This is a genomic window from Collinsella sp. AM43-1 (assembly GCF_003467925.1).
Taxonomy (GTDB): domain Bacteria; phylum Actinomycetota; class Coriobacteriia; order Coriobacteriales; family Coriobacteriaceae; genus Collinsella.
In genome coordinates, this window is the sequence record NZ_QSFR01000006.1 from 57,672 (window position 1) to 142,148 (window position 84,477).

General features: G+C 59.8%; 75 protein-coding genes and 2 tRNA genes (1 of these 77 cut by a window edge). 18 read left to right on the plus strand and 59 right to left on the minus strand.

The features are described from left to right. On the minus strand, positions 1-839 hold the 5' portion of the coding sequence (locus DW925_RS03970) for an aspartate carbamoyltransferase catalytic subunit (protein ID WP_035138537.1). Its footprint begins 106 nt before the window's first position; 839 of the gene's 945 nt are visible here — the first part of the coding sequence; the start codon lies at positions 837-839; its stop codon lies off the left edge, out of view. A 4-nt stretch (positions 840-843) separates the two neighbouring features. Then, positions 844-1,428 (minus strand): bifunctional pyr operon transcriptional regulator/uracil phosphoribosyltransferase PyrR, encoded by a 585-nt coding sequence (pyrR, locus tag DW925_RS03975; protein ID WP_117583216.1) that lies wholly within the window; start codon positions 1,426-1,428, stop codon positions 844-846. 451 nt (positions 1,429-1,879) lie between these two features. Here pyrR and rpmB point away from each other — a divergent pair, with 451 nt between their 5' ends. After that, positions 1,880-2,068 carry a 50S ribosomal protein L28 gene (rpmB, locus tag DW925_RS03980; RefSeq protein ID WP_117790402.1) on the plus strand — a complete coding sequence of 63 codons (189 nt, stop codon included), beginning with the start codon at positions 1,880-1,882 and terminating at the stop codon, positions 2,066-2,068. A gap of 176 nt (positions 2,069-2,244) precedes the next feature. Here rpmB and DW925_RS03985 read toward each other — a convergent pair whose 3' ends face one another. After that, the gene (locus DW925_RS03985; protein ID WP_199408851.1) at positions 2,245-2,958 is read right to left on the minus strand and encodes an IS3 family transposase; all 714 of its coding nucleotides are present in this window, start codon (positions 2,956-2,958) and stop codon (positions 2,245-2,247) included. A gap of 303 nt (positions 2,959-3,261) precedes the next feature. After that, positions 3,262-6,267: an InlB B-repeat-containing protein gene (locus DW925_RS03990; RefSeq protein ID WP_158565736.1), complete on the minus strand. Its 3,006-nt coding sequence runs from the start codon at positions 6,265-6,267 to the stop codon at positions 3,262-3,264. Positions 6,268-6,853: 586 nt separating this feature from the next. On the opposite strand from DW925_RS03990, the gene adhE reads away from it, so the two are divergent. Continuing rightward, on the plus strand, positions 6,854-9,502 hold the full coding sequence (gene adhE, locus DW925_RS03995; RefSeq protein WP_055250041.1) for a bifunctional acetaldehyde-CoA/alcohol dehydrogenase: 2,649 nt from the start codon (positions 6,854-6,856) through the stop codon (positions 9,500-9,502). A gap of 88 nt (positions 9,503-9,590) precedes the next feature. After that, entirely contained in the window at positions 9,591-10,355 is a 765-nt protein-coding gene (locus tag DW925_RS04000) for an aminoglycoside phosphotransferase family protein (protein WP_006236119.1), read from the plus strand. A gap of 179 nt (positions 10,356-10,534) precedes the next feature. Here DW925_RS04000 and DW925_RS04005 read toward each other — a convergent pair whose 3' ends face one another. From DW925_RS04005 to rpsP, 26 genes are all read right to left on the minus strand, one after another. Then, a complete protein-coding gene (locus DW925_RS04005; protein ID WP_233540225.1) occupies positions 10,535-12,256 on the minus strand; it encodes a proline--tRNA ligase in 1,722 nt (573 codons plus the stop codon). Beyond that, on the minus strand, positions 12,257-13,339 hold the full coding sequence (gene ispG, locus DW925_RS04010) for a flavodoxin-dependent (E)-4-hydroxy-3-methylbut-2-enyl-diphosphate synthase (RefSeq protein ID WP_117790404.1): 1,083 nt from the start codon (positions 13,337-13,339) through the stop codon (positions 12,257-12,259). Between the two features lie 13 nt (positions 13,340-13,352). Beyond that, a complete protein-coding gene (locus tag DW925_RS04015; protein WP_117629176.1) occupies positions 13,353-14,714 on the minus strand; it encodes an RIP metalloprotease in 1,362 nt (453 codons plus the stop codon). Between the two features lie 25 nt (positions 14,715-14,739). Beyond that, positions 14,740-15,927, minus strand: a complete 1,188-nt coding sequence (gene dxr, locus DW925_RS04020) for a 1-deoxy-D-xylulose-5-phosphate reductoisomerase (protein ID WP_117790405.1) — start codon at positions 15,925-15,927, stop codon at positions 14,740-14,742. Further along, entirely contained in the window at positions 15,927-16,841 is a 915-nt protein-coding gene (locus DW925_RS04025) for a phosphatidate cytidylyltransferase (protein ID WP_233502344.1), read from the minus strand. The genes dxr and DW925_RS04025 overlap by 1 nt, the downstream gene beginning before the upstream one ends. A gap of 2 nt (positions 16,842-16,843) precedes the next feature. After that, a complete protein-coding gene (locus DW925_RS04030) occupies positions 16,844-17,638 on the minus strand; it encodes an isoprenyl transferase (RefSeq protein ID WP_117790406.1) in 795 nt (264 codons plus the stop codon). 1 nt (position 17,639) lies between these two features. Then, a complete protein-coding gene (gene frr, locus DW925_RS04035) occupies positions 17,640-18,176 on the minus strand; it encodes a ribosome recycling factor (RefSeq protein WP_006236112.1) in 537 nt (178 codons plus the stop codon). A 2-nt stretch (positions 18,177-18,178) separates the two neighbouring features. Next, entirely contained in the window at positions 18,179-18,901 is a 723-nt protein-coding gene (gene pyrH, locus DW925_RS04040; protein ID WP_035138557.1) for a UMP kinase, read from the minus strand. A 118-nt stretch (positions 18,902-19,019) separates the two neighbouring features. Then, the gene (tsf, locus tag DW925_RS04045; RefSeq protein WP_022094736.1) at positions 19,020-19,889 is read right to left on the minus strand and encodes a translation elongation factor Ts; all 870 of its coding nucleotides are present in this window, start codon (positions 19,887-19,889) and stop codon (positions 19,020-19,022) included. 45 nt (positions 19,890-19,934) lie between these two features. Next, on the minus strand, positions 19,935-20,663 hold the full coding sequence (gene rpsB / locus DW925_RS04050) for a 30S ribosomal protein S2 (protein ID WP_006236109.1): 729 nt from the start codon (positions 20,661-20,663) through the stop codon (positions 19,935-19,937). Positions 20,664-20,882: 219 nt separating this feature from the next. Next, the gene (locus DW925_RS04055) at positions 20,883-21,803 is read right to left on the minus strand and encodes a tyrosine recombinase (RefSeq protein WP_117635268.1); all 921 of its coding nucleotides are present in this window, start codon (positions 21,801-21,803) and stop codon (positions 20,883-20,885) included. Continuing rightward, complete coding sequence (gene trmFO, locus DW925_RS04060) at positions 21,800-23,137, minus strand: methylenetetrahydrofolate--tRNA-(uracil(54)-C(5))-methyltransferase (FADH(2)-oxidizing) TrmFO (protein WP_117790407.1); 1,338 nt, start codon at positions 23,135-23,137, stop codon at positions 21,800-21,802. The genes DW925_RS04055 and trmFO overlap by 4 nt, the downstream gene beginning before the upstream one ends. Positions 23,138-23,151: 14 nt before the next feature. Then, on the minus strand, positions 23,152-24,087 hold the full coding sequence (locus tag DW925_RS04065) for a DNA-processing protein DprA (protein ID WP_369831909.1): 936 nt from the start codon (positions 24,085-24,087) through the stop codon (positions 23,152-23,154). After that, a complete protein-coding gene (locus tag DW925_RS04070) occupies positions 24,084-25,607 on the minus strand; it encodes a YifB family Mg chelatase-like AAA ATPase (protein ID WP_117790408.1) in 1,524 nt (507 codons plus the stop codon). Before DW925_RS04070 ends, DW925_RS04065 begins: the two co-directional genes overlap by 4 nt. Beyond that, positions 25,607-26,092 (minus strand): YraN family protein, encoded by a 486-nt coding sequence (locus DW925_RS04075; RefSeq protein WP_117790409.1) that lies wholly within the window; start codon positions 26,090-26,092, stop codon positions 25,607-25,609. The genes DW925_RS04070 and DW925_RS04075 overlap by 1 nt, the downstream gene beginning before the upstream one ends. Positions 26,093-26,281: 189 nt before the next feature. Beyond that, a complete protein-coding gene (locus tag DW925_RS04080; RefSeq protein WP_117639929.1) occupies positions 26,282-27,070 on the minus strand; it encodes a ribonuclease HII in 789 nt (262 codons plus the stop codon). Between the two features lie 93 nt (positions 27,071-27,163). Then, positions 27,164-27,505 carry a 50S ribosomal protein L19 gene (rplS, locus tag DW925_RS04085; RefSeq protein WP_006236098.1) on the minus strand — a complete coding sequence of 114 codons (342 nt, stop codon included), beginning with the start codon at positions 27,503-27,505 and terminating at the stop codon, positions 27,164-27,166. 209 nt (positions 27,506-27,714) lie between these two features. Continuing rightward, positions 27,715-30,465, minus strand: a complete 2,751-nt coding sequence (gene ppdK / locus DW925_RS04090) for a pyruvate, phosphate dikinase (protein ID WP_117790410.1) — start codon at positions 30,463-30,465, stop codon at positions 27,715-27,717. Positions 30,466-30,762: 297 nt separating this feature from the next. Continuing rightward, positions 30,763-31,638: a pyruvate, water dikinase regulatory protein gene (locus tag DW925_RS04095; protein ID WP_117790411.1), complete on the minus strand. Its 876-nt coding sequence runs from the start codon at positions 31,636-31,638 to the stop codon at positions 30,763-30,765. 34 nt (positions 31,639-31,672) lie between these two features. Further along, a complete protein-coding gene (glyS, locus tag DW925_RS04100; protein ID WP_117790412.1) occupies positions 31,673-33,769 on the minus strand; it encodes a glycine--tRNA ligase subunit beta in 2,097 nt (698 codons plus the stop codon). A 3-nt stretch (positions 33,770-33,772) separates the two neighbouring features. Further along, positions 33,773-34,684, minus strand: coding sequence for a glycine--tRNA ligase subunit alpha (locus tag DW925_RS04105; protein WP_006236091.1), 912 nt, complete (start codon positions 34,682-34,684; stop codon positions 33,773-33,775). A 59-nt stretch (positions 34,685-34,743) separates the two neighbouring features. Further along, positions 34,744-35,307, minus strand: coding sequence for a signal peptidase I (lepB, locus tag DW925_RS04110; protein WP_117790413.1), 564 nt, complete (start codon positions 35,305-35,307; stop codon positions 34,744-34,746). Between the two features lie 2 nt (positions 35,308-35,309). Continuing rightward, on the minus strand, positions 35,310-36,068 hold the full coding sequence (gene trmD / locus DW925_RS04115; protein WP_117639941.1) for a tRNA (guanosine(37)-N1)-methyltransferase TrmD: 759 nt from the start codon (positions 36,066-36,068) through the stop codon (positions 35,310-35,312). Between the two features lie 10 nt (positions 36,069-36,078). After that, a complete protein-coding gene (rimM, locus tag DW925_RS04120; protein ID WP_117790414.1) occupies positions 36,079-36,600 on the minus strand; it encodes a ribosome maturation factor RimM in 522 nt (173 codons plus the stop codon). A gap of 4 nt (positions 36,601-36,604) precedes the next feature. Next, complete coding sequence (locus DW925_RS04125; RefSeq protein ID WP_171021534.1) at positions 36,605-36,850, minus strand: KH domain-containing protein; 246 nt, start codon at positions 36,848-36,850, stop codon at positions 36,605-36,607. Between the two features lie 42 nt (positions 36,851-36,892). After that, a complete protein-coding gene (gene rpsP, locus DW925_RS04130) occupies positions 36,893-37,234 on the minus strand; it encodes a 30S ribosomal protein S16 (RefSeq protein WP_022094749.1) in 342 nt (113 codons plus the stop codon). Positions 37,235-37,435: 201 nt separating this feature from the next. On the opposite strand from rpsP, the gene dinB reads away from it, so the two are divergent. Then, entirely contained in the window at positions 37,436-38,689 is a 1,254-nt protein-coding gene (gene dinB, locus DW925_RS04135; protein WP_199577034.1) for a DNA polymerase IV, read from the plus strand. A gap of 99 nt (positions 38,690-38,788) precedes the next feature. Here the strand turns inward: dinB and rsfS are convergent, their stop codons facing one another. The 19 genes from rsfS to DW925_RS04230 all read right to left on the minus strand — a co-directional run bounded on the left by rsfS (position 38,789) and on the right by DW925_RS04230 (position 58,669). Continuing rightward, complete coding sequence (gene rsfS, locus DW925_RS04140; protein WP_035138582.1) at positions 38,789-39,244, minus strand: ribosome silencing factor; 456 nt, start codon at positions 39,242-39,244, stop codon at positions 38,789-38,791. Between the two features lie 28 nt (positions 39,245-39,272). Beyond that, on the minus strand, positions 39,273-39,806 hold the full coding sequence (yqeK, locus tag DW925_RS04145) for a bis(5'-nucleosyl)-tetraphosphatase (symmetrical) YqeK (protein WP_199410567.1): 534 nt from the start codon (positions 39,804-39,806) through the stop codon (positions 39,273-39,275). Positions 39,807-39,892: 86 nt separating this feature from the next. Continuing rightward, positions 39,893-40,570: a nicotinate-nucleotide adenylyltransferase gene (gene nadD / locus DW925_RS04150; RefSeq protein WP_117637231.1), complete on the minus strand. Its 678-nt coding sequence runs from the start codon at positions 40,568-40,570 to the stop codon at positions 39,893-39,895. Between the two features lie 3 nt (positions 40,571-40,573). Next, on the minus strand, positions 40,574-42,040 hold the full coding sequence (obgE, locus tag DW925_RS04155) for a GTPase ObgE (protein ID WP_199577035.1): 1,467 nt from the start codon (positions 42,038-42,040) through the stop codon (positions 40,574-40,576). 85 nt (positions 42,041-42,125) lie between these two features. Next, positions 42,126-42,383, minus strand: a complete 258-nt coding sequence (gene rpmA / locus DW925_RS04160) for a 50S ribosomal protein L27 (RefSeq protein ID WP_006236075.1) — start codon at positions 42,381-42,383, stop codon at positions 42,126-42,128. A 33-nt stretch (positions 42,384-42,416) separates the two neighbouring features. After that, on the minus strand, positions 42,417-42,791 hold the full coding sequence (rplU, locus tag DW925_RS04165; protein WP_035138585.1) for a 50S ribosomal protein L21: 375 nt from the start codon (positions 42,789-42,791) through the stop codon (positions 42,417-42,419). A 67-nt stretch (positions 42,792-42,858) separates the two neighbouring features. Further along, positions 42,859-43,671, minus strand: a complete 813-nt coding sequence (locus tag DW925_RS04170; protein ID WP_117790417.1) for a TIGR03936 family radical SAM-associated protein — start codon at positions 43,669-43,671, stop codon at positions 42,859-42,861. Next, entirely contained in the window at positions 43,668-45,545 is a 1,878-nt protein-coding gene (locus tag DW925_RS04175) for a TIGR03960 family B12-binding radical SAM protein (protein ID WP_117790418.1), read from the minus strand. Before DW925_RS04175 ends, DW925_RS04170 begins: the two co-directional genes overlap by 4 nt. Before the next feature lie 10 nt (positions 45,546-45,555). Next, complete coding sequence (locus DW925_RS04180) at positions 45,556-46,485, minus strand: YcjF family protein (protein ID WP_117790419.1); 930 nt, start codon at positions 46,483-46,485, stop codon at positions 45,556-45,558. A gap of 18 nt (positions 46,486-46,503) precedes the next feature. Beyond that, on the minus strand, positions 46,504-47,730 hold the full coding sequence (locus DW925_RS04185) for an FtsW/RodA/SpoVE family cell cycle protein (RefSeq protein ID WP_117790420.1): 1,227 nt from the start codon (positions 47,728-47,730) through the stop codon (positions 46,504-46,506). Between the two features lie 9 nt (positions 47,731-47,739). Then, on the minus strand, positions 47,740-49,809 hold the full coding sequence (mrdA, locus tag DW925_RS04190) for a penicillin-binding protein 2 (protein ID WP_055249986.1): 2,070 nt from the start codon (positions 49,807-49,809) through the stop codon (positions 47,740-47,742). Positions 49,810-49,822: 13 nt separating this feature from the next. Next, a complete protein-coding gene (locus DW925_RS04195; protein WP_117790421.1) occupies positions 49,823-50,389 on the minus strand; it encodes a hypothetical protein in 567 nt (188 codons plus the stop codon). Positions 50,390-50,401: 12 nt separating this feature from the next. Continuing rightward, positions 50,402-51,343 (minus strand): rod shape-determining protein MreC, encoded by a 942-nt coding sequence (gene mreC, locus DW925_RS04200; protein ID WP_117790422.1) that lies wholly within the window; start codon positions 51,341-51,343, stop codon positions 50,402-50,404. A 78-nt stretch (positions 51,344-51,421) separates the two neighbouring features. Continuing rightward, positions 51,422-52,453: a rod shape-determining protein gene (locus DW925_RS04205; protein WP_006236061.1), complete on the minus strand. Its 1,032-nt coding sequence runs from the start codon at positions 52,451-52,453 to the stop codon at positions 51,422-51,424. Between the two features lie 127 nt (positions 52,454-52,580). Then, positions 52,581-53,885, minus strand: a complete 1,305-nt coding sequence (locus DW925_RS04210; protein WP_233503136.1) for a tetratricopeptide repeat protein — start codon at positions 53,883-53,885, stop codon at positions 52,581-52,583. 11 nt (positions 53,886-53,896) lie between these two features. After that, complete coding sequence (locus DW925_RS04215) at positions 53,897-54,439, minus strand: peptidylprolyl isomerase (protein WP_006236059.1); 543 nt, start codon at positions 54,437-54,439, stop codon at positions 53,897-53,899. A 107-nt stretch (positions 54,440-54,546) separates the two neighbouring features. Then, positions 54,547-55,689 (minus strand): zinc ribbon domain-containing protein, encoded by a 1,143-nt coding sequence (locus DW925_RS04220; protein WP_158565737.1) that lies wholly within the window; start codon positions 55,687-55,689, stop codon positions 54,547-54,549. Between the two features lie 103 nt (positions 55,690-55,792). Continuing rightward, complete coding sequence (locus DW925_RS04225) at positions 55,793-58,516, minus strand: HAD-IC family P-type ATPase (RefSeq protein WP_117790424.1); 2,724 nt, start codon at positions 58,514-58,516, stop codon at positions 55,793-55,795. A gap of 76 nt (positions 58,517-58,592) precedes the next feature. Then, positions 58,593-58,669, minus strand: a tRNA-Arg gene (locus tag DW925_RS04230). A 214-nt stretch (positions 58,670-58,883) separates the two neighbouring features. Between DW925_RS04230 and aroF the strand changes: the two genes are divergently transcribed. The 11 genes from aroF to glf all read left to right on the plus strand — a co-directional run bounded on the left by aroF (position 58,884) and on the right by glf (position 70,284). Further along, positions 58,884-59,906 (plus strand): 3-deoxy-7-phosphoheptulonate synthase, encoded by a 1,023-nt coding sequence (gene aroF, locus DW925_RS04235; RefSeq protein ID WP_117790425.1) that lies wholly within the window; start codon positions 58,884-58,886, stop codon positions 59,904-59,906. Positions 59,907-59,909: 3 nt separating this feature from the next. Continuing rightward, the gene (locus tag DW925_RS04240; protein ID WP_117583253.1) at positions 59,910-60,824 is read left to right on the plus strand and encodes a prephenate dehydrogenase/arogenate dehydrogenase family protein; all 915 of its coding nucleotides are present in this window, start codon (positions 59,910-59,912) and stop codon (positions 60,822-60,824) included. Between the two features lie 36 nt (positions 60,825-60,860). After that, complete coding sequence (gene aroB, locus DW925_RS04245; protein ID WP_117790426.1) at positions 60,861-61,967, plus strand: 3-dehydroquinate synthase; 1,107 nt, start codon at positions 60,861-60,863, stop codon at positions 61,965-61,967. Beyond that, entirely contained in the window at positions 61,961-63,280 is a 1,320-nt protein-coding gene (aroA, locus tag DW925_RS04250; protein WP_117790427.1) for a 3-phosphoshikimate 1-carboxyvinyltransferase, read from the plus strand. The genes aroB and aroA overlap by 7 nt, the downstream gene beginning before the upstream one ends. Position 63,281: 1 nt before the next feature. Then, the gene (aroC, locus tag DW925_RS04255) at positions 63,282-64,379 is read left to right on the plus strand and encodes a chorismate synthase (protein WP_117790428.1); all 1,098 of its coding nucleotides are present in this window, start codon (positions 63,282-63,284) and stop codon (positions 64,377-64,379) included. Between the two features lie 136 nt (positions 64,380-64,515). Further along, the gene (gene pheA, locus DW925_RS04260) at positions 64,516-65,661 is read left to right on the plus strand and encodes a prephenate dehydratase (protein ID WP_117790429.1); all 1,146 of its coding nucleotides are present in this window, start codon (positions 64,516-64,518) and stop codon (positions 65,659-65,661) included. Next, positions 65,662-66,912: a shikimate kinase gene (locus DW925_RS04265; RefSeq protein WP_117790430.1), complete on the plus strand. Its 1,251-nt coding sequence runs from the start codon at positions 65,662-65,664 to the stop codon at positions 66,910-66,912. Positions 66,913-66,976: 64 nt separating this feature from the next. Continuing rightward, a complete protein-coding gene (aroQ, locus tag DW925_RS04270) occupies positions 66,977-67,414 on the plus strand; it encodes a type II 3-dehydroquinate dehydratase (protein WP_117790431.1) in 438 nt (145 codons plus the stop codon). Between the two features lie 130 nt (positions 67,415-67,544). After that, positions 67,545-67,994, plus strand: coding sequence for a DUF4869 domain-containing protein (locus tag DW925_RS04275; RefSeq protein WP_117790432.1), 450 nt, complete (start codon positions 67,545-67,547; stop codon positions 67,992-67,994). Continuing rightward, complete coding sequence (locus DW925_RS04280) at positions 67,994-68,995, plus strand: translation initiation factor 2 (RefSeq protein WP_117790433.1); 1,002 nt, start codon at positions 67,994-67,996, stop codon at positions 68,993-68,995. Before DW925_RS04275 ends, DW925_RS04280 begins: the two co-directional genes overlap by 1 nt. A gap of 164 nt (positions 68,996-69,159) precedes the next feature. Further along, on the plus strand, positions 69,160-70,284 hold the full coding sequence (gene glf, locus DW925_RS04285) for a UDP-galactopyranose mutase (protein ID WP_117790434.1): 1,125 nt from the start codon (positions 69,160-69,162) through the stop codon (positions 70,282-70,284). 87 nt (positions 70,285-70,371) lie between these two features. Here the strand turns inward: glf and DW925_RS04290 are convergent, their stop codons facing one another. The 5 genes from DW925_RS04290 to DW925_RS04310 all read right to left on the minus strand — a co-directional run bounded on the left by DW925_RS04290 (position 70,372) and on the right by DW925_RS04310 (position 75,492). Continuing rightward, entirely contained in the window at positions 70,372-71,553 is a 1,182-nt protein-coding gene (locus tag DW925_RS04290) for an ATP-binding protein (protein ID WP_158565738.1), read from the minus strand. Positions 71,554-71,781: 228 nt separating this feature from the next. Then, positions 71,782-71,855 (minus strand) — tRNA-Arg (locus DW925_RS04295). A gap of 54 nt (positions 71,856-71,909) precedes the next feature. Continuing rightward, positions 71,910-72,677, minus strand: coding sequence for an ABC transporter ATP-binding protein (locus DW925_RS04300; RefSeq protein WP_006236046.1), 768 nt, complete (start codon positions 72,675-72,677; stop codon positions 71,910-71,912). Between the two features lie 11 nt (positions 72,678-72,688). Next, positions 72,689-73,534, minus strand: coding sequence for an ABC transporter permease (locus DW925_RS04305; protein ID WP_233540226.1), 846 nt, complete (start codon positions 73,532-73,534; stop codon positions 72,689-72,691). An 89-nt stretch (positions 73,535-73,623) separates the two neighbouring features. Further along, complete coding sequence (locus DW925_RS04310; protein ID WP_147349510.1) at positions 73,624-75,492, minus strand: DUF6020 family protein; 1,869 nt, start codon at positions 75,490-75,492, stop codon at positions 73,624-73,626. Between the two features lie 58 nt (positions 75,493-75,550). On the opposite strand from DW925_RS04310, the gene DW925_RS04315 reads away from it, so the two are divergent. Genes DW925_RS04315 through DW925_RS04325 form a run of 3 tightly spaced genes read left to right on the plus strand, consistent with a single transcriptional unit; the run spans position 75,551 to position 79,892 of the window. Continuing rightward, the gene (locus DW925_RS04315) at positions 75,551-76,522 is read left to right on the plus strand and encodes a glycosyltransferase family 2 protein (RefSeq protein WP_117790437.1); all 972 of its coding nucleotides are present in this window, start codon (positions 75,551-75,553) and stop codon (positions 76,520-76,522) included. 6 nt (positions 76,523-76,528) lie between these two features. Then, the gene (locus tag DW925_RS04320) at positions 76,529-77,497 is read left to right on the plus strand and encodes a glycosyltransferase family 2 protein (RefSeq protein WP_117790438.1); all 969 of its coding nucleotides are present in this window, start codon (positions 76,529-76,531) and stop codon (positions 77,495-77,497) included. A 16-nt stretch (positions 77,498-77,513) separates the two neighbouring features. Beyond that, a complete protein-coding gene (locus DW925_RS04325) occupies positions 77,514-79,892 on the plus strand; it encodes a YfhO family protein (protein ID WP_158565739.1) in 2,379 nt (792 codons plus the stop codon). Positions 79,893-79,929: 37 nt separating this feature from the next. Here the strand turns inward: DW925_RS04325 and DW925_RS04330 are convergent, their stop codons facing one another. The 5 genes from DW925_RS04330 to DW925_RS04350 all read right to left on the minus strand — a co-directional run. Next, positions 79,930-81,384 carry a sugar nucleotide-binding protein gene (locus tag DW925_RS04330; RefSeq protein WP_117790440.1) on the minus strand — a complete coding sequence of 485 codons (1,455 nt, stop codon included), beginning with the start codon at positions 81,382-81,384 and terminating at the stop codon, positions 79,930-79,932. Between the two features lie 122 nt (positions 81,385-81,506). Beyond that, positions 81,507-82,526 (minus strand): dTDP-glucose 4,6-dehydratase, encoded by a 1,020-nt coding sequence (gene rfbB, locus DW925_RS04335; RefSeq protein WP_117790441.1) that lies wholly within the window; start codon positions 82,524-82,526, stop codon positions 81,507-81,509. A gap of 75 nt (positions 82,527-82,601) precedes the next feature. Further along, complete coding sequence (locus tag DW925_RS04340) at positions 82,602-83,576, minus strand: hypothetical protein (protein ID WP_117790442.1); 975 nt, start codon at positions 83,574-83,576, stop codon at positions 82,602-82,604. Positions 83,577-83,585: 9 nt separating this feature from the next. Continuing rightward, positions 83,586-84,023 (minus strand): DUF4869 domain-containing protein, encoded by a 438-nt coding sequence (locus DW925_RS04345; RefSeq protein WP_117790449.1) that lies wholly within the window; start codon positions 84,021-84,023, stop codon positions 83,586-83,588. Between the two features lie 95 nt (positions 84,024-84,118). Further along, positions 84,119-84,477 (minus strand): sugar phosphate nucleotidyltransferase (locus DW925_RS04350; protein ID WP_255415188.1); only part of this gene is annotated, 359 nt, incomplete at its 5' end.

The following is an 84,477-nucleotide window of genomic DNA, read 5'->3' on the forward strand; positions in this document are numbered from 1 at the left end:
TGGTCGGCCATATAGGAGTCGAACTCGACGCCGCGGTTGATGGGGCCCGGGTGACAGATGATCGCATCGGGCTTCATGAGCTTCTCGCGGTCCTTGGTCAGACCGAAGAGCTTGTGGTACTCGCGAATGGTCGGGAACGGTGCACCCTCGAGGCGCTCCTGCTGCACGCGAAGCATGTAGACGACGTCCAGCTCGGGCAGGACGGAATCGAGGTCGCTCGTCACGTGGTCGCAGCCCAAGACCTCGGGCGCCGGCGGCAGCAGCGTGCCGGGGGCGACAGCGTAGGTCTCGCAGCCCATGATCTTAAGAGCGGGGATCAGCGAGCCGCAGACGCGGGAGTGCGCGATATCGCCGACGACGGCGACCTTCAGACCGTGGAAGTCACCCTTGTGCTCCCAGATGGTGTACAGGTCGAGCAGGGCCTGCGTGGGGTGGTTATGCTTACCGTCACCGGCGCAGATGACGCTCGCGGGCGAGTTCTGCGTGACGATGTAGGGAGCGCCGGCGTGCTTATCGCGCACGACAATGCAGTCGATCTTATAGGCGTTGAGGGTCTCGACGGTATCGACGAGGCTCTCGCCCTTGACCGTGGAGGTCGAGGAGCCGCCGAAGTTGAGGCTGTCGGCCGAAAGACGCTTCTCGGCGAGCTCGAAGGAGCTGCGGGTACGCGTCGAGGGCTCGTTGAACATGTTGACGATGGTCTTACCCTTGAGCGTGGGGACCTTCTTGATGGCACGCTCGTTGACCTCGGAGAACGCCTTGGCGGTCTCGAGGATGAGCTTGATGTCCTCTTCGGAGTACTCGGTAATGTCGATCAGGTGCTTATGATTGAACGCCACGGTACTACTCACCTCCCAGCGGCGCGGAGCCCACGTGGGAACCCGGCGCGACGTCGTTGATCTCGACAGCGGTACGGCCGTCGACTTCCTTCATATATAGGTGCACGTTCTCCTCGTGCGACGAGGGAACGTTCTTGCCGACAAAGTCCGGCGAGATAGGGAGCTCGCGGTGACCGCGGTCAACGAGAACTGCCAGCTCGACTCGGCTCGGACGGCCCAGGTCCATAACGGCGTCCAGAGCGGCGCGGATGGTGCGACCCGTGTACAGGATGTCGTCCACCAGCACGACGCGCTTGCCGTCGACGCTGAAGGGAATGTTGGTAGCGTGGATCGCGGGAGCGAAATTGGTCGCATAGTCATCGCGGTAGAAGCTGATGTCGAGGCTGCCGAGCGGAACGTCGACGCCCTCGATCTCCTTGATCTCCTCGGCGAGCTTCTTTGCCAGAAGGTCGCCGCGCGTGACGATACCGACCAGAGCGAGGTCTTCACAGCCCTCGTTGCGCTCGAGGATCTCGTGCGCGATGCGGGTCATCGCTCGGTTGACGGCGGTCTCGTCCATGATGACCGCCTTGGGGGAAGTCGTGCCCATCGATCTCCTTCCTCACATGTCTTGACTGCTGACACAGTCAAAAAAATAGATGCCCGACCGCTCAAAGCGGACCAGACACCCACAGGAAGGGCTGCTCTTTGGCAGCAATGTAATTCCATGTGGGTATCTCGTACCCCTTTAATGGTCAAGGGATAGTGTAGCCAACCTCGAGCTTAATTGCGAGCATAAATACAGAGCAATCCGTAAACGGGCGCAGGCGCTCCATAAACCTATATATATTTGTGGGACGAGCTTGAAAACGCACGCACGAGCTGGCATAATCCCCTCTGCTGCACGCAAATCGGATCTACGTCCAGGGCCGTAGCGTGAGCACTATCGCCAAAAGAGGAATATCTCTGTGTAGATTGCGCACAGGGAGCGACTTCTGTGCTATAGTTCAGGCTTGTTTGTTAACGCGACATGTTCGTTTGTCGCCCAAGGAGGGTCAGTTATGTCCAAAGTTTGCGAAGTTTGCGGTAAGCAACCCGTTGCCGGTCGCTCCATCAGCCACTCTCACCGCGTCACCAACCGTAAGTTCCGCCCCAACATCCAGCGCGTCTACGTCGTCGTCGATGGTCACCGTCGCAAGATGAACGTTTGCTCCACCTGCCTCAAGTCCGGCAAGGTTGCGCGCTCCTAAATAAGGTCTTACCAACAAGTACCTCGGACTCTCCGGGTCAAAGACCTCGCGTTCACATAGAACTATAAGAAACCGCTTTCTTTTGAGGAGGCGGTTTCTTTTTCTATCTATCCAGGAATGCAAAACCAGAGCGAAAAATGAAATGCGTCCCAAATCTTGGACGCCCTAAATAGCGACTAGGCCGCGAGGGCCTGATTCCGGAACTCCTCCGGGGTCAGGCCCTTCAATCTTACCTGCCTCCGGCTCGTGTTCCAGTGGACTATGTATTCCTCCAGGTCGCGTTTGAAATCCTCGAACGTCTCCCACTCGCGGCCCCGGTAGAACTCGTCCTTGACGTGGCCGAAGAGCTGCTCGGTGGCGGCGTTGTCGATGCAGTTCGCCTTCCTGGACATGCTCTGGACGATGCCTGCGGCCTCGAGCCTGGATGTGTACGAGGCGTGCTGGTACTGCCAGCCCCGGTCCGAGTGCATGGTCGGGGCGGCGCCCTCGGGGATCTTGGACAGCAGCTCGTCGAGCATCCTGACCTGCTGGGCCATGTCGGGCGTGGTCGATATGTCGCTCGCCACAATCTCCTTGGTGCAGAAGTCCAGCGTCGGGGCCCAGTAGGCCTTGCCGCCCGCCACCTTGAACTCGGTGACGTCCGTTCCCAGCTTCCGCCACGGGGCCCCGGCGTCGAAATCCCTCGCGATCACGTTCTCGAACGTCCTGCCGACGACGCCCCTGTACGAGTTGTACCTGTGGTAGGCCGTCTCGCGTCTGATACCGCAGCGAATCCACATCTCGCGCATCATCTCGAGCACGGTCTTGTCGGCTATCACGGCCCCCTCTTCCGCCCTGAGGCACATCGCTATCTGCCGGTGCCCGCAGCCGTTGGCAGTGCGCGAGAAGATCTCGGCGACCGCCGGCGGCCTTCTGCTCGTATGTGTACCTGCCCTGCTTTCCGTCCATGCGCAGCAGCACCTCGCTCCCGAATGCGCGGTATATCTCCTGCCATCTTCTCACGGCTTCCGCGGGAAGCGAAAGGGCGATCGCGGCAGATTTATACCCGTGCCCGAGCTCGAAGAGCCCTATGGCCGCCTTCCTGGCCTCGATATCATGCTTCACTCTCAAATCAACGCGCATAAAGAAAGCCTCCCATTTCTCATGTCCAAGAAATGGGAGGCAGTTCATTCAAAGCCATGGCAGGCCATTACTTATTTATCGTTCCGCCTCTTCTTGCGGTTGTATTCGAGCAGCAAACCTAAAGAAGTCAAAGCAGATCCGGCAACTGCCAGCGGAAGAACCGGCAGCAGTCTCTCCCCTGTCGAAGCCAGGGCACCCGGCTCGGTGGTCTTGGTCTGGGAGGCGGGGTCGGCCTTGGTCTCGCCGCCGTTCTCGTCGAAGGTCACGGTGACGTCGCGGGGCACCCACTTCCACTGGGCGTAGACGGTCGTGGACCTGGAGACCTCGGTCTTGTCGGTGAACTGATCGCCCGAGCCGTCCCTCTCGGTGTTCCAGCCGTCGAACGCCCAGCCCTTGCGGGTCGGGGCGGTCTTGGGCAGCGCGAAGGTGAACGAGGTCTTGCCCGGCTCGGTGGTCTTGGTCTGGGAGGCGGGGTCGGCCTTGGTCTCGCCGCCGTTCTCGTCGAAGGTCACGGTGACGTCGCGGGGCACCCACTTCCACTGGGCGTAGACGGTCGTGGACCTGGAGACCTCGGTCTTGTCGGTGAACTGATCGCCCGAGCCGTCCCTCTCGGTGTTCCAGCCGTCGAACGCCCAGCCCTTGCGGGTCGGGGCGGTCTTGGGCAGCGCGAAGGTGTAACTGTCCTTATCTGCAGTCTTATCTTGCAAAAACTTTTGAGGATAAGCAGGATCGTATGCGCCATTATCATCAAAAGTCAGCGATAACTTTGCTGCGACCTGCCACATGTGAAAATCATCAGTACCGTCGGCATCCCTGAAGCGCTTAAGGTAATAGCCCTCACCAACCGCATCCTCGTTGCCAAGAATAAAAGTGCTTTGCTTAGGTGCATCACCACTAGCTTTGGAGAGTACGTAGTTATCTCCGAGTGACGGCAGTTTCAAATTCTGCCAATTGTTCGGATCCACCGTATTAACAGTAGTCTTCCCTGACGATTCCCCTTTTACAATAAGGGGAATGTCGCCGCCATCATCCGTGCCATCATAGTTATTAGTGACAGCTGGCAGTCTAATTTCAGCGTCATCGCCACGGTAATTTCCTTGGAATAATGCGGGTGCCATTAAGGCAAGTGTGCCCTTATTAATAACGGCACCTTTCAAATTACTTGAACCGTGATCGATGAGAATGCCCTTACTGCCAATAGAGGTGGTTCCCTTAACGAAAATATCGTTATAGTTTTTCGCAGTATTGTATTGTTGCTCCCAAGTACCATTGATATCGACATAACCATATACGTAGGCTTGAGAGCCAGCTGTCGTCAAAACGCTGCCCTCATCTACCCGAAGGCCATTGTCTTCAATTAATTCATAGCTAGAAGCATTGTTGCAACCAAATTTGGTCGTTACATTTGTATTCGATTGACCAGTAATAGCGATCTTATTTACAGAAGAAATCGTACCGGCCGTAATTTCGGAGTTATCAGTAACATTCAATGCAGATGCGTACTTAATATAAGGAATCTCAGCCACAGTCCCTGCAATATTGATTGTGGGAGAAGAAGACCCCTTGGGAAGCCCATAGTACACACCCGTAACGCCCGTAGCTATTTCCGGTCGTCCAGCAATATTAATGAAGGAACCGTCAGAAATCGATACATTCTTGTTCGAAGTCAACGAAACGTAGCCAACACTGCCGCTATTCAGACTGATAGATAGCTTTCCTCTAGCCTTTACGCTCGATCCCTCATCCGACGAATTGGTCAGGTCGTTCTCGCAGAAAACATACCCATGAGAATCGCCCGCTTCATCCCTCAGCTCAACACCAGAAGCGTTCACGGCGATATCACCGTTTACAGCACTCCACTCTGCTCCATAAATAGAGCCAACATGGGAGCCGTGGACATTAACGGTAATAGATCCGCCAACGTTCGCTTTCTTCGAACCTTCAATAAAAGGGACATCATTGGGTATCGATCCACCTTTATCCCAGCCCCAAACATTCTCGTAAGCATCGATAACGACATCGCCATCGACCTCATAAACTCCATCTGGGAGCATTTGTCCTGCGCCAATTATTGGCCAATTGCTATTAAGACGAAGCATTTTGTCGGTGTTTTCATAAGTACTGCTGCCCGCAATAATATGAATGTTGCCTTTAATAGGCGCAGGGTCACCAAAATGACCGCAAATTTCATTTACCCGACCCGAGCGAACATCAAGCGTCACGTTGCCGCGCATCTCGCAACCGTAAGTGCCTTCGATAGCAGGAGAAACTTCGGAGTTGGCATTGTCGTAAACAAGCGTGGCGTTACCACCTACATAAACAGCAGGAAAGCCGTTTCCATCGCCGCTCGACCCATCGCCGCGCATGCAACCGGGATTAACGTGATTACCGCTAGCCATGCGAAGGTTACCGCTGATCTCAAGATAGGTGTCATGCTCGACGGACCCTTGATATGAACCACCGATGACGTCATGAAGGCCAGCGCCACTACCAGGATTGATATATCCAGACGCGGCTATCACCACATGTGTGTGATCGACAGTCGACCTATAGCCACCGCCATAAAGTGTTTCAGAGAGGTTGAGCTCGCAGTTACGAGTGAAAACGGTATCGAAACCATTGCAATAGAATTTTCCTGAACCAACCACTTCGACGTTGTCAAAAGTACAAGATCCGGAAAGCATGGCACGGTTGGAGAAGTGCAAGGTTGCGCGATTATCACCGTCACTCGTCACGGTAATCTTCTTGTTAGCAACGCCGAAAGTCGAAACGTAATCTTGGGTCGGCACCACAAAAGACGAGCCGCCTTTTAGGACAAGTCTGATCTCCGATAAATTATCGGAGGCGATTTTATTCAGCGCATCCTCAAATGTTGATTGATCATTAACTTGATAAACACCAGATTCTGCTGCATCAGAATTCGATTCATCAGATGTTTCATTCACATTCACATCGTTTGACTGCTTATCCGAGACATCAGATTCAGGTTTTTGATCATCACTTGAAACCGTATTGTCGTTAGACGAAGCCTCGACCGCCCCCCCCCCTTGACCCAGAATCACTATCAGCAGATTCATTAGACAGATTCTCCGAAGTCGTGTTTTGCTGAGGGTCATTATTCACTATTACGTCAGCAAATACGCTCGTAGGAATCGTATTAAACACGAACAAAAAAGAGACGAGCCAAACGAGAGCTCGCCTGCAGCGTGGCAATCTCACAAACCGCCCTTTCTACTCAACTGACATGAACCGGTAAAGGGCGACAAAATACCCAGAGGCAAAGGCATATATTTCACTCTTACTGAATGTACTGTCTGGCACATTGGTTTTAGTTTAATACCAGTGTTTTGTCTGACAAGAGAACGCGTTTATTGCCATGAAATAGAAACGACCAAAAATTAGTGTCACGACCAGCCAGAATTGATCGATGTGCATTAATTTCCTAAGACCTAATGAACAAACAATGAACAAACTCCACACCATAGCCATGGGGAAACTAGGAATTCGCCCGGAGAAGACGTTCGGCTTTTAGTTAAATAGTTAAAACGCTTCAGTTTATTGAAGCGTTTTAGTGTGCCTTTTACAGGAATCTTACCACTCACCGAATTATTTATTGCTATCATGCAAGACGTAGGGTAAATCTCCGATCGCAAGGAGACACAAATGGTGAAAAAGTCACCGGAAAACACTACTCCCGCAATTGTGGACAACGTAGAGGCGCTTGAGGCTAAGCTCGCTCAGATGCGAGAGGCCCAGGCGCTTTTTGCTACGTACACGCAGGAGCAGGTCGACAAGATCTTCTATGAGGCCGCCATGGCCGCCAACAAGGCTCGTATCCCGTTGGCGAAGATGGCCATCGAGGAGACCGGCCGCGGCGTTCTTGAGGACAAGGTCATCAAGAACCACTACGCCGCAGAGTACATCTACAACGCTTACAAGAACACCAAGACCTGTGGTGTCCTGGAGCGCGACGAGGCCTACGGCATCACCAAGATCGCCGAGCCCATCGGCATCGTGGGCGCCGTCATCCCGACGACCAACCCCACCTCCACTGCGATCTTCAAGACGCTGATCAGCCTGAAGACCCGCAACGCCATCATCATCTCCCCGCACCCGGCTGCCGCCAAGTGCACCATCGCCGCCGCTAAGCTCGTGCTTGACGCCGCCGTCAAGGCCGGTGCCCCCGAGGGCATCATCGGCTGGGTCGATGTCCCCTCCATCGAGCTGACCAACATGGTCATGCGCGACGTCGACATCATCCTCGCCACCGGTGGCCCGGGCATGGTCAAGGCCGCCTACTCCTCGGGCAAGCCCGCCTTGGGCGTTGGCGCCGGTAACACCCCGGTCGTCATCGACGACACCGCCGACGTGCTGCTCGCCGTCAACTCCATCATCCACTCCAAGACCTTCGACAACGGCATGATCTGCGCTTCCGAGCAGTCCGTGACCGTCATCGACACCATCTATGACCAGGTTAAGGCCGAGTTCCAGAAGCGCGGCTGCTACTTCGTCAAGCAGGGTGCCGAGATGGAGGCCCTGCGTGCCGCCATGTTCAAGAACGGCGCCCTCGATCACCGCATTCCCGGCATGGCTGCCGCCAAGATCGCCGAGCTCGCCGGCATCGAGGTTCCCGCCAAGACCAAGATCCTGATCGCCGAGGTCACCTCCACCGACCCCGCCAAGGAAGAGTTCTCCCACGAGAAGCTCTCCCCGGTCCTGGCCATGTATCACGCCAAGGACTTCCAGGAGGCCGTCGACAAGGCCGAGCACCTGGTGCTCGCCGGTGGCCCGGGCCACACCGCCTCTCTGTACGTGCACCCCGCCCAGGCCGAGAAGATCAGTCTGTTCGAGCACGTCATGAAGGCCTGCCGTATCGTCATCAACACCCCGTCCTCGCACGGCGGCATCGGTGACCTGTACAACTTTGGCATGAAGCCGTCTCTGACCCTGGGCTGCGGCTCCTGGGGCGGCAACTCCGTCTCCGAGAACGTTGGGGTGAAGCACTTGATCAACGTTAAGACTGTGGCCGAGCGCCGTGAGAACATGCTGTGGTTCCGCGCTCCCGAGAAGGTCTACTTCAAGAAGGGTTCCACGCCCGTCGCCCTCGACGAGCTCGGTACCGTCATGGGCAAGAAGCGCGCCTTCATCGTCACCGACCAGTTCCTCTTCAAGAATGGTAACACCCGCGCCATCGAGGCCAAGCTCGACGAGATGGGCATCGCCCACGACTGCTTCTACGACGTCGAGCCCGATCCGTCGCTGCAGTGCGCACGTCGCGGCGCCAAGCAGATGGCTCTCTTTGAGCCGGACGTCATCATCGCCGTCGGCGGTGGCTCCGCTATGGACGCCGGCAAGATCATGTGGATGATGTACGAGCACCCCGAGTGCAAGTTTGAGGACATGGCCATGGACTTCATGGACATCCGCAAGCGTATCTTCACTTTCCCCGAGATGGGCAAGAAGGCCTACTTCGTCGCCGTCCCGACCTCTTCGGGTACCGGCTCCGAGTGCACGCCGTTCGCCATCATCACCGACAAGGAGACCGGCATCAAGTGGCCGCTCGCCGACTACGCGCTGCTCCCCAACATGGCTATCGTCGACGCCGACAACTGCATGACCGCCCCGCGCGGCCTGACCGCTGCCTCCGGCATCGACGTCATGACCCACGCCATCGAGTCCTACGTCTCCATCATGGCTTCCGACTACACCAAGGGCCTCTCCGAGCGCGCTGCTAAGCTCGTCTTCGAGAACCTGCCCTCCAGCTTCACGAACGGCGCCAAGGACCCGCATGCCCGCGAGGAGATGCACAACGCCTCTTGCATGGCCGGTATGGCCTTCGCCAACGCCTTCCTGGGCCTCAACCACTCCATGGCTCACAAGCTCGGCGCCTTCCATCACCTGCCCCACGGCCTCGCCAACGCCGTCATCCTGACCCGCGTTATGCGCTACAACGCCGCCGAGGCTCCCGTCAAGATGGGTACCTTCTCCCAGTATCCTTACCCCAACGCGCTGCACAACTACGCCGAGATGGCCAAGTACTGCGGCATCGAGGGCAAGGACGACAAGGAGGTCTTCGAGAACTTCATCACGAAGCTCGAGGAACTCAAGGACTTCATCGGTGTCAAGAAGACCATCGCCGACTACGGTGTTGACGAGCAGTACTTCCTCGACACCCTCGACGAGATGACCGAGCAGGCATTCAACGACCAGTGCACCGGCGCAAACCCGCGCTACCCGCTCATGAGCGAGATCAAGGAGCTCTACCTGGACGCCTACTACGGCCGCGAGCCTCAGGACTACGCCGTCTGCTAGTTTTAGCACGGTTTTTAACGGCGGGGGTGCACGGGTGTTTCACACACCCCCGCCGTCGCTTCTATCGCATCGTTGAAAGGATGCAACCATGCTGCTACCCGATTCCAAGACCGAGCTCGTCCGCCGTGGCAACAAGGTCGTTTACGACCTGGGCGACAAGATCGTCAAGGTCTTTAACGAGACCAAGCCTGTCTCCGACGTGTTCAACGAGGCTTTGAATCTTGCCCGCATCAATGAGTGCGGCATCCGCAGCCCCAAGGCTCTCGAGGTTTCCCAGCTCGAGAACGCCAACGGCTGGGCGCTCGTGACCGAGAAGGTTCCGGGCACCACCCTTGCCGAGAAGATGACTGCCGAGCCCCAGCGCTTTGGTGAGTATCTCGAGATGTTCGTCGACCTCCAGATCGAGATCCACGGCTACACCTCCCCGCTGCTCAACCGTCAGCGCGACAAGTTCGCCCGCATGATCGACAGCCTTGATCAGCTCAATGCCACCACGCGCTACAACCTTCAGGAGCGTCTGGACGGAATGACCAAGGAGTTCAAGGTCTGCCACGGCGACTTCAACCCCTCCAACGTCATCGTCGGCGACGACGGCCAGCTCTATGTGTGCGACTGGGCACACGCCACCCAGGGCTCCCCTGCTGCCGACGTTGCCACCACCTACCTGCTCTTCGCCCTCAACAGCAAGGATCAGGCTGAGGCCTACCTGGAGCTCTACTGCGACCGCGCCGACATGCCCATGCAGGTCGTGCGTCAGTGGACGAGCATCGTCGCCGCTTCCGAGCTCGCTCGTAAGCGCAACGTGAACGATGAGTTCCTGAAGAACTGGATCGACGTCGTCGATTATCAGTAATATCTGAGCGATTTATTTCGCATCGGAGGCACAAAGGGAAACCCCACAGCTCGAATGGGCTGTGGGGTTTTCCTTTTAGATATCGAGGATGCCACAAGATAAAAGGACGGCCCCACATCTCCCCGATCTGGAGAAATGCGGGGCCGTCCCGTATATCGAACTACAAGCGAAATCGTCGATTAACGGCGGGCCGCCTTAACAAGCTCAGCAACCTTGGCGACGACCTCGTCGATCGCCACGTCCTCACGCTCGCCCGTGGCACGGTCCTTGAGCTCCACAGTACCATTCTTGAGGCCACGCTTACCCAGAACGACCTGATACGGGAAGCCCATGAGGTCGTTATCGGCAAACTTAAAGCCGGGACGCTCGTCACGGTCATCGACGACAACCTCGATACCCTCGGCGCACAGGCCCTCGACGATTTGGTCGCAAACGTTAGCGCACTCCTCCTTCTTGGGATCGAGCGGAATCACCGCGACCTCGTACGGGGCAACGGAGACCGGCCAGACGATGCCGTGTTCGTCGTTGTGCTGCTCCACGACGGCAGCAAGCGAGCGGGACACACCAACGCCGTAGCAACCCATGATGAGCGGCTTCTCCTTGCCGTCCTCGTCCATAAAGGTGGCACCCATGGCCTCGGAGTACTTGGTGCCCAGCTGGAACACCTGAGAGACCTCGATGCCGCGGGCAGCAGAGAGCGGCTTGCCGCAGTGCGGGCAGGGATCGCCGGCAACGACGGTGACCAGATCTGCCCACTCATCGACGGTAAAGTCGCGCTCGGGGCAGGCACCGGTAAAGTGATAATCGACCTCGTTGGCACCGCAGGCCCACTGCTTGGACTCGCGCAGGCTCTCGTCGCACACCAGACGGATGCCCTCGGGCAAGTTAACCGGTCCGATAAAGCCCTTGTGCAGACCGTAGGTCTGGAGCTCCTCGTCGGTCATCATGCGATAGCCCTTGCCAAAGACATGCTCTGCCTTGCAATCGTTGAGCTCGTGGTCACCCGGGACAATGGCCACGACGGGCTTGCCCTCGGCGTCGATGAGTGCCAGAGACTTGCGCGTACCGTTCTCGGGGAAGCCAAAGAACTTGGCGACGGCCTCAATGGTACCCATACCCGGAGTCTCGACCTTGGTGAGCGTGCCGTCGCCGGGGCCCTCGGTCACAACGACCTTGGTGCTTGCCGCCTCGTCATCGGCAGCAAAGCCGCAATCGTCGCAGTAGACGAGCGAGGCCTCGCCGGCGTCAGCCAGAGCCATGTACTCGACGGAGGTGTCGCCGCCGATCTCGCCGGAGTCGGCGACAACGGGCAGAGCCTTGATGTAGCAGCGCTCGCAGATGTTGGCGTAGGCCTGCTTCATCTTGTCATACTCCTCCTGCAGGCTCTCCTGCGTGGCAGAGAAGCTGTAGGCGTCCTTCATGATGAACTCGCGGCCGCGCATCAGGCCAAAGCGGGGACGGAACTCATCGCGGAACTTGTCCTGAATGTGGTACAGATTGACAGGCAGCTGCTTGTAGGAACGCAGCTCATTGCGCACCAGGGCCGTGACGGTCTCCTCGTGGGTGGGGCCCAGCACGAACTCGCGACCATGACGGTCGTCAAAGCGCACAAGCTCCTTGCCATAGGCATCGATACGGCCGGACTCACGCCACAGCTCGGCGTCGACCATAATGGGCATCATGAGCTCCTGAGCGCCCGCAGCGTCCATCTCGTCGCGCACGATGTTCTCGATCTTGCGAATCGAGCGCCAAGCAAGCGGCAGGTAGGAATACAGGCCGGCGGCCTCCTTGCGGATCATGCCGGCACGGAGCAGCAGGCGGTGACTGGCGAGCTCGGCGTCCGCCGGATCCTCTTTAAGCGTCGGCGCATAGAGCTTAGACATATACATTGCTCGGGTCATTTATTTCTCCTCAATAAGCTTGTCGACCTCGGCCATCAGCGCGTCGACAATTTGATCCTCAGCTACTTTACCAATGATCTGGCCATGCGAAAAGAGCAGGCCCTGACCACGTCCGCAGGCAACACCCAGGTCGGCGTCAGATGCCTCTCCGGGGCCGTTGACCGCACATCCCATCACGGCGATCGAAAGCGGCGCGGAATAGTTCTTAAGCCGCTCGGTGACCTCCTCGGCGATGGGAATAAGGTTAACCTGGCAGCGGGCGCACGTGGGGCACGAGACAATCTCGGGACCACGGCGACGCAGGCCCAGCGACTGTAGAATTCCCCAGGCGACCGGCGGCTCCTCAACCGGATCGGCCGTGAGCGACACACGCATGGTGTCGCCGATGCCTTCGGAAAGCAAGATACCCAAGCCTACAGAGCTCTTGATGGTGCCCTGAAGCTTGGTCCCCGCCTCCGTCACGCCCAGGTGGAGCGGAACATGCGGTATCTCGCGCGACAGGGCGCGATAGGTATCAAGCGTCGTCTGTACGCTATGGGCCTTGGCCGAAAGCACAATGTTCGTAAAGCCGCGATCCTCAAAGTGCTTGACGAAGCGCTCGCTCGACATCACGAGCTTTTCGGGCTGCGTGAGGTCGTCGCGCTCGGCAATATCTTGCTCAAGCGAGCCCGCGTTCACGCCAATGCGAATCGCGCAGCCCGCGGCACCCGCGGCATCGATGACAGCGTCAACCTTGGCCCAATCGCCGATATTGCCGGGGTTGATGCGCAGCTTAGAGGCACCAGCCTCGACAGCGCCAATGGCAAGCTTATGGTTAAAATGGATATCGGCGACGATTGGCACCGGAGACTCGGCACAAATCGTGCGAAAGCCCTCGAGCGCAGCCTCGGTAGGCACGCTCACGCGCACGATATCGCAGCCAGCCTGCGCCAACGCGCACACTTGCGCAAGCGTTGCCTGGGCATCAGCAGTATCGGTGCAGGTCATAGACTGAACCACGACCGGAGCGCCACCACCGATCTGCACGCCGCCCACATGCACGGGGCGCGTCAACTCGCGAGGCAAAGGATGGGATAAAGACAATCCAAACACTCCCCTACAGAATAAAACGAAGGATGTCGGAACGAAGCATATAGACAAACAGCAGTGCAAAGAGCGCGATGCCGACATAGCTGACGATTGTCTGCACTTTGAGCGGCAGCTCGCGGCCCGCAATCTTTTGAATGATCTCAATAAGCAGCTTGCCCCCATCGAGTGGTGGGATGGGCAGCAGGTTCATAAAGCCAAGCGAGAACGAAATGAGGGCGGCAAAGGAAAGGAACGTGGCAGGGCCGGCAGCAGCGGCCTGTGAGGACATAACGCTAATACCCACGATCGAAGAAGACTGATCGAGAATCTCCATCGTATGCTGCGGCTGGAGCAGGCGCAGCACGCCATCCGCTGTCTGCACGACATAGGAGAACGACAGGCGAGCCGACGTGATGGGGTCTAAACGGACCACCTGCGTAGAGGCATACACACCCAGGCGCTCGTCCTCTTTGAGCGCAACCGTGGTCGAATGCTGCTTGCCGTCACGCTCGTACTCGATGGCGATATCGTCCTTACCGGCAGCCTTGCCGATGGCATCGTAGACATCCATCCAAGTGGAACATGAGGCACCGTCAACCGAAAGGATCGCGTCACCGCCCTCGATACCCGCCTTGGCGGCAATAGACCCCTCGTCAACCTGACCGATCACGTTGGTATCCATCGGCACGGTGACACCCGCAATGGAATAGATGCTCATAAGGAGCAAAAAACCCGTCAAGATATTGACGATAATGCCCGCGAGCAGCATAAAGGCGCGCTTGAGAAAGCCTTGGCCAAGATAGGTGTGCGAGCGCTCTTGCGCAAGGAACTCGGCCTCGCCGCACGGCAGCTCCCACACATCGCCCTCGGCAGTCGCATGTTCGCGATCGAAACGGCGACCATCAAAGGTGGTATAGCCTGCCTTGTCTCGCGGCAACGTCTGATATTTGGTGGGATAGTAGCTCGGCGAGGGCTTCTCCCCTTCCTCATACCAGGGCGCGATGGAGCCCCAGCCCAGCAAAAGGGCGCATGCCTCGAGCACATCCTCCTCGGAAAGCTCGAGCTCGACAGCAAGGTCGGCCACGGTCACGCGACCATGACGATAGATAGCCGCGAGCACGCGGTCGGCGCACGAAACATCGGTCGGATCCATACCGCAGATGGCAGCGTAGCCACCCAGCAGCAGCGGGGTCACGCCAAACTTGGTTCCAATGCGACGCGACGTGTAATGGATGTCAAAGCGGCACGGCAGACCCAAAAAGAACTCGGTCACACGGACGCCGCAGGCACGCGCCGCCAAAAAGTGGCCACCCTCGTGCAAAAACACGAGGACGGAAAGCATCAGCAGGCCCCAAAAGACCGATGAGAGAACGCTCAGAACAGTATCCATAAAACGAAAAAGCAATCCTTATGGGTTAGGAACGGGTTGCGGCGAGCACCTGCGCAGCCTTTTCACGCGCCCACGCATCGATGTCGCGAAGCTGCTCAAACGAATCGACCACCTGCATATCGTGGGCGTCCATGCAGGATTCCACAATGCAATCGATATCGGTAAAGCTGCAGCCATCGTGCAGGAAGGCATCGACGGCGACCTCGTTGGCGGCATTGAGCACGCACGGCATGGTGCCACCCGTCTTGCCGGCACGCTCGGCCAGTGCCAGACAGCGGAAGGTATCCATGTCGGCAGCATCAAACGTGAGCTGCCCCAGCTCGCGGAAATCGATACGAGGCGCCGGAGTATCCCAACGCTCGGGATACGAGAACGCGAACTGGATGGGAATACGCATGTCGGATGCACCGAGATGCGCCATCACGGAGCCGTCGGCGAACTCGACCATAGAGTGAATCTTGGACTGACGCTGCACGACCACGTTAATGAAATCGAGGTCGCAGTTAAACAGATGCATGGCCTCAATGCGCTCCAGGCCCTTGTTCATGAGGGTGGCGGAGTCAATGGTGATCTTGGCACCCATGGCCCACGTGGGATGCGCGAGGGCATCGGCACGCGTCACGCGATCGAGCTCGTCGCGCGTGCGGCCAAAGAACGGACCGCCCGAGCAGGTGAGCCAAATGCAGTGGGCCTCGCGCGGGTTCTCCCCCAGATAGCACTGGTAGATGGCGGAATGCTCAGAGTCGACCGGAATAAGCTGGCCCGGTTGCGCCAACGGCATAAGCAAGTCGCCACCGACGACGAGGGACTCCTTGTTGGCAAGGGCAAGGCGCTTATTCGAGGTCAAGGCCGCATGGCTCGCCTCGAGACCGGCGGCGCCCACAATAGCGACGAGCACGCAGTCGACATCGTCGCGACGCGCGAGCTCGCAAACCGCCTGCGCGCCAACGCCGAGCTGTGTGCCCTCGGGCAACTCCTGCAGCACGGCGTCATCGCCATGAGCGACATCGGCAACGGCAACCGCCGGAACCGAGAACTCGCGGGCAGCGGCAACGAGCTCCGAGGTGCTGGAATTAACGGACAGCGCCGTCACCTGCAGGCGATCGGCATGCTGGCGGCACACATCGAGCGCCTGGGTGCCGATAGAGCCCGTACAACCCAGGATGGCAACGCGAAGGCGTCCATCGGGACCATACGTCGTCTGGAAGGACATTACAGCACGCCTCCGATCATCAGCAACAGCTGTGCGGTGATGCAACCGAAGATAAGCGAATCGCTACGATCGAGCATTCCGCCGTGGCCCGGGATAAGGTTGCCGGAATCCTTGACGCCCACACCGCGCTTGATGCGCGACTCGATAAGGTCGCCGATAACGCCCAGAATGGACACGACCACGCCGCACAGCAGCGCATAGGGCAGGCTGAGCTTGTAGAAGTGCGTCGCCCACAGGATGAGCCAAATCAAAACCGAGCCCAAGATGCCGCCGGCAAACCCCTCCCAGCTCTTTTTGGGGGAGATCTTGGGAACCATCTTGTGCTTGCCGATACGGCTGCCCACGATGTAGGCAAACGAATCGGAGACCCAAAGGGACGCGCAAACGCCCACTGAAAGCAGGGCGCCGGCAAAACCGGGCACGGCATCGCGCAGCAGCACGATAGCCGACAGCATAAAGCCAGTGTAGATGGGACCCATGAGCGTCACGGCCACATCAGAGATGCGGGTACGCGGCGACCAGACATACCAAATGCCCACAGCGAGCATCAAGGCAAAAAGCAGGGCATTCAGCAACATCGAATCGCCCAACGCCGACAGCGGAAAGAGTACGGCGGCAGCGATACCCATGCGCTCGTTAGCCATCTTGCCATCGAGCCTTGTCATACGGAAAAACTCATAGCAGCACAGACCGCTCATGACAGAAACAAAGATGGCCGTGGGCACGATACCCAAAACCAGGCACAGGATAAAGACAACGGCGTAGACGATACCGGCGGCGGCACGGGTAATAAAGCCCGCCAGCCACGAACCGGTGCCGCTCTTCGCTGCAGGTGCTCCCGCAGTGGCAGCCTTGCGCGCAGGCGCCGCGGAAACTGGCGTCTTGGGAGCAGATGCCTTGGGACGATCGGACACGATTAAGCCTCCTCGGTCTTGCTCAGTCCACCAAACCTACGGTCACGGCCCTGATAGGCCAAAATGGCGTCGACAAGGCCCCAACGATCAAAGTCGGGCCAATAGGTATCGGTGACGTAGAATTCGGAATAAGCCACCTGCCACAGCAGATAGTTCGAAAGGCGCAGCTCACCAGAGGTGCGAATCACAAGTTCGGGATCGGGAAGACCGGCGGTATAGAGGTGGGAAGCCACCATGTCGTCATCAATTGCGGCAGGATCGATCTTACCGGCGGCAGCGTCGGATGCGATCTGACGGACAGCGCGGGTAATCTCGGCACGCGCGCCGTAGTTGACGGCAAGCGCCAGCGTCATACCGGTGTGATCGGCGCACTCGGCAAGACCGCGCTCAAAAACGTCGCGAGTCTTCTTGGGCAGCGCGGAAATGTCACCCAAAAAGACTACGCGCACATTTTCGCGCTTCAGAAGCGGCAGCTCGTCGATAAACGTCTTTGCAAACAGGTGCATCAGAACGTTGACTTCGTGCTGCGGTCGATTCCAGTTTTCGGTCGAAAATGCATAGGCCGAAAGCACGTCGACGCCCAGGCGCACGCAGGCGGTAATGATCTCGCGCAGCGAGACGATACCCGCCTTGTGGCCCTCGGTGCGTGCAAGACCGCGCGACGTGGCCCAACGACCGTTGCCGTCCATGATGCACGAGATATGGTGCGGAATGCTATTGAGGTCAAGGTCGGAAAAACCGACGCCCGCAGGGGCGTCGGCAAAGTACTCGACCAGTTTATGCTCGTCGTATTGCACCTTAGATCTCCATGACCTCGGCTTCTTTTTCCTTCAGAAGCTCCTCGACCTTGGCGACATACTCATCGGTATGCTTCTGGACCTTGGCCTGCTCGCGACGTACATCGTCCTCGGTGAGCTCCTCATCGCGCTCGAGCTTGTTGTTGAAGTCGCGACGGATGTTACGGATAGACACCTTGGCCTGCTCGGCGTACTCGCGGCACTCCTTGACGAGCTCGCGACGGCGCTCCTCGGTGGGAGCCGGGAACGGCAGACGAACGACGGTGCCATCGGAGTTGGGGGTAATACCCAGATCGGAAGCGCCGATGGCCTTGACGATAGCGTTGATGAGCGCCTTATCCCACGGCTCGATGAGCAGCATGTGAGCCTCGGGGGTCTTGACGGCGGCAACCTGCGTGACCGGCGTGGGAACACCGTAATAATCGACGGTGATGTCGGATAGAATGTTAGCGTTGGCGCGGCCGGTACGGACCTTGGAGAAGTTATGCTTGAGGGACTCGAGCGACTTGTCCATATGGGCGGTGATGTTCTCTGCCATGCTTAATCCTCCTGATAGACGAGCGTGCCGACGGGCTCACCCGAAAGCGCGCGCTTGACGGTGTCCTCGCCATCGATGTTGAGGACCAAAATCGGCATACGGTTATCCTGGCACAGTGCCGTAGCCGTGGAATCCATAACCTGCAGACCGCGGACGAGAACCTCGTGGTAGGTGATCTTGTCAAAGCGGACGGCATCGGCGCACTTGACGGGATCCTTGTCGTAGATGCCGTCAACCTTGGTGGCTTTAATCAGAATCTCGGCGCCGATCTCGCACGCACGAAGAGCCGCGGCGGTGTCGGTCGTAAAGTACGGATTGCCCGAACCGGCGGCAAAAATAACGACGTTGCCCTTGGAAAGGTGATTGATGGCGCGACGGCGAATATAGGGCTCGCAGATCTCGTTCATCTGGATAGCGCTCATCACGCGGCAGGGAACATCGTTATGCTCGAAGGCATCCTGCAGGGCGAGCGCGTTCATAACGGTTGCCAGCATGCCCATGTAGTCGGCCTGAGCACGCTCCATGCCACCGGCAGCGCCTGCCATGCCGCGGAAAATATTGCCGCCGCCGACAACGACGCCGACCTCATGGCCAACGGCGAGCAGCTCCTTGACCTGTTTGGCAAGATGGTCGGTAACCTTGGGGTCGATGCCATATTGGCCGTCGCCCATCAGTGCTTCGCCGGAAAGCTTCAGAAGCACGCGTTTATATCGGATGTCGGACAAAGCGATCCTCCTTTAGATTGAACTCTCAACATTCTATCAAAGGCTCTAAGAAGAGCCATGAAAAAGCAGGCTGTGAGTAAAACCCACAGCCTGCTCATTACCAGCTACAAGAGCTTATTTACTCGCCACGGACCAGACGGTCAAAGGCAACGACGGTAATGGTGTCGCCGAGCTCCTTGGAGACCTGCTCAGCGTACTTCTTGATGGTGAGGGAGCTGTCCTTGATGAACTCCTGCTCGGTGAGCACAGACTGCTTGTAGAACTTCTCCAGACGGCCGACAGCCATCTTCTCCTGGATGGCCTCGGGCTTGCCGGACTCGGCAGCCTGAGCCATGTAGATCTGCTTCTCGTGCTCGACGGTCTCGGCCGGAACCTGATCGCGGGTGGCGCAGATCGGGGCGACGGCGGCAACCTGAAGGGCAACGTCGTGAGCGAAGGTCTTGAAGGACTCAGCCTGAGCGGTCTCGGCCTTCTCGAAGGCGAACTCGACGAGGACGCCGATCTTACCACCCATGTGGATGTAAGAAGCGAGCGCGCCGTTCTCGGCCTTGCGGGCGGCGAAACGGGAGATCTTCATGTTCTCGCCCATGATGTGAATCATCTCGGTGAGCTCGGAGGAAACGGTCTCCTCGCCCATCGGCTTCTCGAGCAGGGCGTCGACGTCAGCAGGCTCGGTGGTAGCGACAACCTCGGCGACCTTGGAAGCAAAGCCGGTGAACTTGGCGTTGGAGCCAACGAAGTCGGTCTCGCAGGAGAGCTCGAGCAGAGCGCCGGTCTTGCCATCCTCGGAGACGAACGCGGCGACAGCGCCCTCGTTGGTCTCACGGCCAGCCTTCTTGGCAGCCTTGGCAAGGCCGTTCTTACGCAGAACGTCGACAGCGGCGTCCATGTCGCCGTCAGCCTCGACGAGAGCCTTCTTGCACTCCATCATCGGGGAGTCGGTCATCTCGCGGAGCTGCTTGACCATAGCGGCGGTAATCTGGGCCATTGTGGTTCCTTTCAAAGAGATGAAAAAGAATTAACTAAGACTGATTTACTCGGCCTTGGGCTCAGCGGCCATCTCGGCCTCGGAGACCTGCTCCTTGCCGGAGCCAGCGAGGCAGGCGTCAGCCATGAGCTCGCACATAAGGGTGACAGCGGAGATAGCGTCATCGTTGCAGGGGATGCCGTACTCGACCTCGTCGGGATCGGAGTTGGTGTCGATCAGAGCGACGACGGGGATGTTCAGGCGCTGGGCCTCCTTGATGGCGTTCTCCTCGCGCTTGGTGTCGATGACGAAGAGAGCCTGAGGCAGGCCCTTCATGTCGCGGGCGCCACCGAGGTTGGTCTGGAGCTTGGTGAGCTCCTTACCGAGAACAGCCTGCTCCTTCTTGGGCAGAACAGCCATGCGGCCGTCCTCGACCATGGCCTCGAGCTCCTCCATGCGGTTGATGCGAGAGCGGATGGTGACGAAGTTGGTCAGCATGCCGCCGAGCCAACGCTGGTTGATGTAGGGCATGTTGGCGCGCTCAGCAGCGTTCTTGACGGCCTCCTGAGCCTGCTTCTTGGTGCCGACGAACAGCACGTTGCCACCCTTGGCGACGTTCTTGACGAAGGTGTAGGCCTGGTCGGCGTCGAGGATGGTCTGCTTGAGGTCGAGGATGTAGATGCCGTTGCGCTCACCGAAGATGAACGGCTTCATCTTGGGGTTCCAGCGACGGGTCTGGTGACCGAAGTGGCAGCCGGCCTCGAGCAGGGTGCGGATATTAATCTTGGTAGCCATGTTAAACCTCCTGTGGTTTGCCTCCGCGCGGGGTCATCCTCCAAAACCAACCCGGACATGTGCTACCAAAGCCCGGGCACCACGGTATGAAGTAGCCGCGCGTGCGTGATAAAAACATGTTGCCGTGAAGCAACCCGATGAATGATAGCAGGAATGCTTCTTCCTGCCAACCCGCAATCAAAACCACACACCTGAGTGCGGCGCGGGACGTCCCAGCCACTATTCGCCTCGGGGATGGGCTTGAGCCACGGCACGTTTGAGCCGATCGGGCGTGAGATGCGTGTAGATCTGCGTCGTGGACAGGCTCGCATGACCCAGCAGCTCTTGAACCGAGCGCAGGTCCGCGCCGCCCTCGAGCAAGTCGGTCGCAAAGGTATGGCGCATCGCATGCGGGGCGATGTCGGCCGGAATGCCGGCGAGCGTCGCCAGCATATGAAACCGCCGCCTGAGCATGGCGGCACTCATGCGATTACCGCGCGCCGATATAAGCAGCGGATGCGGCCCGGTAGCGGGGTCACGACGCTTTGCCTGAGCGAGCAACTCCGGCCTCCCCTCCTCAATATAGAGACGCGTCGCCTCGAGCGCACGACGATACAGAGGGACGATACGTTCTTTGCTCCCCTTGCCCCACAGGCGCAGCGTGCGTTCGGACCACGCAATGGACTCCACATTGAGTGCTGCGAGCTCAGAGATACGGGCGCCCGAGGCATAGAGCAGCTCGAGCATCGCCGCATCGCGCAGTCCCGCGGGTGTTGAGGTATCAGGCGTCTTGAGCAGCGCCTCCACCTGATGGGTCGTCAGCACACCGGGTAGATCGCGCGGGAGCTTGGGCGAGGAAATTGCCGAGACCACATCGCCCTCCACGACCCCCTCGGCAGCCATCCACCGATAGAGCGAGCGAATGGCAGACAGGTGTGCCGCAAGCGTTCGGGGAGTCACCTGCTCACGCGAAAGCTCGGCAAGATAGCGACGAATGGTGCGCACGTCGGCAGCGAAAGAATCTATATTCTCACGCTCGCACCAGGCAGCAAAGCGCTCCAGCCTCGAGCCATAGGCCGTCACCGTGTTGGGAGAAAGTCCCTCGACGCGTGAGATATAGGCAATAAACGAGTCGACGGTGTCGTACAGGTCAAAGGCTATGACCGGTCACCTCCAAACAGATCGGGGCGAGTGGCCAGATAGGCATCAAGGGCCTCGAGCGCACGGTCCGCATAGGCCTGGTAGCGGTCGCGCTTGCTGCGGCGCTTACCATCCTCGAGTGGCGGCACCAGGCCAAAGTTGACATGCATAGGCTGATAGCCCACCGTGGCCGGATCGGTAGCATAGCCCACGAGCGCGCCCAAAGCACCCACGCGCGGCAGCTCGACGCCCGCGGCACCGATAGCCTCGGCATAGGTGTTGAGTGCCGCGAGCAGACCTGTCGCCACGGCTTCCATGTACCCCTCGGTGCCGGTGATCTGACCGGCCAGGCGCACGCCGGTACCAGGCACGGCAAAGGTGCCATCGAGCACGTGCGGCGCATCGACAAAGGTATTGCGGTGCATGACACCGTAGCGGAAGAACTCGGCGTTCTCCAGACCCGGCACCATATGGAAGACGCGCTTCTGCTCGCCAAAGGTCAGGTTGGTCTGGAAGCCCACCAGGTTATAGGCGGTCTTCTCCTTGTTCTCGGCACGCAGCTGAATCGCCGCCCAGGGACGACGACCGGTTCGCGGGTCGGTGAGGCCGACGGGCTTCATGGCGCCAAAGCGAATGGCGTCCTTGCCGGTGCGCGCAACTTCCTCGGCAGGCTGGCAGGCCTGGAACAGATCGCCGCCCTCAAAGTCCTTGAGCACCACGCGGTCGGCCGTGGTAAGCGCCTCGATAAAGGCCTCGTACTCTTCCTTGTTGAGCGGAGCGTTGAGATAGTCGCCGCTCCCCTGCTCCTCGTAGCGCGACTGCGAGAACAGCACGTCCATATCGAGCGTGGAGGCATCGACGATCGGCGCCGCGGCATCGAAGAACGCAAGGGCGTCGCCACCGACGAGCTTCACGACCTCTTCGCTCAACGCCGGCGAGCACAAGGGGCCGGCGGCAATGACCACGTGACCTTCGGGAATCTGCGTGACCTCGCCGTGAACGATCTCGATATTGGGACGGGCGGCAACCTCGTCCTCGACAAGCTCGGAAAACTTGACGCGGTCGACCGCCAAGGCGCCACCGGCGGGAACAGCCGCGCGATGGGCGCAATCGAGCAGGACCGAACCCATGCGCTCAAGCTCGGCCTTCAGCAAACCAGCCGCGGAATCCGGACGGGTCGACTTAAACGAATTGGAGCAGACGAGCTCTGCCAGGTGATCGGTATGGTGGGCCGGGGAGCTCACCTGGGGGCGCATCTCGCACAGCTTTACGGCAAACCCGCGATCTGCCAGCTGGATCGCGCACTCCGATCCCGCCAGACCGCCACCGATAACCGTCACCTGATCGAACTGCATCTGCAAACACCTTTCTAATTGACACGTTTTCCATTGTGACCGAAGGGCGTCTGGGCGTGAAGGGCAAACTTGGAGGGCGCATACCTTCCATCCATCATGCGCTCGATAAGGCCCTCGAGCTCAAGCGAACCCAGGAGCTTAAGTACGCCGACGGCATCAAGCGAGACGAGCGCCGCAATGTCATCGACCTTGAGCGGAGAGGCGATGAGCGCATGCATCACGGTCTGCTGCGTTGGATCCAGGTCGGCAATGCCGGGAGCATCGGGGCGCGAGTAGCGCAGGGTGCCGTAGATGCGTGAGATAGCCATCTCGATAGATTCCTCGTCGATGATGCAGCAGGCACCGTTCGCAATGAGGTAATTCGTGCCACGCGACTCGGGCGATAGGATCGACCCCGGCACGGCAAGAAGTTCGCGCCCCAAATCCATAGCAGCCTCGGCTGTAGAAAACGTCCCGGAAGGCATACCCGCCTCGGATACAAAGAGGGCTTGCGAAAGGGCCGCGATCACGCGATTGCGGCGCGGAAAGGCAAACTTGCGCGGACCCATGCCCCACGGAGAGATCGACACGATCGCGCCGCCCGTATCGAGCGTGCGAGTAATAAGCCCCGCGCTCGAACGCGGGTAAACCACGTCGGCGCCCGTCCCTAGCACCACGACGTGTTTGCCGCCGGCGTTGACCGCAGCCCAACCCGAGGCCTGGTCACAACCGACCGCGCCGCCCGAAACAACCGTCACTCCCGCCTCGACCGCCACCTTTGCCGCAAGCTCTGCCACGGCAAGACCATACGGAGAGGCCTTGCGCGCGCCGATGATGGAGAGCGCAGGCGTCGAAAGCACCTCGGGGTTGCCGCGCACAAAGAGCGTCTGGGGTACATCAGATAGCTCCAAAACGGACTCTGGATACAACGCGTCACCTGGATGCAGTTCGAAGGTCCCCTCGGCCATCATTGGTCCCTCCTTCCCTGGTACATCGCCGCCTCGAGCACGTGATCCTGCGTCACCTGCTCGCTCTCGGCGACATCGGCGATGGTACGTGCGATACGCACCAGGCGCACGATGCCGCGGCCCGTGAGATGCGTGCGCTTCGACAGGCCGAGCACACACTTCTCCGCCGCATCATCGAGCTCAAAGGTCGAAACGACGCCGTCAATGGACCGCGTCTCGTCATCCTCGACCTCGGCATCCGCATCGTCCATACGGGACTCGCGCCAGGCGCGAAAGGCGCGACCGCGCACAACGTAGTCACGCAACTCGGCCGACGACATACCCTCCGCACCCTCGATAATCACTTGGGGGTCGGGACGGGTCACATCGATCATCATGTCGATACGGTCGGCTAAAGGACCGCGCAGCTTTGCCCGATAGCGCTCCACCATCGATGCCGAGCAGCGGCATGGCACCTCGCGATCGCCCAAAAAGCCGCAGGGGCAGGGATTGCTCGCGGCCAGCAGCTGAAAGCGCGACGGGAAGGTAAAGGCCCCGTCGACGCGTACGATCCTCACATAGCCGCGTTCGATGGGCTGACGCAGCGTCTGCAGCACACCCGTGGGAAACTCGGCAAGCTCGTCCAAAAAGAGCACGCCGCCATGAGCCAGGCTGATCTCACCCGGATGCACCGGGCGTCCTCCGCCAATGAGACCCGCCGTTGAAATACTGTGATGGGGGCTTCGAAACGGCCGATGACCTGCCAATAAGCCATCGATGTTCTCGCCCAAGACCGAATGGATGCACAGCGCCTCCTGCTGATCCTCAATGGAAAGCTCGGGCAGGATGCCGGTCATACGGCGCGCAAGCATCGTCTTGCCCGATCCCGGGGACCCAATCATGAGCAAGCCGAGTTCTCCTGCCGCCGCAAGCGCCATGCCGCGTTTAGCGACTTCCTGCCCCAGTACGTCGGCATAGTCGAGCTCGGGCTCAAAGGTCGCCTCGACGCCCTCGGAATCCAGATAGTGCCGAGCCGCCTCGCCCATGCCAGGGGCAAGCTGAGACAAATGATCGATGAATCCACAATCCACGCCCGCGAGCGGCACATGCTGATCGGACCTGCCGGCGATAAAGGACAGCCCCATATCACGCGCCATTAGCTGAAACGCCACCTCGCCCTTGACGGGAAGCACCGTACCGTCCAAGCCGAGCTCGCCGGCGATAAGGCAGCGATCGAGGTTGTCACGGGGAATCTGCCCATCGGCCGCCAGAACCGCGATGGCGATGGGCAGATCAAAGCCGCTACCGGTCTTGCGAATATCGCCGGGCGCTAGGTTGACCGTAATGCCCGAGCGTGGGATCTCGAACCCGGCGGAGCGCATCGCGCAGCGAATACGACCGCGTGACTCCATCACCTCCATACTCGGAATGCCAAGCATTTGGATGCCCGGAACACCACCGGCAAGCGAGACCTCGACCGTGACGTGAATCGCCTCGACGCCACGGATGCAGGCCGCGTGAACGGCAAACGTCTCGAACGCCATCACGACACCTGCCAATCGAACGCGTTGTACTGATGCTCGATCTCAGCGATATGCCCGCCACGAATGGTGACACCCACGGCATCGAAGCGAATCGCCTTGAGCGGATAATGCTCCATGAGATAGCAACTTGCGATGCGGCGGTAGCGGCGTTGCTTTTGAGCGTCCACGGCCTCCTCGGGAAAGACCCGCGTGCTGCAATCCAGTGCAACGCGTCTGGTCTTGACCTCGGCCATCACCACGACATCGTCGAGCTCATCGAGCAGCACCAGATCGGCCTCGCCCTCGGTGCAACGATAACCCTGCTCCAGCAAGGTGTAGCCGCGCTCGTTAAAGTAGTCGATGGTGATCAGCTCGCCCAGCATGCCCAGCTCGCGGGGACTGAGTCCCTTGATAAACTCGGGCGTCATCGCCCCGCAGTCGAGCTCGCCGTTTTCCCAACGCTCCTTGAGCTGCTTCGTCTTGCTCTTTTTGCTTGCGGCACTCATGGGGTCTCCTTTCCCGCACGCTGCATTGCCCCGATGATGAGGGCACCTTTCATGCGGGTAAGTACCGGAAGCAAACCAAAAGCTGACCAAATGCCGTCAAAAAACGGGCCGTACGCAGCAATGGTGTTGCATACGGCCCGCTACCAGCAGGTTTATAAAACCCCTGAGGTCCCTGTCTCCACAATTGACCTAGAAAAGGCGCTCAGTCTGCAGAAAGTTTCCGCAAAAGCTCACGCGGTGCAGTGGACAAAGTCCATGTTTGCGAATGGCCTCGATGTGCTCGGGGCTTGCGTAGCCTTTCGATTCGGCCAAATGGTACTCGGGATACTCGGCATCGTACTCGACCATCATCTCATCACGCGTGACCTTGGCCATGATGGACGCCGCGGCGATACAGGCGATCTTGGCATCGCCCTTCACCACGTCGCGCTCGTTGGGAACGGCGCCCAAGGGGTTACCGTCCATAAGCACGCAATCGGGCTCGAGCCCCGTATCGGCCACGGCGCCCGCGACAGCGGCTCGAATGGCGCGGGCCATGCCCATCTCATCGATATCCTTAGGCGCGATATGGCAAAAACCAATTGCCGTCGCCACCTCGGCAATCTTCACTGAGAGCAACTCGCGGCGCGCCGGCGTGAGCTTTTTGGAATCGTTGATGCCCCAGACGCGCGGCTCCATAGGAAGGCAGACGGCGCATACCGTCAAAGGACCGGCCACCGATCCGCGACCCACCTCGTCGACACCAACGACTACCCCATCGCCGCCAAGCTCATGCATAAGCTCGTACATGTCATTGACGCGCTCGCGCTCGGCAAGTTCCTTGGCATGGCGCTTAAGAGCACGCTCGCAAGCCTTGATCACCTGCTGGCGCGGGTCCTCGCGATAATGCTCCACGAGGGCGGGGATCTCCTCAAACGTAGCGCTCGCCAACTCACCGGCAACCTGCGATGCCGAAACCGAGCTCGTCATATTGGCCATACCAGGCCCTCCTTGCATGCAAATCAGATAAAAAGAAGGGCCACCCGAAGGTGACCCTTGTGTCCAAACGAGTGGACAGACGCTGCGATCTTCTTAGCGCTTCTCGGGGATGCGAGCAGCCTTGCCCACCTTGTCGCGGAGGTAGTACAGCTTGGCGCGACGGACGCGACCATGACGGACGACCTCGAGCTTGGCGATCTTGGGGCTGTGAAGCGGGAAGGTACGCTCAACACCGACACCGAAGGACATCTTGCGGACGGTGAAGGTCTCGCGGGCACCGGCGCCGGCCATGCGGATGACGTCGCCCTGGAAGACCTGAATGCGCTCGCGGTCGCCTTCCTTAATGCGGTAGTGAACCTTGACGTTGTCGGCGACGCGAACCTGAGGAATGTCCTCGCGGATCTGCTGACGCTCGATTGCGCGGATGTAATCCATGTGCAATTCCTTACTCTTCTAGAGGTGCCGTACCACCTTGGCCGGCACGTAGTTGAACAAACGTATTCGAGTATACACGCGCGGGTTTCTGCTGCAAGAACATTTTTTCACGCAGACAAAAAGACAAAACCCGCACATGATAACCGCCCGTCTCACGAATGAGACGGGCGGCATGAAGGGGGCTACGCTAGGCGTCTAAACCCAAAACGTTAGGCGGAACGCTTGGCCTCGAGCTTGGCCTGAGCGGCAGCCAGGCGCGCGAGGGGCACGCGATAGGGCGAGCAGGACACGTAGTCCACGTCGGCCACGTTAAACAGGCCCTTGATGGACTTGGGGTCGCCGCCGTGTTCGCCGCACACGCCAAAGTGCATGTCGGGATTGGTGGCGCGGCCCTTCTCGACGGCCAAGCGCACGAGCTCCAGCACCGCCGCGTCGATGGTCTCGAAGGGGTTGTCTTTCAGGATCTTTTTATGCATGTACAGCGGGATGAACTTGGCCTCGGCGTCATCGCGCGAGAAGCCAAAGGTCGTCTGGGTGAGGTCGTTGGTGCCAAAGCAGAAGAAGTCGGCATGATGGGCGATCTCGTCAGCGACCATGCAGGCACGCGGCAGCTCGAGCATCGTGCCCACGGGAATATTGAGCTCGACGCCTTCCTCGGCGGAAACCTCGGCGATCACGCGCTCGATAACCTCGCGGGTCTGGACATGCTCGGCCGTGATGGAAACGAGCGGAACCATGATCTCGGGGCGCGGGTCGACACCCTCCTTGATAAGGCGGGCAGCGGCCGTGGCGACGGCGCGAACCTGCATGAGCGGCAGATCGCCAAAGACGACGGACAGGCGCACGCCGCGCAAGCCCAGCATGGGGTTGGACTCGACCATGCCGTCAATGCGACGCAGGCGGGCGCGCAGGGCAGTGAACTCCTCCTCGGGAGCGCCGGCGGCCTCCTTCTTGGTGATGGCGACCTCGAGCTCGCGAGGATTATCCAGGAACTCATGAAGCGGCGGATCGAGCAGGCGGACGACCACATCGCGACCGGACATGGTCTTGAACATCGCCAGGAAGTCCTCGGTCTGAACCTTGAGCAAGTCGGCCAGGGCCTGCTGCTTCACGGCCTCATCGTCAGACAGGATAAAGCTCTGGATGATGTTCTTGCGATCGCCCAGGAACATGTGCTCGGTGCGGCACAGACCGATGGCCTCGGCGCCAAACTCGAGCGCGAGCTCGGCATCCTCGGGGTTGTCGGCGTTGACGCGCACGTGGTTGGCGTGACCGTCGGTCTCGTCCAAACGGATCTCATCGGCCCAAGACAGGATGGTGTCCAGGTCGCCGGTGAGCTCTACAGAGACCAGGTCGACCGCGCCGTCGACGACGATACCCTGGGTGCCGTCGATGGAGATGACATCGCCCTCGCGCAGCACGCGGTCGCTGCCCTCGATGCGCACGACCTTCTCTGCCGCGTCAATGTGGAAGCGCTCAACGCCGCAAACGCAGGGCGTACCCATGCCGCGGGCGATAACGGCGGCATGGCTCGTCTTGCCACCGTGGCTGGTCAGGATGCCCTCGGCGGCGACCATGCCCTTCAGGTCGTCGGGGTTGGTCTCCCAGCGGACCAGAATGACCTTGTGGCCCTCGGCGGAACGCGCGACGGCGTCATCACTCGAGAACACGACCTCGCCCACGGCGGCACCAGGGCTGGCGTTAAGGCCGCTGGCCAGGGCCTCGTACTTCTTGGAGGCGTCGAACTGCGGGTGCAGGAGCTGGTCGAGCTGTGCGGGATCGATGCGGCTCACGGCCTCCTCGCGGGTGATGAGGCCCTCCTCGACCATCTCGATGGCGATGCGTAGGGCGGCGGTGGCGGTGCGCTTGCCCACGCGGGTCTGGAGCATCCAGAGCTTACCCTGCTCGATGGTGAACTCGATATCGCACATATCGCGGTAATGATCCTCGAGCGTCAGGAACACGCGCTCGAGCTCCTCGCCTGCGGACTCGAGGCCCGAGGTGGTCTTGAGGTCGGCGATGGGCTCGGTGTTTCGGATGCCGGCGACGACGTCCTCGCCCTGGGCATTCACCAAAAAGTCGCCATAGAACTCCTTGGTGCCGTCGGCCGGGTTGCGCGTAAAGGCGACGCCGGTCGCAGAGGTCTCGCCCTTGTTGCCAAAGGCCATGGCCTGGACGTTGACGGCGGTGCCGAGCTCGTCGGAAATGCCGTGCTGCTTGCGGTAGATGCAGGCGCGCTCGTTCATCCAGCTGCCAAAGACGGCCTGGATGGCAAGGCGCAGCTGGAGCTCCGGATCGTGCGGAAAAACGGGCTTACCGTCGGCGACCTCGAGCTCGGGATACAGGGTCGCCTCGACGTTCTCGGAGAAGATGCCCTTAAAGGTCTCGACGAGCTCCTGCAGGTCCTCGGCCGAAAGCTCGGAATCGACACGAACGCCGGCGACCAGGCGGGCCTGGGTCAGGGCGTTCTCGAATAGGTCGGCGTCGACGCCCATGACGACGTTGGAGAACATCTGGATAAAGCGACGGTAGCTGTCCCAGGCAAAGCGCGGGTTCTGCGTCTGGGCGATAAGGCCCTGGACGGAATCGTCGTTGAGGCCCAGGTTGAGGACCGTGTCCATCATGCCGGGCATGGAGAACGGAGCGCCCGAGCGAACCGACACGAGCAGCGGATCGGAGGCATCGCCGAGTTTCTTGCCGCAACGGGCCTCGAGGTCCGCCTCGGCGGCAACGATCTCATCGAGTGCGCCTTCGGGCCAGACGTTGCCGGCACCGGAGTACTCGACACAGGTCTGGCAGGTAATGGTAAAGCCACCGGGAACCGGCAGACCGATGCGGCTCATCTCGGCAAGGTTTGCGCCTTTGCCGCCAAGCACGAAGTTCATGGATTTGTCGCCCTCAGTGACACAGGTGCCCCGGGCGTCGGTTCCAAAACGGTAAACCCTCTTGCAATCGCTCACGATACTTCCCCTTCCATGCGCTTACGCGCACGACCGTGGTAACGAATCGACCCGCCGGATGCGGGCCGTGAGGGTACTATACGGCGGGCATTGAGCGGGCTTGCGCAGAGGGCGCGGGGGTTGGTAAACGTGATAAATATGGCGGTAAACGGTAGGTAAAGGTGGTTACCTTATGAAGATACCAATGCAAGATGCTTGCAGGTCAAATGCTAGTTTATTGCTAAATCGCTTTACCAATATCGTGCATTATTTTTAGGTAGTCTTTTAGAGACGGGCATTTTTAGCTACCCCAATAAGCTAGCTTTGCTGGGCTCGGCGGGCGGCGCGGCGGGCACGGGCTTCTTGGATTTCCTCCAAGTGACTAATGATCTCGGAGGCGCTCTCCTCGATCGCCTTACCGTCGGTACGCACAACAAAGCAGCCTAAGCGCTTCATGAGTGCACGGGCTTCCTCAAGCTCGCTGCGCACGCTCTCGGGCTCGGCATAGGAGCCGGCAACGGCACGGGCGTAGTCATCGCCCAAGCGGCTATCGCGAATCTCAGAAATAACGTCGACGGTCGAAATCAGGCCGAACAGGTGCATCGGGTCAACCTCGTAAATCGACTTGGGCGGCTCCATGCCATGGGCCAACGGAACATTGGCGACCTTGTAGCCCTGATAGGCTAAATACATCGACAGCGGCGTCTTGGATGTACGCGACACACCCAGCAGCACGATATCGGCACCCGACAGATCGTCGCAACCACGACCGTCATCGTGCTCAACGAAATACTCCATGGCCTCGATACGATGGAAATAGCGGTCATCGGTCTTGTGAATCACGCCCGCAACGCACTTGGGCGGCACACCGATGAGCGACGACAGCACGGCAAGCGTCGGGCCGATCAGGTCGACCGAACGGATATGCAGCATACCCAGGTAATCGAGCACGCGGGCGCGAAGCGCCGGATCGACAATGGTATGGAGCACGGCGACATCGCGATGGTCGGCATCGACGCGCGGCCCCACAAATGACTTGACCTGCTCCACGGAGGTCACCTTGGGCAGGCGCAAAACGCGAAAAGCCCCTTCATCAAATTGCCCGGACGCCGCAAGCACCACCTCACAAGCGGTATCGCCGAGCGAGTCGGAGATAACGATAACGGTGGGACGAGCGGTGACCGGGCAATCCATGCGGGGCTCCTTTTGCGCTTATGCGCAGGCTGGCTTACTTTTTGCGGGCAAGCTCACCGATGTTGGCGATGCCGGAGAAAACGGCCTCGAAGCGGTTGAGCAGCTTAAGGCGATTATCGCGAAGCTGCTCGTCCTTGTCCATGACCATAACCTCATCGAAGAAACGGTCGATGGGCGCGCGCAGGGCGGCGAGGGCGGCAAATGCGGCCGGGTAGTCCTCGGCAGCAAGGGCGGCATCGACGGCGGTCTGAGCAGCCTCGGAGGCGTCGGCGAGCGCAAGCTCGACCTCGCCCATCAGGCTGCGGTCATACTCCGCACCCAGCTCGGGCTTGGAGATATGCGCGGCGCGGGCATAGGCGGTCGCCAGGTTGTCGAACGTCTCAGCGTCGTTCTTGCGGGCCTCGTCGAGGGCGGCGCAGCGGGCGAAGAAGACGGACGGAGCGATGATGTGCACCGCGGAGACGGCGGCGACGGTATCGGCCGGAATCTTTTCGTCGCGGGCCATGCTCACCAGGCGGCCATGGAAGAAGTCACGAACCTGCTGGGCGACCTCGGCGGCGTCGAACTCAATGCCCTGCTCACTGTAGAGTTCGAGGGCAAAGTCGATGAGCGACGTGGGGTCGATCGGCAGACGGTCGCGCAGGATGTTGATAATGCCGATAGCGGCACGACGCAGCGCGTAGGGGTCGGAGGAGCCGGTCGGGGGCTCGCCGATGGCAAAGATACCGGCGATGGTATCGAGCTTGTCGGCGCAGGCCACGATGCAGCCAGCGGTGCCCTCGGGCAGCTCGTCACCGGCAAAACGGGGACGATAGTGATCGCGAATAGCATGGGCGACCTCGTCGTTCTCCCCCATCGCGGTCGCGTAATAACCGCCCATCACGCCCTGCTGGCTCGTGAACTCGACGACGGCGTTGGACACCAGGTCTGCCTTGCACAGATGCGCGGCGCGAGCAGCGTCGGCGGCAAGATGGGCGCCCAGGTGAGCCTCGCGGGCGATAGCGAGCGCGAGCTGCTCGATGCGCTCGGACTTGGCGAGCACGCTACCGAGCTTCTCCTGGAAGGCAACCTTGGACAGACGCTCACGGAACTCGTCGAGGGAGATCTTCAGGTCCTCCTCGTAGAAGAACTTAGCGTCGTCCAGACGGGCGCGCACGACGCGCTCGTTACCGTCGATCACTCGCTCGGCGTTCTCGGGCTTGCTGTTGGAGACGACCACGAACTCACGCGTCAGCTTGCCCTCGCCGTCATAGATCGGGAAGTAGCGCTGGTTGGTGAGCATGGACTCGCAGATAATCTCGTGCGGGACCTTGAGGAACTCCTCGTCGAAAGTACCGACGAGCACCGTCGGCCACTCGCAGAGGTTAATGACCTCCTCAAAGACCTTCTTGGGCGTATCGACATGGCAGCCGGGGCGAGCGGCCTCGACCTCGGCGATACCGGCGAGAATCGCCTCGCGACGGCGCTCGGCAGAAAGCACGCCGGCATCCTCGAGCACCTGCTCGTAAACAGCGGGGCTGGCGACCACATGGTCACCGGGGCCAAGCACGCGATGGCCACGCGTGGTGTTGCCACTCGTCACGTCGGCAAACGACACGGGCACAACATCCTCGCCCAGAAGGCAGCAGATCCAACGGACCGGACGAACAAAGGTCGCGTGCTCGTGGCCCCAGCGCTGAGAGCGGTAGTTGGGCCACTGCAGGCCGGCGATGGTCTTCTCGCACAGAGCGGTCAGAATCGGCGTAGCCGGTGCGGAAGGGATATTCTTCTCGGCAAAGACGTACTCACGGCCGTCGGTGTCCTCGCGACGGACCAGATCCTCGGCAGCCACACCGCACTTGCGGGCGAAGCCCTGGGCGGCCTTGGCGGCGTTACCGTCAGCGTCGAAGGCGATGTTGGCCGCAGGGCCACGCTTGACCTCGTGAACCTCATCGGTCGCGGTGGCGACGTCGGCAACGAGCGCAGCCAGGCGACGCGGGCTCGAGATCACGCGGACCTCGCCATGGGCCAGACCGGCCTCATCGAGGCCCTTGGCGATCATGGTGCCAAGCTGCTTGACGGCATTATTCAGCGGTGCAGAGGGCATTTCCTCCGTACCGATCTCAAACAGGAAATCCTTAGCGTCTGCCATGGCTTACGCCACCTCGCCTTCCTGGTCGGCATTCTCGTTGACTCCGGCGACCTCGGCCATGTAGGCCTCGCAGCACGCCTTGGCGACGGCGCGGACGCGCAGGATGTAGTTGGCACGCTCGACCGCGGACAGGGCGCCGCGGGCATCGAGCAGGTTGAAGGCGTGGCTGCACTTCATGACACAGTCGTACGCCGGCAACGGCAGCTTGCGCTCCAGGCAGGAATGGCACTCGGCCTCGTAGTCGTCAAACTTCTGACGCATCATCTCGACGTTGGCGACCTCAAAGTTATAGGCACTGAACTCGCGCTCGTTCTCGAGGAACACGTCGCCGTAGGTCATGGGCGTGCCGTCGGGCAGATAGCTCCACACCAGATCGTAGACCGAGTTGACGCCCTGAGCGTACATGGCGATACGCTCCAGGCCATAGGTGATCTCGACGGGCACGGGGTCGACCTCGATACCGCCCACCTGCTGGAAGTACGTGAACTGCGTGACCTCCATGCCGTTGAGCCAGACCTCCCAGCCAAGGCCCCAGGCGCCCAGCGTCGGGCTCTCCCAGTCGTCCTCGACAAAACGGACGTCATGGTCGTTGGGGTCCAGGCCAATGGCAGCAAGAGACCCCAGGTAAAGCTCCTGAGCATTAACCGGAGAGGGCTTAATGAGCACCTGGAACTGATAGTAGTGCTGCATGCGGTTAGGGTTCTCGCCGTAGCGGCCGTCGGCGGGACGGCGGCAGGGCTGCGCATAGCAGGTGCGCCATTCGGCGGGACCGAGCGAGCGCAGCGTGGTCGCGGTATGGAAGGTACCGGCACCGACCTCGGAGTCATAGGGCTGCATAATGACGCAGCCCTGCTCGCCCCAGTACTGCTGGAGGCGCAGGATGATGTCTTGGAAGGAAAGCGATGAAGCGTTCATGCCTCTAATATCCCCTCGTCGAAACGATTACACGGTTAGGTACTGTACTATAGCGGTTTTTAGTCGATAGCGCCGATGCGGTTGAGCGGCCAGTAGCGCACAAGCGCCACAGCGATCAAATCAGAGCGATCGACGGGACCAAAGTAGCGCGAGTCGGCAGAGTTTTCGCGGTTGTCGCCCATCACCCACACGCACCCGTCGGGAACGGTGTAGGGATAACTCACCTGGGCGCCAGGCGCTTGGACCGAAAGCGGCCAGCTCATGCCGGTCGTATAGTCCTCATCGAGCGCCTGGCCGTCAACGACCACGCGACCGTCCTGCAAATCGACCGTCTGGGCGGCCGTAGCGATAACGCGCTTGACAAGAACATCGTGCTCGGAGGTGCCATCGGGGTTGTGAAACACCACGATATCTCCCTGCTTGACGGGCTGGCCGAGCTCAAGGCTCACCTTTTGCGCCAAGATCTGGTCGCCAATCTCGATCGTGGACTCCATGGAGCCGGTGGGCACCACAAAGGGCTCGACCACAAAGGTGCGGATCAGGAAGGTGGCCACGAGCGCGATTGCGATGACCGCGATCCACTCAAAGGCGCCCCTCAACGCGGAATGCTGCGATGGAACCATTCTCACTCCTCGCTCTGCGAATACGAAGCGTCCAGAATCTCCTGCGCGTATGCGCGCTCCTGGGGCGTAAGCCGCGCCGTCTCGATCAGATCGGGACGCCAACGACAAGTGCGCTCGATGGCATTCTTGCGGCGCCAGGCATCGACCTTAGCGTGATCGCCGCTCACGAGCACCGGAGGCACACCCTGGCCATTGAACTCAGCAGGACGGGTGTACTGCGCATACTCGAGCAGGCCTCCGTCCTCGGCGGTCGAGAACGACTCGTCGACGTTGCTCATCTCGTCACCAAGGGCGCCGGGAATGAGGCGCACGACGGCATCGGCAACGACCATAGCGGGAAGTTCGCCGCCCGTAAGCACGTAATCGCCGATCGACAGGCGCTCGTCGGCATACGCATAGGCACGCTCGTCGACACCTTCGTAACGACTGCACACAAACAGCAGGCGCTCGCTTTTGAGCAGGCGCTCGGCCACATGCTGCGTAAAGGGCTCGCCGCACGGGGTGAAGAACACCACCGTCGGCTTGGGGCCCTCCGCGCTAATGGCCTCGATGGCCTCGGCGATAGGCTCGACCTTCATGAGCATGCCCTGCCCGCCGCCGTACGGCTCGTCATCGACGGTACGATGACGGTCGTGCGTCCAGTCGCGCAGGTTATACGCCTTAAAATCAAAAAGGCCGGCCTTGCGGGCGCGGCCCAAAATCGATGTGGACATGACGGGCTCAAACATCTCGGGAAAGACCGAAAGGGTCTCAATCAGCATGTTGTCCTCCCTACTTGCCCATATCGATCAGGCCGTCCATAACGTGGACGGAAATTGTTCCAGTGTCGGGAAGATCGAGCACGACCTGCTCGATCACGGGAATCAGTACCTCGCCGTACCGATCACCCTCGACAACCCAAACATCGTTAGCGGGCGTCGACATGATCTCGACGATCGTGCCGAGCGAACCGAAGCGCTCATCGACCACCTCGCGACCCATCAAGTCGGTATAGGCAGCGTCGAGCGAATCGAGCTCAAAGTCGTCACGATTTGCCAGCACGTAGCATCCCGTGATGCCCTCGGCGGCCGTTAAGTCGTCAATGCCCTCAAACGAGACCAGATCGCCATCGCCCGTATCGGTGACGGACACGACCGTGCAAAAACGATCGCGCTTGAGCGCCGGCGGCGTCAGGGCGACGCGCATACCCGGCTCTAATACAGAAGGAAGCCCCCGCAGCGGCTGCGCGAGGACCTCCCCCTTCCTTCCGTGCGGCTTGACCACACGGGCGATGTTTTTGTACTGGGACCTCAAGGTCCTAGCCCAGAACCTCTACCTCGACAGCAGTGTCGAGGCGAGCGGCCAGTGCACGGGCGAGCGTGCGAATGGCCTTGATGGTACGGCCACGACGGCCGATGACCTTAGCGACGTCATCCTCGGCGACAGAAACCTCAATCGTAGAGGCGTCGTCACCATCGATGACCTCAAGGCTCACGGAATCCGGGTCGTCGACGATCTGAACAACGAGATATTCGACGAGATCGGCGATGCGATCTGAGAGCATTGCCTCACCCTCGAGCTGTGCAGCGTCAACCTCAGGCACGATTTACTCCTCGGCGCCCTCAGCGGCCTCAGCGGCAGCCTTAGCGGCCTCGGCCTCTTTGGCGAGCTGCTTCTTGGACTTCTTGACGACGGTCTCGGTCTTCTCGCCCTCGTTGGCGGCCTTGACCAGAGCGGCGACGGCGTCGGTGAGCTGAGCGCCCTTGGACTGCCAGTCAGCGATCTTCTCGAGGTCGAGGTTGATGGTCTTGGGGGCGGTCATCGGGTTGTAGCGGCCAACCTCCTCGATGATACGACCGTCACGCGGGGCGCGGGAATCGGCGACGACGACACGGTAGTACGGACGCTTCTTAGCGCCGTGACGAGCAAGGCGAATCTTGACTGCCAAAGGAAACTCCTCCAACCAAGCAGCTTTAGGCTGCAACTACAAACAAACAGTTGAACATAATACGCCATCGACGCGGGCAGGTGAAGTCCGTGAGACCAACTTCTTCGGTGTAGTCGAGGGCAAATCCATATCTTAGACAAGAATTCGGGATTTGCAAGCACATACACGCACCACACATGAGCTGCGCGGTATACTCATGACATGGAAAGACGCGAACATACATACGGTTATGAGGATGCCATGGGCGTCACGCCGCCTCCCTGGACGGGTCCGGCGGTGGGCCTCATGGATCTCGATGCGTTTTTTGCGAGCGTGGAGATGCTCGATCATCCCGAATGGCGCGGAAAGCCGCTCATCGTGGGCGGAGACGCCGATTCGCGTGGCGTCGTGTCCACGTGTTCGTATGAGGCACGTCGCTTTGGCGTGCGCTCTGCCATGGCCTCGGCCGAGGCGCGGCGCTTGTGCCCGCAAGCCATTTGGACGCACGGGCACTTTGATCGCTACCGCGAGGTGAGCGCGCAGGTCATGGCGATTCTTGCCGAGGAGACGCCGCGCGTTGAGCGCGTATCGATCGACGAAGCCTTTATCGATATCACACCGGGTCGCTTTGCGCCCGAGGACCCGCTGCTGGTTGCACGGCGTATAAGCGACCGCGTGGCAGCGCTGGGAGTGACGTGCTCCATTGGCGTAGGCTGCAACAAGACGGTCGCAAAGATCGCAAGCGAGCGGGATAAGCCGTTTGGGCTGACCATCGTGCGCCCCGGAACCGAGCAGCGCTTTTTGGCCGCGCTGCCGGTATCTGCCATGAGCGGCATCGGGCGCTCGGCCGAGGAGCGACTGCGCCGCATGCGCATCTACACGCTCGGCGAGCTATCACGTGCACCGGAATCCACCTTGGCCTCTATTTTTGGCGTCAACGGCGAACGCATGCGCCAGCGTGCGCTGGGACTCGAAATCTCCGAAGTCACGAGTCTCGATGAAGGGCGCGAGGTCAAGTCGGTCAGCAATGAGCGCACCTTTGCGAAAGATTTGACTGAGCGTGGGGACATCGAAGCGGCGATTGCGCTGTTGGGAGAGTCAGTGGGACGCCGTCTGCGCCGTCAGGGACTAACGGGCGCCACGGTGACGCTCAAGCTCAAGTATTCGTATGGCAGCGGGCGTACGGCACAGCGCCGGCTGCCTCATCCGACCGACGATGAGAACATCTTCGTGGCGGTTGCACTCGAACTGCTCGACAACATCTGGCAGGAAGGAATGCACGTTCGCTTAGCAGGCATCGGCATGAGCGACTTTGACCATCAGGGCGGCATCCAGACTGACCTGTTCTGCGAAGTCGATGACCGCGGGGCCCAATCCAGCGACCGACGCGACCTCTCCGTCGCAATTGACGCCGTCCGCGACAAGTTCGGCGACACCGCCCTATCTTTCGGCCGCCAATCCCGCTTCAACGATTAACCGCCTTTAGGCAAAAAGAAAGCCGGGCAGGTGCGGAAAACCGCAACTGCCCGGCGAAATGCGCGAAGCCAGCTAAAAAGCCCCGTATCAAATGAGCTACTAGAGGAGATTGAGGGGGAGCTGGGGGGCGTCACCCCAGAGCTTTTCTAGGCGGTAGAAGTCGCGGGCTTCGGGAGTGAAGACGTGGACGACAACCGAGCCGTAGTCCATGAGCATCCAGGTCTTCTGCTCGCGGCCCTCGATGGAGAACGGATGCTCGCCGCAAGCCTCGGCAACCTTCTCCTCGATCTCGTCGACAATCGAATCGACCTGGCGGTTGTTGGTACCGGTGGCAAGCACAAAGTAGTCGCACACGTCGGAAAGCTCGGTCAGGTCGAGCACCTGCACGTCCTCGCCCTTCTTGTCGTAGGCGGCCTGCGCGGCGGCGCGGGCGACATCCTCGGCGGCGACACCGCTCGCGGACAGCGAGGCGGCGGTGCGGTCGGACGTGGCAACGAAACTCTTGTGCTCCACACCTTCAAGAATCTGCTCGTCAGTCATGGTCTCGTCGGCCATGGAATACCTCTTTCTAGACACACCCGAGCTAGCGCAGCTGGGCGTAATGGTTGTAAATCGTAATAGCCGTGGGATAAAGATAGCGCCCGGACTGGATCACAAAGACCAGACCCTGCGCAAAACAGGAGAAGAACAACTCATCGAGCGAGGACTTCCCCACCATCTTGCGCAGCGCATGGGCATAGTCGCCGTGACGGTTGGGCTCGATGGCATCTGCCACAAAGACCACCATATCGAGCGGCGTCATGTCGCAGGCACCCACGGTGTGACGGTCGACAGCCTGGAAAACGGCCGGTGACAGCTCGGGAAAAAGCTGCGGAAGCTCATAGGCGGCAACAGGGCCATGCAAAAGCGGCGTCGCGGCGGAAGGAGAGCCGGCAACCTTGATGCCATAGTGAAGCGCGCGGGCCACGAGCTCGTCATCGGAAAGAACCTTGTCCCAGTCGTGAATTAAGCCGGCGGCAGCCGCATCAAAGCGGTCAACGCCGTAGACCTCGGCCAGATGAAGTGCGGTCTCGGCAACACCCAGCGAATGCACATAGCGCTTGCGCTTATCTTTCATGCGAACATCGAGCAGCTCTTGAATGCGCTTGAGCAGCGCGCGCTCATCGCCCTCAAACTGATCCTCTACCGACAACGTAGCCCCCATCACTCAAAATCTTCTTGGCCCAAATCGGCATATAGCCTGCGCTTGCGAATGTAGCCGAGCACGGACTCGCTCGTAAGATAGCGCACGCTCATGCCGCGGGCAACTCGCTTACGAATGTTCGTCGAGCTGATCGCCAGCGCCGGAATCTGAATATAGCGCACGTCGAACGGCAGCCCCGACTCTTTGATTCGGGCACGCGCCGTATCGATATCAAAGCCCGGTCGCGTCGCCGCAATAAAGGTAGCAAGCTCAGCGATTCGTTCGGCATCATGCCAGGTCACAATATCGATAATCGCATCGGCGCCCGTAATAAAGTAGAGCTTTACCTGCGGCGGGTAAAAATCGCGAAGGGCATGAAGCGTATCGGCCGTATAGGTTACACCCGGACGGTCAATCTCGAACCGGCTCGCCAAAAAGGCCGGGTTCGCGGCGGTGGCGAGGACCGTCATGGCATAACGGTCCTCGGCAGGCGTAACCGGCTTGTCAAGCTTAAAGGCGGGAGAGCCCGCCGGCATAAAGAGCACAGCGTCCAAGTCGAGCGACTCGCGCGCCTGCTCGGCAGTCACCAGGTGCCCGTAATGAATCGGGTCGAATGTGCCGCCCATAATGCCAAGCCGAAACTCCTTGCCCTCTTTTATGGGCAGCTCGGGCAAACCGATTCCACCGCGCAGCGACATGGCTTACTCGCCCTCCGAGGTCTCGGCATCGTCCGCGGCATCCGCCGCATCGACAACCTCGACGCCCTCATCCGCAGCATCGGCCACGTCAATGGCCTCAACGGCAACGTCCTCTCCAGCGTCCTCGAGCTCCTCGTACTCCGAGAAGTCCTCAGCGCCCTCAAAGTCAAAGGCACGCTGGCAAATGCGGACCTCGTCGCCCGCACGGCAACCGGCCTTCTCGAGCGCGTCGTCAACACCCATACGTGCAAACTTATGCTGCAGGTAAATGACGGCTTCCTCGTTTTCCCAGTCGGTCTGGATGACCATGCGCTCGATGGCACGACCAACCACACGGAAGGCACTGGGCTCCTCCTGGACAATGCGGAACCGCTTCTCGCGCTGCAGACGGCGGCGCTCCCACTCCTCGTCGCGAAGATCGACCGGCTCATCGGAAACCGCCAGCTCGGCGCGAAGCTTAGCCACCTGCTCGCCCACGGCAAGCATCAGCGTATTGAGCCCGGCGCCCGTCACGGCGGACACGGCAAAGAACATATGTCCATCGTCGAGCGCGGCGCGCTTGAGGTCGGCAATCTTGTCGGCCGTGCCCGGCGCATCGCACTTGTTGGCGACAACGATTTGCGGGCGCTCCGAAAGCTCGGCGCCATACTGCTCGAGCTCACGGTTGATGATGCGGTAATCCTCAACCGGGTCGCGATCCTCAAAACCGCCCGTCATGTCGACGACATGCATGATCAGGGCCGTACGCTCAATGTGGCGCAGGAACTGGTGGCCCAGGCCACGGCCCTCGCTCGCGCCCTCGATCAAACCAGGAACGTCGGCAACGACGTAAGAATACTCACCGGCACGCACCATGCCGAGGTTCGGCACGAGCGTGGTAAACGGATAGTCGGCGATCTTGGGTCGGGCGGCACTCATGCGCGCAATGAGCGAGGACTTGCCGACCGAGGGAAAGCCCACGAGCGCGGCATCGGCCATGAGCTTCATCTCGAGCTCAATCCAGTGCTCCTCGGCCGGCTCGCCCAACTGGGCGAATGCGGGCGCGCGGCGCACGGACGTCACAAAGTGCGTATTGCCCAGACCGCCGGCACCGCCGGGCGCCACGACGACGCGCTCGCCATCATGCACCAAGTCGGCAATCTCGAACATCGGGGTCTGCGTCTCGGGGTCGAGCTCGCGCACCACGGTACCCATGGGAACCTTCAAGATAAGGTCCTCGCCGCTCTTACCGTTACGACGGGCACCCTGCCCGTGCGTGCCGCGCTCAGCGCGGAAGTGATGCTTAAAGCGGTAATCGATCAGCGAAGACAGCTGAGCATCGGCCTGGATGACGACATTGCCGCCACGACCGCCGTCGCCGCCATCGGGGCCGCCCTTGGGGACAAATGCCTCGCGCCTAAACGACATGCATCCGGCTCCGCCGTCGCCGCCGCACACGTTGATGCGGCTGATATCGGTGAACTGTGACAACAGAATCGCCTCCTACAAAAAAGAGGGAGACCCTTGAATCCTAAAACTCAAGTGCCTCCCACATATGTGCTCTATGAAGGGTGAATTACGCGTTCGCGAGCGGGCGTACGCTGACCCTGTGCTTGATACCCTTGTGGAACTCAACGGTACCGTCGACCAGCGCGAACAGCGTGTCGTCCTTGCCACGGCCAACGTTCTCACCCGGGTGGATGTGAGTGCCGTGCTGACGGACGAGAATCGTGCCCGTGGTTACCGTCTGGCCGGCATAGCGCTTCGTGCCAAGGCGCTGACCGCGGGAGTCACGGCCATTACGGGAGGAACCGAGTCCTTTTTTGTGTGCCATTGTGTATACCTACTCTTTCGTTACGAGTGTAATCTACTCGGCGACGGGAGCCTCGGCAACAGCCTCGGCCTCTGCCTTGACAGCCTTCTTGGCGCGGGACGTAGCCTGGACCTTCACGATCTTCAGCTTGGTGAGCTGCTGACGGTGACCCTTCAGACGACGATAGCGCTTACGCTTGTGGAACTTGAAGACCAGCTGCTTCTCGCCCTTGAACTGCTCAACGATCTGAGCGGTAACCTTGGCCTTGGCCAGCTTGTCGGGATCGGTGACGATCTTCTTACCATCGTTGAGGAAGATAACCGGCAGGGTGACCTTGTCGCCCTCATTGCCCTCGATCTTCTCGACGGTGATGACATCGTCGGTGGCGACCTTGTACTGCTTGCCGCCCGTGTTAACGATTGCGTACATGTTTACTTGCCCTTCATGCATCAGTTAGTGCAACAGCCGAATATAGTAGCAGGCGAAAATACCCCCGTCAACGAGTATGTGGAGCAAATCCACAAGTTCGCACAGGTATGGGGCTGACGAGTCGGCCCTCGTCGTCCTCGCATGCTTGATTCTGACGCTCGACATCGTAGGAGCAGATGGTCACGAGGTCTTGCATACCGGTGGAAACAATAGGTGCATCCACGCCCGGGGTCAAGCCCTGCAACAAAACATCAGCAGCGGAAAGCAAAATTTCCGGACGCATGGAGCCCTCGTTGTCGGCATGGGTGTCGAGCATGAGCACCAAATGGTCCGGGCGCTCCCCCGCCGTGAGCTCAAAGCCCACGAGCGTGTGATCCAAGTCCAAGCGCTTGCTCTTTTTGCCGCGCACGTAGTCGATGCCATGGTCCGCGCGCAGCGTGTCGATCGCACGACGCACCTCATCGGCGCTTACGGGCGTCTCGGGATCCAAGTGCAGGTCGATGCGATACGACAGGCGCGTGAGCTGCGCCGTCAACGCCGGCGTGCGCACGTCGATGTACGCCGCCTCGATGGGGGCCAGATCGGCCGGAGACGCCGCAGACAGGCGCTCAAACGCCTCGTCGAGCGCCACGAACTCGGTCATAAACAGGTCATACCACTCGCAGGTCGACGACGTACCAACCGGTAGCGCCGAAGAGAAGCCCACGCGCATGTGCGGAGAGAAGCCCTGCGTGACGGCATAGGGAAGTCCTGCACGGCGCACGATGCGCTCAATGGTATGGATTACTTCGAGATGGCCCAGGTACTTAAGGCGGTCGCGCTTGCCATAGCGAACACGAAGCCTAAAGAGCGAGGGGTTGTCGGTCAGGCGCTCACTCATGCGCGATCACCCATCAATGCATTCTTGGCGTGGAGCGTGGGGCAGATCCCGCAGCCGGTGCACGACGTGCGGGTGCAGTCGGGAGTCGTGACACCCTCGAGCGAGCGACGGTACTCGCGCTCGAGGAAGCCGCGCGTGCAGCCGGGACTCACATGCTCCCACGGCAGGCGCCAGTCCAACTCGTAGGGCAGGTGCACAAGCTCATTGAGGTCGATGCCGTTTTTGGCAGCAGCCTCCTTCCAGTTATCGAGCGAGAAATGCTCTACCCAGGCGTCAAAGCGAGAGCCCGCGCGCCAAGCATCGATGATGACGGGCGTCATGTCACGACCGGCGCGGGACAGCGCGGCCTCGATGAGCGAGGTCTCAGCATCGTGGTAATGCACGCGGACGGCACGGTTGCGAACGCTCGTGACAAGCAGCTTCTGGCGACGCTTGACGTCGTCGTAGTCGAGCTGCGGGCACCACTGGAACGGCGTGGCAGCCTTGGGGATAAAGACCGAAACCGAGATGGACACCGAGATCGAGCCGCGACGAGCCTTGGGCACCACGGAACGACCGAGCTCCAGTACGTGATCAGCCAGATTGGCGATGGCCACGATGTCCTCGTCGCGCTCGCCGGGAAGGCCCATCATAAAGTAGAGCTTCATGCGGTTCCAGCCGGCCTCGAAGGCCGCCTTGGCCGCACGGTCCAGGTCCTCCTCGGTCACGTTCTTGTTAATGATGTCGCGCATGCGCTGGCTGCCGGCCTCGGGCGCGAACGTCAGGCCGCCCTTCTTTTCGCCGGCGACCGACTCGGCCATATCCACGCCAAACGAATCCAGGCGCTGCGACGGAATAGACACGCGAATACCCGTATCCTCCAGGCGACGGTTGAGCCTGCCGAGCACGTCGCGAATGCAGGAGTGGTCGGTCGTGGAGAGCGAGGTCAGCGACACCTCGTCATAGCCGGTCTTTTCCAGACCCTGAATCACCGACGAGACGATCTGGTCGGCCGAGCGCTCGCGCACCGGGCGATACGTCATGCCGGCCTGGCAAAAACGACACCCGCGGGCGCAGCCGCGCAGAATCTCGATAGACAGGCGGTCGTGAACCAGCTGCGCATAGGGTACGCACGACTGCGACAGCGGATTCGTGGCGCCGAAATCCTCGACGACGCGCTTGTAGACCACGGTCGGCGCATCCTTGCCTTCACGCAGCACGGTGTAGCCATGCGGCGAGCAGGGCTCGTCATGACGAACCTCATAGAGCGACGGCACGTAGTTGCCGGCAATGGATGCAAGCTGCTCGATAATCTGCGCGCGCGGGACCCCTTCGTCACGCAGGCGGCGATGCAGCTGGCAGGTCTCGAGCAGCGATTCCTCGCCCTCACCGATGAGGATGGCATCGAAGAAGGCCGCGTACGGCTCGGGGTTGTACACCGAAGGACCACCGGCGATGATAATGGGGTCGTCCTCGGTGCGGTCGGCCGCCAACAGCGGAATGCCAGCGAGGTCGAGAGCCTCGAGGAAGTTCGTCACCGCCATCTCGTGCGGCACATGCAGGCCGACGATATCAAACGAAGCGACCGGCGCTGCGCCCTCGAGCGACAGCAGCGGAATGCCCGCCTCGCGCATGGCGTCACCCATATCGGGCCACGGCACATAGCCGCGCTCGCAGGAGATGCCCTCGGCCTGGTTAAGGATGTTGTAGAGGATGGCGATGCCCTGGTTAGGCAGACCGACCTCGTACACATCCGGGTAGATCAGGCAGCAACGGTAGTCGGCATCGGCCTTGGAAAGCGTGCCCCACTCGTGATCGATATAGCGGCTCGGTTTCTCGACCTTGGCGAGCAGCGGCTCAATTAAATGAAAACAGTCTTGGTATGCAACGCGCAACGGAAAACCCCTAAGCTGCGAGATCGGATGCGTCCTGGTAGGACGCCATAGGACGGGTAGCGCCCGCGACGGTGGTCACCAGATCGCGAACACGGGAGAACGTGGCAGTGACCACCTCGTTGGCACGGCTGTAGTCGACATCGCGCTCGTAGAGCGAAACGAGCGCACGGCCCATGCCATAGGTGCCCGCGGCAGCAGTGAGCGCCTTGACGGCAAACCCAATATGCGGCGTCTGCTTGACGAGCGCGCGGGTGACCGCGCGGATCACAAGACCTCCGGCAAGCACGCCAGCGACCTCGTAGCCGCGCTCAGGCTTAATGCCGCGTCCAAAGACGGCAGCGAGCTCAAAGAGCATGCCCACCTGCGCCAGCGCCATAACGGGATAATCGGCGCCCGGCAAAAACACCAGCGCACCGGTCGCCATATTGGTGAGCGCGCACGAGGTGATGATACGATTGGCCGCCGCGATGCGCATGAAGGCAAAGTTCGCCGCAAAAGCCGTTTCCTTGTCGGTGCGATCGAGAATCCAGCGGGCAAGCGTCTCGAGCAGATACGTCTTATCGGTTGCCGCTACCACGCCGAGCATGGGCGTGGACTCCTCGATAAACGGCGCCTCCACAGCAGACTCGGCAAGCACACACACGGGCGCGCCAGCGATCACGAGCTCCTGCACGGCACTCTCCAAGCGGTCGGAACCACACGAGAGCACCAGCACCACGTCGGTATCGGTCTTTGGAGCAATTCGCTCCTCCCCCAGACGCTCGACGCGCACAATGCCCGAGGTCGTCTGCGGCACAAAGGCGTCACGCACCGTCTCGGCCAGAAAGCGCGAGGCGGACGAATCCAGATAGACCGAGACGCGCACCGGCGTATCGGAATCCTTCTTAACGGACGCGCCCATCTTAAAAGCGCGGGTCAGCTTATCTACGGGAATTTTCATAGCAAACCCCTCCAGCGGTTACGCGGCGCCCGAACGATGCCGCCATATGGATTGTACGATACCCACCGTCAGCAGCTGAATCATCATCGAAGACGAACCAAAGCTAATAAACGGTAGCGGAATACCGGTAATCGGCATCATGCCGATGCACATGCCGATGTTTTCGAAGGTCTGGAACGCCCACATGCCGACGATACCTACGCATGATAAGCGTAGGAACAGAGACTCGCACTTAAAGGCAACGCGGATCGTCGAGAAGATGAGCAGCACGTACAAGCACAACAGCAAAAAGGAGCCGCAGAAGCCAAAGGTCTCGGACAAAAAGGCGAAGACGAAGTCGGTGTGGAACTCAGGCAGAAAGCCGCCGGCCGACTGCGTCGCATGCCCCAGGCCCTTACCAAAGAAACCGCCCGAGCCGACCGCGATCAACGACTGCTGCAGATTGTACGCATCGTCCGAATCGGCATTATCGGGGTCGATAAAGACCGTCAGACGGTTCATCTGATACTGCTTGATGAGCACATCGTGGCCGAGCAACGAATCAAAGACCGAATCGAGCGCCAGAACGAGGGCCACCAAGCCCACGAGAAGGGCCAGGGTCGACAGCACCCATTCGCGGCGTGCACCGCTCATACAGATGACGATAGCGCCAGAAACCAGCACGACCAGGCCCGATCCCAGGTCGCCCATGGCAACGACGGCCAAAAACGGAATGGAAAGCATGCCGCAGAGCTTGACGTAGTCGCGAACGGTATCGATGCGACCGTTATACTGCGAGCCAAGCGTAGCAATAAAGAAGATGGTGATGAGCTTGGCAAGCTCAACCGGCTGGAATGTCAAGCCAATACCGGGAATCTTAATCCAGCCCGTCATGCCCAGACCGCCCGTATAGGACAGACCCGGAATCTTGGGCGAGAGGATCACGATCAGGTCGATGACGAGCAACGCCGTCGAGAAATTGGAAATACCGCGCAGATCGGTACGCCAGACCAGCACCGCCAGCACCGCTCCGATGCCAATTCCCAGCAGATGGCGAGAGAACGAGGCATCGGCCTTAAACTGCGAAGCCGACCAGATGATGATGGCACCGTAGGCAACGAGCGCCACAGTAGCCACGAGCACACCGATATGCACCTTTTGGCGAAACGTGCCGCGCGAGGCCGAAAGTTGCTTGTTGACGCGGTCCAGGCTGCTGCGAGAGCCGGTCTTGGTTGAACGGAACAGATCCGCCGGAGAAAAATCCATCGCAACCTCCTATCGAACCGAAGAATCGCCCGAGGCCGAAGAGGTATCGGGCTCGTCATAAATCACGCCGAGCACGTCGCGCACGACATGCATCGCGGTATCCGAACCACCGCCGCCCTGCTCCAGGACAGTAGCGATGACATACTTGGGATCATCGGCCGGTGCATAGGCGCAGAACCACGCGTATTCGTCCTCGCCGCTTTTCTCGCCCGTGCCCGACTTGCCGTACACCTGCGGCGTCAGGGTGCCAAAGTGAGCCGCCAGGGACGTCGATGCCGTGTAAATCACGTCGTGCATGCCGTTGCGAACAAGAGTCAAATCCGAATCGCTGTTGATCTTGGCCTCCAGGCGCTTCTTCTTGCCCTTGCCGTTGTACTTATAGGCATCGCCGTCGCCATCGCGCGACACGGCAGACAAAAACACGTGAGGCACGTACTGTTTGCCGCCGTTGGCAAGACCCATATAGGCGCACGCCATCTGCAGGGGCGTCACCAAAATGTCGCCCTGGCCGATGGCAATGTTGGTCATATCGCCGGCATTCCACTTGCGGTCCTCGGCAGAGGCGTCGGTAAAGTACGACTCTTTCCACTCGGCATCGGGAATACGGCCCGCGCCCTCACTCGGCAAATCGATACCGCAGGTCTTGCCTAGGCCCCAGCGACGAAAGACCTCCTGCAGGCCCTCGGAATGTTGCTCGTCATAAAAGAACGCCTTGCCCATATCGTAGAAGACGGGGTCGCACGAGTTGGCAATACCCGACTGCAGCGTCATGGTGCCGTGTCCAGACGTCAGCCAGCAGCGCTTGCCCCAAGCCTTGCCCAAGCCCGTCCAATAGCCCGTGCAGTTGGTTGTCTGCGTTGAAGTGTAGGTTCCAAACTCAAGACCGGCCAGTGCCGAGAGCGGCTTGATGGTCGAGGCCGACATGTACTGTCCGCTAATGGCGCGGTTGAGCAGCGGGTGCGAACCCTTGTCATCATTGAGCTCGGTCCACACGTCATTTGAGACGCCGCCGATAAAGACGGACGGATCGAACTTGGGCTCGCTCGCCATGCCCAGGATCTCGCCGTTGTTGGGATCGAGACACACCACAGCGCCGTTGCCGGCATTGCTGTAGCCAGTGGTCTTGGCAAGCTCGATGGCGCTCGCCAGCGCCGTCTCACAGGCCTGTTGGATCTTGAGGTCGAGCGTGAGCTTAATGTCGGAGCCGGCCTTGGCGGGCACGGCGCCGGCCTGACCGGTCACATTGCCCGAGGCATCGACCTTGACGGTCTGCTCGCCACGAATACCCTGCAGCAGGTTTTCGTAGTAGCTCTCAACACCCGCCTGGCCCACGATATCGCCCGACTGGTACGTAATCCGGCCAGCAGAAGCATCATCGTCGCCAGAGGTTTTCTTATTCTGGGCCTCAAGCTGCTCGGAGGTAATGGTGCCGGTATAGCCCAAGATATGGCATGCCGTCTCGCCATATGGATACTGGCGCTCGGTGCGCTCGGCAATCTTCACGCCAGGGAACTCGCCGGCGTGCTCCTGAATATAGGCAACCGTGGAGCGGCGCACGTCCGTCGCGATGGTATGCAGGCTCTGGGCGCCCTCGGAATTGTCCTGGATATTGCGCAGCACCGCGACGTAGGGCATACCGAGCACGTTGGCAAGATGGCGAACCAGAACCTCATCCTCGGCAAGGTCGCGGTAGGCCACGACAGCAAGTGAGGGACGGTTCTGGACAAGTGCCACGCCATTGCGGTCGAGGATGCGGCCACGCACAGCGGGTGTGGTAACGGTGCGCGTCTGATTGCTATTAGCCTGCTTTTCGTAATAGTCCGACGAGACCATCTGCATGCCCCACAGCTTGACGGCAAGCGCCGCGAACATCGCGCCCACACCCGTGGTGAGGATGGAGAAGCGGCCCTTAAAGGCGGTCGCCGCGGTATTGCCCTCGCCCTCGGTGGCGCGCGGGGCCGTTCCATGCTGCGTATCGTAGGTAAAACGGGAATCGCCGCGACGCATGATGACCAGCGCGACCACGATGGCCACAACCAGCACGATACCGGCGATAATAACCGTCATCTGGGAAGACATCTACAGGCCTCCCCTATTTGAGCTTGCGGGTCTTGGGCTTAAAGCGCATGCCCGTCTGGCGTCCGCCACGTGCGGAGAATCCATAACCGGACTGCGGCACGACGCCGGACATCAAAAACGGAATGGCAACCAGACCCGTCAGGATCGAAGACGGCAGCGCATGACCGAAGATCGCCACGACAAAGCTCGTCTCCAAACCCATAAACAGCAAGATGATGCTGTAGATCACATTAATGACGAGCGCGAAGGCGCCCACAGTGATGCCGCGCGCACTCGGGGTACCGCCCGTCTGACCGGCGGCGCTATGCACCAGGGCAAAAGAACCCACGGTCAGTAGGAGCGACATAACGCCCACCGGCACGGCAGCGGAAAGGTCATAGAACAAGCCACTGCAAAAACCGCACGCGACGGCACGGGTCGGGTCGCCCGAGAACACGCTTAGGCACACCAGGATAATCATGAAGTTGACGCGACCGCCCGCAATGGAGATCTGCGGTGCCAGGCCTGCCTGCAGCAGCACGCACATGATGGCGGCGATTACAAACGTGCGGGAGCTCATCCCCTGCTCGTGTAGATCCATGGACATGCCCCCCTATTCGCTCGAGCCGGAATCGGTCGTCTCGGACGTGTCGGAACTGTCATCCGAACTCTCGTCCTTCGTCTTGGTCGCAGCATCGCGCGACATTCCCTGCGGCGTGCTATTAGCGGTGCTCACGTCCTCATCCGAGGCCGACTGTTCGTCGGTCAGCGAGGTGATGACCAGCACTTCCTCGTTGTTCTCGGCCGTCGTCTGGGCGCGCACCACAATGGTGTAGTACACGTCGTTTGCCGATTTCTCAACCGACGAGACGGTGCCGAGCGGTAGACCCTTGGGGAACACACCGCCAATGCCCGAGGTCACGATGATGTCGCCAACCTTAACGTCGGAGTCGACGCTCACGTACTCAAGACGCAGCGTGCCGTCAGCCTGACCCTGCAGCATGCCCTGGGCGCGCGTGTCCTGCAGCATAGCGGACACGCCCGAGTTCTCATCGCCAATCAGGCGCACGGTGGACGTCTTGGCCGAGACCTCGATAATCTGGCCTATGACACCGGCAGAACTCGTCACAGGCATGTTGATGGTAAGACCGTCGGCAGAACCCTTATCGATGGTGACGGTCGAGGTCCAGGCATCGCCCGAAGCGCCGACGATACGAGCTGCGGTTGATTTGAGGTTGTAGGTCGACTGCAGGCCGACCAGCCCCTCCAGTCGCTCGGCGGTCTTTTGAGCCTCGGAGAGCTCGGCAACCTTAGAGGTCAGTTCCTCGTTTTGCTTCTTAAGCTCGTCAAGCGTGTCCTGCGACGCCGTAAGGTTAGAGAACACGTTACCGATCGCATTGAAGGGAGCCGCCACAGCCGAGCCCACAAAGCGCACCGGCGAGGTAATCGTCGTCACGCCCGAGCGCACGGCATGAATCGGTCCTGCCTCGCCCTCGCGGATGTAAAACGTGAGCAGCAACACCGAAATCAGGCTGAAAACAATCAACGGGCGCATACCCGTTGATTGTCGCTTGGTATTCAGATTTGTGGAGAAACCCGAAGATCGTGCCAAATGGAATCCACCTTTTGGAAATTAAGCATTGGTCTGGACGAAGCCGCCATCAAACGCATTGGCCTCGAGCACGCGGGCACAGCCGTTAACGACGTTATCGAGCGCCGTGGGGCTGACGTTGACCGAAACACCGGTCTCATCGCGCAGGCGCACGTCGAGACCGCGCAGCAGCGCGCCGCCACCGGTCAGCAAAATGCCGTAGTACATAAGGTCCGAGGCAAGATCGGGAGGCGTAGCGTCGAGTGCGTCCTTGACGGCCTTGGCCATCTCGTCGAGCGGCTTGTTGAGCGCGCGACGAATCTCCTCGCTCTCGATGCGCACGGTCTTGGGCAGACCGGTGATCACGTCGCGGCCGTTGACCTCGACGTCGAGCTCGTCCTTGAGCGGCACGGCGGAACCGACCTTGATCTTGATGTCCTCTGCCGTACGCTCGCCGATGGCCAGGTTGTAGGCATCGCGAACGTGCGTGAGGATGGCCTGATCGAACTCGTCACCGGCAATACGAATGGACTGCGAAACGACGATGCCGCCCATAGCGATAACGGCAACCTCGGTGGTACCGCCACCGATGTCGATGACCATGGAGCCGGTGGGCTCCTCAACGGGAAGGTCGGCGCCGATAGCGGCTGCCATAGGCTCTTCGATCAGATAGGCCTGGCGGGCACCGGCCTGGATCGTGGCCTCAAAGACAGCGCGCTTCTCGACCGACGTGACACCGGAGGGAACGCAGACGACAACACGCGGACGCGGAGTCCACGGATAGCGCTTCTCGGACGCCTTATCGATAAAGTAGCGAAGCATGGCCTCGGTAACATCGAAGTCGGCGATGACGCCGTCCTTCAGGGGACGAACGGCCACGATGTTGCCGGGCGTACGGCCGAGCATGCGCTTTGCCTCGATACCGACCGCCAGGATGCGCTCGTCGTTCTTGTCGATGGCGACAACGGAGGGCTCGCGAATGACGATGCCCTTGCCGCGCACGGAGACAAGCGTATTGGCGGTGCCGAGGTCGATGGCAAGATCGCCCGCATAGCTACCGAAGAACATATCCATCAAAGAAAACAACGCAACTCCTGATGTGTTGGATGATTGCTGGAAAACTACTAGCTCATCATACTAGCGCAAGCCCGGCACCTCACTTGCGGTGAAGCGCCGGGCAAAGCTAAATCCCATAAGGTCACTACTGGTTGTCAGCAGCCGAGAAATCCATATCGAGCGAAGAAACGGCCCAGCCGATATGGTTGTCGGAGCGCACGAATTTGACGGTGTACTCCTGCTCGCCGCCCTTGGACAGCGATGCCTTCACCTTAGCGGTCGTCTCGGTCATGGACTGATCCATGCCCTCGACGGACACGGTGGCACCCTGCGGAATCGAGGAGATGATCATCGACTTAGCGTCCTCGGACAGGCTCGAGGCCAGACAAGACTCGGCCTTTGCGGTGTCACCGTCGCCGGCAGCCTGGAACAGATCGGTAACGACAGACTCCTGAGACGGGAAGCCAAAGCCGCGCGTGTAGGCAAAGCCCAGACCGCCCGCGGCGATCAAAATAAGCAGAAGCAGCACGATGAAGACTTTGAGACCCGTATGGCGATGGCGACGACGGACCTTGGCCTGCTTACGATCCTGACGGTCCTGCTGGACCATCTCGGACTCGGACAGCGTAAAGAAGCCGGTGTCCGAGGGATCAGGCATAAACTGACCGGTCGCGCCCGTAGGATCGAGCGGATCGACGGCAGGAGCGTCCATCGCGGGCGCCGGAGCCGTGGCCATAGCCGTCTGGGCAGACAGCGCGGCAAGCGAATCCTGCACGCGGGCAAGCTCATCGGCCTGCTCGGAGGTGAGCTGGTAGATGCCATCGGCAGTAGCGGCATTAAAGGCGTCGAGTGCGTCGGAGGGACGGCCGGCGGCAGAAAGCGCCTGACCCATGCCGGCGTTGAGCGCACGCGTGTCGTCGCGGGGGCCGGCAAAGTCGATAGCCGTGCGGTAAGTCTCCACGGCATCCGCCGGACGGCCGAGCTTAATGAAGCAACGACCGAGCTCGCCGAGCGCAGCGGCAGGAGCCGGATTGGCGCCGTCGATGGCAGCCTGACGGAAGGCGGTTCCCGCGTTGGCATAGTCGCCCGACTGGAACAGCGCATTGCCCAGGCCCAGATAGGCCTTGAACGGCGTGGCATAGGAAGCATCCTGCGTAGCAGCTGAGAACGCCTGGGCGGCCGTCGTGTAGTCGCCCACGGCGGCGAGCGCCTTGCCGCGGTTGGTGAGCAGCGCGCCGCGCTTGCCGTAGGTGCCGTCGTTGAGGGCGGCGGCATAGGCCTCGGCGGCCTCGGCATACATGCCCAGGTGCATCAAGGCGTTGCCACGAAGGTGATCGGCCTCGCCCATAATCTCATCGGGAGTCTTTGCCGCCCCAAGCATCTGGGCTGCAGCAGAAAAATCACCCGCGCGGTAAGCGGCGCGGCCCTGTTGGATCAGCTGGCTATTCAAGGAAGTCCCCTTTACTCGTGAACGATCTCGACATGGACGATCTCGTCGCCGGCACGCAGTTGCGAAATCACATCGAGACCCTCGACCGTGGTACCAAAGACGGTGTAACCGGAATCGAGGTTATGCTGGGCACCCAGGCAGAAGTAGAACTGCGAACCCGCGGAATCGGGGTCCATGGAGCGTGCCATGGCAAGGGCGCCATCGACATGGCTGTTGCGCGGATTGGTGGCAAACTCGCCCTTGATGCAGTAGCCGGGGCCACCGGTACCGGGCATGCCGTCGGGGCCCTCAAGACCGGCGGCGACGTCGGCGCCGGACATGTCGCGGGTATTGGGGTCGCCGCCCTGGATAACAAAGCCGGGCACATAGCGATGGAACTTAAGGCCATCATAGAAACCCATCGTGGAAAGCTCGCAGAAGTTCGCGACATGAATGGGAGCGCCCTCGCCGTCAAACTTGACCTTGATGGTACCCTTCGACGTCTCGATAACGGCGCACTCGTCGCCGGCAAGCTGATACTCGGGCGTGTAGAGCTCTTTCTTAAAACCAAACATGTGGTTCCCTCCTCGTGCGTTTAAAGCATATTTGTACGAATTGTAGCAATAAGCATGGGCTTACATCAATTGCGCACGTAGGTTATGCCGACTATGGCGAACTAATTTTAGGAATGCTGCTGCGGCTTCCAGGAGCCCACGTTGGCGTCGTACTGATTCAGCGCGCTGTTGCCGCTCTGCGCGATGGGCGCCAGGATCTCGCTTTGGTGAGAGCTCATCGACTCGCCATCGGGAATGGCCAGCGAGATATCCCAGCTCTGGCAGATCACGTCAACGCGCTCATACATCCACTCGGCAAGCTGCTTTAAGTGGGCGATGTCGTCCGCATAGACCGTATCGTCCTGTACTTTCAGGTTGTTGAGCTCATCTTGCGTCTTTTTAATCTGGTCGCGCAGGGCGTAAGCACTCTGCGACAGCTCCTGACGGGTGGACAGCGGCGTTCGGAGATAGCCGTTGTTAAAGGAATCGATGACCTCGCCGATCTGGTCCTCGTCACCGTAGGACACGATGGTCTGATACAGACCGTCGAGCCTGGTATAGAGCTGATCATCGGTGAGCACGGTTTCTTCTTGGACCACCTCGGCAGAATCGTCCTGCTTGGTATCGTCCTCAGTCGCCTCGCCCTTTTGGCGCGTGGGGAAGGTGGTTTGTGCAGCTTGGCCAAACTGGTCGTAGAAGCCGGGCATAACACCCATGGGATCGGTCGTCACGAACCAATAGGCACCGCCGCACACGACGGCAAGGACCGCGATGATAATGAGCGGCTTGGGAATATGACGCTTGTGCTTGTGATAGGCGTCCTCGTCGGGGTGCACCTTGCGCTTGGGTTTTTGAGCATCGTTATGCAGGGAAACGGGCATGGGAATATCGACCTTGGGGATACCGAAATCCTTATCGAAAGCCGGCAGCACGCAGGTCTCATTGGGGTCGGCGGCGTCTGAAAGCACCGCAGCGGCAGAGGCCGGCGCATGCGGCACCTCGGTATCGATCTGCTCTTGCGTTAGGCGCGGAAAGCCCGCCGTGCGGCCCGCTGCCAGGTCGGATGCTGCCGCGTCCTCGGAGAGGATACCCGGAGCGGGGCGTCCGCATTTGGGGCACGTACGATCATGCGGAGAAAGACGGGCACCGCAGCCCTCGCAGAACACGAACTCGGTGTGCTCGGGACCATCGCCCGGACCCACATAGGCGTTGCAGTAGGGGCAGAACGAGGCGCCGTCCTCGATGGTCTTTAGGCAATGCGGGCAGATCACGGCATCCTCTTTTCGAAGCAATTCAAACAATCGAGGTTAGAGCATAACATCGCCACGGCCCCACAGGAGCAAGGCACCAATTCAACATCGCCAGGGCGCGTAGCTACTTCTTCTTTTTGCTTGGCATCGAAACTTTGATGCCTTGGGCGGACTTGGTTACGCGGGAGCGCTTGGCGCCCGTGGGCTTCTTTTTCTTGGGCTGGACCTGGGCCACGCCCTCGAGTGCGCGGGCCTCGGCCTCGCGAGCGGTGCGATCTTCGCGGCGCTGCGCCATGTCGGCGGCGACGCGCTTGGCAAAACGCTCCGCCGTCGAACCCGTCGAGCTCACCTTGCCGCCACCGCGACCCAGGTGAACGCGCACACCGCGGCCAAAACCAGTTGCGGCATGACGACGACGCGGCTTGAGCGAATCCATCATCGTGGCGAGCTTAAAGAACACCGAGCAGGTAAAGACCACGATGACAGCCAAGATAACCATCTGGCCCATCGTCAGGTTGGCAATAGACAGCAGCTTCGGGAATCCGATAACGCCCACCAAGATGCCGGCGACTACAAACACAAAGAGCACCACACGTAGGGGCGTGAGAGGCTGCGAGATGCGCCAGATCAGGCTGACGCTCGCCGCGCACGACGTAAGCAGGCACATCGTAGACAGCGTAAGCTGGCTAAAGCCAAACACGCGCGCCACAAAGATATCGAGCGCTGCGGCCAAAATAACCGCAATCGACGCCGGCAGTGCCCGCTTGAGCACGTTCGTCAGGAACGACCCCTTCACGCGAGCATTGTTGGGCTCCAGGCCCAACACAAAGCCCGGCGCGCCGATACAGAAGAAGTTAATGAGCGTCATCTGGATGGGCTCGAAGGGGTACGGCGGCAGCGCGATGCACAGCGCCGCCAGGCCCATCGAGAACAGCGTCTTAGTCAGGAACAGCGAGGCCGAACGCTGCAGGTTGTTGATGGAGCGACGGCCCTCGGCCACCACGGCGGGCATCGAGGCAAAATCGTTGTCGACGAGCACGATCTCGGCCACGTTGCGCGCGGCATCGGAGCCGGCCGCCATGGCGACGGAGCAGTCGGCCTCCTTGAGCGCCAGCACGTCGTTGACGCCGTCGCCCGTCATGACCACGGTGTGCTCGCGGCGCTTGAGCGCTTGCACGAGCTCGCGCTTCTGCTGCGGGGTCACACGACCAAAGACATGGTAGCGGTCCACTGCGGCATCGAGCTTGGCCGGCGTATCGAGCGTCGTGGCGTCCACATAAGCGTCCGCCCCCGGCACACCCACCACACGCGCGATCGACGACACCGTACGCGGGTCGTCTCCACTGATCACGTTGAGGGTCACGCCCTGCTCGTTAAAGTAGCCGATGGTCTCGGTCGCCGAGGTACGGATCTCGTCGCGTATGGTCACAAAGCCCACGGGCTCGGCCTCGCCCACCATATCGCCATCGGGCGTAAAGCCGTCAACGCGCGCCACCACGAGCACGCGGCAGGTATCGGCAAGCTCGGCGACACGGTTCTCGACCTGGGCAAACGCACGATCAGAGAGCACAAACTGCGCCGCACCCATCACATATGAGCCCTGTGCAAACGACGCGCCGCTCCACTTTTTGGAAGACGAGAACGGAATGACCGACAGCGGCTCGGACACCTCGACCGGACGGTCGGCGTAATAGTTGAGCAGCGCCTGACAGGTCTCGTTGGCATCGGCCGAGGTCGCACGCGCCACGTTAGCCAGGGCAAAATCGAGCACCGTGGTATCGACGGGAACAGATGCCCCGTTCTCCCCCACGCCCAGGGCAACGCCCTCGACCGGTAGCGGATAGGTACCCTCGACCTCCATGCGGCCCGACGTGATGGTGCCCGTCTTGTCCAGGCACAGCACGTCGACGCGAGCGAGCGTCTCGATGCAGTAAAGCTGCTGCGCCAGCACCTTGCGGCGGGCCAGGCGCACCGTGGCGATGGCGAGCACCGACGAGGTCAGAAGCACCAGGCCTTGCGGGATCATGCCCAGCAGGGCGCCCACCGTGGACAGCAGCGCCGACGAAGGCACATGACCAGCCAACAGCTCGGAGAAGCACCACGAAAGCGCGCTATCGCCCGGGGTTCCCGCGGCATCCCACAGCTCGCTCACACTCGAGGCAAACAACGCCAAACCGAGCGGGATCATGATGATGCTCGCAAAGCGCACGATGGCGTTAAGCGCGTTCATGATCTCGGAATTGACCTTTTTGACGTACTTGGCCTCGTTATTAATTTTGGCCACGTAGTTGTCGGCGCCGACATGGATCACGCGGGCGCGCAGCAGGCCCGAGTCGATAAAGCTGCCGCTCATGAGCTCAGAACCAGGCTGTTTCTTAATAAGATCGCTCTCGCCCGTCAGCAGGCTCTCATTCACGAGCGCCTCGCCCGAAACCACCACGGCGTCAGCGGGGATCTGGTCGCCGCGCCCCAAGCGGATGATGTCATCGAGCACGATCTGGTCCAGGTCGAGCTCCACCTCGGCGCCGTCGCGCACCGCGATGGCCTTCTTGGAGGTCAGCAGCGTGAGTTTATCGACCATCTTCTTAGAGCGCATGGACTGAATGACGCCAATAGCGGTATTGAGGAACACCACGAACAAAAACGTCAGGTTCTTAAACGACCCGGTCACAATGACCAGGAGCGCCAAGATCACGTTGATCAAATTGAACAGCGTGCAGAGGTTCTCGATGATGAGCTCTTTGACCGACTTGGTCTTGAGCTCCATGTTGCGGTTGATCTTACCGGCGGCGATGCGCTCCTCGACCTCGGCGGTCGAGAGTCCGCGCTCGATATCCGTTGCTGCCATACCACGTCCCATCACGTCGCGTCGGTATAAGAAAAACCGCCCGGACCATGCGAGGTTCGGACGGTCTCACGTTCGATGGTGCCCCATGTTGGATTCGAACCAACGGCCTTCTGCTCCGGAGGCAGACGCTCTAATCCCCTGAGCTAATAGGGCCAACGTTTGGCATTATACCCAAGTGCACCACGGGCTATCAAAATAAAAGAAAAAGCTTTGCAATTCCGAGGAAGACCGAGGAAGACGCGGCTCAACGGCCCACTTTAGAAGGCAAAAGCGAGTCAGATAGTATAAACTCTCATGCACCATATGTACACGGCTCGCGATGCGGGCCGTTTTTGCAAGGGTTATCCATCGAGGTGAGAGGCACACCATGATTGCAATTTTAAAAGAGAGCGCCAGCGACGAGGCCGTCAGCCATATCGTCAGCTGGATTGAGAAAAAGGGCCTGAAGACCGATGTCTCGCGCGGCGAGAATGAGACGATCATCGGCCTGGTGGGCGATACGACCAAGATCGACCCGTTCCTGCTCGAGTCCATGGATGTCGTCGAGCGCGTGCAGCGCGTCTCCGAGCCGTTCAAGCGCGCCAACCGCAAGTTCCACCCCGAGGACTCCGTCATCGACTGCGGCCACGGCGTACATGTAGGCGGCGACCAGTTCCAGGTCATCGCCGGCCCGTGCTCCGTCGAGGGCGAGAACCTCATCCGCATCGCCCGCCGCGTGAAGGCAGCAGGCGCCACGATGCTGCGCGGCGGCGCCTACAAGCCCCGCACGTCCCCGTACGCCTACCAGGGCATGGGCCCCGCCGGCCTCGATCTGCTGTGCGAGGCGTCTGCCGAGCTCGATATTCCGATCGTCACCGAGATCATGGACCCGCGCGACGTGCAGGTCTTCCTGGACAAGAAGATCGACGTCATGCAGATCGGCGCCCGCAACGCCCAGAACTTCCCTCTGCTCAAAGAGGTCGGCAAGACCAAGACCCCGGTCCTGCTCAAGCGCGGTATGTCCGGCACGATCGATGAGCTGCTCATGGCCGCCGAGTACATCATGAGCGAGGGCAACGACAACGTCATCCTGTGCGAGCGCGGCATCCGCACCTTCGAGACCCGCACCCGCAACACCTTCGACCTCAACGCCGTGCCGGTGCTGCACCACCTTTCGCACCTGCCCGTTGTCGCCGACCCCAGCCACGCCACAGGCTACACCCGCTACGTTGAGCCCATGGCGCTCGCCGCGACCGCCTGCGGTGCCAACGGCCTGGAGATCGAGGTCCACGACGAGCCGAGCCGCGCCTGGTCCGACGGCGCCCAGGCCCTCACCCCCGATCAGTTCGACGACACCATGCGCCGCATCCGAGCCATCCGCGAGGTTGTCTGCCAAGAGACCATGGAGTAGCCCATGGGTACGGTGAGAAACGCGCGCGTTAACCAGGGCGGCCCCAAGTGCGCCGGCATCGTCGGCCTTGGCCTCATCGGCGGCAGCTTTGCCCGCGGCTATGCGCAGGCGGGCGTCCGCGTGCTGGCCTGGGACCCCGATGACGATGTCATGACGGCCGCCAGTATGGGCACCGTTGCCGGCGAGCTCAACGACGAGACGCTCGGCGAATGCGACATCATCGTCCTGGCATGCTACCCCGAGGCCTGCATCGAGTGGCTCGAGGCACATGCCCAGGCACTCGCCGACGCCACCGACACCGAGGCCATCATGGGCCCCGTGGTGATCGACACGGTGGGCGTCAAGGGCATCGTGTGCGAGCGCGCCTTTGAGCTTGCCCGCGAGCACGGCTTTTACTTTGTGGGCGCGCACCCCATGGCGGGCACGCAGTACTCGGGCTATGCGCACTCCCGCGCCGACCTGTTCCAGGGCGCGCCACTCGTGCTCGTGCCGCCAGCGGTGGACGATGCGCTCAAGCTGGAGCTTTTGGGCCAGGTGCGCGAGATGGTGCGCCCCTTGGGCTTTGGCAAGTTCAGCGTGACCAGCGCCGCCGAGCACGACCGCGTCATCGCCTTCACGAGCCAGCTTGCGCACGTGGTATCCAACGCCTACGTCAAAAGCCCCACAGCCCAGGTCCACCACGGCTTTTCGGCCGGTAGCTACCGCGATCTCACCCGCGTGGCGCACCTCAACCCGCAAATGTGGTCCGAGCTCATGATCGACGACGCCGACGCACTCGCCTTCGAGATCGACCATCTGATCGAGTCGCTTGGCGCCTACAGCCGTGCACTCAAGGACCGCGACCAGCGCTATCTGGAGAATCTCCTTGCCGAGGGCGACCGCATTAAGCGCGCACTCGACGACGAGGCCTCCCACTAGACCACCTATCACGCCAGGTCGAAAGGACCGAAGCTTATGGCGATTACCATCGATATCGACACCGCACGCCCCTACCAGGTGCATGTGGGCACGTTTTTGCTGGAGCAGGCGGGACCGCTCGTGCGCGCCACTGCCGGCGGCACCAAAGCCGTCATCGTGACGGACACCAACGTCGGCCCGCTCTACCAGATGCCCGTTAAGCAGAGCCTGGAGGCGTCAGGCTACGAGGTGAGCATCTGCACCTTCGAGGCCGGCGAGGCCCATAAGCGTGCCGAGACCTATGTTGCCATTTTGGAGTTTGTGGCCGAGCACGAGCTTTCGCGCTCAGATGTGATCGTGGCGCTCGGCGGTGGCGTCGTGGGCGACGTGGCGGGTTTTGTGGCCGCCACCTACATGCGCGGCTGCAAGTTTGTGCAGATTCCCACGAGCCTGCTCGCCATGGTGGATTCGTCGGTGGGAGGCAAGACCGCCATAGACCTGGCTGCCGGCAAGAACTTGGTCGGCGCCTTTTGGCAGCCGAGCGTGGTTATCGCCGACGTGGGGTGCCTGGCCACCCTCACGCCCGAGCAGTTCGCCGACGGCTGCGGCGAGGTCGTCAAGCACGCGGTAATCGCCGACCCGGAGCTTTTCGCCGAGCTGGAGAAGACCCCGCTCACGCTGGAGCTGCTCAACCAGGACGTGGCTCGCGTGGCGCTTATCATTGCCCGCAATATCGACATCAAACGCGCCGTGGTCGTCGCCGACGAGCGCGAAACCAACCAGCGCAAGCTCCTCAATTTTGGACACAGCGCCGGGCACGCCGTCGAGGCCTGCGAGCACTTTGAGCTCGGACACGGCAACTGCGTTTCGATCGGCATGGGCATCATCACGCGTGCCGCAGCCCTGCACGGCATCTGCGATGCCGAGCTGCCCGATCGTATTGAGAAGCTCTGCGCCCGCCACGGCCTCAAGACCCGCTGTGAGCTTTCCGCCGACGCCGTCTTTGCCGAGGCGCTCCACGACAAAAAGCGCGCAGGCGACACCATCGACCTGGTAATTCCGCACGACATTGGCCGTTGCAGCATCGACCGCACGCCGCTTTTCACCTTCCACGATTTGATTGCCGAGGGCCTCGGCCAGAAGGGAGACGCATCCGTATGCTAGCCCGCATCACCCCCTCCCCGCTCAAGGGCACCGTTCCCGCCATCGCGTCCAAGTCGATGGCGCACCGCCTGATTATCTGCGCCGCACTTGCCAACGGCGAGACGCACGTGACCTGCAACACGACCTGCGCCGATATCGAGGCAACGGTGCGCTGCCTTACGGCGCTCGGCGCTCGCATCGAGACCGTCGAGGACGGCTTCCAGGTCCACCCCACCATGAAGAGTGTTGAGTTTGGTCTGCTCAAGGCCCTTGCCGGCGGCACGCTTGACTGCGGTGAAAGTGGCTCCACGCTGCGCTTTATGCTGCCTGTCGCCTGCGCGCTGGGTGCGGATGCCACCTTCGTAGGCCAGGGCCGCCTGGGCGCCCGCCCGCTCTCCCCGCTCTCCGACGAGATCATTGCCGCCGGCTGCGACCTGCAGGGTCTGGGCGGCTTTCCGCTCAAGACGAGCGGCCGCATGCGCCCGGGCACCTTTATCCTGCCGGGCAACGTGAGCTCGCAGTACATCTCCGGCCTGCTGCTGGCAGCCCCGCTTCTGGCCCAGCCCTCCTGCGTGCAGGTGACCGGCCTTATCGAGAGCCGCCCCTATATCAACCTGACCATCCAGGCCATGAAGGCCTTCGGCGTCGAGGTCAACGTCGAGCGCATCCCCGCCAAGGACGGCCAGCCCGAGATCACGAACTTCCGCGTGAGCAGCGGCTCGTACCGCACGCCTGGCAACGTAGCTGTCGAGGGCGACTGGTCCAACGCCGCCTTTTGGCTGTGCGCCGGCGCCATCGGATGCGACCCCATCACCGTCGAGGGCGTGTCGCTGAGCTCCGCACAGGGCGACCGCAACGTGCTTGCCGCGCTTTCGCGCTTTGGCGCCCGCATCGTGCGCTCCACGAACGCCGCCACCGTCCAGTCCGACAAGCTCGCCGGCTTTGAGATGAGCGCCCACGACATTCCGGACCTGGTGCCCGTCATCTCGGCCGTGGCATCACTGGCTCAGGGCCGCACGTTCATCCGTGACTGCGCGCGCCTGCGCATCAAGGAATCTGACCGTCTGGCCACCACCACCCGCGAGCTCACCGCGCTGGGCGCGCAGGTGCGCGTCGCCGGTGACGACCTCATCATCAAGGGCGTCGATGCCTTTACCGGCGGCGAGGTCGATTCGCACAACGACCATCGCATCGCCATGATGGCCGCTATCGCCGCGAGCCGCGCCACCGGCGAGGTCGTGATCCACGGCGCCGAGGCCGTCAACAAGTCCTATCCCGATTTCTTCGACCACTACCGCCTGCTGGGCGGCAAGGTCACGCTCGAGGAGGAATAGCATGTCCTCGACCTTTGGCAACGTCTTGCACTTAAGCATCTTCGGCCAGTCGCACTCCCCCGCCATCGGCTGCTCCCTCGATGGCATCCCGGCAGGTATCGCCGTGGACCAGGAGCAGCTGCAGGCCTTCCTCGACCGTCGCGCCCCCGGTCGCGACGAGACCGCGACCAAGCGCCGCGAGGCCGACGCCGCCCAAATCATCGCCGGCGTGGTCGATGGGCACACCACCGGCGCGCCCATTGCCGCGATTATCGAGAACACCAACACGCGCTCCAAGGATTACTCCGAGCTGCGCCGCAAGCCCCGTCCGGGACATGCGGACTTCCCTGCGCGCGTGAAGTATCACAACATGCACGATGTCGCCGGCGGCGGGCATTTCTCCGGCCGCCTAACGGCACCCTTATGCATCGCCGGCGGCATTGCGCTGCAGGCACTCGAGGCCTGCGGCATTAAAGTGATGGCGCATGTGGCGCAGATCGGCGGCATCTCCGACCTGCCGATGGACGATATGGTCTATCGCGAGGCCGACCGCAAGGCGATCCTTACGAACGATCTGCCGTGCATTGACGCCGCCGCAGCCGGCCGCATGCGTGAGGAGATCCTAGCCGCGCGCGACGAACTCGACAGCATCGGCGGCATCGTGGAGTGCGGCATTTACGGGCTTCCCGCAGGCATCGGCGACCCCATGTTCGACGGCATCGAGAACCGCATCGCGCAGATCGCGTTTGGCATTCCCGCCGTAAAGGGCGTGGAGTTCGGCATGGGCTTTGCCGTGGCCGCCATGCGCGGCAGCGAGAACAACGATCCGTATCGAATCGATGCCGAAACCGGCGAGATCGAGGTCGAATCCAATAACGCCGGCGGCATCCTGGGCGGTATTTCGACCGGCGCTCCCGTCATGTGGCGCATGGCCGTAAAGCCGACGCCCTCAATTGGCCGCGAGCAGCAGACGGTGGACATGGACGCTATGGAAAATGCCGAGCTCTCGGTCCACGGCCGCCACGATCCCTGCATCGTCCCCCGAGCTGTCCCCGTAGCCGAAGCAGCCGCCGCCCTCGCCATCTGGGACGCCCTCCTCGAAGACGCCGCCCAGCGCTAAAAATCTCCGGGGGCCAACTCCGGCCCCCACGCCCACCCAGTGATTTTTCTGGGACGGGGATTAAAAAATCATTTCGTACCTAATGATTTTTTAATCCCCGTCCCAGAAAAATCACCGACACGTGAAAGGGGTCCCTATGGACCTTGCTGACATCCGCCAGGCCATCGATGGCATCGACACCACCCTGCTCAACAGCTTTGTCGAGCGCATGGATATTGCCACCGAAGTCGCCAAATCCAAAATCGAGATGGGCAAGGCCGTCTTTGACCCCGCCCGCGAGCGCTCCAAGCTCAACAACCTCGCCAGCCGCGCGCCCGAGCGCTACGAGGCGCAGACTATCACCCTGTTCCGTCTCCTCATGAGCATGAGCAAGGCCGAGCAGCGGCGCTACATCAACGAGCTCAAGGACATCACCGTCTCGCAAAAGGCCCACGCCACGGCCGCAGCCTCCGACACGCCCTTCCCCCAGATGGCCACCGTCGCCTGCCAGGGCGTCGAAGGCGCCTACAGCCAGATCGCCGCGTGCAAGCTCTTCGACGTGCCCGATATCGCCTTCTTTGAGACCTTCGAGGGCGTTATGCGCGCTGTGCGCGACGGCTTCTGCGAGTTTGGCGTGCTGCCCATCGAGAACTCCACCGCCGGCTCGGTCAACGCCGTCTACGACCTGCTCGCCCAGTTCGACTTCCACATCGTGCGCTCGCTGCGACTCAAGATCGATCACAACTTACTCGTCAAACCCGGCACCAAGCTCGCCGACGTGCGCGAGGTCTACAGCCACGGCCAAGCCATTGCCCAGTGTGCCGGCTTTATCGAGGCCCACAACCTGCACGCCACCAAGTACCCCAACACGGCCATGTCGGCCGAGATGGTCGCCAACTCCGAACGCACCGACGTCGCCGCCATCGCATCGCGCAGCTGCGCGGCACTCTATGGCCTGGAGGTGCTGGAACCCAACATCCAGGACTCGGACAACAACTACACGCGCTTTGTCGTCATCAGCCGCGAGCCGCGCGTCTACCCCGGCGCCAACCGCACCTCACTCATGATCACCACGGCCAATGAGCCGGGCGCCCTCTATCGCGTACTCGAGCGCTTCTACGCGCTCAATATCAACCTCATCAAGCTCGAGAGCCGCCCCATCCCCGGCCACGACTTTGAGTTTATGTTCTACTTTGATCTGGACTGCCCCTTTGGCAGCAAGGCCCTCGACGACTTGCTCGATTCCATCGACGACGTGTGCGAGAGCTTCACCTACTTTGGCAGCTATACGGAGGTGCTCTAGATGACCGATACCGCCGCAACCCGCCCCTACGGCGTGCTAGGCCGCGTACTGGGCCACAGCTACACCCCGACCATCTACAAAGAACTCGCTGGGCTCGAGTACGTGCGATTTGAGCGCGAGCCCGAGGACCTCGCGGCCTTTATGACCGGCAACGAATGGGAAGGCACCAACGTAACCATCCCCTACAAGCGTGCCGTCATGGAATATCTCGACGAGCTGAGTCCACTCGCCAAGCGCATGGGCAACGTCAACACCATCACGCGCCTGCCCGACGGTCGCCTGCGCGGCGATAACACCGACTACTTTGGTTTTCAGTGCCTGGTCGAGGAGCTGGGGGTTGATGTTGCCGGCAAGAAGGTCCTCGTGCTTGGCGCCACCGGTGGCGCCGGCACCACGGCAAGCATGGTACTCGGCGACCTGGGCGCCACCGTGGTGCCCGTGGGCCGCACGAGCGAGGTCAACTACGGCAACATCGCGCAACAATCCGACGCTACGCTGCTCGTCAACTGCACGCCCGCCGGCATGTTCCCCCAATGCCCCGACGCCCCCTGCACGCTCGAAGGGCTCGATGCGCTCGAAGGCGTTATCGACATTGTCTACAACCCCGCCCGCACGGGACTCATGCTCGAGGCCGAGCGCCGCGGCATCCCCTGCATCGGCGGCCTGCTCATGCTTGTGGCCCAGGCAGCGAAAGCCGTCGAGCGCTACACCGGCCAGGTCACCCCGCGCGAGCGCATCCTGGACGTAACGGAACGACTTTCCCGCCGCGAGCAGAACATCGCCCTGATTGGCATGCCGGGTTCGGGCAAGACCCGCGTAGGTGAGCAGATCGCCGAGCTCACGGACCGCGAGCACATCGATCTGGACCGCGCGCTTGAAGAGCGCCTGGGCGTGCCCTGCGCCGACTATATCGTCGAGCGCGGCGAGGAGGCCTTCCGCGAGCAGGAGACGGCGGCGCTGGCCGACATCTCCAAGCGTAGTGGCCTGGTGCTTTCCACGGGCGGCGGCGTGGTCACGCGCGACGAAAACTATCCGCTGCTGCACCAGAACAGCCAGATCGTGATGCTCAACCGCAAGCTCGACGAACTCGCCCACAAGGGTCGCCCCATCACCGCCCGCGATGGCATCGACAAGCTGGCCGAGCAGCGCGTGCCGCGCTACCGCGCCTGGGCCGACTACATCATCGACTCACGCGACTGCGCCGCCAACACCGCCCAGGCCCTCCTCGACACCCTCCCACCCGCTCTCTAATCAAAACCACCACAAAGGGGACAGGCACCTTTGTGGTGGTTTCTCGACTGCAAAGGAAGCAACCATGAAAGCACTCGTCATCAACGGCCCCAACCTCAACATGCTCGGCATTCGCGAGCCGGGCATCTATGGCAGCGACAACTACGACCGCTTAGTGCAGATCTGCCAGGAAGCGGGTGCTGCACAGGGCTTCGACGAGGTCGAGGTCTTCCAGTCTAACCACGAGGGCAGCATCGTCGACAAGATCCAGGAGGCCTACGGCAAGGTCGACGGCATCGTCATCAACCCGGCAGCTTACACGCACACGAGTGTGGCGATCCTCGACGCCCTTAAGGCCGTCGCCATCCCGGCCGTGGAGGTCCACATAAGCGCCGTCGAGACCCGCGAGGACTTCCGCCAGGTAAGCTACGCCCGCCTGGCCTGCTTCGCCACCATCACCGGCGAAGGCCTCCAAGGCTACGCCCACGCGTTGGAGCTGCTGGGGGAACGTCTCGAAAAGTAGCCTCGCGAGCAAATCCATCAACGCGATTCATACGCTAATAATGCCAGTGCCGCCAGCAGCAACCTCGCTACTGGCGGCACTTTATTACTGGCATATAATCATTGCAGTCACACAACGTCTGGAGACGCACATGCTGAGCATTCACCTGGGGGATTACCCCGGTTCCATCTACGATACCGAAACCTATTTTAGGAACTCATACTTGGACTCATGGTTCGAAGACCCTATGGCCGCACGGATTATTAAAAGCGTGGACGGATCAGAGCTCATCGGTCCCCACAACATCGTAAGCAAGCAGCTGGGCTCAATCACCCCACTCGAACTGTCCGGCGGCGTTAAGACGCTGCTGCTGGTGCGCAATCTCCCAAACATGGTGTTCAATGCATCCACTTGCGGAGATAACTGCGCTCGCTGGCTGCTCAAGATTGGCAAAGAGCAAGACGTGCTGGTAACCCTTTATCACATCATGAAATTCCCCTGGAAGCGTTTCGAAATCCGTATTGAAAATGACGGCCGCATCGTCAAGAACATGCAGGAGTTCGTCGGTGCCACGAATGACTTTTTGGATGTCGATGAGTAATGAAGGGAACGCATACCGTTGTCGTAGAGCGCGCAAAGGTCAAATACACGCTCACGTTTAAGCGCAATATTTCCTTTATACGCGGCAACAGCGGAACGGGCAAAACGACGCTCATCTCGATGATTCGCGACTACAACGACCGAGGACCGGAAAGCGGCGTTACACTCAGCTGCGACGTGCCCTGCGAAACGCTTTCCGGCAGACGTTGGAAGCGCGAGCTTTCGATTATCGAGGACTCAATAATCTTTTTAGATGAGGGCAACGAATTTATCTACTCAAAAGACTTCGCAAAAGCCGTTAACGGGTCGTCCAACTATTTTGTTCTGATATCTCGTCGAGACGCCAGCGAGCTTCCCTACAGTGTCGACGAAATCCTAAAGCTGGTAAACACCACGAGTAAAACAATCAATGGTCGAAAGAGCGATAAACGCTTCTACTCGGTAACAAAACCGATATACAGCCACACAGCAAACATGCTTTACCAGGACCTAAATGTTGGATTCGAGGTACCCGACGCCGTAGTTGTTGAGGATAGCAAATCTGGCTATCAATTCTACGACGCTCTTTGCAACCGACTCGGGATCCCCTGCTATACCGCCACCGGCGTTGCGAATCTAAAACGTACGATTCACGAATGTCCCGAGCAAAACATCCTTGCTATTGGAGACGGAGCAGCATTTGGTCCCTACATCGAAAAGGTGCTCGGACAGCGCGTTTACAAGAACGTACGCTTGTTCCTCCCCGAATCATTCGAGTGGACACTCCTGCAATCTGGCCTCATTCCCAGTAACGATATCTTAAAAATCCTCGAGGATCCCTCAAGCTATATCGAAAGCCGCGACTACCTGAGCTGGGAGCGGTTCTTCACCGACGTATTGATCAAGTACTCGGCAGACACTCGCTACGTCTACAGAAAGGCACGGCTCAACGAGCAGTACCTAAAGCCGCAGGCAATGAATGCCCTATCGAAAGTCTTACCGGAGTGTTTGAGGACGAATTAGCAGATTCTTTAAATCATCTAGAAACCGGGGCTATGCACATGAGCTGAAGCTGCTGAAAGAAAGCCTACAACACGCCTGGTACACTAATCCTTGGAACAGAATTATCAGGTTTATTTGTCCCAAATCTTAAGTAACTATTTGATTACATACAAAGGAGCACATCCATGTCCCAGTACGATTACCTCGTCGTCGGTGCCGGCCTCTCGGGCGCCGTATTCGCCAATGCCGCCAGGCGCGCCGGCAAGTCGGTCCTAGTCATCGACCGCCGCGACCACATCGCCGGCAACATCTACACCGAGGACGTCGAGGGCATCCAGGTCCACCGCTACGGCGCACATATCTTCCACACCTCCATGAAGGACGTCTGGGACTACGTCAACCGCTTCGCCGAGTTCAACAACTACGTCAACTCGCCGGTCGCCAACTTCCACGGCAACATGTACAACATGCCCTTCAACATGAACACCTTCGCCAAGATGTGGCCGGGCGTCGTCACGCCGGCGGACGCCAAGGCCAAGATCGCCGAGCAGGTGGCCGCCGAGAACATCGGCGAGCCGGCAAACCTCGAGGAGCAGGCGCTGTCCCTCGTGGGCCGCGACATCTTCGAAACGCTCGTGAAGGGCTACACCGAGAAGCAGTGGGGCCGCGACTGCAAGGATCTGCCCGCAAGCATCATAAAGCGCCTCCCCTGCCGCTTCACCTACGACAACAACTACTTCAACGACCGCTACCAGGGCATCCCCATGGGCGGCTACACCAAGATGATCACCAACATGCTCGAGGGCGTCGAGGTGCGCTGCGGCGTGGAGTACAAGGAGTTGGTCGCCGCCGAGCCCGATATCGCCGCCAGGACGATCTACTGCGGCCCCATCGACGCGTTCTACGACTTCAAGCTGGGCACGCTCGAGTACCGCAGCCTGCGCTTCGAGACCGAGACGCTCGACGAGCAGGACCACCAGGGCGTGGCCGTGGTCAACTACACCGAGCGCGAGGTCCCCTACACGCGCGTCATCGAGCACAAGCACTTCGAGTTCGGCACACAGGACAAGACCGTCATCACGCGCGAATACCCGGCGGACTGGAAGCCCGGCGACGAGCCCTACTACCCCATCAACGACGCCAAGAACGAGGCCCTCTACAGGCAGTACGAGGAGCTGGCGGCGCAGGAGGGCGACGTGATCTTTGCCGGACGCCTGGGCGGCTACAAGTACTACGACATGGACAAGGCCATCGCCGCGGCCTTCGAGCTTGTCCGCAACGAACTGGGCGTGGAGCCGACTGAGGCGTAGAGGCGAGGGCTCAGCAAGCCGATATAAGCAAACAGGAGGTCTGGCGCAGCGTTCATGGGCTGCGCCAGACCTCCTGTTATTAGCGAACTAGTCAATTCGTTCTGTACGCCTCAGATATCGATCAAACTGAGGTACAGTAAAATCAACCTCTCCTCTTGCGGCGGAGTAAATCATGCCCTTGCTAATTAATTGAGCTCGTAGGGGTCCAATAGACGAAACGTCTCTCCCCATATAATGAGCCACATTCGCGAGCGTACAGGGAAGCTCGCCGCAGCGAACCATGGCAATCAAAAACTCCTTTTGCCTTGGAGTGCATCGATCGTATCTAACGCTAAAGAAACCTTCGTCAAGACGCATATCCGTTATAGAGGTGCAGCCGAGCACGGTTTCTAGTGAAATGAACTTACTATCGGATGAAGTCCAAATGGTCGAACAAAGCTCCTGGATGAAATACGGGTAGCCCTCTGTATAGTCAATGATGACATCGACAGCCTCGTCGGAATAGCGCACATCAAGCTTTTGTGCGGGCCTGACAATAGCCTCAACCGCCTTGTCACGAGGAAGCGAATCGACCTTCACGAAGCTAAACTGCCTCTCGGAATAGGTCTTGTCTTCGCCCAGCATCTTTAGAAGCTTGGGCAAGCCGGCACAGCCAAACATAACGGGAAGGCCAAGCTGGGTCGCGCGATGAAGCGCGCACGCCAAGGCTTCAAGTTCTTCTTTACTGGCATACTGCAGCTCGTCAATTCCAATAAAAATCGAAGATCCTGCAGCTTGAGCATATTTTCCTAGAACGACAAGTATATCGGTAAAATCGCCAGATAGATTATGAGACGAGGCGAGAGACGCCCCAAGAACCTCTTCATTAAAGCCCAGAGACAACGAGCCATCGCCCGCATCAACAGATAGCGTTAAGGATGCAAACAGGTTCTTAATCTGTTCCAATTTACTCTTAACGAGTTCAATTCGATTAAGCGAAGCCGATAGCGAGCAACAAGCCGAAGCCAAAGGAGCAATCAAACCCTTCTTCTCTTCGACCTCAATATGGCGGACAAGAATACCCTCGCCCTCGGCTACTGATTCGATCGAGTTAAGCAATACTGTTTTACCAACGCCCCTAAGGCCGTACAAAACAAGCGAACGGCTCTGGTAGTTCGCAGCAAGCGCCTTGAGTTGAAGAGAAGCCGCTTCGAGAATATCGTCGCGCCCGGCAAGATACTTGGGCATCGCGCCCGCACCGGGCGTATACGGATTGCGATAATCGATCATTGCAAGCTCCCAAAGAATAACGGCCGACCGACATTTATGAAACATAATACCAAGACACCGATAAAGTGATTGCTGCGTCTGGCCTACTTGTAGAGCTTCATTACATATAGCGAATAAAAAGGCTGCAAGTCATCCCCATGTCTTGCAGCCCGAGTTTAAACAATAGCACGGCACATGTCTCAAAAAGCAAAGACCCGGCATAATGACCGGGTCTTAAAACGCTATAGGTGCTCCATGGCGGATTCGAACCGTCGACCTTGGGATTAGAAGTCCCCTGCTCTATCCAACTGAGCTAATGGAGCAAATAACCGCACGCCCAAGCAAGCGCAAGCCTGTCAGGCGCAAGTAATTATAACCTAGTTGAACTGCTCGCGATACGCCTTGCAGACCTCATCGACCGGGCCGTCCATGCGAAGGTCACCCTTCTCGATCCAAACGGCACGCTGGCAGATGCGCTCAACCTGCTCCATGGAGTGCGAAACGAACAGAACCGTCACGTCGCCGCTCTGGATAAAGTGCTGGATGCGGGCCTCGCACTTCTGCTGGAAGAACACGTCACCGACGGACAGCGTCTCGTCAACGATCAGAATATCGGGCTCGGTAATCGTCGCGATTGCAAAGGCGATACGCGCCACCATGCCCGAGGAGAAGTTCTTAAGCGGCATATCGACAAAGTTCTGCAGCTCAGCGAACTCGATAATGCCGTCAAAGTTGGCGTCGATGAACTCCTTGGTATAGCCGAGCAGGGCGCCGTTTAGATAGATGTTCTCGCGGGCGGTCAGCTCGGGGTCAAAGCCGGCACCAAGCTCAATCAGAGGCGCGATGTTACCGTGCACCTTAACGCTGCCCTCGCTAGGCTCAAGCACGCCAGCGATAATCTTGAGCATCGTAGACTTGCCGGAGCCATTGGTGCCGACCAGACCCACGACCTCGCCACGATGAATATCGAACGAGATGTGTTTGAGCGCCCTAAACTCCTCAAAGAACAACTCGTGCTTGGCAAGCTTGATGAAGTACTCCTTGAGGTTGGTCAGCGACTCGGACGCCATGTTAAAGATCATGGTGACGTCGTCGACCTCGACAGCCAGAGGCTGCTCGCTGTAATCAACAACAGATTCAGTCATCACAGCACTCCTTAGATGTAGAGGATGAACTTGCGCTCAGACTTATGGAACACGGTGTAGCCAATAACAAGCGCAAGAACCGCCCAAGCAACGCACATACCAAACGTCACAAGCGAAGGCGTAGTCTGGAACAGGAAGATATCGCGCATAAACTGCAGGTAGTTATACATGGGGTTCGCATAGACCAGAATGCGCACGAGATGCGGCATTTGCGCAACGAAGTCGGTCGTCCAGAAAATAGGCGTGATGTAAGTCCACGCCGTAATGACGACGCTCCACAGATGCATGACATCGCGGAAGAAGACCGTGAGGGCGGAGAGCATCATGCCCAGGCCCATGCAGAAGCACATAAGCAGCAGTAGGCAGACCGGCAGCAGAATCAGGTGCCAAGAAGGCATAACGTGGAACCACAGCATAACGATGGCAACAGCGACCAGCGAGAAGGCAAAGTTAACCAGCGAGAAGAGCACCTTCTGCACCGGGAAGACCCAGCGGTGCACTTTAACCTTCTTAAGCAGCGGAGCCGCGCCCACAATCGACGTCAGCGCCTGGTTCGTAGACTCGGACATAACGGCAAAGGTAACGTTACCCACGATCAAGTACAGCGGGTACATCTCGGGCGTAATCGAACCATTGCGGCCCTGAGCGAAAATCGTCGAGAACACGATGGCCATGACGATCATCATCAGCAGCGGGTTGAGCACCGACCATGCGACGCCCAGAACGCTACGGCGATACTTGATCTTAAAATCCTTGGTAACCAGCTGACGAAGGATAAACGCGTCCTTCTCAAATTCGTTCTTAGCAAACGTCGCAGGCAGACTGCGAGTTTCTTGTTGCTTTGTCTGATCCGACACGGATGCAACTCCTTTACTCGTAATCGTTGACAAACGAACAGTATAGACCCGCTCCTAGCACCGGAAGGCGGCATTGCGAAACTGGAAAACTATCCCACAACATCGTTTTCGGGACGTCTTCCATCAGACAGCATGCCGCGAGCGACCACCACAAGCACGGCAGGAAGACCAAATTGAGCAGCCACGATATAACGAGGCCAGTACCAAATAGGACTGGCAATAAAGAGCGTCCCGTACAACAACAAAAATGGCAAAAGCGGCAAAGCAAACCTTGCGCGACCACAAGACACCAACAGTGCTGTCGAAAACATGAGCAACCAAAAGACAACGGCGCCAGGAATAGACCAAGCGCTCAGTCCAATCGCCACATCAACATCATCGCCAAGGGGCGCAAGCAAGTTGCGAAATGTAACTCCCGTAGAAGCCTTTGCGTCGGCCACAAGGTTATACGGAACGCCCATGAGAAAGTTTTCAGGCAGACCGTCAGCACCCTTTACATTTGGGGTCCAAAAACCAAACGTCTGCAGTTCCCACGCCTCAAAGTATATCGAAGGGTTACGCGAAAGCATCAAGGCCCAATGAGCCCAGAATCCATCCTTTAAATGGTCCGAATTAAAGTCATCGTTCCATTTAAGCGGATCGATAATACTGGGGTGGTAAACCTCCTTGTAACGATCAAGCGGGAGCAGCTCGTTCATATAAGAACGGTCGGACTCGGACATTCCGCCATCGAGCGCGGCAACGCGAGCCATCTGAGCAAGCGGAATACCCACTGACTCAACATCCTCCGATGGAACAACGCCCAGAGCCGAGTACACGGGCCCCGTAATAACCAAGCATGTGACAAGCGCAAATCCAAGAGATACGGCCAAACGAGAGGCAGGTTTCATCGGGGCAATGCAGCCGAGTCGGCCCAAAGCTACAACTATCGCAAGCACCACGAATAGCGCAGCGCAAATATACAAACCGTTATTCCGTAGAAGCATAACGCCCAACGCTAGGGCACCAAAAACGAGCAAACGCAACGCGCTCGACCGGGAATCCTTTCCCGTGACGGCATCGGCAAGCATGGTCACCATCAAGACAAGACAGCAGGAAAACAACGGGTCTTTCCAAAGCGCCACAGAATAAAGAGCGCAATACCGTGACAAGCCAAAATAGACTACGAGCAGCCAAGCCCAGCGAGAGGAGACCCCCAAGCGGGAAGTCACCCAAATTGAAAGATAGCCAAACGTGCTGGCAACACAGGCCATCTGAAGCACCGTTAGCAAGGCAACGCCCACCGAAGGGCTCATCCCCATAAGGCCTGCAATTTTGATACAAGCAGCCATCATCATGGTGAATGCAACCGGATGATGGTTGCTCAAAGGGTTCCACCCCATAATCTGAGCGAACGACGAGAAGGTATCCCCAAAAAACAGGCCGGGACAATACCTCAGGAAGAACGGGAGATACAAAAGAAATATCACTAGAGCACGGACCGCAACAGATAGGAGTCGAATGGACGAGTCACCATCATTAGTCCGCAGCGAGTCATTGCAGAAAACACAGCAGCGGCAACGACAAGACAGCTGAACAAGCACCGACAAGACCCAAAAGACCAGCGCCGACATCACCCAAAAAGCAACAAAATCAATCGCGGAATACGGCTCAATATAGTTCTCGTAAATCCCGCCGGCAATCACCGGTTCAGTCACACGAATATGCGCTCCCAGCACAAGAACAAACGAAAAAACAAGGGAAATCACTAAGCAGCAAGCTCTACCGACAACCGACGGAAATGCAAAATCCCTGCACGCAAACTTATTGAAATTAACCAATGATGCGATTATCGCAACACATGCCAAGACTGATGGAAACAGGTCGAAGGAACCACTACAATACGTCACCGTAGCGATGCTTGCTGCAAGCAGCAAAACAGCACGTGTCACATCTAATAACCTGAACTCTCGAATCAATGCGCCCATCCTAACCACGAAACAAACGATTCGATTGTACGCGACCAAAGGAACCTTCATGGCCGAGCAAACGATTGCCGTTATTATCCCCTGTTACAACGAGGCAGTCACCATCGGAAAAGTCATCGACGACTTTCACCGTGAGCTTCCGCAAGCGACGGTCTATGTCTATGACAACAACTCGTCGGACGACACCTCACGCATCGCCACCGAGCACGGCGCCACGGTGCGCCTTGAACCCCGTCAGGGAAAGGGCAACGTATGCCGCCAGATGTTTCGCGACATCGACGCCGATTGCTACCTGATGGTCGACGGAGACGACACCTACCCCGCCGAGGCGGCCAAAGCCCTCTGCGAGCCCATCCTTAACGGCACGGCCGATATGACCGTAGGCGACCGCCTTTCCAACGGCACCTACGCCGAGGAAAACAAGCGTGCCTTCCACGGCTTTGGCAACAATCTGGTCCGCGCCATGATCAAGTGGATCTATGGCTACAGCTTCGATGATGTCATGACCGGCTACCGCGCCATGAGCCGTCCGTTCGTCAAAACCTTCCCCGTGCTTTCCGAGGGCTTCCAGATCGAAACCGAGCTCTCAATCCACGCCGTCGACCACCGCTGGCGCATCAAAGATGTGCCCATCGAGTACCGCGACCGTCCGGAAGGCTCCGAGTCCAAGCTCAATACCGTGAGCGACGGCATTAAAGTCGTCGCGATGATCGGCACGCTGTTCAAGGACTACCGCCCGCTGAAGTTCTTCAGCCTCGTCGCGCTTCTGTTTGCGGTAATCGGCCTTGCCCTGGGCATGCCCATCGTTGTCGAGTACTTTCAGACCGGCCTGGTCCCGCGCTTCCCCACCGCCATACTCGCCGCGTCGTTTATGTTCCTGTGCGGTCTGAGCCTTGCGACCGGATTCATCCTGGATTCTGTGGCAAAGGTTGAGAAAAAGCAGTGGGAGGTCAACGTGTACAGCAAATACGCCTACGATGACCAGCCCGGCCACCCTACTTCCAAGCCAAGCGAGAGGTAAACCACCATGCCGCTCATCTCCATCGTCGTGCCGTGCTACAACGAGCAGGAATCACTTCCGATCTTTCTCAAAGAGCTCGATGGCGTCGTTCGCATCATGACTCAGCAGGACCCCGAGATCTCCTTTGAAGCCGTCCTCATCGACGATGGCTCGGCAGACAAAACGCTTGCCGTCATGAAAGCAGAAGCCGCGGCGGCGCATCCATACGCCATCTGCTGGCACTCTTTCTCGCGCAACTTTGGCAAGGAGGCGGCGCTACTCGCCGGACTCCAGCACGCAAAGGGCGACTATGTCGCCACCATGGACGCCGACATGCAGGACCCGCCCTCGCTCCTACCGCAGATGTACGAGATCTTGCAGACCGAAAACTACGACAACGTCGCCACACGCAGGACCACCCGCGAAGGCGAGCCTCCCATCAGGTCGTTCTGTGCCCGTATGTTCTACAAGATCATCAACCGCATTTCAAAGGCCGACATCGTCGACGGAGCACGCGATTTTAGGCTCATGAAGCGACTTATGGTCAACGCCATCATCTCCATGGGCGAATACAACCGATTCTCCAAGGGCATTTACGGCTGGGTTGGCTTCAAAACCAAATGGCTCCCCTACGTAAACGTCAACCGCGTGGCCGGCGAGACCAAATGGAGCTTTTGGTCGCTGCTCCTCTATTCCATCGACGGCATCGTCGCTTTTTCCACAGCGCCGCTCTCCCTCGCCGCCCTCACGGGTATCGTTTTCTGTCTCATCGCCATCCTGGGATTTATCGTCATCCTGGTCAAAACGCTTGTTTGGGGCGACCCCGTAGGCGGATGGCCCTCCCTTGCCTGCCTCATAACGCTGTTTGGCGGCATGCAGCTCCTGTGCCTGGGAATCATCGGTGAATACTTGGCAAAAGCCTACTTGGAAACCAAGCGACGTCCCATCTATATCATTCGAGAATCCAACGAGGAATCTGATGACACGGCCCAATAACAGCACGCTCAAGAATGTGGCGTTCTACGCCGCCTGCTTCGCATTTTCCGTCGCACTCTTTGTCGCACTTGCAGCGGCGGGGCATGTCTACCCCCTTGGCGACAACTCGTTTCTCACCAACGATCTCAAATACCAATACATCGACTTCTTCGCGTGGTTTCGCCGCGTCCTTTTAGGCGAGGCAAACCTTCGCTATTCCTTCTCGCAGGGACTCGGCATGAACACATGGGGGCTCTATAGCTACTACCTCGCCAGCCCCTTCAACCTGCTCTGCGTGCTGTTTCCCGCAGACAAGCTGACGCTCTTCGTATTTGCCATAACCGCGCTCAAACTGGGCTGCATCCACATCAGCAGCGCTTGGTATGTGCAAAAGCGCTTTGACCTGTCCAAGCCCGCCGCATTCTTGCTATCCCTCTCGTTCACGTTTTGCAGCTGGACCATAAGTAATTTGTGTAATCCGCTCTGGATTGATTGCCTTATCCTGCTACCCATCTGCGCCTTCGGATGCTACGAGCTCATTCGCGAACAAAATATGGTACGCCTCGTTATTGCGATTGCTCTCAATGTCATGTTCTGTTGGTATACGGCCTATATCAACATCCTATTCCTCTGCATCTTCGTATTGGTTGAGTTTGTCGATTACGTCGCTGCAGAAGGATTTAGCTGGATGCTCACGCTCGACCGGGCCCTACGATTTGCAGGGGCTATGATGCTTGGGCTGCTCCTGTCCGCCTGGACCTTTTTGCCGACCATCCTTGCCATGGCAAAAGGCGGCCCCGTGCTGGCACTTGGCCCCTTGCTTAAAACAGGCCTCAAATCGCTCATCAGGGGCTTCATCCCCGGCATGTGGGTGAATAACGGGAACACGCCGCAGTTCTATTGCGGCGTAATCATGATGTTACTTGCAATAAGCCTACTGTTTAACCGCAAGGTTTCGGCCAAGATACGCATCGCAACGTTCGTCGTCACAGCCGTCCTGATCGCTAGCTCCGTTTTGAGCCCGCTCGAGTACATCTGGTGCGGCATGCGCGTTCCCAACGGGTTCTATTCGCGCACAGCCTTTTTGCTGGGCTTCTTTACGATGTGGGCCGCAGGCTATTCGTTGCAGGTGTTCGAGGGCCAGCCCAAATTTCGTCATGTCTATCGACCCGCCGTCGTATTACCAATCCTGACAATCACCGCAATTGAGTTGTTTATCAACGCCCATGTGATGTGGAACCAACTGTACGCAGGCTATTCCGAAGATGCCAACTGTACCTATGTGACTACCGCAACCAACACGATCACAGCCATTCAAGACCAGGATTCTGCGTCATTCTACCGCATCGATCGAACGACCACGCGCACCGATAGCGCCGCCCTCAACGAGGGCTTAGCGCTTGGGTACAACCAGCTGTCGTCCTACTCATCCGCAAATAACCCGCAGGCAATTGCATTGCTCAACTCCCTTGGATACAGCAGCGCCGGCGAGTTTTCGACCCGTTATGCCGAACCCATTCTTGCCGTCGATGCCCTGCTGGGAGTTAAGTACGCCATTGCCGAACACAGCCCCGCAGGATACGTTACGGCAAAGGCAAATCAAACCGACTCCGCAAGCACGGTCTACGAGAATCCCAATGCGCTCAGCGCTGGCATCGCAGCTTCGAGCGGCGTTCAAAACAGCACGTTAGAGGGCAAGAACCCCTTCGAAAAGCAAAATGACCTATACAGCAAAATCCTGGGCCGCGAGGTAGAGCTCTATACCAAAATCGAGGCTACGAACACGGAAAATGGTGAGAACCAAAAGCAATGGAGCGTTACCGTTCCGGCGGAGTCCATCGGATACCTCTACATTAACAAAGATGCGACCGCCGGCAGTTATTGGCCAGTCACCCTTACCATCGACCAGCGAACGATCACAAACGAGGCCTGGAGATTCGACAATAATATCCGCCAGATTGCGGATGCATCGGACGCCCCGAGCCAGCATACGGTGTCAATCGGAGTCGCAGAGGGTTATACGGACATGCCCCAAGACAATGAGCCGGTCTTTTACGCCCTCAATCTGGACGTTTTCCAGCAGATTATGAACGAGCTTAAGACGAACGAATTTGTTCCGACGGTTTTTAAGGACGGAAGGATCGAAGGCGAGTATACCGCCAAGTATGACGGCAACCTGCTGTTGAGCGTTCCGTACGATGAGGGCTGGAACATAACGGTAAACGGAACCGCCGCAGAACTAACGCCCGCCGCCGATAAGGGCCTGTCGTCCCTGAACGTGCAGAAAGGCGCGAATAGGATCGTGATGACCTACAAGACTCCGGGTGCCCTTGCGGGGCTTGCAGTGAGTCTGGCGACCAACGTCGCCCTTGTTGCAGCGGGGCTATACGCCAGGCATAAGAAAAGCCGCCGTTAACAAGCGGCGGCTTTTACTCTCGAAAAGTTAATAGCGGCTAGAGCGTCTTGAGGTACTCCCCCAGCTCTTCCTCCCAGTCGGGCATGTTGAACCCGACCGACTCGAGCCTGGAAAGGTCGAGCGCGGAGTGGACCGGGCGCGGGGCGACGGGACCGGCGGCGCTCGCGTAGTAGTCGGCGGTGCTGACCGGCACGACCTTATCCCCGTTGCCGTTGGCGGCCTCGAAGACGGCGCGGGCGATGTCGGCCCAGCTCTTCACAGAACCGGAGCCCGTGCAGTTGTAGGTCCCATAGGGGGCGTGCGTCCCCAGCACGTGGAAGATGGCCTGCGCCATGTCGCGCGTGAAGGTCAGGCGTCCCAGCTGGTCGTCCACGACGGTGACCTGCGCGAGCCCGTCCTCCGGGTCGGCGACGCGGTCGGACAGCCCCTTCATGGTCTTGACGAAGTTGTGGCCCTCGCCGATGACCCAGGAGCTTCGCATGATGTAGTGGCGCGGGCACCCCGCCACGGCGATGTCGCCGGCGGCCTTGGTCTGGCCGTAGACGGACAGCGGGCTGAGGGGCTCCTCCTCGTCATGCACCTCCGCGGTGCCGTCGAAGACGTAGTCGGAGGAGACGTGGACCAGGGTGATGCCGTGCCCGGCGCAGGTGCGTGCGAGAAGCGCCGGCCCGGTCGCGTTGGCCTTCCAGGCGGTCACGCGGCCCTCGGGGGTCTCCGCTTTATCCACGGCCGTGTAGGCGCCGCAGTTGATCACGGTGCCGTAGAGCGACCAGTCGTACTTGGAGTAGGGGTCCGGGTCTGACATGTCGAAGGGGTCGATGTCGCAGAAGTCGAAGTCCTTGGCGACGCCGCGCTCCTCCGCCAGCGCGCGGACCGCATGGCCCAGCTGGCCGTTGCAGCCGGTGACGAGGGTGCGCCTGGGAGCCATGGGGACGACGTCCTTCAGCATCGGGTGGTTGAGGTCGGCCTCGGAGACGGTGGCCTCGGCCAGCGGGATCGGCCACTCGATGGCGAGCTCGGGGTCGGCGAGGTTCACGAAGGTGTAGGTCCTCTTCAGCTCGAGGGACCAGTGGGCGTCCACCAGGTAGGTGTAGGCGGTGCCGTCCTCCAGGGCCTGGAAGGAGTTGCCCACGCCGCGCGGGACGTAGATGGCCTTGGACGGGTCGAGCGTGCAGGTGTAGACCTTGCCGAAGGTCTCGCTTCCCTCGCGCAGGTCCACCCAGGCGCCGAAGACCGAGCCGCGGGCCACGGAGATGAACTTGTCCCAGGGCTCGGCGTGGATGCCGCGGGTGACGCCGCGGCTGTCGTTATAGGAGATGTTGTTCTGGACGACCCTGAGATCGGGGATGCCCAGTGCGGTCATCTTGGCGCGCTGCCAGTTCTCCTTGAACCAGCCGCGCGAGTCACCGTGGACGGCCAGGTCGACGACCTTGAGGCCCTCGATGCCGGTCTCGGCGACGGAGAGGTCCTTCTCGAATGCGATATCTGCCATGTGGAAAAAGCTCCTATCGAAGAGGTTGGATAACCGGGGGTGCCCGCGCGGGGACGCAGGATCATCCCCATGCCCTGCGGCCCCGCGCGGGCGCCCCGCGGTGCGCTTCGCCGGGGTGTGGCCTACTGGCCCTGTGCGCGGTAACGGGCCTCGGTGGCCTCCTTGGCCGGGCGCCACCAGGACTCGTTGGCGACGTACCAGTCGATCGTCTGCTTCAGCCCCCCGGCGAAGTCGGTGTGGGCCGGCCTCCAGCCGAGCTCGCGCTGGAGCTTGGTGCTGTCGATGGCGTAGCGGCGGTCGTGGCCGGGGCGGTCGGCGACCCAGTCGAAGTCCTCGGGGTCGCGGCCCATCGCCTCGAGGATCATGCGCAGGACGGTGATGTTGTTCTTCTCCCCATTGGCGCCGATGAGGTAGGTCTCCCCCATGCGGCCCTTGGCGAGGATGTCCCAGCAGGCCGAGGAGTGGTCCTCGGTGTGGATCCAGTCGCGGACGTTCTCGCCGCGGCCGTAGAGCTTGGGGCGGACGCCGTCGATGATGTTCGTGATCTGCCTGGGGATGAACTTCTCCACGTGCTGGTAGGGACCGTAGTTGTTGGAGCAGTTGGAGATCGTGGTTCGCAGCCCGTAGGTGCGGGTCCAGGCGCGCACGAGCATGTCGGAGGACGCCTTGGTGGAGCTGTACGGCGAGGACGGGCGGTACGGCGTCTCCTCGGTGAACTTCGCCGGGTCGTCGAGCGCGAGGTCGCCGTAGACCTCGTCGGTGGAGACGTGGTGGTAGCGGACGCCGTATTTCCTCACGGCCTCCAGCAGGCGGAAGGTGCCCTCCACGTTGGTGCGCAGGAACGGCTCGGGGTCCGCGATGGAGTTGTCGTTGTGGCTCTCGGCGGCGTAGTGCACGATCGCGTCGTGGCCCGGGACGATGCGGTCCAGCAGCTCCGCGTCGCAGATGTCGCCCACGACGAGCTCCACGCGGTCGGAGGGCAGCCCGGCGATGTTCTCTGGGTTGCCGGCGTAGGTCAGCTTGTCCAGGACGGTCACATGCACGTCGGGGTGGTTGTTGACCACGTAGTGCACGAAGTTGCTGCCGATGAAGCCGCAGCCGCCCGTGACGATGATGTTCTTGGGTTCAAAAATCTCAGACATGAAAATCCAATCTGAAGCATGTACAGCTTCTTTAGTATGCCGCAGGAAGTGACGACGCGACACTATTCAACAAAACTATCGGACATTTCGGCATGCGATAAGAGCCATAACCTTCGCAGAATTACCTCCCGTACAAAACGCCTCCGGAATGCAGTCCTTGTCGTAGTGAAAAACCGAATCCCCAGTTATTTCACGTAAGTACTTATAGAAGAAATCCTCCCAGCTTTTAAACTTCTCACTGTTTACAAAGGCTTCTGGGGTTTCCAAAACCGTCTTAACATCTAGCCCTGAAATTACGCCGGAGCTCAGCAGAAGCCATTCGAACGACTCGGGAAGACAAACCGTAACAGTATCGCGGTGAATGTCTTGCAGCTTAAGGACGCGGTCCGCATAGCACCCAAATGCCGCTCCGTCCGCAACAACAAACACGCGATCGTCGAGATGCTGATCCAACCAGCGCAAAATCGCGCTGTTCGTCATGGCCGAAGTACAGGTAAGCTCACTGTCAGCGAAATGCCGTTCAAAGAACTGGAAACCAGACCTACTGTCCTCGCATAGAAGGATAGAAAAGTCCTGTTTTGGCGCCGACCGGGAAATAGCATAACGATGATTCCCGCGATCTTGATAAACAGGGATGAAAGAATGGTATTTTCCGCTCGTCTTAATCTTGTAAATCTCATCCACGCTATACGGAAGATTGGGGAAATCAGCCCTTGAGATCAGCACGAAATAATTCGAGGAATACAGCACATGATGGGCAAACTCATCAGAATGAATCTCTTTTAAGCCCTCATCGACAAATACAATCGAGTCATGAACGGACGAAAGCTGGTTTCGCCAATCATAATCGGTCAAAGCGACACAGGGACAATCACATTGCAAGGAAACACCCGACTGCTCGCCCGTTCGCATGTAGTCTGCGACCATGTCAAACAGTGTCGTCTTACCCGTGCCGCTATCGCCACGCACAATAGTGATGTTCCGCTTGATGGTAAATGTGTACTTAGTTCCCCTGCGGCGGGAAATCTTAACGAGATGCGAACCGTTCATAAGCAGTACCTACAGATACGGAATCGACTCGTGAATCAATTCGGCCATGTTGTGAACGATTCGGCCACTATTCACGACTTTAATTTTAAAATCCTCGCGACCAAAGTCCATCACATGATAGAGATTCACAACGAGCTTGCGATCTTTCGCCATGTCGAGAATCCACTTGGCACAGTTGTCACCACAGGTAGAAGCGTTAAAAATTTGCTTACGATCAAATCTCATAAGCAGCAGCGTTTTCACGCCACCAGAAAGCTGGAGTGGGGAGATGGATCCAAGCACAGGGCTTTCGATGACGTTTTCGGAGACAACATCCGATCGATCGACATCTTTAATTATCGAGACTGCATAGGGATTCGTAATCCAAGAAGACCGGTAAGAGTTTTTGAAATATGTCGCTGTGTTGTAAATCGCTTCTGGCATATCGCCAAAGTAGACGCTTAACACATCCACTCCCAATCATATTGTCTTTATGGTCAACGTAATCATAACGAAAGGGGCCACCAGATAAACGGTGGCCCCTAAAAGAAAACAAGCTGGCGCTAGTACTCGCGCGGGCTGTTGACGATCTCGCCGGCGGCGACCTTCTTCAGGTGCTGCCCGTAGACCGACTTGCCGTAGGCCTTGGCGGCCTCCTCGAGCTCGGCGGTGGTGATCCAGCCGTTCTCCCAGGCGATCTCCTCGGGGACCGAGACCGGCAGGTCCTGGGAGTGTTCCACGGCGCGGACGAACTCCGCGGCCTCGTGCAGGCTCTCCATGGTGCCGGTGTCCAGCCACGCGTACCCGCGGCCCAGCGTCACGACGGACAGCGTCCCCTCCTCCAGGTACATCTGGTTGAGCGTGGTGATCTCCAGCTCGCCGCGGGCCGACGGCTCGACCCTATGCGCCTTGGCGGCCACGT

Bases quoted from the DNA above. Each gene is read 5' to 3' on its own strand.
- pyrR (WP_117583216.1), bottom strand. From the start codon at position 1,428: ATGGGCACGACTTCCCCCAAGGCGGTCATCATGGACGAGACCGCCGTC.
- rpmB (WP_117790402.1), top strand. From the start codon at position 1,880: ATGTCCAAAGTTTGCGAAGTTTGCGGTAAGCAACCCGTTGCCGGTCGC.
- DW925_RS03990 (WP_158565736.1), bottom strand. From the start codon at position 6,267: ATGAATCTGCTGATAGTGATTCTGGGTCAAGGGGGGGGGGCGGTCGAG.
- adhE (WP_055250041.1), top strand. From the start codon at position 6,854: ATGGTGAAAAAGTCACCGGAAAACACTACTCCCGCAATTGTGGACAAC.
- DW925_RS04000 (WP_006236119.1), top strand. From the start codon at position 9,591: ATGCTGCTACCCGATTCCAAGACCGAGCTCGTCCGCCGTGGCAACAAG.
- DW925_RS04005 (WP_233540225.1), bottom strand. From the start codon at position 12,256: ATGACCCGAGCAATGTATATGTCTAAGCTCTATGCGCCGACGCTTAAA.
- DW925_RS04015 (WP_117629176.1), bottom strand. From the start codon at position 14,714: ATGGATACTGTTCTGAGCGTTCTCTCATCGGTCTTTTGGGGCCTGCTG.
- dxr (WP_117790405.1), bottom strand. From the start codon at position 15,927: ATGTCCTTCCAGACGACGTATGGTCCCGATGGACGCCTTCGCGTTGCC.
- frr (WP_006236112.1), bottom strand. From the start codon at position 18,176: ATGGCAGAGAACATCACCGCCCATATGGACAAGTCGCTCGAGTCCCTC.
- tsf (WP_022094736.1), bottom strand. From the start codon at position 19,889: ATGGCCCAGATTACCGCCGCTATGGTCAAGCAGCTCCGCGAGATGACC.
- rpsB (WP_006236109.1), bottom strand. From the start codon at position 20,663: ATGGCTACCAAGATTAATATCCGCACCCTGCTCGAGGCCGGCTGCCAC.
- trmFO (WP_117790407.1), bottom strand. From the start codon at position 23,137: ATGCAGTTCGATCAGGTGACGGTTATCGGTGGCGGTCTGGCGGGATCG.
- DW925_RS04065 (WP_369831909.1), bottom strand. From the start codon at position 24,087: ATGATGGCCGAGGGGACCTTCGAACTGCATCCAGGTGACGCGTTGTAT.
- DW925_RS04070 (WP_117790408.1), bottom strand. From the start codon at position 25,607: ATGGCGTTCGAGACGTTTGCCGTTCACGCGGCCTGCATCCGTGGCGTC.
- DW925_RS04075 (WP_117790409.1), bottom strand. From the start codon at position 26,092: ATGAGTGCCGCAAGCAAAAAGAGCAAGACGAAGCAGCTCAAGGAGCGT.
- DW925_RS04080 (WP_117639929.1), bottom strand. From the start codon at position 27,070: ATGGCCAATATGACGAGCTCGGTTTCGGCATCGCAGGTTGCCGGTGAG.
- rplS (WP_006236098.1), bottom strand. From the start codon at position 27,505: ATGGATTACATCCGCGCAATCGAGCGTCAGCAGATCCGCGAGGACATT.
- DW925_RS04095 (WP_117790411.1), bottom strand. From the start codon at position 31,638: ATGGATTGCCCGGTCACCGCTCGTCCCACCGTTATCGTTATCTCCGAC.
- glyS (WP_117790412.1), bottom strand. From the start codon at position 33,769: ATGGCAGACGCTAAGGATTTCCTGTTTGAGATCGGTACGGAGGAAATG.
- DW925_RS04105 (WP_006236091.1), bottom strand. From the start codon at position 34,684: ATGAACGCTTCATCGCTTTCCTTCCAAGACATCATCCTGCGCCTCCAG.
- lepB (WP_117790413.1), bottom strand. From the start codon at position 35,307: ATGGTTCCATCGCAGCATTCCGCGTTGAGGGGCGCCTTTGAGTGGATC.
- trmD (WP_117639941.1), bottom strand. From the start codon at position 36,068: ATGCTGATTGAGACCCTTTCGGTCTTTCCCGAGATGTTTGAGCCCGTC.
- DW925_RS04125 (WP_171021534.1), bottom strand. From the start codon at position 36,850: ATGCTCTCAGATCGCATCGCCGATCTCGTCGAATATCTCGTTGTTCAG.
- dinB (WP_199577034.1), top strand. From the start codon at position 37,436: ATGGAAAGACGCGAACATACATACGGTTATGAGGATGCCATGGGCGTC.
- rsfS (WP_035138582.1), bottom strand. From the start codon at position 39,244: ATGGCCGACGAGACCATGACTGACGAGCAGATTCTTGAAGGTGTGGAG.
- yqeK (WP_199410567.1), bottom strand. From the start codon at position 39,806: ATGAAAGATAAGCGCAAGCGCTATGTGCATTCGCTGGGTGTTGCCGAG.
- nadD (WP_117637231.1), bottom strand. From the start codon at position 40,570: ATGTCGCTGCGCGGTGGAATCGGTTTGCCCGAGCTGCCCATAAAAGAG.
- rpmA (WP_006236075.1), bottom strand. From the start codon at position 42,383: ATGGCACACAAAAAAGGACTCGGTTCCTCCCGTAATGGCCGTGACTCC.
- rplU (WP_035138585.1), bottom strand. From the start codon at position 42,791: ATGTACGCAATCGTTAACACGGGCGGCAAGCAGTACAAGGTCGCCACC.
- DW925_RS04170 (WP_117790417.1), bottom strand. From the start codon at position 43,671: ATGAGTGAGCGCCTGACCGACAACCCCTCGCTCTTTAGGCTTCGTGTT.
- DW925_RS04180 (WP_117790419.1), bottom strand. From the start codon at position 46,485: ATGAAAATTCCCGTAGATAAGCTGACCCGCGCTTTTAAGATGGGCGCG.
- DW925_RS04185 (WP_117790420.1), bottom strand. From the start codon at position 47,730: ATGGATTTTTCTCCGGCGGATCTGTTCCGTTCAACCAAGACCGGCTCT.
- mrdA (WP_055249986.1), bottom strand. From the start codon at position 49,809: ATGTCTTCCCAGATGACGGTTATTATCGCCGGTATCGTGCTGGTTGTG.
- DW925_RS04195 (WP_117790421.1), bottom strand. From the start codon at position 50,389: ATGGATCTACACGAGCAGGGGATGAGCTCCCGCACGTTTGTAATCGCC.
- mreC (WP_117790422.1), bottom strand. From the start codon at position 51,343: ATGCGCCCGTTGATTGTTTTCAGCCTGATTTCGGTGTTGCTGCTCACG.
- DW925_RS04205 (WP_006236061.1), bottom strand. From the start codon at position 52,453: ATGGATATGTTCTTCGGTAGCTATGCGGGCGATCTTGCCATCGACCTC.
- DW925_RS04215 (WP_006236059.1), bottom strand. From the start codon at position 54,439: ATGTTTGGTTTTAAGAAAGAGCTCTACACGCCCGAGTATCAGCTTGCC.
- DW925_RS04225 (WP_117790424.1), bottom strand. From the start codon at position 58,516: ATGGCAGCAACGGATATCGAGCGCGGACTCTCGACCGCCGAGGTCGAG.
- aroF (WP_117790425.1), top strand. From the start codon at position 58,884: ATGATTGCAATTTTAAAAGAGAGCGCCAGCGACGAGGCCGTCAGCCAT.
- DW925_RS04240 (WP_117583253.1), top strand. From the start codon at position 59,910: ATGGGTACGGTGAGAAACGCGCGCGTTAACCAGGGCGGCCCCAAGTGC.
- aroB (WP_117790426.1), top strand. From the start codon at position 60,861: ATGGCGATTACCATCGATATCGACACCGCACGCCCCTACCAGGTGCAT.
- aroA (WP_117790427.1), top strand. From the start codon at position 61,961: ATGCTAGCCCGCATCACCCCCTCCCCGCTCAAGGGCACCGTTCCCGCC.
- aroC (WP_117790428.1), top strand. From the start codon at position 63,282: ATGTCCTCGACCTTTGGCAACGTCTTGCACTTAAGCATCTTCGGCCAG.
- pheA (WP_117790429.1), top strand. From the start codon at position 64,516: ATGGACCTTGCTGACATCCGCCAGGCCATCGATGGCATCGACACCACC.
- DW925_RS04265 (WP_117790430.1), top strand. From the start codon at position 65,662: ATGACCGATACCGCCGCAACCCGCCCCTACGGCGTGCTAGGCCGCGTA.
- aroQ (WP_117790431.1), top strand. From the start codon at position 66,977: ATGAAAGCACTCGTCATCAACGGCCCCAACCTCAACATGCTCGGCATT.
- DW925_RS04275 (WP_117790432.1), top strand. From the start codon at position 67,545: ATGCTGAGCATTCACCTGGGGGATTACCCCGGTTCCATCTACGATACC.
- DW925_RS04280 (WP_117790433.1), top strand. From the start codon at position 67,994: ATGAAGGGAACGCATACCGTTGTCGTAGAGCGCGCAAAGGTCAAATAC.
- glf (WP_117790434.1), top strand. From the start codon at position 69,160: ATGTCCCAGTACGATTACCTCGTCGTCGGTGCCGGCCTCTCGGGCGCC.
- DW925_RS04290 (WP_158565738.1), bottom strand. From the start codon at position 71,553: ATGATCGATTATCGCAATCCGTATACGCCCGGTGCGGGCGCGATGCCC.
- DW925_RS04300 (WP_006236046.1), bottom strand. From the start codon at position 72,677: ATGACTGAATCTGTTGTTGATTACAGCGAGCAGCCTCTGGCTGTCGAG.
- DW925_RS04315 (WP_117790437.1), top strand. From the start codon at position 75,551: ATGGCCGAGCAAACGATTGCCGTTATTATCCCCTGTTACAACGAGGCA.
- DW925_RS04320 (WP_117790438.1), top strand. From the start codon at position 76,529: ATGCCGCTCATCTCCATCGTCGTGCCGTGCTACAACGAGCAGGAATCA.
- DW925_RS04330 (WP_117790440.1), bottom strand. From the start codon at position 81,384: ATGGCAGATATCGCATTCGAGAAGGACCTCTCCGTCGCCGAGACCGGC.
- rfbB (WP_117790441.1), bottom strand. From the start codon at position 82,526: ATGTCTGAGATTTTTGAACCCAAGAACATCATCGTCACGGGCGGCTGC.
- DW925_RS04340 (WP_117790442.1), bottom strand. From the start codon at position 83,576: ATGAACGGTTCGCATCTCGTTAAGATTTCCCGCCGCAGGGGAACTAAG.